100 protein-coding genes and 2 pseudogenes (1 of these 102 only partly in view) are annotated in these 114,261 nt (G+C 60.9%); 43 read left to right on the forward strand and 59 right to left on the reverse strand.

Annotated features, from left to right (window positions below; all coding sequences use genetic code 11):
* Nucleotides 1–42: 42 nt before the first annotated feature.
* Genes C4N04_RS26740 through C4N04_RS26750 form a run of 3 tightly spaced genes read right to left on the reverse strand, consistent with a single transcriptional unit; the run spans nt 43 to nt 3,157 of the window.
* Nucleotides 43–1,236 (reverse strand): thiolase family protein, encoded by a 1,194-nt coding sequence (locus tag C4N04_RS26740; RefSeq protein WP_106797464.1) that lies wholly within the window; start codon nt 1,234–1,236, stop codon nt 43–45.
* Nucleotides 1,214–2,737: an AMP-binding protein gene (locus C4N04_RS26745; RefSeq protein ID WP_106797465.1), complete on the reverse strand. Its 1,524-nt coding sequence runs from the start codon at nt 2,735–2,737 to the stop codon at nt 1,214–1,216. Before C4N04_RS26745 ends, C4N04_RS26740 begins: the two co-directional genes overlap by 23 nt.
* A gap of 3 nt (nt 2,738–2,740) precedes the next feature.
* Nucleotides 2,741–3,157, reverse strand: a complete 417-nt coding sequence (locus tag C4N04_RS26750) for a thioesterase family protein (protein WP_040111982.1) — start codon at nt 3,155–3,157, stop codon at nt 2,741–2,743.
* A 54-nt stretch (nt 3,158–3,211) separates the two neighbouring features.
* On the opposite strand from C4N04_RS26750, the gene C4N04_RS26755 reads away from it, so the two are divergent.
* Nucleotides 3,212–4,180, forward strand: a complete 969-nt coding sequence (locus tag C4N04_RS26755; RefSeq protein WP_106797499.1) for a zinc-dependent alcohol dehydrogenase family protein — start codon at nt 3,212–3,214, stop codon at nt 4,178–4,180.
* A gap of 232 nt (nt 4,181–4,412) precedes the next feature.
* Here the strand turns inward: C4N04_RS26755 and C4N04_RS26760 are convergent, their stop codons facing one another.
* Complete coding sequence (locus tag C4N04_RS26760) at nt 4,413–4,784, reverse strand: helix-turn-helix domain-containing protein (RefSeq protein WP_106797500.1); 372 nt, start codon at nt 4,782–4,784, stop codon at nt 4,413–4,415.
* Nucleotides 4,785–4,925: 141 nt separating this feature from the next.
* Here C4N04_RS26760 and C4N04_RS26765 point away from each other — a divergent pair.
* Nucleotides 4,926–5,387: pseudogene (locus C4N04_RS26765) on the forward strand (ester cyclase).
* Between the two features lie 43 nt (nt 5,388–5,430).
* Here the strand turns inward: C4N04_RS26765 and C4N04_RS26770 are convergent.
* A complete protein-coding gene (locus C4N04_RS26770) occupies nt 5,431–6,306 on the reverse strand; it encodes a LysR substrate-binding domain-containing protein (protein WP_106797466.1) in 876 nt (291 codons plus the stop codon).
* Between the two features lie 106 nt (nt 6,307–6,412).
* Here C4N04_RS26770 and C4N04_RS26775 point away from each other — a divergent pair, with 106 nt between their 5' ends.
* On the forward strand, nt 6,413–7,117 hold the full coding sequence (locus tag C4N04_RS26775; protein ID WP_096762440.1) for an SDR family oxidoreductase: 705 nt from the start codon (nt 6,413–6,415) through the stop codon (nt 7,115–7,117).
* 13 nt (nt 7,118–7,130) lie between these two features.
* A complete protein-coding gene (locus C4N04_RS26780; protein WP_096762439.1) occupies nt 7,131–7,703 on the forward strand; it encodes a pyridoxamine 5'-phosphate oxidase family protein in 573 nt (190 codons plus the stop codon).
* 29 nt (nt 7,704–7,732) lie between these two features.
* On the opposite strand, the gene C4N04_RS26785 is transcribed toward C4N04_RS26780, so the two are convergent.
* From C4N04_RS26785 to C4N04_RS26800, 4 genes are all read right to left on the reverse strand, one after another.
* Nucleotides 7,733–8,200, reverse strand: coding sequence for a response regulator (locus tag C4N04_RS26785; RefSeq protein ID WP_096762438.1), 468 nt, complete (start codon nt 8,198–8,200; stop codon nt 7,733–7,735).
* Between the two features lie 141 nt (nt 8,201–8,341).
* Nucleotides 8,342–10,258, reverse strand: a complete 1,917-nt coding sequence (locus C4N04_RS26790; RefSeq protein WP_077988930.1) for an ATP-binding protein — start codon at nt 10,256–10,258, stop codon at nt 8,342–8,344.
* Complete coding sequence (locus C4N04_RS26795; RefSeq protein WP_040141498.1) at nt 10,255–10,914, reverse strand: response regulator transcription factor; 660 nt, start codon at nt 10,912–10,914, stop codon at nt 10,255–10,257. The genes C4N04_RS26790 and C4N04_RS26795 overlap by 4 nt, the downstream gene beginning before the upstream one ends.
* Nucleotides 10,911–11,990, reverse strand: a complete 1,080-nt coding sequence (locus C4N04_RS26800) for a sensor histidine kinase (RefSeq protein ID WP_077988929.1) — start codon at nt 11,988–11,990, stop codon at nt 10,911–10,913. The genes C4N04_RS26795 and C4N04_RS26800 overlap by 4 nt, the downstream gene beginning before the upstream one ends.
* Before the next feature lie 238 nt (nt 11,991–12,228).
* On the opposite strand from C4N04_RS26800, the gene C4N04_RS26805 reads away from it, so the two are divergent.
* From C4N04_RS26805 to C4N04_RS26820, 4 genes are all read left to right on the forward strand, one after another.
* Nucleotides 12,229–12,684 carry an SgcJ/EcaC family oxidoreductase gene (locus tag C4N04_RS26805; protein WP_077988928.1) on the forward strand — a complete coding sequence of 152 codons (456 nt, stop codon included), beginning with the start codon at nt 12,229–12,231 and terminating at the stop codon, nt 12,682–12,684.
* Between the two features lie 443 nt (nt 12,685–13,127).
* Nucleotides 13,128–13,679: a DUF3299 domain-containing protein gene (locus tag C4N04_RS26810; protein WP_009989453.1), complete on the forward strand. Its 552-nt coding sequence runs from the start codon at nt 13,128–13,130 to the stop codon at nt 13,677–13,679.
* 81 nt (nt 13,680–13,760) lie between these two features.
* Entirely contained in the window at nt 13,761–14,021 is a 261-nt protein-coding gene (vapB, locus tag C4N04_RS26815; RefSeq protein ID WP_077988927.1) for a type II toxin-antitoxin system VapB family antitoxin, read from the forward strand.
* Nucleotides 14,018–14,422: a type II toxin-antitoxin system VapC family toxin gene (locus C4N04_RS26820; protein ID WP_077988926.1), complete on the forward strand. Its 405-nt coding sequence runs from the start codon at nt 14,018–14,020 to the stop codon at nt 14,420–14,422. Before vapB ends, C4N04_RS26820 begins: the two co-directional genes overlap by 4 nt.
* 81 nt (nt 14,423–14,503) lie before the next feature.
* On the opposite strand, the gene C4N04_RS26825 is transcribed toward C4N04_RS26820, so the two are convergent.
* Together C4N04_RS26825 and katG are read right to left on the reverse strand one after the other, a co-directional pair.
* Complete coding sequence (locus tag C4N04_RS26825) at nt 14,504–15,229, reverse strand: SDR family oxidoreductase (protein WP_077988925.1); 726 nt, start codon at nt 15,227–15,229, stop codon at nt 14,504–14,506.
* A gap of 451 nt (nt 15,230–15,680) precedes the next feature.
* Nucleotides 15,681–17,867 carry a catalase/peroxidase HPI gene (katG, locus tag C4N04_RS26830; RefSeq protein WP_106797501.1) on the reverse strand — a complete coding sequence of 729 codons (2,187 nt, stop codon included), beginning with the start codon at nt 17,865–17,867 and terminating at the stop codon, nt 15,681–15,683.
* Between the two features lie 144 nt (nt 17,868–18,011).
* On the opposite strand from katG, the gene C4N04_RS26835 reads away from it, so the two are divergent.
* Complete coding sequence (locus C4N04_RS26835; RefSeq protein WP_096762435.1) at nt 18,012–18,926, forward strand: hydrogen peroxide-inducible genes activator; 915 nt, start codon at nt 18,012–18,014, stop codon at nt 18,924–18,926.
* 185 nt (nt 18,927–19,111) lie between these two features.
* Here C4N04_RS26835 and C4N04_RS26840 read toward each other — a convergent pair whose 3' ends face one another.
* From C4N04_RS26840 to panC, 3 genes are all read right to left on the reverse strand, one after another.
* Entirely contained in the window at nt 19,112–20,512 is a 1,401-nt protein-coding gene (locus tag C4N04_RS26840) for a VWA domain-containing protein (protein WP_245425666.1), read from the reverse strand.
* A 176-nt stretch (nt 20,513–20,688) separates the two neighbouring features.
* Nucleotides 20,689–21,510 carry a 3-methyl-2-oxobutanoate hydroxymethyltransferase gene (gene panB / locus C4N04_RS26845; protein ID WP_096762433.1) on the reverse strand — a complete coding sequence of 274 codons (822 nt, stop codon included), beginning with the start codon at nt 21,508–21,510 and terminating at the stop codon, nt 20,689–20,691.
* Entirely contained in the window at nt 21,507–22,424 is a 918-nt protein-coding gene (gene panC / locus C4N04_RS26850; protein ID WP_096762432.1) for a pantoate--beta-alanine ligase, read from the reverse strand. Before panC ends, panB begins: the two co-directional genes overlap by 4 nt.
* A 234-nt stretch (nt 22,425–22,658) precedes the next feature.
* Between panC and C4N04_RS26855 the strand changes: the two genes are divergently transcribed.
* Nucleotides 22,659–23,129 (forward strand): ProQ/FINO family protein, encoded by a 471-nt coding sequence (locus tag C4N04_RS26855; RefSeq protein ID WP_040112504.1) that lies wholly within the window; start codon nt 22,659–22,661, stop codon nt 23,127–23,129.
* Here C4N04_RS26855 and repC read toward each other — a convergent pair.
* From repC to C4N04_RS26900, 9 genes are all read right to left on the reverse strand, one after another.
* Complete coding sequence (repC, locus tag C4N04_RS26860; RefSeq protein ID WP_106797468.1) at nt 23,122–24,405, reverse strand: plasmid replication protein RepC; 1,284 nt, start codon at nt 24,403–24,405, stop codon at nt 23,122–23,124. The two genes, C4N04_RS26855 and repC, sit on opposite strands and share 8 nt — an antisense overlap.
* Nucleotides 24,406–24,618: 213 nt before the next feature.
* Nucleotides 24,619–25,590 (reverse strand): plasmid partitioning protein RepB, encoded by a 972-nt coding sequence (repB, locus tag C4N04_RS26865; protein ID WP_106797469.1) that lies wholly within the window; start codon nt 25,588–25,590, stop codon nt 24,619–24,621.
* Between the two features lie 69 nt (nt 25,591–25,659).
* The gene (repA, locus tag C4N04_RS26870) at nt 25,660–26,868 is read right to left on the reverse strand and encodes a plasmid partitioning protein RepA (RefSeq protein WP_096762429.1); all 1,209 of its coding nucleotides are present in this window, start codon (nt 26,866–26,868) and stop codon (nt 25,660–25,662) included.
* A 237-nt stretch (nt 26,869–27,105) separates the two neighbouring features.
* The gene (ugpC, locus tag C4N04_RS26875) at nt 27,106–28,167 is read right to left on the reverse strand and encodes a sn-glycerol-3-phosphate ABC transporter ATP-binding protein UgpC (RefSeq protein WP_096762428.1); all 1,062 of its coding nucleotides are present in this window, start codon (nt 28,165–28,167) and stop codon (nt 27,106–27,108) included.
* 22 nt (nt 28,168–28,189) lie between these two features.
* Nucleotides 28,190–29,044: a sugar phosphate isomerase/epimerase gene (locus C4N04_RS26880; protein WP_106797470.1), complete on the reverse strand. Its 855-nt coding sequence runs from the start codon at nt 29,042–29,044 to the stop codon at nt 28,190–28,192.
* Between the two features lie 28 nt (nt 29,045–29,072).
* A complete protein-coding gene (locus tag C4N04_RS26885) occupies nt 29,073–30,311 on the reverse strand; it encodes an ROK family transcriptional regulator (protein ID WP_106797471.1) in 1,239 nt (412 codons plus the stop codon).
* 43 nt (nt 30,312–30,354) lie between these two features.
* Nucleotides 30,355–31,197 (reverse strand): carbohydrate ABC transporter permease, encoded by an 843-nt coding sequence (locus C4N04_RS26890; RefSeq protein ID WP_040112498.1) that lies wholly within the window; start codon nt 31,195–31,197, stop codon nt 30,355–30,357.
* On the reverse strand, nt 31,194–32,123 hold the full coding sequence (locus tag C4N04_RS26895) for a sugar ABC transporter permease (protein WP_096771196.1): 930 nt from the start codon (nt 32,121–32,123) through the stop codon (nt 31,194–31,196). Before C4N04_RS26895 ends, C4N04_RS26890 begins: the two co-directional genes overlap by 4 nt.
* 237 nt (nt 32,124–32,360) lie before the next feature.
* On the reverse strand, nt 32,361–33,659 hold the full coding sequence (locus C4N04_RS26900; protein WP_106797472.1) for an extracellular solute-binding protein: 1,299 nt from the start codon (nt 33,657–33,659) through the stop codon (nt 32,361–32,363).
* 353 nt (nt 33,660–34,012) lie between these two features.
* On the opposite strand from C4N04_RS26900, the gene C4N04_RS26905 reads away from it, so the two are divergent.
* Nucleotides 34,013–35,059 carry a Gfo/Idh/MocA family oxidoreductase gene (locus tag C4N04_RS26905; protein ID WP_106797473.1) on the forward strand — a complete coding sequence of 349 codons (1,047 nt, stop codon included), beginning with the start codon at nt 34,013–34,015 and terminating at the stop codon, nt 35,057–35,059.
* Here the strand turns inward: C4N04_RS26905 and C4N04_RS26910 are convergent.
* Nucleotides 35,056–36,195: an ROK family transcriptional regulator gene (locus tag C4N04_RS26910; RefSeq protein ID WP_106797474.1), complete on the reverse strand. Its 1,140-nt coding sequence runs from the start codon at nt 36,193–36,195 to the stop codon at nt 35,056–35,058. The two genes, C4N04_RS26905 and C4N04_RS26910, sit on opposite strands and share 4 nt — an antisense overlap.
* Nucleotides 36,196–36,345: 150 nt before the next feature.
* Here C4N04_RS26910 and C4N04_RS26915 point away from each other — a divergent pair, with 150 nt between their 5' ends.
* Nucleotides 36,346–36,888, forward strand: coding sequence for a hypothetical protein (locus C4N04_RS26915; protein WP_106797475.1), 543 nt, complete (start codon nt 36,346–36,348; stop codon nt 36,886–36,888).
* A 60-nt stretch (nt 36,889–36,948) separates the two neighbouring features.
* Here C4N04_RS26915 and C4N04_RS26920 read toward each other — a convergent pair whose 3' ends face one another.
* Nucleotides 36,949–37,137 (reverse strand): hypothetical protein, encoded by a 189-nt coding sequence (locus tag C4N04_RS26920; RefSeq protein ID WP_010056880.1) that lies wholly within the window; start codon nt 37,135–37,137, stop codon nt 36,949–36,951.
* A 316-nt stretch (nt 37,138–37,453) separates the two neighbouring features.
* Here C4N04_RS26920 and C4N04_RS26925 point away from each other — a divergent pair, with 316 nt between their 5' ends.
* Nucleotides 37,454–38,203 (forward strand): sulfite exporter TauE/SafE family protein, encoded by a 750-nt coding sequence (locus tag C4N04_RS26925; RefSeq protein WP_096762419.1) that lies wholly within the window; start codon nt 37,454–37,456, stop codon nt 38,201–38,203.
* 193 nt (nt 38,204–38,396) lie between these two features.
* Here C4N04_RS26925 and C4N04_RS26930 read toward each other — a convergent pair whose 3' ends face one another.
* From C4N04_RS26930 to dinB, 4 genes are all read right to left on the reverse strand, one after another.
* Nucleotides 38,397–39,404, reverse strand: coding sequence for a DUF3618 domain-containing protein (locus C4N04_RS26930; RefSeq protein WP_106797476.1), 1,008 nt, complete (start codon nt 39,402–39,404; stop codon nt 38,397–38,399).
* Nucleotides 39,404–39,820 (reverse strand): phage holin family protein, encoded by a 417-nt coding sequence (locus C4N04_RS26935; RefSeq protein WP_096762417.1) that lies wholly within the window; start codon nt 39,818–39,820, stop codon nt 39,404–39,406. Before C4N04_RS26935 ends, C4N04_RS26930 begins: the two co-directional genes overlap by 1 nt.
* Complete coding sequence (locus C4N04_RS26940; RefSeq protein WP_096762416.1) at nt 39,813–40,349, reverse strand: nutrient deprivation-induced protein; 537 nt, start codon at nt 40,347–40,349, stop codon at nt 39,813–39,815. The genes C4N04_RS26935 and C4N04_RS26940 overlap by 8 nt, the downstream gene beginning before the upstream one ends.
* A gap of 160 nt (nt 40,350–40,509) precedes the next feature.
* Entirely contained in the window at nt 40,510–41,598 is a 1,089-nt protein-coding gene (gene dinB / locus C4N04_RS26945; RefSeq protein ID WP_096762415.1) for a DNA polymerase IV, read from the reverse strand.
* 179 nt (nt 41,599–41,777) lie between these two features.
* Here dinB and C4N04_RS26950 point away from each other — a divergent pair, with 179 nt between their 5' ends.
* The 4 genes from C4N04_RS26950 (at nt 41,778) to C4N04_RS26965 (ending at nt 46,785) form a co-directional block, all read left to right on the forward strand.
* Nucleotides 41,778–42,086, forward strand: coding sequence for a hypothetical protein (locus C4N04_RS26950; RefSeq protein WP_040142320.1), 309 nt, complete (start codon nt 41,778–41,780; stop codon nt 42,084–42,086).
* Nucleotides 42,087–42,136: 50 nt separating this feature from the next.
* Nucleotides 42,137–44,776, forward strand: coding sequence for a DNA ligase D (ligD, locus tag C4N04_RS26955; RefSeq protein WP_106797477.1), 2,640 nt, complete (start codon nt 42,137–42,139; stop codon nt 44,774–44,776).
* A gap of 176 nt (nt 44,777–44,952) precedes the next feature.
* On the forward strand, nt 44,953–45,783 hold the full coding sequence (locus C4N04_RS26960) for an SIR2 family protein (protein ID WP_106797478.1): 831 nt from the start codon (nt 44,953–44,955) through the stop codon (nt 45,781–45,783).
* Nucleotides 45,784–45,864: 81 nt separating this feature from the next.
* Nucleotides 45,865–46,785 (forward strand): NAD(P)/FAD-dependent oxidoreductase, encoded by a 921-nt coding sequence (locus C4N04_RS26965; protein WP_096762411.1) that lies wholly within the window; start codon nt 45,865–45,867, stop codon nt 46,783–46,785.
* Nucleotides 46,786–46,985: 200 nt separating this feature from the next.
* Here C4N04_RS26965 and C4N04_RS32305 read toward each other — a convergent pair whose 3' ends face one another.
* Complete coding sequence (locus C4N04_RS32305; protein WP_245425667.1) at nt 46,986–47,297, reverse strand: hypothetical protein; 312 nt, start codon at nt 47,295–47,297, stop codon at nt 46,986–46,988.
* A gap of 152 nt (nt 47,298–47,449) precedes the next feature.
* Between C4N04_RS32305 and C4N04_RS26975 the strand changes: the two genes are divergently transcribed.
* The 6 genes from C4N04_RS26975 (at nt 47,450) to C4N04_RS27000 (ending at nt 54,711) form a co-directional block, all read left to right on the forward strand.
* Complete coding sequence (locus tag C4N04_RS26975; protein WP_106797480.1) at nt 47,450–48,991, forward strand: UbiA family prenyltransferase; 1,542 nt, start codon at nt 47,450–47,452, stop codon at nt 48,989–48,991.
* 7 nt (nt 48,992–48,998) lie between these two features.
* Nucleotides 48,999–49,433, forward strand: coding sequence for a GtrA family protein (locus C4N04_RS26980; RefSeq protein ID WP_077988899.1), 435 nt, complete (start codon nt 48,999–49,001; stop codon nt 49,431–49,433).
* 6 nt (nt 49,434–49,439) lie between these two features.
* Nucleotides 49,440–50,762, forward strand: coding sequence for an FAD-binding oxidoreductase (locus tag C4N04_RS26985; RefSeq protein ID WP_096762408.1), 1,323 nt, complete (start codon nt 49,440–49,442; stop codon nt 50,760–50,762).
* The gene (locus C4N04_RS26990) at nt 50,759–51,508 is read left to right on the forward strand and encodes an SDR family oxidoreductase (protein ID WP_096762407.1); all 750 of its coding nucleotides are present in this window, start codon (nt 50,759–50,761) and stop codon (nt 51,506–51,508) included. Before C4N04_RS26985 ends, C4N04_RS26990 begins: the two co-directional genes overlap by 4 nt.
* The gene (locus C4N04_RS26995; protein ID WP_096762406.1) at nt 51,505–53,124 is read left to right on the forward strand and encodes a hypothetical protein; all 1,620 of its coding nucleotides are present in this window, start codon (nt 51,505–51,507) and stop codon (nt 53,122–53,124) included. The genes C4N04_RS26990 and C4N04_RS26995 overlap by 4 nt, the downstream gene beginning before the upstream one ends.
* A gap of 207 nt (nt 53,125–53,331) precedes the next feature.
* Nucleotides 53,332–54,711, forward strand: a complete 1,380-nt coding sequence (locus C4N04_RS27000; RefSeq protein WP_245425668.1) for a hypothetical protein — start codon at nt 53,332–53,334, stop codon at nt 54,709–54,711.
* Here the strand turns inward: C4N04_RS27000 and C4N04_RS27005 are convergent.
* Both C4N04_RS27005 and C4N04_RS31655 read right to left on the reverse strand, forming a co-directional pair.
* Nucleotides 54,690–55,859, reverse strand: a complete 1,170-nt coding sequence (locus tag C4N04_RS27005) for a glycosyltransferase family 87 protein (RefSeq protein WP_077988894.1) — start codon at nt 55,857–55,859, stop codon at nt 54,690–54,692. The two genes, C4N04_RS27000 and C4N04_RS27005, sit on opposite strands and share 22 nt — an antisense overlap.
* Nucleotides 55,860–56,249: 390 nt before the next feature.
* Nucleotides 56,250–56,426, reverse strand: coding sequence for a hypothetical protein (locus C4N04_RS31655; RefSeq protein WP_158775605.1), 177 nt, complete (start codon nt 56,424–56,426; stop codon nt 56,250–56,252).
* A 169-nt stretch (nt 56,427–56,595) separates the two neighbouring features.
* On the opposite strand from C4N04_RS31655, the gene C4N04_RS27010 reads away from it, so the two are divergent.
* The 7 genes from C4N04_RS27010 to C4N04_RS27040 all read left to right on the forward strand — a co-directional run bounded on the left by C4N04_RS27010 (nt 56,596) and on the right by C4N04_RS27040 (nt 66,206).
* The gene (locus C4N04_RS27010; RefSeq protein ID WP_106797482.1) at nt 56,596–58,737 is read left to right on the forward strand and encodes a caspase family protein; all 2,142 of its coding nucleotides are present in this window, start codon (nt 56,596–56,598) and stop codon (nt 58,735–58,737) included.
* 95 nt (nt 58,738–58,832) lie between these two features.
* Nucleotides 58,833–60,092: a phosphoribosyltransferase family protein gene (locus tag C4N04_RS27015; RefSeq protein WP_225882581.1), complete on the forward strand. Its 1,260-nt coding sequence runs from the start codon at nt 58,833–58,835 to the stop codon at nt 60,090–60,092.
* A 171-nt stretch (nt 60,093–60,263) separates the two neighbouring features.
* Nucleotides 60,264–60,584: a hypothetical protein gene (locus C4N04_RS27020; RefSeq protein WP_009990188.1), complete on the forward strand. Its 321-nt coding sequence runs from the start codon at nt 60,264–60,266 to the stop codon at nt 60,582–60,584.
* A 64-nt stretch (nt 60,585–60,648) separates the two neighbouring features.
* Nucleotides 60,649–62,925 carry a glycosyltransferase gene (locus C4N04_RS27025; RefSeq protein ID WP_077988891.1) on the forward strand — a complete coding sequence of 759 codons (2,277 nt, stop codon included), beginning with the start codon at nt 60,649–60,651 and terminating at the stop codon, nt 62,923–62,925.
* 187 nt (nt 62,926–63,112) lie between these two features.
* Nucleotides 63,113–65,419 (forward strand): type VI secretion system tip protein VgrG, encoded by a 2,307-nt coding sequence (tssI, locus tag C4N04_RS27030; protein ID WP_106797483.1) that lies wholly within the window; start codon nt 63,113–63,115, stop codon nt 65,417–65,419.
* 11 nt (nt 65,420–65,430) lie between these two features.
* Nucleotides 65,431–65,856: a DUF6484 domain-containing protein gene (locus C4N04_RS27035; RefSeq protein WP_009983572.1), complete on the forward strand. Its 426-nt coding sequence runs from the start codon at nt 65,431–65,433 to the stop codon at nt 65,854–65,856.
* Entirely contained in the window at nt 65,856–66,206 is a 351-nt protein-coding gene (locus C4N04_RS27040; protein ID WP_077988889.1) for a hypothetical protein, read from the forward strand. The genes C4N04_RS27035 and C4N04_RS27040 overlap by 1 nt, the downstream gene beginning before the upstream one ends.
* On the opposite strand, the gene C4N04_RS27045 is transcribed toward C4N04_RS27040, so the two are convergent.
* The 18 genes from C4N04_RS27045 to C4N04_RS27130 all read right to left on the reverse strand — a co-directional run bounded on the left by C4N04_RS27045 (nt 66,197) and on the right by C4N04_RS27130 (nt 88,250).
* On the reverse strand, nt 66,197–67,126 hold the full coding sequence (locus C4N04_RS27045; protein ID WP_077988888.1) for a hypothetical protein: 930 nt from the start codon (nt 67,124–67,126) through the stop codon (nt 66,197–66,199). The two genes, C4N04_RS27040 and C4N04_RS27045, sit on opposite strands and share 10 nt — an antisense overlap.
* Nucleotides 67,123–68,109, reverse strand: coding sequence for a DUF4150 domain-containing protein (locus tag C4N04_RS27050; RefSeq protein WP_064684120.1), 987 nt, complete (start codon nt 68,107–68,109; stop codon nt 67,123–67,125). Before C4N04_RS27050 ends, C4N04_RS27045 begins: the two co-directional genes overlap by 4 nt.
* Nucleotides 68,109–69,152, reverse strand: a complete 1,044-nt coding sequence (locus tag C4N04_RS27055) for a beta-ketoacyl synthase N-terminal-like domain-containing protein (protein ID WP_096771170.1) — start codon at nt 69,150–69,152, stop codon at nt 68,109–68,111. The genes C4N04_RS27050 and C4N04_RS27055 overlap by 1 nt, the downstream gene beginning before the upstream one ends.
* Nucleotides 69,149–70,261, reverse strand: coding sequence for a DUF2169 domain-containing protein (locus C4N04_RS27060; RefSeq protein ID WP_077988886.1), 1,113 nt, complete (start codon nt 70,259–70,261; stop codon nt 69,149–69,151). Before C4N04_RS27060 ends, C4N04_RS27055 begins: the two co-directional genes overlap by 4 nt.
* A complete protein-coding gene (gene tagF / locus C4N04_RS27065) occupies nt 70,258–70,806 on the reverse strand; it encodes a type VI secretion system-associated protein TagF (protein WP_106797484.1) in 549 nt (182 codons plus the stop codon). Before tagF ends, C4N04_RS27060 begins: the two co-directional genes overlap by 4 nt.
* A complete protein-coding gene (gene tssM / locus C4N04_RS27070) occupies nt 70,788–74,315 on the reverse strand; it encodes a type VI secretion system membrane subunit TssM (protein WP_106797485.1) in 3,528 nt (1,175 codons plus the stop codon). Before tssM ends, tagF begins: the two co-directional genes overlap by 19 nt.
* A 1-nt stretch (nt 74,316) precedes the next feature.
* A complete protein-coding gene (icmH, locus tag C4N04_RS27075) occupies nt 74,317–75,642 on the reverse strand; it encodes a type IVB secretion system protein IcmH/DotU (RefSeq protein ID WP_077988883.1) in 1,326 nt (441 codons plus the stop codon).
* A 4-nt stretch (nt 75,643–75,646) separates the two neighbouring features.
* Nucleotides 75,647–76,981 carry a type VI secretion system baseplate subunit TssK gene (gene tssK, locus C4N04_RS27080; protein WP_106797486.1) on the reverse strand — a complete coding sequence of 445 codons (1,335 nt, stop codon included), beginning with the start codon at nt 76,979–76,981 and terminating at the stop codon, nt 75,647–75,649.
* Between the two features lie 17 nt (nt 76,982–76,998).
* Nucleotides 76,999–77,460, reverse strand: coding sequence for a type VI secretion system lipoprotein TssJ (gene tssJ / locus C4N04_RS27085; protein WP_096771212.1), 462 nt, complete (start codon nt 77,458–77,460; stop codon nt 76,999–77,001).
* A complete protein-coding gene (gene tagH, locus C4N04_RS27090; protein WP_106797487.1) occupies nt 77,460–78,734 on the reverse strand; it encodes a type VI secretion system-associated FHA domain protein TagH in 1,275 nt (424 codons plus the stop codon). The genes tssJ and tagH overlap by 1 nt, the downstream gene beginning before the upstream one ends.
* On the reverse strand, nt 78,725–79,795 hold the full coding sequence (gene tssG, locus C4N04_RS27095; RefSeq protein WP_106797488.1) for a type VI secretion system baseplate subunit TssG: 1,071 nt from the start codon (nt 79,793–79,795) through the stop codon (nt 78,725–78,727). The genes tagH and tssG overlap by 10 nt, the downstream gene beginning before the upstream one ends.
* Complete coding sequence (gene tssF / locus C4N04_RS27100) at nt 79,759–81,633, reverse strand: type VI secretion system baseplate subunit TssF (RefSeq protein WP_106797489.1); 1,875 nt, start codon at nt 81,631–81,633, stop codon at nt 79,759–79,761. The genes tssG and tssF overlap by 37 nt, the downstream gene beginning before the upstream one ends.
* Before the next feature lies 1 nt (nt 81,634).
* Nucleotides 81,635–82,396, reverse strand: coding sequence for a type VI secretion system baseplate subunit TssE (gene tssE, locus C4N04_RS27105; RefSeq protein WP_106797490.1), 762 nt, complete (start codon nt 82,394–82,396; stop codon nt 81,635–81,637).
* Nucleotides 82,383–82,832 carry a type VI secretion system tube protein TssD gene (tssD, locus tag C4N04_RS27110; protein WP_106797491.1) on the reverse strand — a complete coding sequence of 150 codons (450 nt, stop codon included), beginning with the start codon at nt 82,830–82,832 and terminating at the stop codon, nt 82,383–82,385. Before tssD ends, tssE begins: the two co-directional genes overlap by 14 nt.
* 20 nt (nt 82,833–82,852) lie before the next feature.
* Nucleotides 82,853–84,361, reverse strand: coding sequence for a type VI secretion system contractile sheath large subunit (tssC, locus tag C4N04_RS27115; RefSeq protein WP_040112462.1), 1,509 nt, complete (start codon nt 84,359–84,361; stop codon nt 82,853–82,855).
* Nucleotides 84,362–84,364: 3 nt separating this feature from the next.
* Nucleotides 84,365–84,901: a type VI secretion system contractile sheath small subunit gene (gene tssB / locus C4N04_RS27120; RefSeq protein ID WP_009990230.1), complete on the reverse strand. Its 537-nt coding sequence runs from the start codon at nt 84,899–84,901 to the stop codon at nt 84,365–84,367.
* Nucleotides 84,898–86,064 (reverse strand): type VI secretion system protein TssA, encoded by a 1,167-nt coding sequence (gene tssA / locus C4N04_RS27125; protein WP_106797492.1) that lies wholly within the window; start codon nt 86,062–86,064, stop codon nt 84,898–84,900. Before tssA ends, tssB begins: the two co-directional genes overlap by 4 nt.
* Nucleotides 86,065–86,156: 92 nt before the next feature.
* Nucleotides 86,157–88,250 carry a serine/threonine-protein kinase gene (locus C4N04_RS27130; RefSeq protein ID WP_077988878.1) on the reverse strand — a complete coding sequence of 698 codons (2,094 nt, stop codon included), beginning with the start codon at nt 88,248–88,250 and terminating at the stop codon, nt 86,157–86,159.
* A 147-nt stretch (nt 88,251–88,397) separates the two neighbouring features.
* Here C4N04_RS27130 and tssH point away from each other — a divergent pair, with 147 nt between their 5' ends.
* Nucleotides 88,398–91,130, forward strand: a complete 2,733-nt coding sequence (tssH, locus tag C4N04_RS27135; RefSeq protein ID WP_077988877.1) for a type VI secretion system ATPase TssH — start codon at nt 88,398–88,400, stop codon at nt 91,128–91,130.
* Nucleotides 91,131–91,164: 34 nt separating this feature from the next.
* Here tssH and C4N04_RS27140 read toward each other — a convergent pair whose 3' ends face one another.
* Nucleotides 91,165–91,905 carry an OmpA family protein gene (locus C4N04_RS27140; protein WP_077988876.1) on the reverse strand — a complete coding sequence of 247 codons (741 nt, stop codon included), beginning with the start codon at nt 91,903–91,905 and terminating at the stop codon, nt 91,165–91,167.
* Nucleotides 91,906–92,025: 120 nt separating this feature from the next.
* Here C4N04_RS27140 and C4N04_RS27145 point away from each other — a divergent pair, with 120 nt between their 5' ends.
* The 4 genes from C4N04_RS27145 to C4N04_RS27165 all read left to right on the forward strand — a co-directional run bounded on the left by C4N04_RS27145 (nt 92,026) and on the right by C4N04_RS27165 (nt 98,568).
* Nucleotides 92,026–92,796, forward strand: a complete 771-nt coding sequence (locus C4N04_RS27145; protein ID WP_077988875.1) for a SpoIIE family protein phosphatase — start codon at nt 92,026–92,028, stop codon at nt 92,794–92,796.
* A gap of 5 nt (nt 92,797–92,801) precedes the next feature.
* Nucleotides 92,802–93,701, forward strand: coding sequence for a M15 family metallopeptidase (locus C4N04_RS27150; RefSeq protein WP_040112456.1), 900 nt, complete (start codon nt 92,802–92,804; stop codon nt 93,699–93,701).
* Nucleotides 93,702–93,733: 32 nt separating this feature from the next.
* Nucleotides 93,734–96,169 carry an ImcF-related family protein gene (locus C4N04_RS27155; protein WP_106797493.1) on the forward strand — a complete coding sequence of 812 codons (2,436 nt, stop codon included), beginning with the start codon at nt 93,734–93,736 and terminating at the stop codon, nt 96,167–96,169.
* A 974-nt stretch (nt 96,170–97,143) separates the two neighbouring features.
* The gene (locus C4N04_RS27165) at nt 97,144–98,568 is read left to right on the forward strand and encodes an aldehyde dehydrogenase family protein (protein ID WP_077988873.1); all 1,425 of its coding nucleotides are present in this window, start codon (nt 97,144–97,146) and stop codon (nt 98,566–98,568) included.
* Here C4N04_RS27165 and C4N04_RS27170 read toward each other — a convergent pair.
* Nucleotides 98,562–99,491 carry a LysR family transcriptional regulator gene (locus C4N04_RS27170; RefSeq protein WP_077988872.1) on the reverse strand — a complete coding sequence of 310 codons (930 nt, stop codon included), beginning with the start codon at nt 99,489–99,491 and terminating at the stop codon, nt 98,562–98,564. The genes C4N04_RS27165 and C4N04_RS27170 overlap by 7 nt on opposite strands.
* Before the next feature lie 138 nt (nt 99,492–99,629).
* Between C4N04_RS27170 and C4N04_RS27175 the strand changes: the two are divergent.
* Nucleotides 99,630–99,756 (forward strand): annotated as a pseudogene (locus C4N04_RS27175) (NAD(P)-dependent oxidoreductase); the annotation flags it as partial.
* A gap of 34 nt (nt 99,757–99,790) precedes the next feature.
* On the opposite strand, the gene C4N04_RS27180 reads toward C4N04_RS27175, so the two are convergent.
* Nucleotides 99,791–100,234 carry an Lrp/AsnC family transcriptional regulator gene (locus C4N04_RS27180; protein ID WP_077988871.1) on the reverse strand — a complete coding sequence of 148 codons (444 nt, stop codon included), beginning with the start codon at nt 100,232–100,234 and terminating at the stop codon, nt 99,791–99,793.
* A gap of 677 nt (nt 100,235–100,911) precedes the next feature.
* On the opposite strand from C4N04_RS27180, the gene C4N04_RS27190 reads away from it, so the two are divergent.
* The 3 genes from C4N04_RS27190 (at nt 100,912) to C4N04_RS27200 (ending at nt 103,851) form a co-directional block, all read left to right on the forward strand.
* Nucleotides 100,912–102,420 (forward strand): NAD-dependent succinate-semialdehyde dehydrogenase, encoded by a 1,509-nt coding sequence (locus tag C4N04_RS27190; protein ID WP_077988870.1) that lies wholly within the window; start codon nt 100,912–100,914, stop codon nt 102,418–102,420.
* Nucleotides 102,421–102,502: 82 nt separating this feature from the next.
* Nucleotides 102,503–102,856: a cupin domain-containing protein gene (locus C4N04_RS27195; protein ID WP_040112450.1), complete on the forward strand. Its 354-nt coding sequence runs from the start codon at nt 102,503–102,505 to the stop codon at nt 102,854–102,856.
* Between the two features lie 146 nt (nt 102,857–103,002).
* Complete coding sequence (locus C4N04_RS27200) at nt 103,003–103,851, forward strand: GNAT family N-acetyltransferase (protein ID WP_077988869.1); 849 nt, start codon at nt 103,003–103,005, stop codon at nt 103,849–103,851.
* A gap of 40 nt (nt 103,852–103,891) precedes the next feature.
* Here the strand turns inward: C4N04_RS27200 and C4N04_RS27205 are convergent, their stop codons facing one another.
* From C4N04_RS27205 to C4N04_RS27215, 3 genes are all read right to left on the reverse strand, one after another.
* Nucleotides 103,892–104,533, reverse strand: coding sequence for a GntR family transcriptional regulator (locus C4N04_RS27205; protein ID WP_225882578.1), 642 nt, complete (start codon nt 104,531–104,533; stop codon nt 103,892–103,894).
* A 145-nt stretch (nt 104,534–104,678) separates the two neighbouring features.
* Nucleotides 104,679–106,049 (reverse strand): aspartate aminotransferase family protein, encoded by a 1,371-nt coding sequence (locus C4N04_RS27210; protein WP_106797494.1) that lies wholly within the window; start codon nt 106,047–106,049, stop codon nt 104,679–104,681.
* 8 nt (nt 106,050–106,057) lie between these two features.
* Nucleotides 106,058–107,134, reverse strand: a complete 1,077-nt coding sequence (locus tag C4N04_RS27215; RefSeq protein ID WP_077988867.1) for a phosphotransferase — start codon at nt 107,132–107,134, stop codon at nt 106,058–106,060.
* Between the two features lie 522 nt (nt 107,135–107,656).
* Here C4N04_RS27215 and C4N04_RS27220 point away from each other — a divergent pair.
* The gene (locus C4N04_RS27220; RefSeq protein ID WP_077988866.1) at nt 107,657–108,346 is read left to right on the forward strand and encodes a haloacid dehalogenase type II; all 690 of its coding nucleotides are present in this window, start codon (nt 107,657–107,659) and stop codon (nt 108,344–108,346) included.
* A gap of 470 nt (nt 108,347–108,816) precedes the next feature.
* On the opposite strand, the gene C4N04_RS27225 is transcribed toward C4N04_RS27220, so the two are convergent.
* The 3 genes from C4N04_RS27225 to C4N04_RS27235 form a co-directional block, all read right to left on the reverse strand.
* Nucleotides 108,817–109,200, reverse strand: coding sequence for an aldehyde dehydrogenase family protein (locus C4N04_RS27225; protein ID WP_348628315.1), 384 nt, complete (start codon nt 109,198–109,200; stop codon nt 108,817–108,819).
* A gap of 195 nt (nt 109,201–109,395) precedes the next feature.
* Nucleotides 109,396–110,373 (reverse strand): threonine/serine dehydratase, encoded by a 978-nt coding sequence (locus C4N04_RS27230; RefSeq protein WP_170961468.1) that lies wholly within the window; start codon nt 110,371–110,373, stop codon nt 109,396–109,398.
* On the reverse strand, nt 110,370–111,365 hold the full coding sequence (locus tag C4N04_RS27235) for an ornithine cyclodeaminase family protein (RefSeq protein WP_077988864.1): 996 nt from the start codon (nt 111,363–111,365) through the stop codon (nt 110,370–110,372). The genes C4N04_RS27230 and C4N04_RS27235 overlap by 4 nt, the downstream gene beginning before the upstream one ends.
* Nucleotides 111,366–111,771: 406 nt before the next feature.
* Between C4N04_RS27235 and C4N04_RS27240 the strand changes: the two genes are divergently transcribed.
* The 3 genes from C4N04_RS27240 to C4N04_RS27250 form a co-directional block, all read left to right on the forward strand.
* Nucleotides 111,772–112,440 (forward strand): haloacid dehalogenase type II, encoded by a 669-nt coding sequence (locus tag C4N04_RS27240; RefSeq protein WP_077988863.1) that lies wholly within the window; start codon nt 111,772–111,774, stop codon nt 112,438–112,440.
* A gap of 242 nt (nt 112,441–112,682) precedes the next feature.
* Nucleotides 112,683–113,780: a phosphotransferase gene (locus C4N04_RS27245; RefSeq protein ID WP_245345103.1), complete on the forward strand. Its 1,098-nt coding sequence runs from the start codon at nt 112,683–112,685 to the stop codon at nt 113,778–113,780.
* A gap of 100 nt (nt 113,781–113,880) precedes the next feature.
* Nucleotides 113,881–114,261, forward strand: the 5' portion of a protein-coding gene (locus C4N04_RS27250; protein WP_106797495.1) for an aspartate aminotransferase family protein. Its footprint extends 954 nt past the window's final position; the window shows 381 of its 1,335 coding nt (coding positions 1–381); its start codon is at nt 113,881–113,883; its stop codon lies beyond the right edge, outside the window.

Genomic DNA, 114,261 nt, shown 5'->3' on the forward strand with positions numbered 1-114,261 from the left:
GGGGAGAAGAGGGAATCGAGACGCTGCGGCATCCTCCCGGCCTCACGAAAGCCGGACCACCTCGAAAAGCGCCGTCAGCCCGATGCCACCGCCGATGCCGATCATCGCCAGACCGGTGGCGCCGGGAGTACCGCTGCGGACCAACTGGCTGTAGAGACGGGTCACGAGGATCGCGCCAGATGCGCCGAAGGGATGGCCGAGTGCGATGGCGCCGCCTTCCTTGTTGACCGCATCCGGAGAGATTTCGAGCTGATCGAGCGAAGCCAGCACCTGGGCGGCGAAGGCCTCGTTGAATTCGATGGCATCGATCGCGGAAAGCGAGAGGTCGGGCTGGCGCTGCAGCAGCTTTTTGGTCGAGGCGACCGGGCCGATGCCGAGCAGGTTGGGGTCGACGCCGGCCGCCGCGCTGTCGATGAAGGCGAGACCTTTTTCGATGCCGAGGTGTCTCGCCATGCCGCGGCTGATGACGAGCACCAGGCAGGCGCCGTCATTGAGGGGGCAGGCATTGCCCGCCGTCACCGAGCCGCCGGCCAGGAAGACGGGCTTGAGGTTTTCCAGCGCTTCCATCGATGTCGTCGGGCGCGGGCATTCGTCCCGTTCCACCAGCCCCTGGCGGGTGGTGATCTCGACGATTTCGGGCTGGAAGAGGCCGGCTTCGGCCGCCTTGGCGGCGAGCCGGTGGCTGCGCAGGGCGAATTGATCCTGCCGCTGCCGTGTGATGGCGAATGCGCGGGCGACGTTTTCGGCGGCGACACCCATATCGGGATCGCCGATCGCATCCGGGGAGAAGCGGGCGCGGGCATAAAAGCGCGGCAGGGCGCCATTGGTTTTCGGCCTTTCGGCTCGCCAGGGCGCGGTGCTGACGCTCTCGACGCCGCCCGCCAGGAAACAGGAGCCGGCCTTTGCCTGGATCAGCCGGGCGGCCAGGATGATCGCTTCGAGACCCGAGCCGCATTGCCGGTCGATGGCGACGCCGGGGACGGCGATCGGCAGTCCGGCGGAAAGGGCGGCGAGCCGGGCGATATTGCCGCCGCCGCCGGCGGCATTGCCGACCAGCACGTCGTCTATGGCCTCGGGCGCTATGCCTGTCTCGGCAAGGATGCGGCGGATGATCGGCGCGAGCAGGTCTTCGGAAGCGACCGTCGCAAGCGAGCCGAAGGCCCGGCCGATCGGCGTGCGGTAGGCGGCGATCACGATCGGCTGCCAATCCTCGTCAGGCTGATAGGCGTAGGACAAGGCCGTCTCCCGAAATGACCGATGCCTGCACCTGGCCGCGCGCGATCTTGCCGCTGCTCGTCATCGGCCAGGAGCCGATCTGGTAGAATTGCCTGGGGATCTTGAACCTTGCAAGCTTTCCCGCGCAATGGTTCGCCAGGATTCTCGCATCGATCGCCTTCCCGGAGACGACGGCGACGATCCTCTGGCCGTAATAGTCATCCGGCAGCCCGAAGACGACGGCTTCCTCGACGCCGGGGCAGGTTTTCAGCGCGCTCTCGACTTCGGCGGGATAGACGTTGTTGCCGCCCGATATCATCATGCCGCCGGCGCGGCCGATCACCCGCAGCATGCCGCTGGCGTCGATCTCGCCGAGATCGCCGACCGTCGCCCCAGCCGGTGTGACCCGGAACGCCTGGCCGTCGTCGCCCCAGAGATAGCCGTCGGCGATCAGGTCGCTGTTGACGAAGATGGTGCCCGGCACGTCGATGCCGACATCGTTTTCTTCAGGGTCGCGGATGGTGATCTCTACGCCGGGATAGGCTTGTCCCACCCGGTCGATCGGAAAATCGGTCTCGCCGCCAGCAAGCGTCGAGACCGTCATGAAACCGATCTCGGATGCGCCGTAATATTCCCGGATGCGCGCCTTGGGAAAGAGGCGGCGCATGGACTCGACCTCGTTGAGGTTCAGCTTGGCGCCGGCTGTCAGCACGTCGCGCAGGCAGGTGAGCGCGGGCTCGCCTGCCCATGCGCGGGCAATCCCGGCTATATGGGTCGGCACGGCGACCAGCCGTTCGATCTCTTCTGAGGCGAGGGCGCGCGCGACCGCGCCGGCATCCCACTTCCGCACCGAATGAAACGTCGCCCCAGCATCGAGCGCTTCCACCAGGGCGTAAAGCGCCAGGCCATGCGCCAGGGCGCCGGGACAGAGGGTCGAGGGCGCGTTCTGGAGTTCGAAAACCAGCCGTCCCCGGTCGAGGCTCCGGCGCCACTGCTCGCGGGAGCGGTAATAGGCTTTCGGCTCGGCCGTGGTGCCCGAGGTGAAGCCGATCAGGAAGATGCCTCCGGCATCATCCGGCAGGTCCTCTGCCGGTACGGTGAGATCGAAAGGCTCGGCTCCGGCGATGACGACCGATATGCCGAGCCGGCGGCCGATCTCCGCACTTGCGCTCGCCTCGTTGTCGACGACAAGCACGTCGGGCGCAAGGCGCTCCAGAATGCGCTCGATCCTTTCGGCCGGCATCATCGGATCGATGACGGCGCAGGCATTCGGCAAGGCGGTGGCGGCGACGAAATATTCGGCAAAGCCGAGATGATTGCCGAGGCTGAGCGCAACGAGCTTCTCGACGCCTGGCAGATCGATCGTGCGGCGGTTTGTGCCGGGAAGCCGCTGGAGAAAGCGATAGATCGCCCGCGAGCGCGCATGAAGTTCGCCGTAGCCGAGCGCGCCACCGTCGATCACCACCGCCGGCTTGCTGGGCCTTTCTGTGGCATGTCGACGAAGCTCTACATGGATCGGCATGGATCAGCCCTGCGACAAGGCGGCTCTGGTCGCCTCGGGGATCGGCGTCGGGCGGCTTTCGGAAAGGCCGACGCAGACCCAGACAAGGCCGGCCGTTGCGCAATGGGCGCCATCGCGCCGGCGAAAGAGTTCGATCGTAAAGGCGAGGCTCGTGCGCCCGATCTTCTCGACGGCGACCTTCGCCTCGACGACATCGTCGACGTCGATCGGGTTGTGAAAGGTGATCTCCGCCTTCTTGACGTGATAGGCGACACCCGAGGTGGTGTGGCGGAAATGGCCGAGGATCTCGCGGTGCCTGAGGAACTCGACGACGGCATCCTCGCAATAGTCGAGATAGACCGAATTGTGGACATGGCCATAGATGTCGATGTCTCGCATCGAGACCCGGAACGATGCTAAAGGCCTGTCGTCAACGCTCATTCGATCATCCAAAATTGGTGGGCTGTTCTAACCGCGAGCATGTGGGGGATGCAAATGCAATATCAGGCGGTCGTGCGAAAATTCGGCCCGGCCCCAGAGGTCGTCGGGATCGAGCGGGCGCCGCTGCCGGCGCTGCGGCGCGACCACGTCCGCGTGCGGCTGCTGGCGCGCTCGATCAATCCTTCCGATATCATCACCATATCAGGCGCCTATGCCGGCCGCACGACCCTGCCCTTCATTCCGGGCTTCGAAGCCTTCGGCGTGGTCGAAGCCTGCGGCGAAGCGGTCTATGGACTGCCGCTGGGAACGCGCGTGTTGCCGGTGCGCAGCGCCGGCGGGTGGCAGGAATTCAAGGACACCGACCCCAGCTGGTGCCTGCGCGTGCCGGACGCGCTCTCCGATTTCGAGGCGGCGACGAGCTACGTCAACCCGATGACGGCGTGGCTGATGCTGCACAACAAGATCGGGCTGAGACCGGGCATGCGCATCGCCGTCAACGCCGCTGCCTCCTCGATCGGATCGGTCCTGATCGGCCTCGCGAATGCCGTTGGCGTCGAGCCGGTGGCGATCGTTCGCAGCGAGGAATCCCGCCAGCGCTTGCGTGGACGGCACGAGACCGTTGTCATCGACAGGGAGGATAGCGACCTGGCAGCCGGCCTCGCCGGCCGGCATGGGCTCGATGCGGTGCTCGACTGCGTCGGCGGGCCGCGCGCCTCGGTGCTTGCCGATGCGCTCAAGCCCGGCGGACATTTCGTGCATTATGGCCTGCTCTCGGGCCAAAGCATCCCGAATACCTTCTGGGCCTCCCATCCCGATATCAGGTTTTCCTTTTTCCATCTCCGGGAATGGGTTCATTCCGAAACCATGGATAATGTCCAGCGCGCCTATTCCGAGGTGACCGCACAGATCGCCCCAAAGGTGATCGCCACCGAGGTGCGGGAGGTGTTTCCTCTGGAAAGGATCGGCGAGGCGCTGCAAGCTGCCCTTCCCTTCCGGACTGGCGGCAAGGTGCTGCTGGCTTGAGGGGGCCACGCTCCGACCTTGCTTCTTGCGCCTAGCCCCTGGTGGCCGACCTCGTCCTTCGAGGCCCCTGCGGGGCACCTCAGGATGAGGTCGGAGAGAGATCGCGGCATCCTCCAACGCCCGTTGTTGCCGGCGGGGCACCCGCCAACCTTCCTCATCCTGAGGCGCGCAGGCCAAAGGCCGGAGCCTCGAAGGACGCGCTTCGACCTTGCTTCTTGCCTCTATTCAAATCCTACTCAGTTTCATGCCGTAGCCGCGATCGAATGATCTCGGGATGGTTCTGCTCGGCCCATCCGATCAGGGCCTTCATCGGGATGAGGAAGGATCGGCCGAGTTCCGTCAGCTCATATTCCACGCGCGGCGGCACCTCGGGATAGACGGTGCGCCTGATATAGCCGTCCTGCTCCAGATGCCGCAGCGTCTTGGAGAGCATTTGTTTGGAGATATCGCCGATCTCGCGCAGCAGCTCGTTGAAGCGCTTCCTTTCGGTTTCCAGCGCCTCGAGCGTCAGCAGGCTCCACTGATCGCCGATGCGGTCGAGCACGCCCCTGATCGGGCATCCTGCCCCGGGCCGCTCTCCCGCCGGATCGGTTTTCCCGGGCATCGCTTCCTCCTTCCCGGTCATCGCGCGCTGACTTCGGCACTGAAAACTGCCTTCTTGCCGGGCATTTCGCGCTGTCCTAGACCAAGCCTCATAGTCTGTTTCTTAGACTAGATCGCGGATTCGTACCAAGGAGTTTGATGCATGACATTCGGGAAATCGCTTTGCGCACTCGCCATTCTGGCGGGCATCGCCATGCCTTCCGGCGCCTTTGCCGCCTCTCGGGATTTGAAGGTCGAGGAAGCCAACCGGAAGCTGGTGGTGGAGTTCTACGACCGCTTCTTCAACAGCCATGATATCGAGGCCGCATCGGTCGTGGTGGACGAGTACCGGTAGCACAATCCCGAGGTTCCGGATGGCAAGAAGCCTCTCGTTTCCTTCTTCACCGGCTTCTTCAAGGACAATCCTCAATCGAAGGCGAAGATCGTCCGCAGCTCGGCCGACGGCGATCTCGTCTGGCTGCATGTACATGCGACGAACGGCACTGACGACCGCGGCCAGGCGATCGTCGATATTTTCCGCGTCAAGGACGGCAAGATCGTCGAGCACTGGGACGTGATCCAGGCGGTTCCGAAAGAGGCCGCCAACAAGAACACCATGTTCTGAAAATGATGGGGCCGGCTGACGGCCGGCCTCGATCATTCCGCGATCAGGCGAGCGACAGACGCGCCGCGCACCAGTCCCACACCGCGTCGACGGCCTTTCGCGGCGATGATGAGCGTTTGCGGACGAGAAAGTAATCGGCGCCGATGGTCGCCGTTTCCTCCGTCACCTGCACCAGCCGCCCGGCCTCGAGATCGGCCGCCACGAAAGCCCGGCAGGCGAGCACCACGCCCTGGCCGGCGAGTGCGGCATCCAGCGCCAGTGTCGTGTGGTTGAAGGCCGCGCCCGGCAGCTTCTCGCGGATTGCGAGGAACATGCCCCAGCGATCGTGCGAGTCATGCAGAAGCGGCAGCTTGCAAAGCTCCTCGCGGCTCAAGGGAAGGGTGAGGCCCTTGACCAGATGCGGGCTCGCGACCGCCACCAATTCCTGGCGGAACAGCAGCCTTGCCTCCAGCGCCGCCGGGAAAGCCTGGCTGGTCAGGCGCACGGCGATATCCACCTGGTCGCGGTCGAAATCCGACAGCGCCTCGGTGGCGACCGTCCTCAGATCCACGTCGGGAAGGGCGCTGTAGAGCTCCGCGAGGCGCGGGATCAAAAGCTTGGCGGCGACGGTCGGGGTGACGCTGATCGTCACGGTTTCCGGCCGCGCCAGAAGCCGTCCGGTCGCTTCGCCGAGCATATCGAAGGCGCGGGTGACGTCGGAGAGGTAGGCCGCACCCTGCGCCGTCAGCGCAAGGCCGCGGGGCAGGCGCTGGAACAGCATGAGGCCGAGCTGATCTTCCAGCGCGCGGACCTGCTGGGCGATCGCACCCTGCGTGACGCCGAGCTCTTCGGCGGCAGCGCGGAAATTCAGCCGCCGGCCCGAAGCCTCGAAGGCGCGCAGGGCATTCAACGGCGGCAGCGCTCGGCGGGATCGGATCATTGGCTTATCCAGTAGATTTTATACAGTCTCGCATGTTTCTTTCTCGCGCGAAAGCAGAGAGCATATCTGGCATAATGCTTCGCAAAATCAGCAGTCGGAGGTTTCAATGTCTGAAGAAAAAGTCGCTCTCATCACCGCCGGCGGATCCGGCATGGGCGCCGCAGCAGCGCGGAAACTCGCTGCGGACGGCTACCGCGTTGCAATTCTCTCCTCCTCCGGCAAAGGCGAGGCGCTGGCAAGGGAACTCGGCGGCGTCGGCGTCACCGGCTCCAACCAGTCCAACGACGATGTGAAGCGGCTCGTCGATCTCTCGATGGGGCGATGGGGGCGCATCGACGCGCTGGTCAATTCCGCCGGCCACGGCCCGCGCGCGCCGATCCTCGACATCTCGGACGAGGATTGGCACCGGGGCATGGAAGTCTATTTCCTGAGCGCGGTGCGACCGATCCGGCTGGTCGCGCCGATCATGGAAAGCCAGGGCGGCGGCGCCATCGTCAATATCTCGACGGCATGGGCTTTCGAACCCTCGCCGATGTTCCCGACCTCGGCCGTCTTCCGGGCAGGGCTGGCAAGCTTCACCAAGATCTTCGCGGATAGCTACGCGGCCAAGAACATCCGCTTGAACAATGTCCTGCCCGGCTGGATCGACAGCCTGCCCGCCACCGAGGAACGGCGCGACAGCGTTCCGATGGGCCGCTACGGCACCAGCGAGGAAATCGCGGCCACCATCGCCTTCCTCCTGTCGGAGGGGGCCGGTTACATCACCGGCCAGAACATCCGCGTCGACGGCGGCATCGCCCGTTCGGTCTGAGCGGAGCCTGCCGGTGGATCTCACTGACATCGACGCCGCGGCATGGGCGGAACTCGAAACGGCTGCGGCGAACCCGCAGTCGGGTTTCCGTTATCTCAACCTCTGCTCCGTCGATATCGAGACGAGGCCGCAGGCACGCATGGTCGTGCTGCGTGCCGCCGACAGGTCGGCGCGGCGTCTCGAATTTCATACGGATACGCGCAGCTCCAAATGGCTGGAACTTTCAGCCAATCCCCGCGTCACGGTCCTCGGCTTCAGCGCCGACAGCCGGCTGCAGCTTCGGCTTCAAGGGGAGGTCGAGCTTCATGGGCCGGGAAGCGGAGGGGCTGACGCCGCATGGGACAGGCTGCCCGCGCGGACGCGGATGACCTATGCGGGCGGCCCGCCCGGGGACGAGCGCGCCTTCGAGACGACCGATATGCCAGAGCCTGCGGATGAGGCCGAGGGAAAGACGCGCTTTGGCGTCGTGAGCTTCCGGGCCTGGACGCTGGATTGGTTCCAGCTGCGGCAACAGGACAATCGCAGAGCATTATTCGGCTATGACGAAGCCGGCGCCCTCTCCTCTTGCCGCTGGGTCAATCCCTGACCTGAAATCGCCCCGCGAGCGGAGGGCGATCAATCGATCCTGGGGCGTTCCGATTTCGGCGTCGCCAGCCCGTGCCTGGCGAGTTCCAGCGTCAGGATACGGGTTTCGAGCAGGTTGAAGATGCGAAGGACCGCCTCGATCGCATCGAAGGGCTTGGTCAGGAAATCCTTCGCGCCGAGGGAAAGCGCGCGCCGGCGCGTCGGCAGGGTCGCATCGGCGGTCAGCACCAGGATCGGCAGATATCTGTCGTCGGGGATGAGCCTTGCGAAGGTCTCGAGTAGCGCGAAACCGTCGAGATCGGGCATCATCAGGTCGAGCAGGACGAGATCGACGGGATGCTCGCGAAAGAGCCGCAGGGCCTCGCGCGGCTCGGTGGTGCTGATCAGCGCCGTAAAGCCCTCGCGCTTGAGGATACGCTCCAGCAGCGAAACATTGGCGGGCTCATCATCGACGATCAGGATCGTCGAAGCGCGCAGGATATCGGTGGTATCTGTCATGGACGCAAACCCGCGACGTCATCCTCGGCCTTGTGCCGAGGATCTACGCCGGCCCAATTAAGTTTCTGGAAATAAATGTTTTCCTGCCAATCAAATACCGTGGTCAGATGCTCGGCACAAGGCCGAGCATGACGGAGGAACTTACGGCACCGCGACGTCTTGCGCCTCGGCCTCCCGCATCGCCGCAGGCGCGCGCGGCAGGTCGACGTGGAACGTCGCGCCGCCCGCCCGGTTGCTGAAGCCGAGCGTGCCGCCCATGGCGTCGATCAGATGTCTGGAGAGCGCCAGCCCGAGGCCGGTTCCATCCTGGCTGATGCGCTCGGCGCCCAGCCGGTCGAAGGGGGTGAACAGGCGCGCGACGCGCTCGGCCGGAATGCCGGGGCCGGTGTCGCTGACCTCGATGCGGATGCGGTCGTCGAGCACCCGGTGGCTGACGGTGACGCTGCCCTGCGGGCGATTGTATTTCACCGCATTGGAAAGCAGGTTGAGGAACACCTGGAGGAGACGCCGGCGGTCGGCGAGCACCGTCAGATCCGGCTCGGCCTCGATGACCTCGATGCGGATCTGCTGCTTGCCGCAGAGCGGCCTTGCGAGCGCCACGGCTTCCTCGATCACCTCGGCAACGGGCTGCGGCTCGACAGTGAGATCCATGCGCCCGGCCTCGATCCGTGCCATGTCGAGCACCTCGTCGATCAGGCTCAGTAGGTGCCTGCCGGCCCGCAATATCTGCGCGACGCTTTCCCTGGATTCGGCGTCGTCGACATCCATTTCCAGAAGCTGCGCGAAACCGAGAACGGAATTCAGCGGCGTGCGCAGCTCGTGGCTCATGCGCGACAGGAATTCGCTCTTGGCGTTGCTGGCGCGCACCGCATCTTCGCGGGCGGCAAGCAGCGCCTCCTCGAACTGCTTGCGCTCGGTAATGTCGCGGGTGATCTTGGAAAAGCCGCGCAGCCGCCCCGTCTCGTCATGGAGGGCGGTGACGACGACATGCGACCAGAAGCGCGATCCGTCCTTGCGCAGGCGCCAGCCTTCCGCCTCGGTGCGCCCGTGCAGGGCCGCCTTCGAAAGCTCTTCTCCCGGAAACGTCTCCCTGGTTTCAGCGGGATAGAAGCGGGAGAAATGCTGGCCGACAATCTCCTCGGCCTGATAGCCGGTGATCCGCTCGGCGCCGGCATTCCAGCTCACCACCCCTCCATCCGGATCGAGCCCGAATATGCCGTAATCGCTGACGCCCTCGACCAGCTGGCGGAAGCGCTCCTCGCTCTCGGTCAGATCGGCCTCGCGCTTTTTCAGAAGCACGCTCGCATCCGCGAGCGCCTGTCCGAGATTGCCGAGCTCATCGTGGAAGGGATCGGCCGATGTCACGACTTCCCCTCGCGAGAGGCGGTGCGCCTCGGCCTTCAGCGCGTGCACGCGGCGCACGATGCTTGCCGAAAACAGGAAAACGGCGACGAGCGCGCCGGCAAGGCCGAGAAAACCGGCTGATATCATCAGGCTGCGCGACAGGGTACGGACCCGGTCGGCCGCCTGCGTTCTGGCGTTGAGGAGATCGGCCTCGCGCCGGTTCATCGCGTCGATCTCCTGCCTCAGCACGTCGAGCACCTGCTTGCCCTCGATGAGCTTGGTGGCCAGATCCTCGCGGCCACCGGCGCGCAGGATATCGGCCTGTTTCAGGAGCTGCAGACGGTCGAACTTGGCGTCGACCAGGGCTCGGATGCGCTCGAGGCGGGCCTTCTGCTCTTCGTCGCGCAAGCGCCGGCCGACCTCGTCGAGCACGACGGGCAGCCTGTCCTCTGCCCGGTTGAATGGATCGAGAAAATCGCTCCTGCCGGTCAGGAGATAACCGCGCATGGCGGTCGCCGCTTCAGCGATCAGGGCATGCAGCTCCTGAATGCCGGACTGGATCTCCAGCGTCACACGCACCTGATCCTCGGCAATGCGGCTCTGCCGGTCGGCGATGAAGACCGAGGCGAGCGCGGCCAAGAGCAGCGCCAGCGGCACCATGATGATGACGATGCCCTTTGCCCTGAGCGGCAGGTCGGCAAAGCGAGGCATCATGGCTCATCCTTCGCCGTCTGCACCAGCCCGCCGCGCACCGCCATGACGGCGGCCTGCGTGCGGTCGCCGGCGCCGAGCTTGGCGATGATGCGCTCGACATGGATCTTCACGGTGCCGGGAGAGATCTTCAGCGCCCGGCCGATCTCCTTGTTGGTCAGGCCCTCGGCCACCTTGCTCAGCACCTCGCGCTCGCGCACCGTCAGCGTTTCCAATGCGCTGGCATTAGTCTGCGGCTTGGTGGCGGCGCGCTTCAACAGCCTTGCGACCAGCGGGCCGTCGAAGAAGGCGTCGCCCGAAAGCACGCGGCGGATCGTGCGCAGAATGTCGTCGCGGCTCGCATCCTTCAGCAGATAGCCGGTGGCGCCGGCCTCGATCGCCGCTTCGAGATAATCGAGGCTGTCATGCATAGTGATGATCATGACGCGGGTGCCCGGCGAGACGCGCCGGATCTCCCGCGTCGCGGCAAGCCCGTCCATGCGGGGCATGCGGATATCGAGCAGCGCCAGATCCGGCTTGTGCAGGGCTGCCGCTTCCACCGCGTCCGCGCCGTCGCGCACGTCGAGGGCGACATGGAAATCGTCCTGGCCGCCTATCATGGCGATCAGGCCGGCGCGGGCGATGTCGTGATCGTCGGCAACGAGAATGGATGCGGTCATCCCGCCCTCTCCTGCTTGAGCGGCGCTGCGGCGCGGACATGCGTGCCGCCGGAAGCGCCGGCGAAGATCTCGAAACGGCCGCCGAGCAGCGCCAGCCTTTCGCGCATGCCGGCAATGCCGAGCCGGGCTCCCCTGCCCTGAACCTCAGGATGCTGCGCCTCGCTGATACCCTTGCCGTCGTCGATCACTTCGAGATGGGCCTGCCCCGCGCCGTCTTCGAAAAGGCGCACGATGAGGCGGCGCGCCTCGGCGTGCTTGACAGCATTGGTGATCGCCTCTTGGGCGACGCGGTAGAAGATGATCCCGGTCGAGGCCGGCCAGCGGTCGGCGCCGGCATCGAGATCGGCGATCACCTCCATGCCGTCGATCGCGTCGAGACGGGTGCGCAGTGCTGCGGCGACGCCGAGATCGTCGAGCTCGGGCGGGCGGAGATCGGCGATGGCGGCGCGAAGATCGGCGACGGAGTGGCGCGCAAGTGCGGCGAGCTGATCGATCTCCGGTTTCAGCGCATGCACCTCGCCGATGCGGGCCGCCAGATCTTGCAGGCGGTAACTAAGGCCGGCGGCAAGCTGTGCTGCGCCGTCGTGCAGATCGAGCGCCACCCGCTGCCGCTCCTGCTCTTGCGCCTGGATCAGCTGCGCGACGAGGGCCGCGAGTTCGCTGCGCTGCAGTTCGAGATCGCCGAGCAGCGCCTGCTTTTCCGCCGCCTGCCGTTCGAGATTGCAGGCGTCGGCGAGCTGCCCGGCCACCACCTCCAGCGTCTGCCGGTCGTCGGCATCGATGGCGCGCGCCCTCGCTGGGCCGATCAGCGTCAGGGAAAGAGCGGCGCCGTCCTCGGACGCAAAGAGGATCGCGTCATTGCCTGTCGGCCGGCCGATCGTCAGCTGCGCGGGCGTCTTTCCCTGTGGTGCGGCAAAGGTCAGCGTCGCAAGCGTTGCGCCAGCGAAATCGGCAAGCCGCGACAGTATCTGGGGCGCGGCCGTTTCGAAGGCCTGCGCATCGAGCAGGGTGCGCGTCTCGATGATGAAGCGCAGCCGCGCCGCCCGCGCTTCCGCCGCCCGGTAAAGCGCCCTCATCTCCGCCACATCGGGCGCGTGCGTCGTCTCTATGGTTTGCTCCGTGCTCAGCGGGGGCTGCTCCAGAAATCAATGACGGGGGCACGATAGTCATTCCGGCGGGAATGTCATCTATGCCGTTCGGCAGATCGGATCGAAGCCACCCGGCAGATGGGGCCGTGGTGCTCCGGCGCTTAACTATCGGTCATGCGGTTGACCGACGCGATGTCGCCCGGAACCGCCACAAAGGAAGTCAAACATGCGTACGATCATTGCTGCCGCCCTTATCATCGGTTTCGTCCAGGTCCAATCCGCCAACGCGGCCGAAACGGCGACCTGCGCTTCGGTGAGCGAAGAACAGGTCGCCAAGCTCTTCGACCACTGGAACGCCTCGCTGGCGACGCTCAATCCCGAGGAAGTCGCCAAGAACTACAGCGAGGATTCCGTGCTGCTGGCGACGCTGGCAAACAAGCCGCGCCTTACCCAGGAAGAGCGGATCGACTATTTCAAGCACTTCCTGGAAAAGGGCCCCAAGGGCCACATCGACAGCCGCACCATCAAGACCGGCTGCAACTGGGCCGTCGACGCCGGCACCTACACCTTCACCATGAAGGACGGCTCCAAGGTGCCCGCCCGCTACACTTACACCTATGAGTTCAAGGGCGGGAACTGGCTGATCACCTCCCACCACTCCTCGATGATGCCGGAGAAGTAAAGGTCTGACCGATCCGGCAGGGAGATCCCGTGTCCACCCCATACGGGATCTCTTGATTGCTGACGATGCCTGTCGGCGTCCCTCTCGTTATGCGTGGGCTTGGAGGGTTCAATACCTGCGCGACATCCCGGTCTAGGAGATCGATGAGCCCCTCATCCGGCTGCCGCCACCTTGTCCCCGTAAACGGGGCGAAGGGGATATGCCGCAACGCCGCCGTCCCTCGCTGGTCCATAGCAGGGCACGTCCCCTCGCCCCGTCAAAACGGGGAGAGGGTTAGGTTGAGGGGCAATTATCAGTATAAGCCGATAGTCGTGGCTCTGTGACGTCGAGTAAATCAGATCGCAGTGCCAGAAGAAATGCCCGAGCGCTTTGACGGCCGGGCAGGATCGGCTAGCATCCTCGGGCAGCGGCGAGCCGGCAAAGCGGCCGCCCGGGAGATGCGGATGATGAAGCACAGATACCTGATGTTTGCGGTGCTCACACTCGGCGCGGCATGGCCGGCGTCCGGCGTCCTCGCTGCGGCGCAGCCGATTTTCTGGAGCGCCTTGCGGCCGGCCGATCAGGCCAGGGCGACAGTTCCGCTGTCGCCGAAAGCGGTCAGCGGCCCTCAGGGCGAATCCCTGGTCTGGCGTGAGGAGGGCCAGCCGGTCGAATTGACGGGCTTCGTCCTGCCGATCGATCAGGACGGCGATCTCGTCTATGAATTCCTGCTGGTGCCCTGGGCCGGGGCCTGCAGCCACATGCCCACGCCGCCGCCCAACCAGCTGGTCCGAGTCGTTCCACAGGAGCCTCTGCACCTTGAAAAAATCTACGAGACCGTCACCGTGACGGGGACGCTCCGGCCCGGCCTGGATCAGGCGCAGTTCTTCATGATCGACGGCGTCCGCGTCCTGTCCTACGGCTACAGCATGGCCCATGCCGAGGTGGCGAAGGCGGCAGCGACGAAAGACCCCGATCTGCTGTCGCTTTCGCCTTTCGGTGTCGTGCCGCGCTAGCGGAAACTGCAGAGATTTCTTGCGCGAATGCGGCCGATGACGTATATACTGGGCGGTATATACAAAATCGCGGAGGCACCAATGCCGCAATATGCACGCGTCTTTCAATCCGGCAATTCGCAGGCCGTCCGGCTGCCGAAGGAATTCCGCTTCGACGTCGACCAGGTGGAGGTGACGCGTGAAGGCGATGCGGTCATTTTGCGGCCGCGCGCCGATCCCGGCATGCGCTGGGCGTCGCTGAAGAGCGCTCTCGAACGCGGTCTGAGCGACGATTTTCTAGCGCAAGGACGGGAGCAGCCGGAGGATGAGGAGAGGCCGGATCTTCAGGATCTGTTCAAGTGATCACGCATCTTATCGACACCAATGCGGTGATCGCGCTGATCAGCAGGAAATTCGACGCGCTGCTGAAGCGCGTGGTCGACAGCGACGAAGGATCGATCGGGCTTTCCACCATCGTGATGCATGAGCTCTATTACGGCGCCTATAAGAGCGCGAAAATCTCCTACAACCTCGAGACCCTGCGCCTGTTCATGGCGGATTTCCCCGCCGTCGGTTTCGAGCGCGAGGATGCGCTGGAATCGGGAGAGATCCGCGCGGCATTGGCAGCAAAGGGAACGCCGATCGGTCCCTATGATGTGCTGATCGCCGCCCAGGCGAAGACCCGTGACCTCGTTCTCATCACGAACAATGTCGGGGAGTTCCGGCGCGTGGATGGCCTTGATGTCGAGGATTGGACGATCTGACAATTGCGCCGGGAGGACGCTTCCCACGCAGACAACCTGTCCGGAGAGGAGTGCGCCCCTCTCCGGACATACGGTCTCGTGTCAGATGTCGAAGGAGCTCGGCAGGATTACCACGTCGCGTATGGTCACGTTGCGTGGCCGGGTCAGCATGAAGAGCACGGCTTCCGCGACGTCGCGAGGTTCGATCAGCGCACCCGCCTCCTTTGCCTTGCGCAGGTTCTCCTCCGGCCAATCTTTCAGCAGAGCGCTGCTGACAGGGCCCGGCGAGACGGATCCGACGCGGATTCCGTTCTTGAGGAGCTGCCGCCGCATGGTCTGGACGAAGCAGTGCATCGCCCACTTCGAAGGCGAATAGACCGGCTCCCATGGAACCGCTGCTTGGCCCGCGACCGAACTGGTGACGATGATGTCTCCCGTCCCTCTCTCGATCATGTGTGGCATGACCGTCCTGACGTTCTTGATGACCACATTGACGTTCAGATTGAGCATGCGGTCGATCGCATCGAGGTTCGCTTCCACCAGATCTCCGCCGATATAGGTGCCGGCATTGGCATGGAAGATGTCGAGCTGACCGACCTTTGCGAGAATGCAGTCAAGCAGACCGGCGCAATCGTCGGGTTTGAGAAGGTCGAGCGGCAGCGCGATCGCCTTCTCTCCCAGCCTGCGGCAGGCAGCACTCAGCGCCGCCTCGTCCCGGTCGATCATCACGACGGTGCCGCCCGCCGCGATGATCGCTTCTGCCGACGCCAATCCAATGCCCGAAGCAGCTCCGGTGATGGCTGCGACTTTATCTTGCAAACTGTTCATATCAACTCCTCCAGCTGCGTCGATTATCTATCGCATGTGGGGTCGGTCGTGGCTAGAAGTTCGCGTCGTGGCGGCAAGCTTCGGTGCGGGAGAGAATGGCGGGTGGCCAACCCAAAACTCCTCACCAGTCACTCGTAAACTGGATATTGAAGTCGGATGCACCACCTCTCCTCCGTCATTCCTGTGCCTGTCACAGGAATCCAGCCACCGCGCGTCGGCGCGGTGAATGATTCAATAAGTAGTTGATAGAGAGTCTCCCGCGCCCAAGGACTTGGGCGCGCTGGATCCCTGTGACGAGCACAGGGATGACGGAGGAGAGGTGGTGCCCGCATCGTACCACCATCAGGTACTGCGAGGATCGGAAGCTTGGACGGTCGGAGCCCCGAGGAATTCGCATAAAAAAGCCCGGGCGCGGCCGAAACCGCGCCCGGGCAAAAACTTGCTGAACCGATCAGACGAGGTCGAAGCGGTCGGCGTTCATGACCTTGTTCCAGGCGGCGACGAAGTCCTTGACGAATTTCTCCTTGGCGTCGGCCTGGCCGTAGACTTCGGCGAAGGCGCGAAGCTGCGAGTGCGAGCCGAAGATCAGGTCGACGCGGGTGCCAGTCCACTTGGCAGCACCCGTCTTGCGGTCGCGGCCTTCATAGACGCCGTCCTTGCCGGCGGCGGGGACCCACTGCGTGGCCATGTCGAGCAGGTTGACGAAGAAGTCGTTCGTCAGCGTCTCGGGACGCGAGGTGAAGACGCCGTGTTCCGGCTGGCCGGCCTTGAGGACACGCAGGCCGCCGACGAGGACGGTCATTTCGGGTCCGGTCAGCGTCAGCAGCTGGGCGCGGTCGACGAGCGCTTCTTCCGGCTTCATGAACTGCAGGCGCTTGTTGTTCACGTAGTTGCGGAAGCCGTCGATGCGCGGCTCGAGCGCTGCGAAGGAATGCGCATCCGTCTGAGCTTCGGAGGCATCCATGCGGCCCGGCGTGAAGGGCACGCTGACGGTGGTGCCGCCCGCTGCCGCCGCCTTCTCGACGCCGGCCGCACCGGCGAGAACGATCAGGTCGGCGAGCGAGATCTTCTTACCGCCGGTCTGGGCGGCGTTGAAGTCCTTCTGAATGCCTTCGAGGACGCTGAGCACCTTGGCGAGCTGGGCCGGCTGGTTGGCTTCCCAGTCCTTCTGCGGCGCAAGGCGGATGCGTGCGCCATTGGCGCCGCCGCGCTTGTCGGAGCCGCGGAAGGTCGAGGCCGACGCCCAGGCAGTCGAAACCAGTTCCTGGACGCTGAGGCCGGTGGCGAGAACCCTGGCCTTCAGCTCGGCAATGTCCTTGTCGTCGACCAGGGGATGGTCGACGGCCGGGATCACGTCCTGCCAGATCAGGTCTTCGGCCGGAACTTCCGGTCCGAGATAGCGGACCTTCGGACCCATGTCGCGGTGGGTCAGCTTGAACCAGGCGCGGGCAAAGGCGTCGGCGAACTGGTCCGGATTCTCCAGGAAGCGGCGCGAGATCTTCTCGTAGATCGGGTCGAAACGCAGCGCCAGGTCGCTCGTCAGCATGGTCGGCAGATGCTTCTTGCCGGTGTCGTAAGCATCCGGAATGGAGGCTTCGGCGTTCTTGGCCTGCCACTGATGCGCGCCGGCCGGGCTCTTCGTCAGCTCCCATTCAAAGGCGAACAGGTTTTCGAAGAAGTAGTTGCTCCACTTGGTCGGCGTCTGTGACCAGGTGACTTCGAGACCGGCGGTGATGGCGTCCTTGCCGACGCCGGTGCCGAACGAGCTCTTCCAGCCGAGGCCCTGATCCTCGATCGCGCCGCCTTCCGGCTCGGCGCCGATGAAGGACGGGTCGCCGGCGCCATGAGTCTTGCCGAAGGTGTGGCCGCCGGCGATCAGCGCTACGGTTTCCTCGTCGTTCATCGCCATGCGGGCGAAGGTTTCGCGGATGTCGCGCGCCGAAGCGAGCGGATCGGGATTGCCGCCCGGTCCTTCCGGGTTGACGTAGATGAGGCCCATCTGCACGGCGCCGAGCGGCTCGGCGAGCTGGCGTTCGCCGCTGTAGCGCTCGTCGCCGAGCCAGGTGCCTTCAGGACCCCAGTAGAGTTCTTCCGGCTCCCAGACGTCGGCGCGGCCGCCGGCGAAACCGAAGGTCTTGAAGCCCATGGATTCGAGCGCGACGTTGCCGGTGAGGATCAGAAGGTCGGCCCAGGAGATGCGGTTGCCGTATTTCTGCTTGATCGGCCAGAGCAGGCGGCGGGCCTTGTCGAGGTTGGCATTGTCAGGCCAGCTATTCAGCGGCGCGAAACGCTGCTGGCCCTGGCCGGCGCCGCCGCGCCCGTCGGTGATGCGGTAGGTGCCGGCGCTGTGCCAGGCCATGCGGATGAAGAGGCCGCCGTAATGGCCGAAGTCGGCCGGCCACCAATCCTGCGAATCGGTCATCAGCGCTGTAAGATCCTTTTTCAGCGCGTCGAGATCGAGCTTCTTGAACTCCTCGGCATAGTCGAAATCCTTGCCCATCGGATCGGCGCGGCCGGAATTGTGATGAAGAATCTGCACGTTCAGCTGGTTCGGCCACCAGTCGCGGTTGGAAGGGCCGCGCGGCTTGTTGCCATGGGCTACAGGACATTTGCCTGCGGTGTCAGTGGGGTTGTCCATGATCGTCTCCTTCATTGCTTGATCTGTCTGCGGTTCAAAAAGATGAGCCGAGCCGGCGCCCCACTCTCTCCCTTGCAGTCTTCATATCTGAAGCGTTCAATAATTTTAAGTTGGATTTACTGATTGCTGCGATAAGCTGGGCTTATGAAAAACCTTACCCTGAAACAGCTGCGTTATTTCGAAGCTTTGGCAAGGGACGGCCGATTTCGCCGTGCCGCCGATGCCTGCGCCATCTCCCAGCCGGCGCTCTCCATGCAGATCAAAGAACTTGAGCAGGAGTTGGGCAGCGAGCTCTTCGAGCGCAGCGCCCGCGAGGTGAAGCTCACCCCCTTCGGCCAGACCTTTGCGCTGCGCGTTCGCGATATCCTGCGCGCCGTGGACGAACTCGGCGAGTTTGCCCGCGCCTCGCGCGACAGCTTTCTGACACGCCTGCGCATCGGCATCATCCCGACGATCGCGCCCTATCTGCTGCCGGCGATTATAAACGATCTCAACAAAAGCTTCGCGGGGATTCAGATCGAGGTGCGCGAGACGCAGACCGGCAAGCTGGTTCAGGAACTTGCGCAGGGCCAGCTCGACATGGCGATCGTCGCGCTGCCGGTATCGGAGCCCTCGCTGACCGAACTCGAGCTGTTCAAGGAGGAATTCGTGCTGGTCCGGCAGCACGAGGACGGCGACAAGCCGGTGCCCGAACGCGAGGCGCTGCGCGAAATGCGGCTGCTGCTGCTCGAAGAGGGCCACTGCTTCCGCGACCAGGCCCTGTCTTTCTGCAAGGTCGGGCCGGCTCGCCCGCGGGAAATCATGGAAGGCAGCTCGCTCTCCACCCTCGTCCAGATGGTCGGCGCCGGCATCGGCGTCACCCTGATCCCGGAGATGGCCGTTCCGGTCGAAACGCGCTCGGCCCATGTGTCGATCTCCCGCTTCCCGTCACCGCAGCCGTCGCGAACGATCGGCATGGTCTGGCGCAATTCGACCCCCATGGCTAAACAGCTGCAGGAGGTCGCCGAGGCGGTGCGCCGGTCGGCGGAGACGATGCGAGGGCAGTATGCGGGTGGGTGATTGATAGGCTGGCCTAGTGGTGACTAAGACTCCGCCCCAAACCCCTCCCCACAAGGGGAAGGGGCTTAACCTTCGGCCCCCGCTGCATTCAGTCTTGAACGCAGAGCATGCGGCTGGCTCTAGCCCCTCCCCCTTGTGGGGAGGGGTTGGGGAGGGGCTTTGGGTCGCAAGGAGCAGTGTCGCGTTTACTGCGTGAGCCGCAAAGTATCGCCGCGAATGGCAGCGGCGATCGTCTCATAGACGGTCTTGATGGTGGCCGGTGATGCGGTGAAGAAATGGGCGGTATTGGTGGCGCAGTTGCGGATATTCACCACGTCGGCATCGGTGCTGTAGGAAAGCGTATAGATTTCGATGCCGCTCTTCTTCATCGCCGTGCATGCGGTCTGCATCGCGGCGGTGGCGAATGCGTTGCATGCCGACGATTGAGTTTGCGAGCAGATCCAGTCGAACTTGTCGTTGGGCTCGTATTTGGTGTTCATTTCGCCATCGGTCATGAACACCATGACCTTGTGCACGGAATCGGAGATCGGTGCGGGTGAGGATTGGTCTCCCCATACACCCTGCCATTTCGGCGACAGCGTATACCATCCGGCGACCACACCCGCATCCAGCCGGGTGGAGCCTTCGGAGGTCAGGCTGGCAACGGCCTTTTTCAGATAGGCGAAGTCGCCGGTCAGCGGCGTGACGGGGGGCGGGCAGAAGCTCGTTCCCGATTTCGGATTGGCGTCCATGGCGACGAAGGCGGAGGTACCAGGCGGCGCGTCGCCCATGCCGTCACCGATCGCCCCATTATCCCTCACCTCGACATCCGCGCGCGGCTCGACGCAGCCCATCCAGTAATAATTCTTCGAGGTGGACATGACAGGGGTGACGCCGTCGATCCAGTAAGAGAGCCTGTAGCTGGAGGAGGTGTAGACGGATTTGGGGTCGGTCCAGCGTTTGGGAACCGCAGCAGTTCCATTATAGGATTTGAGCCAGCCCGTGTTTGCCAGGCCGAAATTGACGCGGCTGGAAAAGGGCACGATCGAAATCTTTGTTTTGTCGACGAGCGACGCGTTGGAGGAAAAGGCCTGGAGAAAGCCGGCGACCGCGGTCTGCATCGGCGTGAAGCGGTTCTCCTCGATCATTGAGCTCGACACGTCGAGAACCAGCGCGATCTCCAACTGCTTCACTCCCGGCAATGCCGCGCAGGACCGGATGCCGATCGGGACGGACTGGATATTGGCCAGGTTCATGAAGGTGGTGGGCACGGCGTCCGTCACATCGAGGCACAGTTCCGACTCGTCGCTCGCCACCTCGGGCTTGCCGGCGACGGCGGTCTCGAACTCCCCATTTGCCGACAGGAAAGCGTCGATCGTCTTTGCTATCTTCGCCTCCGGCATGCCGGACTTGTATTTCGCAGCGGCCGCGAGCACCGCCGAGTCCGCGGCCGACTGCAGCTCCGTTCTGCTATTATAGGCCCTGATGAAGTCGATGGATGCGCCGACGGCGAGTAGCATGGGCACGGCGACCAGAATGACGATGATCGCGACGGCGCCGTCGCGATCATCGATCAGGCGGGAAAGAAGGGATAAGCGAGGGGGCATAGGCATCGGCTCGAAATTCAGATCTCTCTTTGGTTTCGAGCAGCGCTATGGCGGCAACCTTAACGACAGGGAAACGCGCTGCCGCTCGGGAGCGGCAGGGAACATTTTCCGACGCGAATCGTACAACCGGCTCTGATTATGGATATCCCGCGCGTTTGAAGGGCGGGGTCCTCGCCTTAGGAGCGGCGTTTGAACGTATGTTCGGCTGCGGGGAACTTCCGCGTGCGCACCTCGTCGGCATAGGCGGCGGCGGCATCCGCGACTCTCTTGCCGAGTTCGTCGTAACGCTTGACGAAACGCGGCGTGAAATCGTTGAAGAGCCCCAGAATGTCGTCAGAGACCAGAACCTGGCCGTCGCAGGCGGCGGAGGCGCCAATGCCGATGGTCGGTATATGCATGGCCGAGGTCACCTCGCGAGCGAGCGGTTCCACCGTGCCCTCGATGACGACGGCAAAGGCGCCCGAGCCGCCGATGGCATGCGCGTCGCGCCGGATCTTCGAAGTCTCGTGTTCGGAGTGCCCGACGGAGCGATAGCCGCCGGCGGTCTGAACCTGCTGCGGCATCAGCCCGATATGCCCCATGACCGGGATCCCGCGCTTCGTCAGGAAGGCGATGGTCTCGGCCATCTCCTCGCCGCCTTCCAGCTTGACGGCGTCGCAGCCGGTTTCCTGCAGGATGCGCACCGCGTTGCGGAACGCAACCTCTTTCGATTCTTGGTAGCTGCCGAACGGCATGTCGACGACGACGCAGGCCTTGGCGACGCCGCGCATCACCGCCTTGCCGTGGGCGATCATCATGTCGAGCGTGACGCCGATGGTGGTCTCCATGCCGTAGAGCACCATGCCGAGCGAATCCCCGACCAGCAGCAGGTCGCAATGCTCATCGAGCAGCCGCGCCATCGGCGTGGTGTAGGCGGTCAGGCAGACAATCGGTTTGCCGCCCTTCATGGTTGAGATGCGGGCTGGGGTAAAACGCTTCTGGGATCCGACCGCACTCATCTGCTCACTCCCTTTCCGGATTGCCCGCTCATACGGTTGTCCCGGACAATCTTAGTGTCCCCGGGGCCTCGGCTGCGGATCACACGATTGTCGAGAAGCCGCGTCGTTCCGATCCTAATGAAGAGCGCCACAACGACGGGTTCTTCGATGGAAGCGACCGGGGCGAGCGTCGAGGCATCCCTGACGGCGACGACCTCGGCCTTCGCCAGAGGCTCGCGGCCGATGAAGGCGGTGAGCTTTGCCTCGAGCTCCGCGGCATCCGACAGGCCTTCAGCGACCAGGCGTTCTGCCTCGTCGAGCGTCTGAGGGACGATCACGGCCGCGCGGCGTTCGTCGGGGCTGAGATAGACGTTGCGCGACGAAAAGGCGAGGTCGTCGCTGTCGCGCACCGTCGGCACGGCAATGACACGCACCGGCACGGCAAGATCGTCCACCATGCGCTTGATGATGACGACCTGCTGGTAGTCCTTCTCTCCGAAGTAAGCGGTCTGGGGCTGCACGATGTTGAAAAGCTTGCAGACGACAGTCGCGACGCCCGCGAAATGCCCGGGTCGCACTGCGCCTTCCAGCTCGCTGCCGAGATCGGGAAGATCGACGACGGTCTGCATCGGGCGGGGATACAGGTCCTCGACGCCGGGCGCAAAAAGGAAATTGACCCCGGCCTGCTTCAGCATGGCTGAATCGCGCTCCAGATCGCGCGGATATTTGCTGAGATCTTCCGTCGGGCCGAACTGCAGTGGATTGACGAAAATCGAGACGACGACGATGTCGTTCTCGGCGCGGGCACGCGCGACAAGCTGCATATGACCGGCATGGAGATACCCCATCGTCGGAACCAGGCCGACGGTCCGCCCCTGCCGCTTCAGCGCATCGAGCGTGTGGCGCAGCTCTTCAATGCTCGAGAAAACCCGCATATATCCTCCCCGCGGCCGGTCATTCTTCTTGGGCGCGGATAAGAAGTGTAATCGATGCCGGAGGTCAATGCACATTCCGCGATAAAAACGATTATATGGGATTGGCAGACCGATAAGGCCGAACCTATATCCGCCCGGAAATGGAAGCGTGCCGCGGACTAGCAATGTGCGAGCCGCGGCGTTATTGGCCCTATCCGTCAAGATACCATCATAGTCGGCCGTTATGGAGAATGCATGGACAAACCCTGGAAGATCAGCCGCGGGCCGATTGCGGCGACCGAGCTCGATGTGGAGAAGGCGAACGCGATCAACAGCATGTTGATCCGGCCGGTCGGCGTGCTTCCGGCCAAGCCCGGCGATCCCGTCCTTCCCTTCGCCGTCGGCCTGTTCAACGAGCTGCGGCCGCTCTTGAAGCCCGAGGCCGGGGTGACGACGCTCCGGCGCGCGACCGCCGCCTATGTCCATTGCCGGCGCTATTATTTCGCCAGCGCGCAGCCCGATTCCATGCGCCACAACATCGACGGCGAACCGGTCGAACCCTTGTCGGCCGAAGACCGGCTGGTCGCGCAGAAGCGCTTCCTGAGCCTCAAGCAGAGCGCCAAGGCCGAGGCGCCCGAGCCGGCGCCGGTTCCCCCTCCCGTCCTCAGCAAGAACGAACAGATCCGCGCCGCCCTTCTGCGCGGCAGAAAGAGCACCGTCAGCTAACCTCGGCGATTGGCGGATTTTTCGCCCGCAAGAGCGCCATCAGCATCGGACCGAGCGCGAATTCGCCGCGTCCGGCGCGGCGCGTGAGATCCCTGAGATAGCCGCCGGCGGAGGTGATGCACCCTCCCCGTTGCAGGATGCAGGCCATGACGGTCGCGGCATTTTCCGGCCCCATCACCGAACAGGCTTCCTCATAGGCCGGCGGGCTGACGCGCAGCATCGTGCGCACGGTGACCGCCGCCGTCATGAGATCCCGCCAGCTGCCGATCGCCCCGCCTGGGCCGTAATCGGCAATATCGGGGCAGGCCTGCAGCACCGTGCCGAGCGGGAAGGATTTCAATCTGCCGGCATCCGGCCGGGACACAGCCCGAATCCCCTGCCCGCCGTCCCCTCGCCTGCCCTGGTCATGGTTTTCCCGTCCAGTCTTCGGCTGGTCGTCCCGCCTCGCCTCCTGCTGCGTTCCCAAACCCGGTTCAGATTCAGATAGGGATTCGGGATTCGAATTCTGTATGTGGCGCTCACTCTGGGATTCATTGGTGCTCGCAATTTGCATTTTCTCGTGCAATTCCAACGAGTTGATCATGCTAAGTCGGATCGTCTCCAGCTCTTCGAGCAGCGGCGGCAGATTTTCGAGCGTTGCCGTCTTCGGGATGCGCTGCAGCAGTGCATGAAACAGCGAAGACATCCGCTCCCAGTCGCCGAGAACGGCCTCCTCGACGGCTGCGGCGAGGAGCTTGACGATGTCGCGCCGGCAAATCGTCAGCCGCTCCTTCATCGTCCGCAGCATCTGCCGGTCGGCGGCGAGGCCGGCGGCCATCGCTTCGATCTCGCTCGCGCGGGCAAGAAGCGGCGCCAGGCTGAAGCCATAGGCCTCGTCGATGCCGCCTGCCCTGCCTCGGCGGACATAACGCTTGCCGTTCGGGCTGTCCTTGCGGGAAATCAGGCCGGCCTCGACGAGCACGGCGAGATGCCGGCGCAGCGTTGCGGCGGCCATGCCGCGTGCCCGCAGCGAAAGCTGCGTATTCGAGGGAAAGACCACCAGTCCTTTTTCGTTGGAGAGCTCGTCCTCGGGATAAAAGCTCAGCAGCGCATCCAGCACGGTGAGCGCCCGGTCGGTCACGCCGAGCCCTGCCCGCGCCTCGCAGACCGATCGGAACAGCTTCCATTTGTTGCGCGTCGTTCCGGCCGCGATCGCTTCGCCGCGCCGGTGTTTCAGCAGCAGGGCAAGCGACATCGGCCGCCGCCCGAAGGGCGTCGTCACAGATTCACTCTCCATTTCCTTCACCTCTATTCAGGCAAAAGAAATCCGCTCACCGAAACGATGCGAGGGTTGAGGGCACTGCAGCGTCATTGCGCATCTGAAAAGACGCGGGCGAGCGCTTCAGGACTCTTGACGGGGATTCGTGAAAATGCGATTCTCTTTCTTGCTTAAGGATGTGAGAAGGGCTTCCACGACTCGTTCGTTAGGGGGCCTTTTTCTTTTGCGGTTTCAGTCTCCTTGTTTGCCCTCCTCGGCGAGGAATTGCTCATAGAGCGCATCCAGCCTAGTGGAGAGAAATTCCCCGAAGCGGCCGGCATTCCTCGCCTTCATCGAGAGCGAGAACGCCTTGCCGTCATTCTTCATTTCCGCCTGCACCGCCTTATCAAGCGGCTGCCATGTCATCTTCCTGGCGGCGGTGGTCTTCTTCACCGGCCGCGCGCTCTTGTTCATCGCCGCATAGAGCGCTTCGAAACGTTTGTCGGAAGGTAACTGATGAAAGTTGTCGCCTTCGAGGACCTTGGCGACATCCGCCGCGTTGGCCGATCTGCCGGCGAGCAGCGACAGTTCGACCCAGCGCTCGCGGCCGACGCCCGGGGCCGGGCCGATCGCCTGGACGACTTCCTGCGGCAGCCGCTCCATGACCGACATCATCTTCGAAACCGAAGCCGCATTGGCGGCGAGCGCCGTCGAAATTACCTCCCTGTCATAGCCGAGCTCCTCCAGCCGGTTGGCGAAGAGCGCCCGCTCGATGAAGGTGAGGTCGGCGCGAGCCGAATTTTCCTGGCCCTGGGCGATGACATGGGTGCGGTCGTCGATCGCCTTGACGACGGCGCGGACATTGCGGCCGAGTTCGCGGGCGGCGCGCAGGCGCCGGTGGCCGAAGACCACCTGATAATGGCCGTCAATCTTGCTATGGGGGCGCACCAGGATGGGTGTGTCCTGCCCGCGCGCGCGGATCGCCTCGACCAGCGCGCGGAACGCCTCGTCATCCTCCGACAGCCGGTCCTTGACGAAGGAGGCCTCGACGAGCTCGGGGTTGAGATCGACCACCGCCTCGCCCTCGAGGAATTTCTCCGCCTGCTTGGCCAGCTCGTCCAGCGAGCGGACGAGCGAGCGGCCTGCCCCGCGCATCGGATAGTTCGGCGCGCCCGCGCTCTCGGGCATCTCGGTGAGCCCCTCAAGCAGATTTTTCCGTGCCATGTCTTCCTCCGATTGCGGTCAAACAACTGATTCGGTTGAAGGAAACCGTGAATTTGTCAGCCGACAAATTCACCGCCCCCATGCCTGATGAATGAGGCCGGCGATCTCGGCATTGACGGCGTCCATCGCCTCGATCGCCCGATCATAGGTTCCCCGGTTCATCGAGGAACGCTCGACCTCGTAAAGCGTCTGCTTGGTAATGCCGGCATCCGAGATCGCTGTCGATTTGACCATCTGATGCTTCAGCATGAATTCGTTGAACATGGTCGACATGAAGCCCACCATCTGCGCCTGCGGCACGTCGGTCGGTTCGTAACGGGTGATGAGGTAGCGGTACCAGGAGAGATTCACTTCGGCGCCGGCGGCGCGGATCGGTTTCAGGATGCCGCCGAGCATGAGCAGGAACTGGCCCATCGACATGACGTCGAGCATCTGCGGATGGATGGTGATCAAGACGCTGGTCGCAGCCGTCAGCGCCGTCAGCGTGAGATAGCCGAGCTGCGGCGGACAATCGATGACGACGACGTCGTAGCGGTCGTCGACCTCGGCAAGCGCCCGCGAGATGCGGGTGAAGAAGGTCTTGCCGTCATTGCTCGATTTGTCTGCCATGGCGAGCGGCGTGTCGTACTCGTATTCCTGCAGATCGAGATTGGCTGGCACGATATCGAGGCCGGGAAAATTGGTCTGGTGGATGATTTCCGAAAGCTTCTTCTTCTCGCCGTCATAGCGGATCGCCTCGTAGAGGGAGGAGGCCTGGTCGAATTCCGGCTGGAAGCCGTGCAGGGAAGAGAGCGAAGCCTGCGGATCGAGATCGACGGCAAGCACCCGGTGGCCGGTCAGCGCCAGATGTTGGGCGAGATGGGCTGATGTCGTCGTCTTGCCCGAGCCGCCCTTGAAGTTGACGACGGCGATGACCTGCAGCTTCTCATTTCCGCGGCGATGGGGCACATACATGCGGCTCTCGGAGCGGCCATGCGCATCAAGGTAGCGCCTGAGCTCCAACATTTGCTCGGCGTTGTAGGAACGCCGTCCGGAAGGCGAGGTCTGCGGGCAGGGGCCTTTGCCTTCGAGATGCAGTTTCTTCAGCGTGCTCTGCGACGCCCCGACATAATTGGCGACCTCCGCCAGCGAGAAGCTGCGCAGCGTCTTCTTCGCATTGGGCGGAAAACGCTGCACGCTGAGCAGATGCAGCTTCTTCGAAATAACGTCGCCATGTTCGAGAATCTGATCCTCGAAGTAGAGCGGCACGGCCTTTAAGGCGTTCAAATTAGCGTTCATCGGCGGCAATCTCTCGGATAACGATTTTCGGGATCAAAAGCCCCTCTAACCGTTATTATCCGCGATTCTCCGGTGCCGACCAAGAAATTTAAGGTTAACGCATATTAACCTTTTCCTCGCTCATTCAAGCACTTGGACCTGCTGCACAGCATCTGGAATGACCGGGGTTCTGGGCCGGGGGCGCTGATAACGCGCCCCCGGCTACGCCCGGCCGAAGGGGAGGGGCATTCGGCGGGCTTAGCTCAATGGCGCTTCGCCTGTGGTGATCCGCTGCTCGTCGGCAGCGAAGAGGTGCACGGCATCGTGGATCGGCGCGATCTTCAATATGTCACCGGGAGCGGCCCTGATCCGCTCGCGGAAGACGCAGGTCAGCGTCTGCCCTCCCAGCCGGACGAGGACCAGCGTCTCCGAGCCCGTCGGCTCGACGACGATCGTCGTTACTTCAATGCCATCAGGGTCGAGCCTGATATGTTCGGGGCGAATGCCGTAGATGACCGCGTCGAGCGGACGGCGCTCGCTCGGCAGCAGCAGCCCATCCACCGTCTTGAAGCCGTCTTCTCCCATGCTGCCCTCGATGAAATTCATCGCGGGCGAGCCGATGAAGCCGGCGACGAAGAGATTGCTCGGCCGGTCGTAGAGTTCGAGCGGCGAGCCGGACTGCTCGATCAGCCCGTCCTTCATGACGACGATCTTGTCGGCCATGGTCATGGCCTCGATCTGATCGTGGGTGACGTAGATCGTCGTCGTCTGCAGCCGCTGATGCAGTTCCTTGATCTCCGAGCGCATCTGCACGCGCAGCTTGGCGTCGAGGTTCGACAAGGGCTCGTCGAAGAGGAAGACGGCCGGATCGCGCACGATCGCCCGGCCCATCGCCACGCGCTGGCGTTGGCCGCCCGAAAGCTGCTTCGGATAGCGCTCAAGCAGATTTTCGAGGCCGAGGATCTTGGCGGCATTGCCGACCCGGTGGTCGATCTCCGACTTCGGCATGCGCTTCAGCCGCAGCGAGAAGCCCATGTTCTTGGCGACCGTCATATGCGGATAGAGCGCGTAGTTCTGGAAGACCATGGCGATGTCGCGGTCCTTGGGCGCAAGCTCGTTGACGATATGCTTGCCGATCTGGATCTGGCCTGAGGTGATGCCTTCGAGGCCCGCGATCATCCTGAGCAGCGTCGATTTCCCGCAGCCGGAGGGGCCGACCAGCACGACGAACTCGCCGTCGCCGATATCGACCGACACGCCTTTGATGGCTTTGAACGCGCCGTAATCCTTGCGCGCATTGCTGACCGATACATGGGCCATGAAACTCCTCCAGAATTCGCCGTCAAAGTCCGTTCAAGACGCTTTTGAGATAATCGAGGCCGAGGCGCTCGCCCTGCTTGCGCGCATGGAGGTCCTTGCCCGGCCAGCCATAGGCGGCATCCTCATGCTCGATCGACAGCGTGCCATCGAAGCCATGGCCGCGTGCCTGGCTGAGGAAACGCGGCCAGTCGAGAAGGCCGAGCCCCGGCAGCTTGTATTGCCACCAGCCCCTGCCGTGATAGCCGATCGCCTGCAGAGCCTCCTTGTCGATTGCCGTATCCTTGGCATGCAGGATGGCGATGCGATCCTTCACTGCCTCCATCGCCCGATAGGGATCGACGCCGATGCGGATGAGGTGCGAGGGATCGAATTCCAGCCCGAAGCGGCGATCCGGGATTCTCGCGAAAAGCTCCTGCCAACCCTTTGGCGTCGTGCCGATGAAATTGTCTTTCGGTCCCGGCCAATTCTCGATCGCGAAGGTGAGGCCGGAGGATCGCGTCTCCTCGATCAGTCCGTTCGCAAAGTCGGCGAAATCGTCATAATTGGCCTCGTCGCTTGCGCTGTCGTCCCGGCCCGGGAAGATCACGAAGATCGGCACACCGGCCTCGCCGATCGCCCGGGCGAATTCCACCGTCCTACCCCTGAGCTCCCGGCGCTTGTCGCGGTCGGCATCGAGCTGGTTGCCGAAATAGGTGATCGAGGAGACGAAGAGGTTGCGGTGCCTCGCAAGCGCGACGGCGTCCGCCACCCGGTCCGGCGTCTTGATATGGCCGCCGACATCGATCTCGATGGCGTCGAAACCGGCCGAGGCGGCGAAATCCACCACTTCCTCCAGCGGGCGGTCATTGAATGTCGAGGTATAGAAGCCGATCTTCATCAATTCCTCCCGGGGTCCAGCGGCCGTTTCAACTGTTCAGCCGATCCATGTTTTTCAGCGGCGAGCGCGTGCGTTGCGCCACATCCGCCGATGCAAGCATCAGGGCGGCGGCCATCGGCATCGCGGCCGCGCCCATGGCCGAGGCGTCCTCGCCGATCGAGGCGCGATGCAGCGAGGGCAGGTTGGTGTCCTCGGAGTCGAGATGTTCGTGCACATAACGCAGCAATTCATCGACGATGCGGATCGGCAGCCTGCCGCCGACGAGCACGGCATCGGGATCGACGATCATGGCGATATGTTTGACGGCGACCGCCAGATGGGCGCTCATCTCCTTCAGCCACTGCGAAACGAGCCGCCTTCCATGCGCGTCGAGTGTCAGCAGATCCTGGGGAACGCTCACTTCGATGCCGTGTTTGGCGAGGAAATCATAGAGGAAGAACAGCGAGAAGATCTCGCCGAGAAGCTGGACCTTCTGGCTTTTGCCGTCGCGGCCGTCGGCGATCGGCAGCCAGCCGATCTCGCCGCTGAGGCCCGTGGCGCCGCGATGGCCGTTGCCGTCGAGCACCAGGCCGCCGCCCGGGCAGGCATTGACGGCGATATAGAAGAAGCTGCTGCTTTCGGCGCCGAGGCCGTAATCGAGCTCGGCAAGGGCTGCCGCATTGGCCTCGTTTTCGATGAAGACGGGGTGCTGTGTCAGGTTCTCGAGTGCGGTGCGCACATCGAATTCCGTCCATTCCTGATAGGCATCCGGCTTGCCGAGCAACGAGATTTCGCCGAGCCAATCGGGCACCGCCAGCCCGATACCGCAAAGGCGCGCATCGTCGATCAGCCGGCTGCGCTGGAAATGCGAGATCGCATCCGCCGTCAGCTGCATGAATTCGCCAGGCAGGATGAAGCGCTTTTCGTGATGCACCCGGGCGCGGGCATTGCCGACGGCATCGACGGCGAGGATCGTCAGATGATCGCGATCGATATTGATGCCGATGGCGTAAGAGGCATCCGGATTGATCTCCAGCTCAATCGCCGGCTGGCCGCGCAGCCCGTGGCGTCGGCGGGCTTCCATGATCAGGCCCTCGTCGAGCAGGCGGTCGACGATGCGGGCGATCGCCGGTTTGGTAAAACCGGTCCGCCTGGCGATTTCGGCACGTGAGATCGGCGCCTGACGGTGTATGCAGCGCAGGACGACGGCTCGGTTGTGCTCGCCGGCATCTTCGACATTGGCTCCCGTCAGATCCGGGGAGAGCCTGGCGCCGAGCGTCTGGTTCATGCGTTCAATCCTTCCTCACGCGTCAAGAATGGAGCAGTCCGTCTCATCCCTTCACCGCGCCGCTGGTCATCGCGCCGAGGATCAGCCTCTGCAGCGACAGGAATGCCACGATCGCCGGAACGACCGAGATCAGGCAGGCGGCGGCAAGCAGCTGGATGGACGAGTCGGTCTGCATGCCGCGGAAGTTAAAGATTCCCACACCGATCGGCATCAGGTCATTTTTGGTGAGCAGCAGGAAAGGCACCAGGAATTGCGACCAGCCGGCAATGACCGTGATGATGAAGACCGAGGCGATGCCCGGCGCCGACAGCGGCAGAATGATCCGCCAGAAGACCGAGAACCGGTTGCAGCCGTCGATCATCGCCGCCTCGTCGAGGCTGCGCGGAATGCCGTCAACCGTGCTCTTCAACAGCCATGTCGCAAGGGGAACGCCGAGCGCGATATAGACCATGACGACGGCAAAATGCGTATCCAGCATTCCAAGCCGGTTCATGTAGCGGTAGAGCGGCACCATGATGACGAGCGGCGAGATCATCTGGAAAAGCAGCAGGCCCATCATCGACAGGCCCTTGCCGCGGAAATTGAAGCGGGAAAAGGCGTAGGCCGCGGGCAGCGCCACGATCAGCACGCCGAAGCCGCTCAAGGCGGCGAGCTTGAGGCCGTTCCAGAGATAGATCGGGAAATAGCTGTTGTTGAGAACGGTGATGAAATTGTCGATGGTCGGATTGTTGGGAATATAACGCGCCGCGCCGCGATAGATCTCGCGCTTGTCGCGCATCGCCATCGACAGGAGATAGGTGAGGGGGCCGGCGAAGAAGATGAACATCGCCAGCATGAAGAGATAACTCATGGCATCGCCGAGCCGGGTTCCAGTGCGCTGGCTCATTGCTCTTCCTCCTTCGGCAGGAACGAGGCATAGACGAAGGCGAGCCCGAGGCTGATGATCAGCATCAGCACGGAGAGCACGCTGCCGCCGGAGAGATCGTAGTTCCGGAAGACGATGTTGAAGACGTAGAGCGAGATGACCTCGGTCGCCCGCCCGGGACCGCCGCCCGTCAGCGTGATGATTGCATCGAAGGTGTTCACCGTCTGGATGGTGATGAGGATCATGTTGACGAGGATGGCCGCGCGCAGTTGCGGCAGCGTGACGAAGAAGAACTGCTGCGACGCAGTGGCGCCGTCGACCTCGGCGGCTTCATAAAGCGAGGGATCGATCGCCTTCAGCGCCGCATACATGACGACCATGGAAAAGGCCGTGCCGCGCCAGATGTTGGAGATCAGCGTCGACCATGGCGCGATTGCGGGATCCGAAAGCCAGGCAACGGTCGGCATGTGCATCAGCCTCAGAATGCTGTTCAGCGCGCCGTAGGGCGCTTCGGAAAACAGCATCTGCCAGATGATGCCGCCGGCAATGCCGGGCACGACCCAGGCGACGAGCGCCGTCGTTCTCAGGATCGTCGTGCCGAACAGGCCGCGCTTTTCGCCGCGGATGACCGTGACGGCGACGGCAAGGCCGAGGATCTGCTGGCCGATGACGCTGCCGCCGACGAAGATCAGCGTCGCCCATAAGATGTCGGGCAGCTGCGGCGAGCTCAGCGCATTGGTGATCGAGCCCAGCGTATAGTCCTGATTGTCGCCGATCAGCGTCGCGTTTGTGAAGGAAAGCCGGAAAACATCGATCACGGGGTAGAGATAGAATATGCCGATGACGATGATCACGGGCATGATCCAGGGCAGGGGCGCACCGGCGAACCGGCGCATGAACGTTCTGCTTTGAGGCTGGCTGTCGGCCTCGATGGCAATGGGGCTCATTGGCTTCTCTGTCCGGGTTTGGCATTTTCGACGGCGCCTCTAGGCCAGGCGCCGCCGCTGTCTGAAGCGTTGGAGTAGCTGCCCCTCACCCTAACCCTCTCCCCGCTCGCGGGGAGAGGGGACGTGCCCTGCGAGAGGTAGATGGAAACGGGGAGCTTGCGGCGTGTTCCCTTCTCCCCGCAGGCGGGGAGAAGGTGGGGGCAGCCGGATGAGGGGCTGGCTAGCGACGCCGCAACATCACAGCCGCTTGTAAGCCTCCATCGCCGCGCTGAAGGCGGCGTCCAGGGCTTCTTCCGGTTTCTTCGTGCCCGAGAGCACGTCGCCCATCATGATCTGGATCTGGTTGGATATCTCAGGATAGATCGGCACGCCGGGGCGGGCCTGGCCGTTGACCAGCGCCTGGGCGAAGGTCTTGTTGGCTTCGGTGGAGAAAACCTCGTACTTGTCGAACAGCGATTTGCGCGTCGGCAGCTGCTGCTGCAGCGCATTGGCCGGGCCCATATAGACCTCGCGGGCGAGGTTGGCGCACATCTCGACCTTGTCTTTGTCCTTGCTGAAGGAGGCGATCGTCCAGCCGCCGGTACCCGTTGAGCGCTGATCGGCCGTCGGGCCGGGGATCGGCGAGAAGGTCCAGTTGGCGAACTCGTCTTCCTCCAGCGTCGTCTTCAGCTGCGCATATTGCCAGTTGCCGCCGATGAAGAGGGCGGTCGTGCCGGCTGCCGCCGCCGCGTTCATGTCGTCGTAATTGGCGATGGTGCTGACGCGCTTGGGGGCCGCGCCGGAATCGACGAGATCCTTGAAATAATTCAGCGCCTTCAGGAATTTCTCCTTGTTCTCGCCTTCGCCGAACACCGGCTTGCCGCTGTCGTCGACGAGCTTGCCGCCGAGCGCCCAGTAATTGGCGAGCCAGTCGAAGGTCGTGCCTTCCCAGCGTCCGCCATTGAAGAGCACGCCTTCCATGCCTTCCTTGGTGGAGGCAAGGGCGGCCTTCTTCAGGTCGTCCCAGGTCTCAGGCGCGTCTGCTACGATCGACTTGTTGCGGTAGAGCACGCGAAGGTCCGTATCCCACCACCAGGCGCGCACCGTTTGGTCCTTGTCGGTGATGCCGGCGCGGATGAAGGGGAAGAGATCGTCCACTTCTTCCTTGGAGAAGTAGGGCGTGAAATCGGCGAGCACCTTGTTGACCATGAACTGCGACAGCACGAAGGAGTCGACCGCGGCGCAATCCGGCGCATTGCCGGCCTTGGCCTGCTCCAGCATCTTCGCCTGTTCGGTGCCGATGTCGGAGGACATGAACTGCATCTGCAGTTTCCACTCGGGATGCTTCTTGATGAATTCGACGAAGAGTTTCTGATAGCCCTCCGCAAGGGCGGGGTCGGAATTGTTGGGGCTGTCGTTGGTCAGGCGGACGACGAGAGTTTTGGCCGCATCGGCGAGGCCGATCCGGTCCTTGGTGGCAAGTTCCTGGGCAAAAATGGCGGATGCTGAAAATAGGATAGTGCTCAGCGCCAATGCGCTGATGGTCGCGCTCTTCATGATGGGTCTCCTCCCCATTTTGAACGAATACAGCCTGGCGGTCAGTTGACCTCTCCTCGTTTCCGTGCTGCATTAATTAGATTAAGTTACTTTGATTTGATGTCAAGCCAGAGCTTTCGGGAGGATCGAGATGCTGGCGACCTTCAACAGCAGCTAGCGCGCTGCCGGCGAAAATCGAGTCGACTTCGCGAGGTCATGCGCCGGATCGAAGGTGGTGGAGCGTCCACCGGACGCGCGGCGCATCCACCCCGCAATTTTCCCGAGGAAGAGCCCGAGCGATCGCGGACGACCGTGACCGCAAGCGGCGGTTTTTGCCGGCGGCAGCCGGAAACCTAAACTCTGTGGAGGAGAAGATGCGTTTACTCATTCTCGGCACCGGCGGCATGGCCAACCAGCACGCAGCACGTTTCAAGGCGATCGAAGGCGTCAGCGTCGTCGGCGGGGTCGATGTTATTCCGGAAAGGCTCGCGGCCTTCTGCACCGAACACGGCATCGCCACTCATTTCCTCTCGCTCGAGGATGCGCTTGCCTGGGGCGAGTTCGATGCGGTTGCCAATGTCACGCCCGACAGCATCCACCACCCGACGACGCTCCAGGTAATTGCCGCCGGCAAGCATGTCTTCTGCGAAAAGCCGCTCGCCACCGATGCGGTCAAGGCCATGGAGATGACCGAGGCGATCGAGCGGGCGGGCAAGGTCGGCATGGTCAACCTCACCTATCGTAATTCGCCGGCGCTGCAGAAGGGACGGCAGATGGTGCTGGCCGGCGAGATCGGCGCTGTGCGCCATGTCGAGGCGTCGCATCTGCAAAGCTGGCTGGTCGGCCGCCACTGGGGCGACTGGAAGAGCGAAAGCAAATGGCTCTGGCGGCTGAGCCGGAAGCACGGCTCGAACGGCGCGCTCGGCGATATCGGCATCCACATCGTCGATTTCGCCTCCTACGGCTCCGGCCTCGACGTCGCCCATGTCTTCGCCCGGCTGAAGACCTTCGACAAGGCGCCCGGCCACAAGATCGGCGAGTACGATCTCGACGCCAATGACAGTTTCACCATGAATGTCGATTTCACCAATGGCGCGATCGGCACGATCCAGGCGACGCGCACCGCCGCCGGCCAGATGGATCAGCTGCGCCTCAGGGTTTACGGCGAAACCGGCTCGGTCGAGATGATCTACGATACCGGCAAATCGACGCTGCGCGCCTGCATCGGCGAGGACGTGCACACCGCCACCTGGCGCGACGTGCCCTTCGATCCCGTCGAGACCAATTATCAGCGTTTCGTTCAGGCTGTCAGGGCGGGCAAGACACAGGAGCCGTCCTTCCGTCGTGCGGCGAATATCCAGAAGGTCCTCGACAAGGCGCTGGCCTCAGACCTCAGCCACAAGGACGAGGCGCTCACTTAGGCCGAGGCCGGCGGCAGCAGCAGCGTGTTGAGGAAGGGCAGGAGGGCGGCACCAAGCGCGACGCCGCCGCCGCTGAAGCTTGCCGGCCGCATCGGTGAAATCCACGGCGTGATGATCGGGCGCGTCGACGTATCGCGCCGCTCGATCGAAAGCTGGTGGATCAGCGCCTGGATCACGCCCTGCGGCAGATCTCCGCCGATCATGACGGTGCTCGGGGCGAGGAAACCGGCCATGGCGATGATCGGATCGAGCAGATGGCCCGCGGCCTCGCGGATCCATTGCGACAGCAAGGGACAGGAGAATTCCTCGCCCTTCAGCAGCCGGGCGAAATCCTCCTCGCCGATACGCGCGCGCAGGGAGCCGAAGCCGACGACGGTATTGAGCTGGACATTGTCCGGCCCGGTCAGCATTTCGCCGATGCTGCCCGCCCGCCCGTGCACGCCGGAATAGGGAACGCCGCGGATGAGGAAGCCCGCCTGCACGTCGTCGTCGATGATGATCATCGCGAGCCCGCCCTCCGGCAGCGCGCTGCCGATCGTGCGCTCGGCAAGAAGGCCGGCTGTGCATTCGTTCTCGACATAGGGCCGCGCAATCGTCGACATCGTGGCGATCACGTCACTCTCATCCTCCGTCCACTCGTTGGCGGCGATGCCGAGCCCGATGACCGGCAGACCGGCATGCCGATCGACCATATCGCGGACGGCCGCATGCACCAGCCTGACCTTGTCCGCCGGGTCCACATCAAAATAAGCCCGCTCATGCACCTGGCCGCTCAGATCGACGAGCACGATCTCGCCGCGCCGCTTGCGAAGCTTGAGCCCGACAGAAAAGGCGCCTTCCGGCCGCAGAGCAAATTCCGTCGCCGTCGCGCCGCCGCCAAGCCCGATGCGGCGGTTCGAGGTGACGAGCTTCTCCTCCGCCAGCCGCCGCAGAATATTGGTGATGCCCGGCCCAGTCAGCCCGCTATGCCGCCCCAGCTCGGTGCGCGTCAGCGGCCCATGCCGGCGGATCGCTTCCAGGATGACGCGAATATTCCGGTCGGCAATCTCGCCCGACCTCAGACCCACCGTTTTGGCGCGCGGACCGCCCAGCTCCTGGGTGTGAAGCCGACGCGGCCCTGACCGAAGATGCCGCATGACCGTCTTTCCTAGAGCACTATCTCGATTGTGTATCACGCTTGTAGGTGTTCGTAACGATTTTCCGGTAGATGCTTGTAGCGAAGGAGCCGCGCTCTACACAGTTAAAGTGCGCGCGGAATTACTTGCGTGGAGAGTTGAATTCAACAGATGACCGATGAACATTCTCCCGCCAGCGACCGCGACCCAAACGCCACCCATCAAATTCTCGTTTTGCGAGGGAGCGTTGGATACCTCTTCATGTTCCTTGGCGTCATGGCACTCCTTTTCGTCTGCCTCTCACTTGTCGCCCTTGGGCAGATCGAAATGAGCAGACCCACGAGCGGTGTCGGAGAGGGCCTGTTCGCGATCGTGTTCCTCGGCGTCATCGTTTATGTTGCGGTAAAGGCCCGGCAGGTGGACTTCACGAAGCCTTTGATCGTAATCGGCTCCCACGGCATCACTGGTCAAAAGCTGCCGAAGCTCATCCCTTGGTCAATGAGCGAACGTGTTGATATTCCCCAGGCCTGGTGGGCGGGGCTGATCTATCTGACTGTGCGCGAGGATGCTGATCCGGAGATACTTGAACAACTGCGCAAGCGGCAGCCTCTTGAACGAACCGTCGCGATACCGCACAGATGGGTTCCGGGGTTCAGTTCAAGCCAAGTCAAGGACATCGTGAGTCGCTACTTTGAACGCTCGCAGCAAAGCTGAAGCCGAATAAAATTCCTGCCTCCGACGGCATAGCCCAGGGTCGCCCGACCGGTTATACATTCAGTAGCTGCAGGGACGATCGTTGCCAAAGCCGTCGCGGCAGGCAGGTCTAAGGCCATAGTCGACGCTGCTATATCCGACCGAGCCGGTTTGCACCGAGTCGGTTGAGCTGGTCGTGCAGGAAGGCAACGAGACGGCAACCGCGATGACGGCTGCGACGGCTGCCAATGATTTGCGAATCTGCAACATCTCCACCCTCCCATCGCCAGCCGAGAGCCGGCGTCTTCAGTGTGATGACCGCGCAAATAGGCCGATGCGGCGATCGGTAAACTGTTGCGCCCGATCAAGATTCCGTTATTCGTTGAAAGGCGTTGGCTTTCTGCCTTCCCCATCCGAGCAATGATACTGATGGTCGCGTTGCATGACCTCAACAATGCTCCCAACCCGCCGAGGACTCGGATCCTTTCAAGCCGCCTGCTTTTCCACAGGACTTACACCGGCGCGATTGTCTTGGGCCCCGATTATAGACAAGTGTCTCGGCCTTCGGTGCTAAGGCGACCTGAACATGTACGATATGATTCTTCTTTTCCTGGCCGGCTTGCTGGCAGGCAGCATGAATGCGTTGGCGGGCGGCGGGTCGTTCGTATCCCTGCCTGCGCTGATATCGGTCGGCGTGCCGTCGGTTGCCGCAAACGCGACAAGCACTTTAGCCTTGTTTCCCGGCGGGATGGCGAGCTCGTGGGTCTACCGTGATGGGGTTAAGAGTGTGTGCGGTATCAATGTCATGGCCATCGCTATCGTGACGGTGTTGGGTGGTGTGGCCGGAAGTGTTTTATTACTTCTAACCCCATCCAGGATCTTCGATGGAATGCTGCCATGGCTTTTGCTGGTGGCGACATTGATGCTGGCTGCAGGGCCAAGGCTCAGCGCCAAGCTGCAGACGCAGGCACATCCGAGTGTTCTGGCCTTCGCGACGGTTCAGTTCTTTCTCGGTCTTTATGGCGGCTATTTCGGCGGCGCGGTGGGCCTTATGATGCTCGCGGCATGGAGCGTGCTCGGGGGCGGGGAGATCAAGAGCCTGAATCCGACAAGGATGGTAATGGTAACTGCTGCAAACGCGGTCGCCGTCGTCGTCTTCGTACTGGCCGGGGCAATCGTATGGCAACAGTGCATTTCCATGACGTTCGGAGCCGTCATCGGCGGGTGGATCGGAGCGCATGTCGGACGCAGGCTGCCGTCATCGATCGTCCGGATGCTAACCCTCGCGGTCGCCCTTTTGACGACCGCGGTATTCTTTTCGCGAGCTTATCTTTGAGCGGAGGTCCGGGACCCTCGACCATCTGAGGAACTTAAATCTAGCAGACTGAAGACGCGTTCCGATTGGAAGCGCCCCTCAGCGCGGCATCATGTTCGTCCATGCCGGCTTCGCCATCGTCGTTGGCGGACAGCTCGATCAAGCCGAACTGTCAACACGACCGGTTGAACTTCAGTCAGGCTGCGGCTCGCGGTCAGCCCGGTATCGTCGGTTCCCGGGCTCCTGGCTTGCGGAGGGATTCGACTTCTTCAGCAAGGCGATCCTTGATGTCGTCGTGGGCGTCTGATGCAACCGCGACCGCGTGTTGATAGGCGTTTGAAGCCATGGCGGTGCCCTGATCGACAAGTTCAGAGGTCTGTTCGCTTATCGCTTCCTTGGTGGCATCCGATGCTTCGCCAGCGAGTTCATCTTCAATTTCGGTGCTCGGAAGTGCTGCGCCGATCGCGGCTCCGACTGCAAAAGCCAATGCGCCGCCGACCAGCGGTTGATCGCGGAACTGGTGGAGGATCATTGCATTGAGCTTGTTTGTCTGTTCGTGCAGGTTCGTTACGGCAGAAGAGGCCTGGTCGGCGAGCGCACTCGCCGTTCCCGTCGCGCGGTCGGAAACGCCTTGCACGGCAGTCTTGGCTTGCTCCCACTTTTCGGCGGCCCAACCGGATGCAGCGTCCAGGATAGCCCCGGTCTCATCGACAATCTGGTCGACCCGCTTGCCGCTGGCATCGACGAAACCGCGATAGGTCTTGCCCGTTTCATCAACAAAATGACCCGCGCGGCGTCCCGTTTCATCGGTGAGAGCCTTCAGCGTCTTGCCGGTGCTGTCGGAGAAATGGCTGTATCGAACGCCCCCGACGGAGGTCGGCGGCCCAAGGCGGCGCACGGGCCCCTGAACGGGATAGAGGTCGTATTCCGGCTCGGTTGAGGTCGTTGAACCGGTCGCCGATGAAGGCGTGCCTTTGGCCATAAGCCAGGCGAGACTGACGCCCATGAGCGCCACCGGAAGCGGATTTTCCTTAAGCGCTCGGCCGAGATTTCCGACGAACTCGCTGCCGCCGCTGTTCTTGGCGTAGGCGATAACCTCGTCGACCAGTTGGCCGGGTGACATGCGCTCCTGGATCGCGTTGATACGTTCCCCAAGTCGCTGGCGATCTTGGTCGATTTCGCGCTGAAGCTGCAGCGACGACTTGTCTGAAGACGTTTCCATCAGAGTTTATCCTTCACGGTTTGCACGTCTCGACGAAGCGAAGTCGTGGTGCGTTCAAGGGCCAGATTGCTGCGACGGAAGGCGGCAAGGCCCCGCCGGATCATGATCCAGGCAATAAGGCCGATGACGATGCTGACGATGATCGCAGCGAGCGCACTGGCCGTAGGCTCGCTGAACCCTTGCGCCACGAACAGCGCCGCGACACCGCTGACGACAGCGCTCAACAGCACGCCGACGGCACCGATTGCCAGGATCGTTCCTATCAGCAGGATTTCGACGCCGCTTACGGCGGCAGAGAGCTTCTCCGATGCTTCCGCTTTGGCGAGGTCGATCTCCTTGCGCAGCAGACCAGTAAGGTCACTCAAAAGCCCGCCGATCAGCTCGGCCAATGGTGTGTTTTCAGCTGGCTTAACCATTTTGGTTGTCCTTGCTTCCCGAAACGAATGCCGGTGCAGACGGAGCAGTTGTCCGAGCCTTGTCATTCTGTGCTTTGTCGGACCGTTTGGCGGAGGCGGTCAGAAACCGGCTTGCAGTCAGCCCGGCGAGGGCGGCAATTCCCAGAAATGCGATCGGCTGCCTGCGACCGAAATCCTCAGCCAGGATAGCCATCTCCCCGAGGTCCTTGTCCTCCACCCGTCTTGCCGCGCTGGCAACGTTGCGACCGAGTTCCCGAGCGTAGCGGCCGAGGTGCCGCTGATCGGAGCTTTCGAGCTCCGCCCCTACCTTCTCCAACGCGGTTGCAATTCCGCTCAGCTGGTGAGCGGCAAAGTGCACCTGCTCGGAAACCACCTCCTTTGCCTTATCCAGGCCGGCGTCGGATGCCTCCTTCACCATCTCCTTGGTCGCGCTGATATCGTCGCTGATCTTGTCTTTCAGCTCAGTGGTCGGAGAGGCGTCCGCAGGCCGACTGCGTTCTCCTTCCGGCGCGGAAAATACGTCAGTCATTTGAGGCCTCCATGGCTTGTAATGTGTGCCAGCGCCGAACCTCAATCTTCCCGCTTTGTTCCAGCAGGGTAAGAAGTTCCTCGTCTCCTTCTTCGATGAGGGCGATTTTGACGCGAGAGGATGTTAGTCCGAAGCTTCTCCATCAGCCGATGGTGGTGATCTAAAACGCCAGTCGCAGCTGCGGTTCTGTTCCAGGGGTCCGCCGTTCCAGCGACGACAGAGTAATGCCGAGCAGCCGGATGCCCTTTGGCGGCGGAAAGATGGGCGCCAGCAGCAGGCTGATTATTTCTTCGAGGTCCGAGATCGCCGGCAAGAGGCCCGGAACTGTCTTGCTGCGGGTGATCTGATTGAAGTCGGCGTATTTGATCTTCAGCGTCACCGTCTTGGCGCCGATCCCATTGGCCTCGCAATGGCCCCACACCTTTTCGATCAGCGGCTGAAGACCTTCGCGGGCCGGCTCGTAGGCATGGAGGTCTTGTGAGAAGGTATCCTCGGCGCCGACGGATTTGCGCACCCGGTCCGGCTTGACCTGGCGCTCGTCGATGCCGCGGGCGATACCATAGAAATAGGGTCCTGACTTCCCGAAATGCTCCACTAGGAATTCCAGCGTCTTTCCCTTGAGGTCGGCGCCGGTATCGATCCCGAGCCGGTGCATCTTTTCGGCCGTTGCCGGGCCGACGCCATGAAATTTTTTGACGGGCAGGGCCTCGACGAAGGCCGGACCCTTCTTCGGGGTGATGACGGCCTGGCCGTTCGGCTTGTTAAGGTCGCTCGCCATCTTGGCGAGAAACTTGTTGTAGGAAATCCCGGCGGATGCGTTGAGGCCGGTGACTTGCTTGATCTTGGCGCGGATCTCCGCCGCAATTTCGGTGGCGATTTCCATGCCCTTGAGGTTGGCTGTGACATCGAGATAGGCTTCGTCGAGTGAAAGCGGCTCGATCAACGGCGTGTATTCGGCAAAGATCTCGCGGATTTGCTGCGACACGGCTTTGTAGACGTCGAAGCGTGGCGGCACGAAAATCAGGTCCGGACATTTCCGCTTAGCGGTGACTGACGGCATGGCCGAGTGAACACCGTAGACCCGTGCCTCGTAGCTTGCTGCCGCCACCACGCCGCGAGCGGCCGATCCGCCAACGGCAATCGGTTTGCCCCGCAAGTCTCCATTGTCGCGCTGCTCGACCGACGCATAAAACGCATCCATGTCGATGTGGACGATCTTTCGGATTGGCGTTGCACTCATCTCGTTCATGGCCGCTTCAGCGATCGCAATGGCATCGGCACCTGGAGATTTACGCCGAAACAAAAAGAGAACATAGCAGGCTTCAACGCGAGATCAACCATTTCGACAGGCGCCTAGATCCTTCCGTCGAAACCACCAGCCTCCGCAGGCGTTCTCACCCTGTGGAAATCGATCTCAGGAGACGCCCGATGGCGGACGACAGCACGATGACGATCAGAGCGATCTTTGAAACGCGAGAGGCAGCCGATCTCGCCGTCGAACATCTGGTTCAGCAGCACGGTATCGCGAGGCCCGACATTTTCATCCAGTCGGCGACCGATCGCAACACCGCCGGCTCGGCGCCATCGGGTGGCGACGTTTCGCATAACGATGGCGTCCGTCGCGACGCTCCGCTCGAAGGCGAGATCGAGGTTTCGGCCGATATCGCATCCAGCCAGCTCGCCGCCGTCCAGCGCAGTCTTGGAGATGCCGGCGCACTGCGGGTTTCCCAGCGCTGAGCGGATGAAGGAAGCTGGCGCTGGTCTACGTTGATAGGAGTCACAGGTTCATGGCCGACAACCTCTCGAAATACAGGGCCAAGCGCGATTTCAAGAAGACCCGCGAACCGAGCGGGGAAGCGGGCGTCAAACCGTCGAACCGCCGGCGGTTCGTGATCCAGAAGCACGATGCGACACGGCTTCACTATGACCTCAGGCTCGAGCTCGATGGCGTGTTCAAGTCCTGGGCGGTGACCAAGGGACCTTCGCTCGATCCGCATGACAAACGGCTCGCTGTCGAGGTTGAGGATCACCCGCTCGACTACGGCGACTTCGAAGGTACGATCCCGAAGGGCCAATATGGCGGTGGCACGGTGATGTTGTGGGACCGCGGTTACTGGGAGCCGGAAGGCCGCAAGTCTCCGGAAGAGGCTTTGAGGAAAGGCGACTTCAAGTTCACGCTTGAAGGCAAGCGACTGCACGGCAGCTTCGTCCTGGTTCGGATGCGTAATGACCGCGATGGCGGCAAGCGCACGAATTGGCTGCTGATCAAACATCACGACGAACATTCGGTCGAGGAAAACGGTGCGGCGATCCTGGAGGAGAATGCGACCTCCGTCGCCTCCGGCCGCAGCATGGATGAGATCGCCGAAGGCAAGGGGCGCAAGCCGCGACCGTTCATGATGGCGAAGGCGGATGTCGAGGCGGACGCCGTGTGGGACAGCAAGCATGGTCTTGCCGCCGATGAGCGCAAGAAGAAGTCTCCTAAGGATGTCGCAACCTCCACCGCGGCGGCTGACCTGCCAGATTTCATCGAGCCGCAGCTTTGCGACAGACTCGATCGGCCACCCGCCGGCGATGATTGGCTGCACGAAATCAAGTTCGACGGCTATCGGATCCAGATGAGGGTCGCCGATGGAGAGGTGACGCTGAAGACGCGCAAAGGCCTCGATTGGACGTCCAAATATTCTGGGATTGCGGAAGCCGCGTCCGGACTGCCCGACTGCATCATCGATGGCGAGATCTGCGCGCTCGATGAGAATGGCGCGCCGAATTTCGCCGCACTTCAGGCGGCTCTGTCGGAAGGCAAGACCGGTAACCTCGTCTATTTCGCCTTCGACCTGCTCTTCGATGGCGGAGAGGACTTGCGGTCGATGCGCCTGTTCGAGCGCAAGGAGCGGCTGCAAAACCTTCTCACAGCTGCCGGCGACGATCCTCGCATCCGCTACGTCGAACATTTCCAATCCGGTGGCGACGCGGTGCTGCGCTCCGCCTGCAAGCTGCACCTCGAAGGAGTCATCTCCAAGCAGATGGACGCACCCTATCAGTCCGGCCGCACCGACACCTGGGCAAAGTCGAAATGTCGCGCCGGACACGAGGTGGTGATCGGCGGTTATGCCAAGACCAACGGCAGGTTCAGATCTCTCCTGGTCGGCGTTAACCGCGGCGATCACTTTGTCTATGTCGGCCGTGTCGGAACCGGCTACGGCGCGAAGAAAGTCGAAATGCTGCTGCCGAAACTGAAGGCGCTCGAGACGACGAAATCGCCTTTCGGCGGTATCGGTGCTCCGAAGAAGCAGGCCGAAGTGGTCTGGTTGAAGCCGGAGCTTGTCGCCGAAATCGAATTTGAAGGGTGGACCACGGACGGCCTCGTCCGCCAGGCTGCCTTCAAAGGCCTGCGCGAGGACAAGCCGGCGAAAGAGGTCGAGGCCGAAAAGCCGGCGCCGCCTGCCCAGACTGAAACCGCGGGACCGGCCGCGGCTGCCAAACATAAGTCTGCCCGCCGCAAAGGCGCGAAGGCCGAGGTCATGGGTGTTCTCATTTCGAATCCCGACAAGCCGCTGTGGCCGGACGCCGGTGATGGTGAGCCCGTCACAAAGGAGGACCTTGCGCGCTATCATGAGACCGTCGGTGCTTGGCTTATCGAGCATATCAAGGGCCGACCATGCTCGATCATTCGAGCACCCGACGGCATTGGCGGCGAGCAGTTCTTTCAGCGTCACGCGATGCCCGGCACTTCGAACCTGCTCGAATTGGTGAAGGTTTTCGGGGACAAGAAGCCTTACCTGCAGATCGATCGGATCGAGGGGCTGGCGGCGATCGCGCAGATCGGCGGCGTTGAACTGCACCCGTGGAACTGCCAACCCGGCAAGCCGGAAGTGCCCGGCCGTCTGGTGTTCGACCTCGACCCTGGTCCTGACGTGCCGTTTGCGACGGTGGTCGCAGCCGCCCGCCAGATGCGCGACCGTCTCGATGAACTAGGCCTCGTCAGCTTCTGCAAGACCACCGGTGGCAAGGGCTTGCATGTCGTGACCCCGCTGACCGCCAACAAGCGCAAAGCCTTGTCATGGGCCGAAGCCAAGGGCTTTGCCCATGACGTTTGCCAGCAGATGGCGCGCGACAATCCCGACCTCTACCTGATCAAGATGACCAAGAGTCTCCGTGGCGGCAGGATTTTCCTCGATTATCTCCGCAACGATCGCATGGCGACGGCCGTTGCGCCGCTCTCCCCGCGCGCCCGCGCCGGCGCCACCGTGTCCATGCCGCTTACCTGGGCGCAGGTGAAGTCCGATCTCGACCCGAAGCGTTTTACGCTTCGCACGGTGCCGGCGCTTCTGACCAAAAGCTCCGCCTGGCAAGACTATTGCGACAGCGAGCGGCCGCTGGAACAGGCGATCAAGCGTCTCGGAAAATCCCGACACGCAGCGTGAGCGCGACAAGCGCCGCGCCAGACGAAGAAAACCAGAGACGTCTTCCTCGGCCGCCGCTGTGGGCGTGCGCGAGGCGCACACAGGCGGCGGATCCTTACGGAACTTCCGGCCGGAGGTGCGCTAGCGGACAGAAACCAATTTCCTCCAGGCGGATTTCATTCTGGACTGGAGGACAGGTGGCACACGACGAACACATATCTGCGATCGCAACTGCGCTTCAACGGCGGCAGGCAATTCTTTTCGTAGGCGCGGGGATATCGATGAATGTCGGGCTGCCTTCATGGACCTGCCTTATCGAACATATGATGGCGGATCTCGATCTTGCACAGTCGTCGATGGGCCGCGACGCAACGTACCAGGAAATTGCTGAGTACTATCGTTTGAAGCACGGCTCCTTGTCGCGGCTGGTCGACTGGATGAAGCGTGAATGGCAGATCTCTCCGGAGCAACTGAAGAATTCGGAGTTGCATCGGCTTATCGTCGCGCTGGATTTTCCTCTGATTTATACAACCAACTACGATGCCAATCTCGAGCTCTCTTACCAGGCGTTCGGACGACCCTACGCTCGCATTACAAGTGCGAAGGACATCGCAACCGCCACTGTGGGCTTCACGCATATTGTTAAATACCATGGGGATTTCTCCGACCCCGATACACTCGTCCTGACAGAGTCGGATTATTTCGATCGCCTCTCCTTCGACGCTCCCCTCGACATAAAGTTCAGGAGCGACGCCTTCGCCTCGACCATGCTCTTCGTCGGCTACAGCATGTCCGATCTGAATATCCGCTTCCTGCTTCATCGCCTTTGGTCGATCTGGCAGCAGACCGGGCTGGACCGTCACCGGCCGCCGCTATTTCTATTCATGCACGAGCCGAGTGAAGTTCAGACGCATGTCCTGAAGAGATGGGGTGTAACCGTCATCTCTGGCGATGGCGAAAGCTCCGGCGACTCCCTTTCTCGTTTCCTCAAGCGTCTGGTCGAACAACGCTCGGAACCGGATCAGTGACACTTCGATTGTCCGCTGCGACGTCCGCAGCCATGGAAGCTGGTGAAGGTCGGGAGCACTGATTGCAATGGAGCTGCAGTGATGACGACGACGCCGGCAAGACTGGATGCTTTAGTGATAGGGGCAGGCCCGGGAGGCATGACAGCCGCTCTTTACCTGGCGCGGCTAAACCGGCGCGTGGTCGCCGTCGATTCAGGCCACAGCCGTGCGCTGCTTATCCCGCTCTCGCGCAATCATCCGGCCTTTCCGGAAGGCATCGAAGGTGGTGAGCTTTCAAGACGCATGAGGACGCAACTGCAGAACTTAGGTATCGAGGTCGTGGCAGCGGCGGTATCGCGGGTGGAGCGGGGGGCTGAAGGCGGCTTCATCGCTGAACTCGCCGGCCGGCCGATGCACGCAGAAAACATCATCCTTGCGACCGGCGTCGAAGACAAGCTCCCGCCCATCGGTAAGGCTAGCGACCTCATACGGTCAGGATATCTTCGCCTCTGCCCGATCTGCGACGGCTACGAAATTGCCGGAAGATCGGCGGTGGTGATCGGCGCGACAGAGCGGGCCGCTTCCGAAGCCCTGTTCCTGACATCGTTCACGAGAAGGATCACAATCGCAACGCTCGGCGAAAGACTGGATGTGAAGGACGCTATGATGGCCCGGCTGATCGAGCATGGCGTTTCAATCCGCTTCGACCCGTTGGTACGCTGCTCGCGTTCAGCGGACGGAACCGTCGATCTTATCATGAAGGACGCGGCCACGTTGGAAGGGGTGATCCTATATTCGGCGTTGGGGATTCATCCATGCTCGCAGCTCGCAGAACAGCTGGGGGCGGAGTTGGAACAGGACCGGCGCATAAAGGTTGATGCACACCAGGCGACCCGGATCCCAGGCCTATATGCGGTTGGCGACGTCGTGACCGGCCTCAATCAACTCGGCGTGTCCATGGCACAAGGCGAAATAGCGGCGGTCGCGGTGCATAACCGCCTGTGGCGAGTGCGAGAACAATAACCTTTCGGCTAGCATGAGCTGCTGCCCGCAAACGTCGAACGGATAGGCTTTGGCCGCATCGCACCGGGATCTGTCCCGCCACCTCAATCCAACGTCTGAAAGCCTCGGGGTCGTCATTGCGGTTCATAACCCGGGAAACATCTGAGCACCTGCGAGTGAATCTCGTCGCCCATGCGCAAGAGCACCGTTTGCACGTCAGGTCATGCCGCCAGGACAACGCCTGCCATCGCAATCGCGCATGCGACCCTGAGGAGGTTGAGACCCAGCGAAATGAATTCCGCCATCTCGTGCCGGTGATGACGAGAATGCTCGGCAGTGCCCAGCACCGCGACAGCTCCTCCCACCATCCAGCACATCAGCGTCATTGCGCCTAGAAGCAAGGCTAAATTCATCACATCTCTCGTTCTGTTGCCAAACCTTTCGATCATCGAACCGGCGCATGCCAGCTTTGTTCCATTCTTCGACACTTCGTCGATGAGACACATCGCGGATGAACGGAGGTCTTGAGTCAATCATCCTCCCTCGCAGGCCACGAGTTTTCCGGGAAATGTTTTAGAACGGACTGGAGAAGCGCAACCAGAAGGAGCATTTCTGTAACAATGGAACTAACCGCCTCGGCCGGCGTTCGACGAACTCCTGAGGTTTGAAGCGGAGGGGAATTCCTTTGAGCGAGCTGCAACGTGAGTTCCTCCTGCAAAGAGAGTTTCTGCCGGGACTCCAGGAGGATGAGCGCCTCGAGCCAACGCATGCGCCGCCGTCGGCGGTCTGTCCCGGAAACCTCGAATCGTTGCTGCAGCCTTGTCCATTGGTGGTCGATCTGGACGGCACCCTCGTACGATCAGATCTGCTGATCGAAACCGCTTTCGCCGAACTGGCTCGTCGCCCTCACTCGGCGGTGGATCTCGTCAAGGCCCTGTGCGGCGGGAAAGCCTGTCTGAAGCACCGTCTTTCGCAACCATCGGATTTCGACCCGGCTCTCCTCCCTTATGACGAGGAGGTCTTGACGGTGATCCGGGCCGCAAGGGAGGAGAGACGACCCGTCTATCTCGCGTCAGCGAGCCATGAGCGTCTGGTTTCCGCAGTCGCCGAACATCTCGGCCTTTTCGACGGTTGGTTTGCAACCAACGAAGCAACCAACTGCGCTGCCGATGTCAAAGCGGAACAACTCGTCGCCGCTTTCGGAAAAGGCGGGTTTGACTATATCGGCAACGACGTGGCCGATCTTCCTGTTTGGCGCCATGCCGCCAAATCCTATGCCATACGGACATCGCCCGCGGTCGCGCAAAAACTCAGCCGGCAGTGCGGCAACGTCCAACATCTTCCGTGTGAAAGAGCGACCTGGCGCACCTGGGCGCGGCTGTTGCGTGTGCATCAGTACGTCAAAAATGGCCTGGTCTTTGTCCCGCTTCTGATAAATCAGCTCTTCGATATCAACAGCATGGTCAGCGCCGGTCTGGCTTTCCTCGCATTCTCACTCTGCGCTTCCGGCGTCTATATCCTCAATGATCTGGTGGATCTCCAAGACGACCGCGGCCACCGCACGAAATGCCGCAGGCCTCTTGCTTGCGGTGACATCGCGCTTTCGGATGCCATTGCCGTCATCCCAATCCTGCTTCTCCTATCGCTCATGGTAGCCGTCATGGTGACGCCAGGGTTCGTTCTTGTGTTGGCGGGATATTTTGCATTGACCACCGCCTATTCGTTTTTCTTCAAGCGAAAGATGATCCTCGATGTCGTGGCCCTCGCATCTCTCTATACCACGCGGGTGATCGGAGGGGCCGCAGCCCTCTCTGTGTGGCCATCGCCTTGGCTGCTGGCCTTCATGATGAGCTGGTTCCTCTCGCTCGCTTTGGTCAAACGGTACACCGAGTTGATTGGACGTCGCGCCGCGCGCCTGCCGGACTCCAAGGGCCGGGACTACAGGAAGGCCGACATCGGCATGGTAGGTGCCCTGGCAGCGGGGGCGGGGATGAATGCGCTGACGCTGTTTGCCCTGTACGCCGCGAGCGACAACGCACGAGACGTCTATGAGCGGCCGGGGATGCTATGGTTCGCCGGACCGGTCCTTGCCTGCTGGATCGCGCGCATCCTCATGCTCGCCCATCGGGGGCAGATGCATGATGATCCGGTGGTCTTCGCTATCAGGGACAAGGTCAGTCTTGCCACGCTAGGGGCTGCCAGCTTGGTCGTCTTTGCCGCGATGTGAGGTGGTCATGACGGGCTCGCAGTTCCAGCAGCGAAGCACTCCCACCGGCGTCGCGGTGCGCTATGTCTGCTTCGCGGTGCTCTCCACCGCCGCCAATTTCCTGGTCCAGGCGATGGTTCTCCAAACAGCGCCGTGGTCGGGCCTGATGCCATCGATCCTCGCTGGCACCGCCGCCGGCTTCGCCCTGAAATATGTTCTCGACAAAAATTGGATCTTCTTTGACCGTTACTCCTCTCATAGCGACGAGATGTCGAAGGTCGCGCTGTACGGCTTGTTCAGCGTGCTGACGACGCTCATATTCTGGGGGTTCGAAATTGCCTTCTGGACAATCTGGAAGACGGAACTTGCCAAATACACCGGCGGAGCGATCGGCCTGGCGATCGGCTATATCTTGAAATATGCTCTCGACCGAAAGTTCGTCTTCAAGCCAAGGGAGGCGTGACGGACGATGGAGGGCTGGGGACGCTATCCGCGTCATGAGAGCGAGGTGTTGAACTGCCGGTTTCCGGAGGCCCTGGGCGGGATTGCAGCATCGCACTCAGGTTTGATCGCTCGCGGCAATGGCCGCTCCTACGGTGACGCTGCGATCGGCGAGAATTCCACCTTGATGTGTGGTGGATTGAACCGGATGAAAAGGTTCGATGCTACCGATCGCGTCCTCACCGTAGAGGGCGGCGTCATGCTTTCCGACGTCCTGCGTTCGCTGGTGCCCCGCGGCTATTTTCCGCCGGTGGTTCCGGGCACGAAGTTCGTCACCATCGGCGGGATGGTCGCATCGGACGTCCACGGCAAGAACCATCATTGCCACGGTGGATTCGGCGATCACGTCGACGAATTGAAGTTGGTGACCGCCAGCGGCGAGATCCTCACCTGTAGCCGCTCGCAGAACACGGAGCTTTTTTCGGCAACCGTCGGCGGGATGGGCCTGACCGGCATCATTGCCGAGGCAAGCTTTCGCCTGAGGTCGATCGAGACTGGCTGGATCACCCAGAAGACGACCGTAGCCGAGAATCTCGACGAAGCATTGCGGGCGCTGAGGCAATCGGAGGACGCGACCTATTCGGTGGCTTGGATCGATTGCCTGTCGAAAGGCGCTTCTCTCGGACGTTCGCTGATTTTTGCGGGTGAGCACGCAACACAGGATCAGGTTGGTGAGACGCCGAAGGCCGATCGCTTTCCTTCGCCGACCAGCGCGGCCCTTTCCCTGCCGCTCGATATGCCGGGTTGGCTCCTGAACAAGGCGAGCGTTTCCGCCTTCAATGAGCTCTACTTCCGGTCCGGTATTCGAAAGTCAGCCAAGCCCTTGCTGGTCCATTGGGATAATTACTTCTTCCCTCTCGACCGCATCCTTCGATGGAACAGATTGTACGGCAAACGAGGCTTTATCCAGCATCAATGCGTGGTCCCGGATGCTGACTCGCTCCAGGTTCTCACGAGCATCCTCGACCGGTTTGCGCACTCGGGCAAAGGTTCATTTCTTGCCGTTCTCAAAAGGCTGCGAGGCAGTGCAGGTCTGCTCTCCTTTGCTGCGCCGGGCTATACGCTCGCGCTCGACCTGCCGGCCACCCAGGACGTGTTGCGGCTGCTGGACGAAATCGACAAGCTGGTTGTCAAGGCAGGGGGGCGTCTCTATCTGGCCAAGGATGCGCGCCAGTCCCGCCTGACATTTGAATCCGGCTACCCCCGACTGGACGCGTTCAAAGAGCTGCGAAGAGCAACCGGAGCCGATCGTCGCTTCAACTCCCGCTTGGCAAAAAGGCTCGGCATATGACGGGGACCGGCAAGGCACTGCTCATGATCGGCGCGACCTCGGATATTGGCCGGGCGACGGCAATTGTCTATGCCGAGGCAGGCTGGGCCATTCATCTGGCGGGACGGGCGCGCGCGGCCGTTCAACGTGAAGCCGACGACATCGCCGCGCGGACGGGAGCAGTTGTCACCGTTCATGAGCTCGATATCCTGGAGACTGCTCGCTTCGAGGCCTTCCTCGGCGCCGTGTCACCCTTGCCGGACACGGTGGTCTGCGTCGTCGGCGAACTCGGTGAGCAGTCCCGGGCTGAACAGGAGCTCGAATATGCCGCCATGGTCATGCGGACGAACTTCGAGGGGCCGGCTTTGCTTCTTGGTCTTCTGGCCGAGCGTTTCGCAGCGCGCGGATCGGGTACGATCGTCGGCACGAGCTCTGTCGCCGGCGAGCGCGGACGAGCGTCGAACTATGTCTATGGCGCCGCCAAAGCCGGCCTGACGGCCTTCTTGTCCGGCCTGAGGAACAGGCTGTCCCGGTCCGGCGTGCGCGTGCTGACCGTGAAGCCCGGATTTGTTCGCACGCGGATGACCGATGGGATGAAACTTCCGCCGCTTCTGACGGCCGAACCGCAAGAGGTGGCGCAAAAGATTTTCGCAGCCGCCGAGGGCGGGAGCCGCAGTGACGTCGTCTACGTCAGAGGGGTCTGGCGACCGCTCATGACGATAATCCGGTCAATCCCAGAGTCCATCTTCAAGAGGTTGCGGCTGTGACGGAACCCATAAATCAGGCAGCCTACATCGGAGCGGGAACTCGTGCCCACAGGCGACCTGCAGCCTGGATACGGCGACTGCTGTCGGCAGAAGGCGCGATCATCGTCGTCGCCTTGGCCTCTGCCGCCATGCTCGCGCTGCCGGGCAGGACCATCAATGCCGCCTTCATCAATGACGTGCTGATCTTCATCGACGGTGCGCATCGCATCGCCTTCGGCCAGGTGCCGAACCGCGATTTCCACACCGCGCTCGGGCCTCTCGTCTTTTACATTCCGGCTGCGGGATATCTTCTGTCAGGTAATTTCGGGGCTGCCATACCTCTGGGCATGGCGACCGTCCTCGTCTCTTTCATCCCCGCCATGATCCGCATCCTTGGGTCGCGCCTCGCACCTTCATTGGCTGCCGGGCTCGGTATATTCCTTCTTCTCATTCTCGCGGCTCCGATCAATCTCGGCAGTTCCATCTGGTATCCTTCCTTCGCGATGTTCTATAACCGCATCGGTTGGGTCGCTCTCGGCCTGCTGCTGGTTATGTATCTGGCACCGCATTCGCCAGCCAGGCGCAATGATATTGCCGATGCTCTCGCAGCCCTCTTCCTGTTGCTTGTCTCGTTCTATACCAAGGTGACCTACGGGCTCGCCGGGATCGGCCTTATCGCAATCATTCTCTCCGATCGGCACCAGCGCCGCTGGGGCGTGACAGCCCTGCTGCTCACGGCACTGGCAATGGTCGCCATCGAGTTCTTCTGGCGCGGAACGGCGCAGCACATTGAGGATCTGCGGGCGGCGGCGCGCGTCAGCGGCGGTCATGATGTCGGCAGCATTCTGAAGAATATTCGGGAAAACTTCTCCGATCTCACAGTGTTCGCGGCCGTCGCTTCGCTCGCCCTCTGGCAAAGCCGCAGCCTTCGAGATCTTGTCCTCTGTGGCTTTTGCATCGGCGCCGGCGTGGCGCTCATCAATCAGAATGCCCACAGCTGGGGGATCATCACGCTCTATTGCGGGGCAATCGTGCTGTCGCAGAAGACGGCCTGGGTTGAACCGGGCAATGAAAGCCGCGCAGCAGGACGCTTGGCTCGTGCTGCCGGCGCCCTGCCGCTGATCGGCATCTTGTTCCTGTTGCCCCCGATCGTGCACCACAGCGCGGCCGTCGCCCTGCATACGGCGCTCGCGACTGAGAAAGCCGGGCAGTCTCTGGGGCTGCCGGAATTTGACGATGTCCGGGAAGTCGATCCGCCGGGCGGCGAGCCCGATTTCATAAGACGCTACCTCGATAACATCGTCACCGGTGGCGCGCTTCTCCAATCTCTGCCGGTTCCAGCCGAACGGGTTTTCGTCCTCGATTTCGCAAACCCATTCTCGGCCGGACTCGGCATTCGCCCGCCCGCCGGCGACACCGCTTGGCTTCACTGGAATCGCAACATCAATGAAAGGTCCTATATCCCGCCGGACGTGCTCTTTGCCGACGTCAAGATCGTCATGGTGCCCAAAACCGGCATCAACAGCCTGCCGCTGCAGGAGCTGTATGGCCCATTCCTTGCTGCGAATTTCGATGTGGTGCGGAAGACATCCGAATGGACGATTTATCAGTGGCGCCCAGGCAAAGGCGCAAAGTGAGGCACGGTGACGCAAGCATCGACGTCGATACCGGAGAAGGATACATCGCGGCCGGCCGTTCAGTTGAACTGGTGGCGTGCCATTGTCCCCGGCATTGGATTGCTTCTTGCGGGACTCCTCGCCCTGCCAGGCGCAACGGTCACAACCAAATACGTCAATGATCTATTCGTTTTTCTTGATGGCGCACATCGGATCGCGGCCGGACAGGTGCCGAACGTTGATTTCCACACACCTCTCGGGCCGCTGACATTCTATATCCCGGCTGTCGGCTACGCTCTGTCCGGCAGCATGGGCGCGGCAATGCCAGTGGGACTGTCCCTGCTGATCCTGTTATTCTCGCTGGTCGCCGCCGAAATCGTCGGCAGCCGAATGCATTGGGCGCTCGGGCTGCCGCTGGCAAGCTATCTGCTTCTGGTGCTCGCGGTTCCTGCAAACCCCGGCGAACGGATCGGGGAACTCAGCTTCGCCATGTTCTACAACCGGATCGGCTGGGCGTCATTCGGCTTGCTGCTGGTCATGTACCTGTGCCGCTTGCCCGGCGCCAGCAGCGGCAAAGGCGCGGACGCAGCATGCGCCAGCTTCCTCGTGCTGCTGATGCTTTACACCAAGATCACCTATGGTGTCGTGGGCCTTGCTTTTCTGATGTTCATGCTTTTTGACCGTCGCCAGACCGGCTGGGTGGCGCTCACATTTGGGATCGTCGCCGCCAGCATCCTGGCGATTGAGATGGTCTGGGGCGGAGGGGTCAACTACCTCCTCGACATCAGTCTTGCCGGGAAGAACAGCGGCGGTTTCCCGACGATGACGGCTATCGGTCACGTGGTACGGCATAATTTCGCCGACCTTCTCGCTTATCTCGCTGTCGCCGTCATCCTTCTCAGTCTGACGCCAAGCTGCCGGCATCTGCTCTTTGTCGGCTTCTGCATGACATCAGGAATCCTCCTGATCGAGCAGAACTTCCAATTCTTTGGGATTCTGACGCTTGGCGCGAGCGCTGCCGTGCTGTCGGAAAGTCTCTTTCGTGCCGAGCTTCGCTCTGGGAATGCAAGAGCGCGGATCGCCCCGCCGCTGCTCGCAGCATTTCTGCTCATGCCGGCTGCGGTCGGCAATGCTGCGTCGCTTGCCATTCATGCCTATTATTCGGCTGGCGGACGAGGCGAAGCTATTCCGCTGCCTGCCCTTTCCGGGGTTCGGCTGGTGGAGATGTGGAGTGCCGGCCAATTCGAATATTTCCAAGGTTACAACCGCACGCTTGCCGACGCCTCCGCCGCCCTTTCGCAACTGGATGCTGGGTCTGAGCGTGTTGCCGTTCTGGATTTCGTCAATCCGTTTACCGCCGGTCTCCGCCTCACGCCGCCCGCCGGAGATAGCGTCTGGTATCATTGGGGACGCACTCTCGGGCCTGAGTATCGTCCAGCCGCGGAAGAGATGTTCGCCGACGTGGACCTGATCCTCGACCCGAAGTGGCCCATCGAAATCTGGACAGGGAACGGCATGCGGGACATCTATGCGCATTATATAGCCCGCCACTATGACCTCGTGCGGGAGACCGCCGATTGGCGCATCTACCGCAGAAACCCTTCCTGAGCTGGAGCAGATTGTCTTCCGCGTTCTGAAATGACCAGACCGGCGAGCACCAGCACGAGCGCCCACGCGTACACAGATCCTGCCGTCAGTTGGATCAGGCGGGGAGCGCCGAAGTAGCCGAGTATGATCGGGACCGGTATTATCAGCGCGGTACCTGCCAACCATGCCCATGGTCTCTGCCAATGGTGCAGCAGGACGGGCAGCAGGAAGAGCGTGTAGTGGATCCATCCTAGCGGGGAGGCCAGAAGAGACGCAATCAGCGCCAGCCCGCTGACGGAGATTACCGGCGGACGGCGGCGGAATGCCCAGGCGGCGAGGGCAAGCAGCAATAAAACGGCTAGAACCGTGCCCACCGACGGGAAGCCGGCACGCGCGGCCAGACCTGCAAAGGAAGCATTCGTGAGAAAGACCGCACGTTCGCCGTCCGTCGCAACGAGGCGCAGCCAGTCGAGATAGATTCCAGGACCGAAAATGGCGAGTGGCATGGCGGCAATGACGGCCGCGGTGGCAAACGATATCAAGCTCGGTCGCCGATGGCCGGCAAGAAAGAGCAGCACCGGCCAGACTGCGAAATTCGGTTTCATCGAAATGAGCAGGCCGATCATGATGCCGGCGAATACGTCATCGCCTCTTTCCAGGCGGAGCCAGGCGATGACGGCGATCAAGACCAGAGGCATGTAGATCTGACCTAGGTAGAGCGTGTCCCAAAAACCGGCCAATGCGAAAGCCCAGATGGCGATCAATCCGTGGTGCAGGCCGTAGCTGTAGCGTCGCAGCAGCAAGGCGACCGCAGCGACGTAGCTGGCAATCGAAATCACCCACCAGATACGCAGCGACCACCCGGGCTCCACGATATCGAAGGCTTGGAACAGAAGTGCCGAGATCGGAGGATTGAGGTTGGGGTTCCAAGCCTCAAATCCCGGAAAGATGACGTGCGGGGTGAGAGGTGGGTATATGCCGTAAGGGTCCAAGCCAGCAGCTGCCGCGCGCCCAGACGCGAGGAATGCGCCGAAGTCCCAGAGGCCGTGATCTGAAACGACACGCGGAAATTCGGTGCGGATCACCCACAAGCAGATGCCGGCAAGCGCGATTGTCGCGAGCAATTGAAGCGGCCTATCACGGGGTTCAGTAGAAGCAGAGCCTTCCATCGAGAGACCTCCATCAATGCGCCGAGCACCAGGTGGTTGAAGCGAAAGACTGCTCTCAAGCAACCTACCATTTTAATGCTTCATTGCGATGCTCCCCAAGTCCCGATCGGCGCGCGGAACGCCGTGTCATCGCTAAACACTCGCTAACCTTTTGCCGAGGAGGATGTTCCGTGCGGGCGGCACTGAAAGAGCGTGGCTACGTTTTCCTGGCTTGTTAGCCGGTCTGCTTCTCGTTCACGTCGCAGACCCGGGCATTGTCCGGGACATCCCTCAGGCCTCACCGAAGTGATAGAGATGAAGTTTCTCGAACGCCCTGACGTTGTCGACACCCAGCTAGTTCCACTTTTTCAAAATAAGTCATCGAAATCGCTAAGGCGGGAATCGAAAATTTCACACGACGCGGATGAACGCGCGGTTTTCATAGACCACGCCTTCGATGCCGGCTTCCGAGATGTCGTATTCCGCGACCCCGATCTTGTTGCGGTTGCATCGACGTCCTCCAGCTTTGTCCTCACCACCACCGCTACTGCGTTTCCGCCCGTCGAGGTTCGTTCGATGCGTCTGCAATTTGTATTGCAGAACGGCTACCGCTTGGTGTGTAAATTGGTAGACTGGCTGAGATTATCCGGGGCTAATATACTTCGAATTCTCGATCGCGGGAGTGGCAGGCAGACAAGCAACGTTCAGGCTTTGCGTCGATGGTTTCGGGCATGGTCTTCTCATTGGAGCGACAGTGATGGTTTCCATATCTGCGCAGGGGCGAGGCCCACGTTTTTTTATCTGCCTGTTTCTGCTGATCGCGTGTCAAGTTTTCGCGGGATCTGCTCACGCAGAAAAGCGCGCGGCGATCGTCATCGGCAATAGTGACTATCCTTTTGCGCCGTTGAGCAATCCCCAAAATGACGCCAAGCTGATCGCCAATACCCTGACCGAATTGAATTTCGACGTGCTTTTGTTTTACGACCTGAAGAAAGAGGCGGTCAGAGACCTGAAAGAGACCGTTCGGACGCATCTGGTCGGTGCCGATATTGCCGTCTTCTACTATGCCGGCCACGCCTTGCAGGCCGCTGGGCGCAATCTCCTGTTGCCCGTGGACGTCGATACCAGCTCTGCGCAGCGGGTGGTCGCCGATGCACTCGTTCTCAATGACCTCATCGATATCGTCAAGAACGATCCTGTCGGGCTGAAGCTCTTCATTCTTGATGCATGCCGAAACAATCCGGCTGCAAATTTCCAGGGTCTTCGTCAGGGGCTGGCGGACACTGAGGCGGGAAGCGGGCAGGTCTTGGTGGCCTATGCAACGAGCGCCGGTGAAGTCGCCTATGATGGCACCGGGCTGAACAGCCCCTATTCGTCGGCGCTCGCCAATGCCCTGCAGCGACCGAACCTGGATGTTTATGACACGTTTCGCACGGTTCGCGGCGATGTCAGGCAAGCGACCGGCAATGCCCAAATACCTTGGATCACCGGCTCGATCGAAACACGGTTCGTGTTCCGACCACAGGCGGCAATCTTGACCGCGGAAGCCGTTGTTCCGCCCACCGAGACCTCGAGCCCGGTTGCTATTGACGAGGTGCTGTGGACCTTCATCAAGGATAGCCCAGATCCTGCTGATTTCGAGCGCTTTGCCAAGATCTTTCCCCAAAGCGCGCACGCGGCCGAGGCGGAGGAAAAGAGCCGTGTCCAGGTTGCCGCCCTTTCGAAACGCGGGCTCTATGTACGTGAAAGCCTTGTCGCCTCATCCATTGCCAGCCAGGTGCCGAGTACGGACGACGCCGAGGCTAAGGAGTTCGTCTTCCAGCAATCGGGCGAGCGTGCGGTGAGCGAAACGTTCAGGATGTGGCCGAGTGCACTGCCCGAGACGGCGAGCGGCATGCGCAGTCTTGTGACCGAATGCGATCTTTACGGTGCTGACCCGAACGATCCGCAGCGACAGGTCCCCGGCGTCAGCAATGGTCTCGTCAATGTGCGCGACGCGCTGCGGGCCTGCGCCTTTGCGCTTGCAGCAGATCAGAACAATCCCCGGCTGCAGTATCAGCTTGGTCGTGTTCTCGAGATCGCCGGCCGATACAACTGGGCGGAATATTTCTATAAACTCGCCGGCGGCCAGCAGTATAGCGCCGCTCTCGTCAATCTTGGCTATATGGCTCGCATGGGGATCGGCCGGAAGGTCGACTACGACCAGGCTCTCTCCTACTACATGGCGGCCGCAAAAATGGGCAACCTGCGCGCACGCACGAACGTCGGCACGGCCTATATTCTTGGCCAGGGTGTCTCGAAGGACCCAGAAGAAGGTATTCTCTGGTATCGTCTTGCCGCCTCCAGCGGATGGGCCAACGCCATCACCGCGCTGGGTGACTGCTACAGGCTGGGCACCGGTGTAAAGCAGGATGCCTCGCAGGCGGTCGCACTTTACATGGCGGCGGCCGATACGGGCCAGATCGACGCCATGGCAAATCTGGGGCAGGCCTATATCAGTGGAGAGGGCACCAAGAAGGATCTTAGACGTGGCTTGGAGACCCTGCTCAAGGCAACGGACATGGGCAACAAATACGCGCCCTATTACGCCGCGAGGCTGTACCTGAAAGGCGCCGATAAACTCCCTGCTGATCGAAACCGCGCGCTTTCCCTCTTCAAGTTATCTGCCAATCGTGGACTTGAGTTGGCCAATCTCGATCTTGCCTTCGGTTACGACAAAGGCAGCTTCACGGGAAAGGCGGATGTGCCGCTTGCCTATTATTATGGGGTGCTGGCCGAAAAGCTGGGCGTTAACCGGGCCGATGAAGCGCGCGCCGCGATCGGCAAGAAACTCGACACGGCAACACGGCAAAGGATGGAAGCCCAGGTCGATCTCTTTCTGGAACAGAACGGCAAATGACGGTTCGGAGCTGACCTGAACGGGGGAGCATCGGCATGGGGATGCAGTATCGCTCGATATCGGATCTTCACAAAGCCATCGTCAACGGGTTGCACATGCTGCCTCGCGAGATCGATCTGGTCGTCGGTATTCCACGCAGCGGCCTGCTGGCCGCCAACATGCTCGGCTTGGTCGCCAACCTACCGATGACCGATCTGGACAGCTTCATCGAAGGCCGCGTTTACTCCTTCGGTGCGACAAAGAATACGGCTTCGTTCAGGAGCGCATCCGACGTTCGAAGGGTTCTTGTCCTCGACGACAGCATCAATACCGGTGGCGCCATGCGCGAAGCCAAAGCCAAGTTGATGGCATGCGAAAGTCGCGCTGAGTTTGTCTTCGCCGCGGTCTATGGTCTGCGCGACAGCGTCGAGGGTGTCGACTTCATATTCGAGGTCGTCGAACAGCCAAGGCTGTTCCAGTGGAATTTCATGCATCACGGCCTGTTATCGAAGGCGTGCATCGACATTGACGGGGTGCTCTGCCTCGACCCGACCGATACGGAAAATGACGATGGTCCGGCCTATGAAGCCTTCTTGAGAAATGCACGGGCGCTTCACAAACCGACGCGCTTCATCGCCTATCTCGTGACCAGCCGGCTCGAAAAGTACCGATCCTTGACCGAAACCTGGCTTCGTACAAATTCGATCGACTACGGCAAGCTCATAATGCTCGATCTGCCGAGCGCGGCGGAGCGTCGGCGGCGGGGCACCCATGCAAGGTTCAAGGCCGCCTTCTATCGGCAGTGTAATGCCGAGATCTTTGTCGAGAGTAATCTTAGGCAGGCGAACGAGATTGCCAGGATATCGAACAAGCCGGTTCTTTGCACGGAGACCCATCAGATGGTTTTGCCGAACACCCCTTTGCGCAGCTTGTTCAATATGAGAATGCCTTTCGACGCTTTCGCGTTTTTCAGGCGAGAGCAAACTATGCCCGAGGAGCTCCGATACACGATTGCCGACGCGCACAACTGCGCAAAATCTCGAACTCTTGTCAGCTGGCTCGGGTCAAGACCAGACGGCTTTCTCGAAGCCATTGAGTCCATCCGCAAGATTTGCACGGCCAAGAACGAATATCCGATCATCGTTCTTTCCGATTTTCATCAAGAACTCATGTCCCGGGCAGAGACGCCGGCCGAATTCATTCCGCAAGTGCACCACCTTCCATCGCTTTCGTCCGGCCAATATCAGGACTATGTGCGCAGGCGTTACGACCTGATGTTGCGAAAATGGGCGATTTCGCGTGAGGTGACATTGGGCTTGAGCTTCGAGGAATTCCTCGCCGAACAGTTGTCATTGCGAAGAGGCGGGTCGACTTAGACACGCCGCCGAGTTCTTCCAGTTGAAACTTGCATCTATTCGTTGCCTGAAAGGCCGGAGAAGTCCTTCAAGGCTGCATCGGACAATCGAAAATAATGAGTTTCACCTTGCGGGCATTGACTTTCGTAGTTTGTGAATGCTTACTAAAATAAGCTGCGGGGAGGGCAATATATGCTTCGCAAAATCTCTATCCTCGGAACGCTGATACTTGCCTCATGCACCTCTCAAGGCTCGAATATGACGCTGGCGTCAATCATCAGCGGTTACCGAAATGCGCCGACCGCCGCAGAAGAAGTGGCTTGGCGCAACGCACGGCGAAGCAACACTGATCGAGCCTATCGCAATTTTATCAGCAGCTATCCGAACAGTTCCTATGTCCCGGTCGCGGCATCAAGGATCACCCGGTCGGTCAAGCCAAAGCCCGTTGCTGTGAGGAATTTGAACCGTCCCGAACGGAACCCGTCTTTCGGCCGCAGCGGCAGCGCTTATTGAAGCAACGGACCAGACAACTGAGAATTGACCCTAGTAGCATTGATAGACCCAATCTGGCTTTCGAATGCATTTTGATATTGTCCATGCAGCCGATCCTCGATTTTATGGTGGCTCCTCATCGGCCGTGCGGATCGAGATCCAGTCCGCTCGGCAATTTGGCCTCTCGACGGCTCTGCTTCCATTTCTCGGCGTTTCCGATATCCGTTCCAGACGGTTCGAGGAACGTCTTCTCGACGTTCTTGAGCGTCAGGAGGTGCCGTGGCTGACGGGCGAGGAGGCAGTCGAGTGCGACATTCTTTTCGCTCATAATCCCTTGGCGTTCGCGCACATGCCGACACGGCCGCTGCGCCTCAGATCGAAGGTCGTCCTCCTTTCGGTCCAGCATCCGCCCTTCGACGGAGCCGGCAATGCGCAATATAATATCGACGTGGTGAAACGAAATCTGGAGAGAATGTTCGGGGCGCCCGTCATCTTCGCACCGGTGGGCCCCAGGGTGCGCAATCAGTTCGAAGACATCATCGCCGGCAGGCCCGAGCTCTTGCGTCATGATCTGTTCAATCTGATCGACCTTGACGAGTGGCCGATCAGGACCGCGCTGCCGCCGCGCGAAAGGGCGGTTATCGGCAGACATTCACGTCGCGATCTCCTGAAATGGCCGGATACCGAGGCTGAATTGCGCGCGGCCTATCCCGATCTTGGTAATGTCCAGATCAAGGTCATGGGCGGTGTGCCGGACCAAGTCGTGCCTTTGATTGGATCCAACTGGAACATCTCGCCTTACTCGAACAGCGGTGTGCCTCAGTTTCTGAACAAGCTTGATTTCTATGTGTTCTTTCACAGCCGGCGATGGGTTGAGGCGTTTGGCATTGGCATTGCCGAAGCGATGGCGAGCGGGCTTGTGACCATCCTCGACCCATCGTTTCGTGACCTGTTCGAAGACGGTGCGGTCTATTGCCGGCCCGACGAAACAACCAACGTTCTGGAGAGATTTCTCGCGTCTCCCGAGGCCTTCAGCGCCCAGTCGGCAGCCGCGCGCACATTGGTCGAGAAGAAGTTTTCGAAAAGCCGATACCCGGAAAGAATGCGTGCCATCTATGACGAACTCGGACTTTGCTCGCCTGCCGCGCTTGCCACGGTCGGCAAGGCGGTTGGCGCTGACGCGTTCTCCGGGTCGAGCGGACACGCAACGGTCCGTTCCGGGCCGCGAAGATCGCAACGGTCGCTGATGGGACGGCGCCGCGTCCTGTTTGTCGCGACAAACGGCATAGGCCTTGGCCATATCACGCGATTAATGGCAATCGCCGAGCGCATGTCGCCTGACATGGAGCCCGTTTTCCTGACAATGTCGGCCGGATCTTCGATTATCGAAGCACGTGGGCACCCGGTAGACTACATACCGTCCGCCTCGAAGATCGGTGTGACGGACGACAGCTGGAACGAGGTCTTCGCACAGGAATTGCTGACCGCCGTGGAGGCGTTTGCCATCAACAGCGTCGTCTTCGACAGCAACCATCCCTATCCTGGCTTACTGAAGGTGCTGACCGCCCGTCCCGATCTGAACTGGGTCTGGATCCGCCGCGGGATGTGGGCATCCTGTCATAGCCTCGATCCGTCGATGCAGCATCGGTTCGACATGGTGATCGAGCCGGGCGAGTTCGCCGCGGACGAAGACCACGGCATCACCGCGCAATTGCGCGCTGGCGTGATCGGCGTTTCTCCGATCCTCCTTGTTGACAATGACGACAGGCTCTCGCGGGCAGAAGCTGCATCGGCTCTCGGTGTCGATCCTGCCGGTCTTGTCGCCGTCGTGCAGCTCGGTTCGGAACGAAATTTAGACGTCAGCCGGCTGCGGCCGGCGATCATCAACGGACTGCTCAAGCATGGAGTCCAGGTCGTCGACGCGGTCAATCCCCTCGCCCCGAAGCGCGAGGATCATATCGGGGGCACCGTGCAAAAGGCGATCTATCCGATCGCCAGATATTTCAACGCCGTTGACCTGATGATTACGAATGCCGGCTACAACAGCTACCACGAATGTATTTATGGCGGCATCCCGGCAATCTTCGTTCCGAATGAAGCGCCCGAGATGGACGAGCAGGCCGTAAGAGCGGCCTATGCGCAAAGCTCCGGATTGGGGCTATGTTTGAGATCGGTGGATGCCGAACGAGCGCATGAGGCGATCGAACTCGCTCTGTCGGAGGATTTTCTTGCCCAGCATCGCACACGAGCAAGCCGCATCGTTTTTGCCAATGGAGCGCGTGAAGCGGCGCTGGCAATCGAAGAGCTCGCATTCTCTGTCAGGACGGATCGAGCGCTCGGGGGATCAATCGCCCGCGTATGACATTTTCGCACCGCCCCGGTTGCGCAGGTCAGACCGGGGCTCCTTTCGGGCGTATTGCGGTCGACCGGAAGGCCAGGCGACTGGCATCGGATTGTTGCACCATCGATGTCACTTCCGAGGCGAGGGGCCTTTGTGCTAGGCTTCTCCATCAGGATCGCCGGCGTCACGAGACAGGGGCATTCTCCGCATGGCTGATGATCGCAAGACAACCGTCCAGACGCCGCTCGGATCCGAAGCGCTGACTTTCACGCATCTCATCGGCGGCGATGCGGTCAGCCGGTGTTTTGCCTTCACTGTCGGCTTCATCAGTTCCGACGAGAATGTCGACGCACTGAAGCTGCTCGGAAAATCCTTGTCAGTAGAAGGCGAAGGCGGAGACAAGAAGCGCTGGTTCAGCGGGCTGGTCACCGATTTTCGCCTGACGCGCATCGAGGAAAGGTTTGCCTACTACGAGGCGGAGGTGCGGCCCTGGCTTTGGCTGCTCGGCAACAGCACCGATTGCCGCATTTTCCAAAATATGAGCGTCGTCGAAATCGTCGAGAAGATATTCTCGAAATACAAGGCGGCAAAATTCGAGAAGCGGTTGCAGGGTTCCTACGAGGCTCGGGAATACTGCGTGCAATATGACGAAACCGACCTCGACTTCGTGCAGCGGCTGCTCGAGCACGAAGGCATCATGTATTTCTTCGAATATGATGAGGGCGAACACACTCTGGTTCTTGCCGATGCCATGAACAAGCTGAAGCCAGCGCCAGGCTATGGCAGCGTCAAGTTCCGGGCCGAGGGCGACCCCGTGCGCCGGGATGAGGAATATATGACGGACTGGGTTTCGACCAGTTCCGTCCTGCCCGGCACCTTCGCCCACACGGACTATGACTTCACCAAACCGGGCGCCGACCTCATGGCGCAATCGGCGCAACCTTTCTCACACGCGGAAGCACAGGGTGAACATTATCGCCATCCCGGCGCGCATCTGACGGTCGGCCGCGGCGACGCGGTTGCCGTCGTGCGGCGGGAGGAAATTCAGGCGGCACATCAACGGATCGCCGCTGGCGGCACGGTGCGGGGTCTGGCTTCCGGATGCACTTTCAAGCTCGAGAATTTCCCGCGCAAGGACCAGAACGCGGAATACGTCGTGCTGCGCGCCGACTATCGTCTCTTCGATCCGGGTTACCGGCCCGCAGCCTATGCGGAGGAGGAAACCTTTCGGGCGACATTCCAGGTGGCTCCGACCTCCATCAGTTATCGGCCGCCTCGCAACACGATCCGGCCGATCATGCGCGGGCCGCAGACTGCGACCGTGGTTGGCCCTGCCGGCGAGGAGATCTTCACCGACAAATACGCACGCGTGAAAGTGCAGTTCCACTGGGACCGGCTCGGCAAGAAGGACCAGAACAGCTCCTGTTTCGTGCGCGTCTCGCAAACCTGGAGCGGTGCGGGCTGGGGGTTTATCCAAATCCCCCGTATCGGTCAGGAAGTGATCGTCGACTTTCTCGAAGGGGATCCTGACCGGCCGATCATCACCGGCAGGGTGTATAACGGCAAGGAAATGCCGCCCTACGAACTGCCCGGACATGCCACCCAATCCGGGTTGAAGACGAATTCGTCTCCTGGCGGGGGCGGGTGGAACGAACTGCGTTTCGAAGACAAAGCCGGATCGGAGGAGGTTTATTTCCAGGCGCAGAAAGACCACAACCTCCTGATCAAGCACGATCGCAGCAAACTCGTCCAACACGATCAGTCGGATCGCATCGACAACAACGCCAAGCACTCCGTCGGCGTGAACCTCGACGAGGATGTCGGCAACAACAAGACGACCAAGGTTGGTGTCGACCGCACCGTCAATATCGGATCGAATGATACCGAGACGGTGGGGGTCAATCGATCTCTGACTGTGGGCGCCAATGAGACGATCAGTATCGGCTCAAATTCCACAGAGACGATCGGCGCCAATCACACCCAGACCGTTGCCATCGTCCAGACGGTGACCGTTGGCGCCGCACGCGTCGATAGCGTCGGCGCGACAGAGACCAGATCGGTCGGCGCGACCCAATCGAATACGATCGGCGCGTCCCGTTCCGTCAGCGTCGGTGCCGGCCAGAGCCACGACATCGGCGCCTCCGACAGCTGGAAAATCGGCTCAGACCAGAGCGTGTCGATCGGCGGCGGGCAGACAAGCAGCATCGGCAAGGCGCGTAGCGCCAAGATCAGCGATGACGATTCCACGGAGATCGGCGGAAGTAGGGCGGTGAAAGTCGCCAAGGGCAGTCTTGTCGAGGTGGGTGAAGACGGAGCGATCAAGATCGGTCAGGACCTGCTGATCGAAGCGGGGGACTCGGTCGTCATCAAGTGCGGCTCAGCAAGCATCGCGATGAAGAAGGACGGCACGATCTCGATCGAAGGCAAGGACATTTCGATCAACGCCTCGGGCAAATTCAATGGCAAGGCCTCGGGAGAGGTCACATGGAAGGGCAGCAAGATCAATCATAATTGAGGACGGGTCATATGTCCGACATTCTGGAGCGGATTGAGGGAGTGGTCATCGGGCTGTTGCTGGGTTTCGATGCAGGCGTGCCACTGGTCGTGTTTCCCGGCAATCCCGTGGAGACAGCGCTCCGTGCGAAAAGCTTGACAGAGCTCACTTCTGCCATGGTCGGGGCTGAGGTAGCGTTACTCTTCGAGGGTGGGGACCCGTCTCGGCCGCTGATCCTAGGGCGCATCGTCGATCCGGCGCGCGGGGCGCCGACGCCGAATGTCGTTCGTGACGGCGAGCGTGTTCAGATCACAGCCGGAGAGCGGATCGAGCTTCGTTGCGGCAAAGCGACGATCATCATGGAAAAGGATGGGCACATCACCATCCGCGGCACTTATGTGACGAGCCACGCTAGCGCAGCCAATCGCGTCCGTGGTGGATCGGTGAACCTCAACTAATGCCCGCCGCTCCCGTCCTTCGCGAGATCGTCCGCCAACACGCCGAAATGGCGGCGTTCTTATGGACCGTCTATGACTATCATTTGCTTCACCCGGACGAAAATCCTGACATGGATGAGGAGCGGCTTGCTCGGCTGGTCGAGCGGCTTGAGGCCCATTTAGACGGCTTAAGAGTGGCGGGGCAGGCAGGGCAGGATATCGCCAAGGAGCGATATGCGGAATTTCCCGAGGCGGGCGAGCTATTTGTGGTGCGGATGCTGAGCGCCAGACGATTGATCGCTGTGAAGGAACTGGACCTGGACAAGGTCCGCGAATATCTGACCGTCAACGGCGCAAGCGCTCAGAGATAACGCCTGCTCATGTCGATGACCTGAATATACAGCTGTCCGTCGTAGCCAAATTCGAACCCCGACCAGGAATTTCCGTCAAACACGAAGATCTCTTTCCACCCGGTGACGACGAGCAAATCGGGCGACGGCTGCATCGCATAGGCAAAGCCCAAGGCCCGGAACTCTTTCAGGACGTGATTGTCTTGGACGAAAACCCCGAAGTCATTATCGCCCCAAAACCGCGCCCCCTTGAAGTCACATATCGACATGAAATCACTGTCGGGCGCCTTGATCTCTTTCAACAGATTGTCTCGGTACTCTAAGCAGATGCCGTCTTCGCAGCCGATGCTGACCGTCCCGTTGGGCGAGACATGGATCGCTTCGATTGAGCGGTTGAAATCGAGCGGGACCTGCCGCCAACGGTCCCCTTGTAGATGGAGGAGAGTACCATTGTTGCCCGCCACATGAAGGAGCTCGGCCGACGGCCCATGCATGGCCCTCAGGAATGACGATACCAGCGGTTGGATCGGCTGCCACGAAATGCCGTCAAAACGACACACGCAGCCGTCCTCGCCGTAGGTGAAGAGAGTTCCATCGGGCAGGCGGAACAGCTTGTGAAAGAAGGGCTCTGGCGCCCGTGCGATGGTGTGCGAACTGCCGCGCAGGAAATGGGTGAGGCCGCCGACCTCCAGCAACACGTGATCATCTTGCGAACCGCTGATGTGCGACAACATCTGGTTTTCCAGCTGCAAGAGAACATGAAACCGGGCGCTCCGCCCAGTGAAATCCACTAACAGCAGATAGGAACGGCCGCACTCCCTATATTCATCGCTGAGTTCAATCGACACGCCAAAAAGCGTGCCGCCAAGGTGATAGCCGCGCATTGCCTCCAGGTAGACTTCCTGTGAAGGCACATCGTCTATTGTCTTGCGCCCGGTCATGCCACTGTCCTGTGACGCATCGTCCGCATCTCATTAAGTTCCTCCATTGATTTCTTGGGAGGAGGGGGACCGACGACGCTCTGGATATAGGCCATAAATATCATGGTTAGACATTTCGCGACCTTCTCTTGCGTGGCAGGGCTCGAATTCTTGCACTCCTTGTGTTGTTCGGAGATCGACTTCGTTCCCTTGGCGACAGCCCCCCGTAACTTAGGGGACCTGCCTGTCTGAGCTTCCAGTTTTGCGTTGTAGTCGTTGACCGCCTTCGTCTTCGTGTCGTGGGGAGTGTCCTTGCGGCTTCCTTTGCCGGTTTCCTGGAACCCGCCGCCCTTCTTGTGCTTCATCGACCGGATGCAGACACATGGTGCCGTGCGCACGCTGTAATCCTTCCACTGATCGTAGGAGGTATTATGAGCACGATCGGGCTGGAAGTATTCGTTTCCGACATAGTGTTCCGACTGATATCCCTGCGGACAATTTTTCTTGTTGTGCGGATGCAGACGTAGGTTCATCTTCTGCAGCAGCGTGCCGCACGTGATTCCTCCGACATTTGCCGAGAGCACATGAAGCCAAGGCGGCGTACCGGCCTGTGGCGATGCGTGGTCATTGGTCGCCATATCGCTGAATCGAATGACCGGCTCGCCATCGAATTTCACGTCATTCGACCAGGAGTGGAAATACTCCTTGCCTGTATTCCTTGAGGTGATGAGGTTTTTCTTGGGGGCGCAACCGGCTTCTGTGCCAGTTGTCTTCGACAGATAGGATTTGTTCTTGATGTTGACCGTCTGGCCGCCGATTTTGACCGTGCTCGTGCCCTTGTCGGTATCGCTCGAGGTGCCGAAGCTCGGATAGGGAACGGGCACGCCCGGTGGCGTAGCGGGCGTCTGGGGCGGAGTGAAGCAGGTGTCGGGAAATGCGGCAATGGTCTTTCCATCGGTGTCCTTGCCCGAAATCTCCAATCCGTTCGCAAAGACATTTCCCATCACTGCACCCTGAATGAGAAGATGGCAGCACCGCAGGCACCGCTGTCGTTGGATGCCTCGATGAGGACGGGGCTGCCGCCCGAATAGCCTTTGGCGGCTGCGGTCATCGCCATTCCGACCATGATCGGCACGACGGCGGCTCCCACATTGCCGAGCGATTCGGCGGGAGACCGGATATCCTGGAAGTCGTGGGCCCCGCGAACCAGCCGGATCGACGCAAGGGCCGATTGTCTGAACCAATATTGCTCACCGATGAGATCTGCGATCCTATAGCCAAGCCCCGCCATTTCGATCCCGCATTCCGCCAGGGCCTCCCTATAGGCTGCCGTCATGCCATCGCCACGCAATGGTAGATGCATCCCGTCCGCATCGAGCCCGTTGTAGATGAAAGCCTGTTCTCGACTGAGACCTAGCCCGGCGAGTCGGAAATTGCCTTGTCCCGCCCGGCCGCAGAGGATCGCGCCGGCTGCTTCGCCCGGAATGAAACCATTGGCGTTGTCTGGCGTCAGCAATCGGTTCTCGGCCAGATAGTGCGTGACCGTTCCAGCCGTGAGATAACTATCCACACCGGCGATGACGACGTGGTCTGTATCCGAATCGGCCAACAATCGCGCTGCCGTTCGCAAAGCGGCATGTCCTGCCGGCCTTCCTTCGCTGATCACGCGCGTGGGCCCGGTGGCAGAATTCCCAAGGAGATCGCCAATTCGGCGGACGAGCCGCACGCTATCTTCGATCGGTGAACCGGAACGGCCTTCCTCTGGAAGGCAAAGTACCAGCTGGGCGGCCATTGCACGCGGGGTGGACAAGGAATCCAGACTTTCTCGGATCGCGGCAGCAACCATGTAGGCCATACGCTGCTCGCCCACAACTTCGGGGATCAAAGGGATCGGAGCGCCGATGATCGGCTCATCCGGGCCGGACTGAAATCGGGTTTCCTGAAATCCATCAATGCGCGAACGTATGGCAGCACAGGCCGAAGGCGCATCGAGACCAACGGCGGTCACCATCCCGCAGGCAAGGACGTCCAGCGCACGGGCCGTCATGCGCCCACCTCATCATCAGCGACCAGTTCCTTCTGCGTTGCCACATCCCGGATATATTGCTTGCCTTGTTCCCGAGCTCTTCTCATCGTCGCTGTCGGACGACCGACCCAGGCCTCCTCGAACTCGGTAATGACTTTCCGTATCCGCACCTCCGTTCGCCAGACCATTGATAGGCGCCTGCTCTCGATGTCGAATAGCAGCGTGTCGGGTCGGATGACCTTGTCGAGCACTACCTCGTTATCGCGAAAGATCGTCATTGGCAGTGCCGTATCGGGCAGCAAAAACCATGTCTTCCCCTCGGGAGTGAGGTTGATGAGTATCACCTGCTCACCACCCTCGGGGTGAGATATCTGTTGATCGGCTGGCGCCATCTGAAAATAACGCTCATCGAAATCGGGAGGCAGGAACGGGAAGATGTTGTCGATCCAGTTCTGGTCATAGGTCCCCGCGAACTCGATCCTGCCCGGGCAACCCCGACCATATGGGCCGAAACTCATCGGCCGATAGTCTCCGAACGGCGAGCGGATTTCTTCGTCTACCGCTTGCGTGTTCGGCAGCGGCAGCCCGGGAACAAGGCGCTGATTGCTCGTGCGCGCCCAACCGGTACCGAAGGGGTTTTGCTTGTAACTTGCGGGCATCTCTTCGTCGGGATCGAGCCGGTCGATGCCACCCCAGGCCGTATCATACGAGAAGGGCTGACGCAGGAAGGGTTGCGGGGCGGGAGCAATGAAGGCCGGCCCCAGCGCCCGCCACTCGCGATGTCCGAGGACCTCGAAAACCTTTGACCAGTTGCCAACCTTGATTCCTACCGTGACGCGGTCGGCTGGACGGCCTTGTGGAGCGTAGGCGCATCCATTGGCGATAACGTCGCAGAACGTTTTGCGGAACGCGAAGTCGGATTCCCAAAGAGTTGCAGAAAAACCCGGTTCGCCGGTATAGGTGTCGGCCATGACCAGCGGGACTTGCTCAAGGGATTTCTGCGCGACTCCGCCCGCGACATCGGGGAAGTCGAAGGTTCCCTTGACGACGACAAGGATGTATTCCCGGCCCTCTTTATCCATGCCCATCGTGAATTCGGTGGGGTAACCCGTTTGGTTCCAGATCCTCATCGGACATGGCTCTCGTCTTCGGGGAAAAACTGCCCAAGCGCGGCATCGGGCATGGCAGCGTCGATCGCCGTGATCTTACGCTCCGATGTCCAGAAAACCATGTCTCCGAGCGGCCGGTCGCACGCTTTGGCCGCCGGAAATGGCAGTGCCGCAAGGGCGTTGGCCAACGCGTCGCCGTCCCTCCTATCGTCTCTTGCTGACGTTCCTGTCGCTTCCAAACGATCGAACCAGTCTGAGGCAACGCTTGCAATCTCGATGGCGGCAAGTGGGGGCGCCGCGGCGATGGTCAGCGGAAACCGCCGGCCGGCACGATCAGCGCTGGCCAGGATCACGCCGGTCATCGGGCCGAATGTCTCCCCGCCGAGCAGAAAGCGCAGGACCGGAGCGTTCTCCATCGGCCCTTGCGAAAATCGGTGAACCAGATGCCGGCTGATCCAGCGGTCCCACCGCCCGACGAAGGAGGCCGGCAGGCGGCGTGTGACGAAATCGCCCACAGCCGGCAGCTTTCCAAAGAATCCGGGCAGGATCAAAGCTGCGTCGGGCACGAGAACCTCGCAAACATCTTCAAATCAAAGGGGTTGGCGACACTTGCCGCGCGAAGCTCGAAATCGGCGTAGTAGCCCTGGGCAGCAAGGCGCAGCTTGAAGAGCTCGGCAAGATTGGTCCCGCTCAGCCGACCGGCGCGCAGCATCCGCAGAAACGCCCAGCTTCCAGTCTCGCTGACCATCACTTCCGGCGAACCGTCGAGGGGCTGGAAGGCGAGGGTGATCACGCCGGTTCCATCCTTGCCGGGCCAGGTCATCGGCTGCGGGCGCGTCGGGTTGTTGAAGTAAGAGAGACTCTGACCGTCGACATTCAAGGTCACGCGGCTGACTGTCGGCGAAAGATCTTTCGGCTCGAGCGTGAAGGTCAGGATCGGCCCCGCGCCTCCCGGAAAGAGACTGTCGCGGATCAGCCGCGCCTGCTCCAGCGCCGCCAGAGGCCTGGGATCGAGCTTGATGTCGGAGCGCCATTTCCAAGGGTGGCTGGTCGTGTCGATGTAGTTGACCAGATTATTATTGATAAAGCTGTCGATCAGCCCGCCGGGACCGAAGACGCGCTGGAAGTCAACGACATTCACATCGATTGCGCTGTCGGGGACGAACGGATAGCGATTGGTTAGCGCCGCCTGGCAGAAGGGAAGCACGTCGGCACGCCAGATGGCGTTGAGCTCAGAAGTGACTGCCCCTGTTGCCAGCGCGCTGGTATTGCCGGCCAGTCCGGCCAGCCAGTCGTCCAGCGGATCGGGAAGGGTCACGGCTTGTTTCGCCACTGCACCGGTCAGCTCCGCCAGGCCGCCCTGTCTTTTCATTGCATCCTGCGCATCCGGGCTTGCCGAAACGGTCTGAAGCATGTTCGACAGCGCGGTCAAGGCTGCGACTGCATCATTGAGTGCGGGAGGCTGGCCATCGACCTCGACAATGGCCGCCTTGATAGGTTTGAAATGCTCGGCGACCAGCGCCCCCGAAAGATCTACATCCGATGTGGAGCCGGCTTTGGGCATTATCTTCACGCCCTTGGCGGCAAGCTTGCCGATCTTGCCAAGCTTGGACAAAAGCTTGGATACTCCTGGCGGAGGAGCCCGGCCCCCGCCGTCATCGGCACGGGTCAGTTCCGTCTCGCGCACGATCGCGGTCAGCAGACGCTTCATTGAGGAATCGGCGCTGGAGAGATCCTTGAGGTTTTCGCTGGCCGTCTGCAGGTCGGCCAGTGGTGCAAGCCTGACGTCCCGCATGAAGCTGTCCCACTTGGCGATATAGTCGTCATAGTAGAGCTTGAGGATATCCTGCGAGAGTGTGGCAACCGACGGGCTGGCGCTCTCGGAGCATCCGCCGGCAAAAACCGAGCGGTCCAGCGCGGCCTGCGTTGCGACGTCTTCAAGCCGGGTCAGGATCACGTTGTGGAATCCGTCATAGGTGAAGGCGCCGCTGATGCCGACCCTCAGCGTCTTGTCGGAGCGCCGCGCGAGAACCTTCAGGCCGTTCGGGCCGACATGATCTGCCGGGATCCATTCCTTCAGCGCCGTGACCTCCGGATCGGAGAGCAGCGCGCTATAGGCGCGAACCGGCAACGGGATCGAGCAGATCGTACGGAGCGCTTCGCCTACCAGCGCTTCGTCAGGTGCGACGAAGGCCTGTTCCGTTGCCATATTGTCGATCGCAGCAAGCTGATGATCTGCGGCCACCTCGGTCTTGAAAGGTGGCACGGGCGCCGATTCAGGCAATTTCTCCGTCCACCATTGCTTGGCGAAGTCCGTGTCCATCGGCGACAGGCCGGTCATCATGCGATAGGTTTTCAGCGCCCCCAACTGGAACTCGGGATCGCGGATCTGCCGCCACATCGTCGCCTCGAGCAGCGCGACCATGCGTGGTTCCAATATATTGCGCAGGGTGCGGTGGTAGGCGTCCGATTGCGCCTGGAGAATTTCGGTTTCAGCGGAAGGACCTATCAAGGAGGCTATTCCGCCTGGCTGGTCTGTCCGTGCATTCGCCACTTCCGTGGCGGCTTCGAGCGCCAAATCAATGTCGAGGGGATCCACCGGCGCTTGGCGTGCCGCAACCGGCGTCAGGGGAAGCTGCAGGGCCTCGAGCTGTTCGGCCTGCGCCGCCAGGGCGGCGTCGTTCTTCCGATAGGATATCGTGAATAACAGGCCGGCGATGACCACGAATCCTGTTGCTGCCACGGCGGCACCGCGCCAGATCCAGATACGCCGATCCTCTGCCGCCGGATCGAAAGTGCCGAGGCCAGCCTCCCTGAAAATGACCTTCGTCAGCAGGTCTTTGAGGAAGAAGCTGCGCTTTTCGGCCCTAAACATCGGTGCAGCGGGTTGGGCAGGCAGGCCGAAGGATGATGCCAATGCTGCCGTCAGCCGGTCTATTGCCGTCCCTTCCTGAGTGGCGGAGGTCAGATAGATCCCCCGCAACCAGGCGCTTTCCGCATATTTGCTTTCGCCGAAGACGGTCTCGATCAGCACACGAACTGGTTCTGAAAGGCTTTCTACCTGGGCTGGGAACCGAAATATTTCCGCCCGGGTGGTCAGATTCTCTTCGCCTTCGAGGCGGGGAATGAGACGTCGTTCGAGCACGCCCGCCAAGGCCGAGATTTCCGCTGTGACTTCGGTACCCTCGATGCGGGCGCCTGGCGGGAAGGTCACTCCCCACACCTGTTCACGATCGGCCGTCGAGAGCGCCCCGAAAAAGCTCTCGAAGCCCTTTATCAGGTCCGCTTTCGTCAGCATGAGATAGACGGGCAAGCGGATGCCGATGCGTTCCTGAAGCTCGGCCAGGCGTTTGCGGATCTGCCTGCCATGCATCCGGATCGCTGCATCGTCTTCCGACAGCGTGTCGATGCCGAGCGCCACGATCACCCCATTCAACGCACGACGGCCCCTGTGCTTTTTTAAGAGATCGAGGAAGCCCAGCCATTCCGCTGCATCGACCTCCGGCTGGCTCTCCTGCTGAACGTAGCGACCGGCCGTATCGATCAGCACCGCCTCCTCGGTAAAGAACCAATCGCAATTGCGCGTGCCGCCAACGCCGTGAAGATCGTCGGTCAGATCGATCGGGAAGCTCAATCCGGATTGCCGGAGGGCTGTTGTCTTGCCGGTCGCAGGGGGGCCGATGATGACATACCATGGCATCTCGCGGAGAAACTTTCGGCCGCCGACCTTCTGGCGTTTGAGACCAGCCATGACCTCCCTGAATTTCGCCCCGACGGCGGCAACGCCCTCTTCAGCCGGGCTTGGCGGAGCCTCAGGTTGAGGGGCAATCTCGGAAACGAAGAGGCGGTTGGCGCGCACCGCGCGCCGCCGCGCTGCAACCCACCAGATGATGAACACGAGGAACAAAAGGCCGATGATGACCAGTCGCACGATCTCGGAAGCAAACGGCGCACTGTCTCCGACGCTTACGATAGGGCCGAAGATCCAGACGATGAGAGACAGCAAAATGAGGCCGATGAAGGTCCAGAGCCAGCGAGAGGTGAGAACAGCCCAGAGGAACCGGAAGATCGCCATCTCAGAGCCTCTTTTGAATAAGGATTTCGATGCGGCGGTTGGCGGCCCGACCCTCGCGGCTGTCATTTCCGGCAAGCGGCTGTGTCGCCGCGCGTCCTTGCGATTTCAGCTGTCCGGTCGGCACGCCGGAGGCGGCCAACAATGAGGCAATCGTTGCAGCGCGGGCCTCGGAGAGGCGTTGGTTATTGGACAGTGGATTGCTCGCTTGCAACGGGACATTGTCAGTATGCCCGGTGATGGTAATGCCGCCGATCAGCTCCGCATTTTGCTTGAGAACCGCTGCGATGGAAGCAACAAGCGGTTCAAAGCTCTTCGTCAATTCGGGTCTAGCGGACTGGAAGAGCTCCGGTGTGCTTGACTGCAAAAGAAGCGTGACCGACGAGGCGTTTTCATTTCCTTTCAGTGCCGGCAGCAGGGAGGCGGGCGCTGCGGCGCGAAATTCCGGCAGCAATTGGAAAATAACGGGCTCCACGGGTGATGCGTTCGGCGGTGGTGTCCGCTTCTCGGGGCGGTATATTTCCGCCCGCTCAGGTGGCGGCAGTGCCCGAACCAGCGTTGCGAGTTCCTCCGCCTTGGTATCGAGCCGCATCGACAGCAACATGTAAATTGCCGTCGACAGCGCTGCAGCAACGACGGCAAGGACCCAGATCGGCACGGCAAAACGGGATGGCTCGTCAGCCGCCGCAACTCCCTCCCATCTGGGCGAGAGCGGTGCAGCTTCAGCATCGGCGTCACGCAGAAACCGAGCCGCGGCGGCGCGAACGGCGCTGATCGAGCGGTCGCCGGCACGGCCAGGCACACGGTACTTGCCGCGAAAACCAAGCGCCAGGCAGAAATAATAAAGCTCGAGCAATTCCTGATCACGACCGGGATGGCGTTCCAATTCTTCCAACCGGGCAAAAAATTGCGCTCCGGCATCGACATCGCCGCGGAGCATGACGACCAGCGGCTGGCGCGGCCATGCGCTTGCTCCACCCCAGGGCGTGTTCAGCGCCAGATCGTCGAGCAGCGAGGCGACAGCCCAGGCAGCGGAGTCCGCCCGCGCAAGCGCCGAACCGGAGGCTACCGCAGCGTCGCGGGCCGCAACAAGCTCTTCCATCAGTCTCGTTCGCAGCACTTCTGGATCGCTCGGTGGCAACGCGCTTTCGAGTTCCGGTGCAAATTCCAGCAATTTGGCAAAAGCACTGATCAGTCTGTTTGGATGAGAGCGCGCCCTTCTTGCCAGGGTTCCGGCAGCAGGGACCTGTCTTGCGCTCGCCGAGGGCGCCGGGCGGATGCGTGTACGACCCTTATCGCCCGAAAGACCGAATGGATCCTCACTTGCCATGGCGCTACCTGTTAACCGAATAGCAATCGACCTGCGGTTCGCTGGGCAAAACGCCCGACACGCCGATCACGAAGCCGGGCGAACGCAGAAGAGATTCCCAATGCTCGCTGCGCTGATCGAGTTCCAGGCATAGACGGTCACCGTCATAGGGGATCTCTCGGGGCTGCGAATGAAGCGGCTTCAGGCGGATCCCCGGCAGTCGTGACTTCCACAGCGCCTCGAATTCGTCGGCAGCACCTACCGTCACCTGATCGACGAAGATTTTGCGCAGCGCGTCCTCGGACATGTCACATCCGACCCGCACGACAATGCGGCTGGCGGTCAGCAATTCGGGATTGTCGACCCGAACCTTCCAGACGTTGGTCGCGTGTTTGAGCACCGGCAATGCCCGCGACTTGGGCTCGACATAACGCAGGCTGAGGAGCAGCGAACGCAATGTGTCTGCGAGCGCCGCAAAGGCAGGTCCCGGCGCCATGTGATCATAGGTCGGAAGCTCGGTCAGCCGCCGGGAGCCGGACCCGTAGGTCGCCATTCGCCCCGCAAGCCCGCTCAATTCCAGAAAGAGTTCCGCTGGGTGAAAAACCTCTTGGGGAAGCATGTGGGCCAGCCGCGGACGTGCCGTGTTGGCAAGATCGAGTACCAGCAGATTTTCCACGCTGCGCCCAGCGCCACCGAGAACCATTTTGCCATGTGCATCGGCGATACGGTCGAGTCCGGTTATCACCTCCTGCATCAACTGGCCGTAAAAGGCCACGGCGCCGGTCGTCAGGGCTGGCGGCAGAAAGTTTTCCCCCATCGCGACGCTGCCGTCGGCCAGCAGCCCGTTGACCTTCGCAACCGGCATCGAGGTATAGCCGCCGGTCATCTGCACCGGCGACAGGAGCAGGGCTTGGGGGCGGGCGATCTCGATCTCTTCCGGGTCGGCGCCCCCATGCACGGCGTCACGCACGCGTTCGATCTGCCCCTTATAACGCGCTCCGGTCGGCTCGCTATGAGCGGCATCGAAGCTCGCTCCGCCCGGCGGTTCCAGCGGCAGGGCAAGCTGCACCGCCCCCGCACCCATGTCGCGGGTGATGGTCAATGGAACCGGCGCATCCATCGTCTCGGGAATGGAAAAGGGCGTACCGTCCGGAAAAATGCCGCGCGCCGACAAGACGGCAACGCGGCCTGCTTCAAGCTGTGCGGTGTTCAGCGTAAGGGATCGAAAGCCGAAGGTCTGCAACCTCCCCGCCTGCAGCGCGCCGCGTATCAGGGCCTCGGTATACCGGTCTTGCTGCTGAAAATGCTGCGTCCGAAGGAAGAGCCCCTCGGACCAGAGCACCTTATTCGTGTCCGTCATGCTGGAACGCCCTCCCTTCAGGCGAGCGCGAGCGCCATGCCGCCGCTACTCAATGCTACATTCGCCGTCACCGTCGATTCCGGCCTGATCGGGACGGCCTGCCGCCAGACACGACCGCCGGGGGTCCTGAAAAAGGCGACCACCCCGAGGAACGTGGCTTCCGGCGGGAACGCCACCGTCTTGGTGGCCGATCCGCCGGGAGATACCGTCAACTGGTCGGAGCCGAGGAGGTCTGCCCCGAGTGCGGAGGCAGGGTCGGACTGGAGGGCGAAAATATCGGCAGAATTGAACTTTCCGACGTCCTTGAGCCTGAGAACGAGCACGCTCACCGGGCGATCCCCGCCATCAGCGGCAAGATTCATCCCCGCCTGTCCCGTCGCCTTTACGGTCACGGTCGAGGATTTCGGCGGACCGCTCACGCAGCCGGAAATCAAGCCTGTCGCGCCGAGCATCATCAAGAAACCACGTCGGTGAAGCATTATTCTTTCTCCCTCTCTTCATAGCCGTCCCGGAAATCGCTGCCGATTTCGCCGAGGAAGCGCGTTGATGCGCTCCTGGCTATTTCGCGATAGCGTTTCTCGTAAAGTTCCCAGAGCTTTGCCCGTCGCCCGCCCGCAAGCAGTGCGTCCCAGGCCGATTGAGACTTCAATTCGCTTTCCAGCGCCGCCGGATCGAAGCGCTCCACCATCCTTGCCAGGGCAGCTTGGACGCCGCGCCACGTGCGCACATGATGGTGGGCGAGATCGCGGATGGAGCCGTTGATCGCCGCTTCGGGCGGCAGGAAGCCGGCATTGCGTTGCGTGAGGAACGTCGCGATCACATCGTCGACCGTTGGCATGAATTTGAGAGGGTTGACCTCGGAGGCCCCGACAACAGTCTGTGCGATCCGGGCCTCGCCCTTTTCTTCGGCGCGCTTGCGCAGAAGATGGATTAACCCTTCCAGCATCGTCCGGTATTCCCGACCGAAATTCTCCATTTGGACGACGGGATCGGCAGACGGAAATTCTTCGCCACTGAAGCCCAATCCGCGCAGAAAGGCGTCGCGAAGGTCGGTCTCGCTAGGCACTGACTTCTGTTGCCTCGGCTCCGCCTGTGGTTCCGGATTGGGTTGCGGCCTGATTGGTGGGGTGGCGAGCTCCGGAGCCGGCTGCTCTGCAGCCGTGCCCGGCAGAAAAAGATCCCAGGCACGGTTGTCCTGCCGCTGGGCCGGCAGCGGATCGAGGCTGAACGGATCGTCGAACAGGGGCGCGCTTTTTTGCGATTCCTGCCTGTCGGGATCGGCAAACGGCGCCGCAGCGGGGTGTTCGAACGGGTCAGGCAATCCGGTGGGCCGCCGGGGGGATTCAACCCGCTCGCTGCGTTCGGAGAAGAACGAATCCCGTTCGAAACTGATCGGCGGTGGCGATGTCGGTTGGTCATGCGGGCGCTCTGCCTGCAAGCTTTGCAGCTCGACGCGGACGACATAATTGCCGAGTTGCAGTCGGGCGCCGTCATACAACGGAGCAGAATTTCCCGCTCCAAGTGGTGCGCGCGACCCGTCTATAAAGAGACCGCCGCTTGACGTATCCGTCACCTGGTATCGACCGTGAACGCAAGCAATGGTGCAATGGGCACGGGAAACATACATGTCCGGATCGTCGAGCCGCCAGTCGGCGTCTGCGCTGCGGCCGATGACGAGTTCGCCCTCGACGAGACGCATCTGGCGCACGGCCTGGGGCCTGGGGGACTGTTCGAGGGTAAGGATCAAGGCCATGCTGCGGCCTCCGCAATCTCAGGACGAAAACCAACGAGGGTGCGCATGCACAAATCGGCTGCGTCGCCTCGATCCGGTTTCGGAGCAAGCCAGGCGATATGCCCGAGCCGCGCTTTTCCCAGCTGCGCTGCAGGAACCTCGTCTCGTCTGAGCACGAGCCTGACATCCACATCGAGCCCGTTTCCCACCAGATCGCGGAGTGCCGTTTGCAAAGTTGTACGCCGTTCGCTGCCGGGCAGAAAGGCTGCGTAGTCACCAAGCGTCAATGGTCCGACGGAGAGTTCGATCCTCTGCTGTCGCTGGAATGTTCTCGGCCCGATCGTGGCGCTTCTGCAGAGCTGTGCGTAGCCGCCGGCAAGGCGGGACTGGATCCTTTGCGGTATGTCCATCCAGACACCGACAAATTCCCGAAGCCTGAAGGGAACCTTGAAATGATCGCCAAGAAACTGCGTGAGCCTTTCAGGCCCATCGACCTGATGAGCAAGGGCTGCGGCGTGAGCAAGCTTCGTCATGTCGATCGCGGTCGGCTGACGATCTGTCCTGCCTCGCAGGCCGATCCCCGCCATGGCCGAGGCCATGGCCCGAATGCGACCGCCCTCGGCGCGCTCGATCTGAACGGCCGGGTGCGCATCCGCCCACGCCCGATAGAAAAGCGCGATCATGCGATGTTGAAGCACATTGACGAAGTCGACGAACGTGGTGTCGCTGACCTCGCGCATGTCGGCACCGGCAAACCAGCGCTGCGACAGGCGATCCAGCACCCAGCGCGTCAGATAAAGCGGCATCGGACCTTCTGGGCCGAGCAAACCGATCGTGGCCACCGTTACCCGGGCGGGCGCTGTTTCGGTGGAAGGCTCGAGCTTTGCGATGTCCTGCACGGCAAAACCCAGCCGTATGTGCTGCCCGAGCCTGGCTGGTTCCCGATGCGGCGGGCCTGCCTGCCCGAAGATACTGTCTGCATTTTCGAGCCGCCGCAGGAGCTCAAAAAAGTCGAACTGCTCGGCGGATCGGACGGCGTCATTCTTCAGATCAGGAAGCGGTTGCCCGGCGTTATCGGCCATAGCACATCCTCCTGTTTCTGCAGGATCCGCGCTCTTGTCCGCACGAATCCGTTAATCGCCGCGTAGCGGGCAAAAAGCCTCGAGAGCAGCGCCGTAAGTAACAAACTGCTATGCCCGGCAAGCACCGACTGGTCGACATGGAGCGTGATGTCGCTGCCGCGGGCAAAGCACATCGGCCCAGCGATCGGCAGGCGCTCGATGAGAGGTCGGGCCTCGACTCGCGCAATGGCGCGTACATGTCGCGAGACGCTTGGATCCCCCCGCTGCGCATAAAGATCGAGCAGGGCGTGAAGAGGGTCGACCCCGCGGCCGTCCTCCGCCAGGCTGAGAAAGTTCAGCGATAACTGAGCGATAAAGCGCCATGCGAGTTCATCGGCTCTTGAGGCTTCGACGGCGCCGGCCGGAAGCGTTGCCGGAATGGCAGGCCAGGGCTGGCGCAGCGCGCCAAGCAATTGCACAGTCTCGACAGGATCGCCGCTTTCGAGCGTAAGGGAGGGCGTGTCGTCCAGTATCGGCAGGTCCCTGTTGGTGCACAGGGCCGTCACTTCAACCCGCTTGAGCACTCGCCCCGCTTTCGACTGCGCCGGGCGTGAGAGCGTGATGAAAATATCGTCTCCGACATAGGATGTGCGGGTTTGTCCCTGACGAAGCTCGTCCTCGCTCGGACGCCGTGGGCGGCGTTCTGTAAAATAGACCCAACCGTTGGTGCGGTTCTGTCCGAGACTGAAAAGTGCTGGTATCTCGGCATCAGAACCTTCGGCATCGGCGTCTTCCACACGCACAGCGCGATAGATTTCGAAATCGCGCGGCCGAGTCCGATCCGCGTGGAGGACCTGCCGGGTCCGCCGCGCATCGAGCTCAATGACGCTGCAAGAGCGCTCGAACAGATTGATGATCGGCGTTGCGAAAAGCTCCAGATCCTTCGCGGTGAGGCCGGCAAGCTCCGGAACTGGCCGGCGAAGCAGGAAGACCAATTCCAGCCTCTCGCCGCAACGGCGAACGACCGGCCGCATCCCCGTCACACGCGCATAGTGAAAGCGCTCCGGGGCGATAAAATATTCGCGCAGGAGCCGGTAGCCCTCAAAAGTTTGGCGGGTGCGAGGCATGAGCGCCTCGTCGTCCGATATGCCGACCATCTCGGGCGCGGGCAGCGGGTTCAAGGGATTGTCGCGCCCTTCCGGGCGCGCGCCCACGCCACCGCAGGCGCCAAATAGCGTATCGAAGAGCAACGGCGCCTTGCTCTTTTCACTGAAATAAAAGTCCAGACGATCGAGCGACAAGTCTGCCAGCTTGCCCTTGCCGGTTCGATTGATGGTGATGCTCAATCCGGAGGCGCCGGCAACCCCGTCAATGGCGCCGATCCCCGCCGCCGCGAGTGCGCTTCGGTCCTGTATGTAGGTCACGGAGCTGATCGCAAGCGGCCAGAGCGTCACGTCCTGGACTGTGGTGAAGATGGACCTTGTCGAAATTCCAGGTCTAACGCTCGAAACGAGCCGTGTTCCCCGCTTCAAAAGGTGACCGGCAAGCATGGTTTGAACTTGCTGGCCGGGCTTCAGCACGACCATGGCCGTCGCCGGCGTCGGCGAGACGAGGTCGGGATAGAAGTTTTCAAGCACGCTGCGGACATAGCGCGTGCTTTCGGCATCCACCTTCTGGCGGGTGCGGGCGGCCAGAAATGCGACGCCGTCAAGAAGCCGTTCGACAAAGGGGTCGGGACACGGGATGCTGTCCAGAGAAAGGTTGCGCGCGATCGCGGGGTGCATATGGGCAAACTCGGCGGCAAGCGCGCGAATATGGGTGAGTTCCTCCTCATAATATTCAAGGAAGACCCGATCCATTTCAGGTGTCCTTCAACTCGGTTCTCGCCGAGCCGTTGTCGAGATCGAGAATGGTGCGGATACGCAGCCGTTCTGGCGCCGGCGTCGTCAGGAGCAGCGCGTCGATATCGATCCTGAGGCCGATCGACTTGTCGCCAAGGCTGACGGTTACCTTGGTTGCGCCTTCCTTCAGCCGGGGCTCGAAGGCCGCAAGCACTTGTGCGATCTCCTTGGCGAGTTCCTCACGGTCGAAGTCACGCGATGAGCGGCCCGAAAATGGCGGCACCCCGTAGTTTACCACACTGCGGCGCACCAGCGGAAAATCCTCGAGCGAGGGAGGGTTGTCGCCAGCCAGTTCTGCCTCGGCATCGGTCAAAAGGGGCGAGGATTCGAAACGTTGCACATTGAAAAGTGCCTCGATGTCGCGCCGCACCGCCTCACGAAGCACATCGCTGGAAACGACCACGCCGCGACTTTCCAATTCCATGCGACGACGTTCCAGGGAAAGCAGACGATGGATGTTCTTTTTCTGCTCGATACTGAGATCCGGTGCAGCCTCTATTTGCCCGACGCCGCCGGCCGCCATCGCGTCCAGCCGCTCTGCGTCTATCTCGCTTTGCAACATCTGCCGGAGATCTTTGATCTCGGAGCCGAGCCCCGGCAGGTCATTGACCAGGCGATCCCACAAGGATGGCTGGATCGTTTCGCGGGTTGCGCGCTGGTGCCCGCCAAGCGGTCTCGACTCCCTTCCAACTTCTCTTCGCCAGCCGTCACTTGCCGACATAGACATCCATTTCGACCTCGTCCTTGTCGTCGTAGTTGAAGGTGATGTTCTTGTAGGCGAAGCCGACGCGCTCCTCGATGAGATCGGGTTCCTCCTCACTTGGCTTCATATTGTACTGGGTGACCGAAGCGTCCTTAAGCGTAACGACCAGATAATCGCTCGTCTCGCCTTCGATCGTTCTGCGCGCGGAGAACTTGACCTCGCCGAGAAGCGTGTTGTCGAACAGCGCCTTCTTCAGATAGGGCGAGGATTTGTCATAGTGCTTGATGAAAGTGATCATGCCCAGACTGACGCGGCCCCGTCGCGAGAGCGAATTGGGATCGTAGGGGGCGACCATCTCAAACTCCACGCCGTGGATTTCGATCTCGTCTTCGTGGCCATCGCGAACGCTCGGTCCCGTGATATCCGGCACCTTGAGAAAACCGTCAATTTTCATGAATAACCTCCCTTGTGAATTCAGGTCTTCGTCGACGGCAGCTCCGATACGAGACGCAGTGACGCATTGATGCCTTCCAACTGATAATGGGGGCGCAGATAAAACCGGGCATTATACCATCCCGGGCGGCCTTCGACGCTGTCGACCTGAACCTCGGCCGCAGCCAGCGGCCGTTTGGCGCGGGCCTTGTCGTCGGCAAAGGCAGGGTTGGCAAGAACGTAGCGATTGATCCATTCCGTCAGCCAGATCTGCATGTCGGACCGCTCCTTGAACGAACCGATCTTGTCGCGGGCGATTGCCTTCAGGTAATGGGCGAAACGCGAAACCGGGAAAAGATACGGCAGATTTGCGCTCAGGCGCTCATTGGCCTGTGCATCCGGATCGACCAGGCGCCCGGCGCGCGTCTCGTCATCCTGTAGCGAGTGCGCACCGATGAAGGCTGCGATATCTGTGTTCTTGCGATGCAAGATCGGCATGAGCCCAAGCTTGGCAAGCTCTGCCTCGCGGCGATCGTCGATGGCGACCTCCGTCGGGCATTTCATCGCGACGGTACCATCGTCGGTCGGGAAATTGTGGACTGGAAGATTAATGACCGCTCCGCCGTTCTCGACGCCGCGAATTTGCGTGCCCCAGCCAAACAGCTTGTGGCTTCGATTGATATTGACCCCCATCGGGAAGGCGGCATTCATCCACACGTAGCGATGATGATCGCCCTGGACCTCCTCCTCGAAGGCGAAGCCCTTTACCGGAATGGTTTCCGCGCCGTAGGGCAGGCGCGCAAGGACCCGGGGCATCGTCAGACCGATGTAGCGCGCATCCTCGCTCTCTCGCAGCGACTGCCAGGACGCGTAGGCGGGCGACGAGACAATCTGTTGCAGGTCCTGGGGGTTTGGCAGTTCCTGCCAGCTTTCCATGCGGAAGAGTCGCGGGGCGGCGGCTGCAATGAAGGGCGTGTGCGCCGACGCGCAGATGCCGGACATGTTGCGAAGAAGAGCGACGTCCTTCGGGTGGTTGGAGAACTCGTAGGCACCGATCAGGCAGCCGTACGGGCTGCCGCCAAGCATCGAATATTCGTCCGTATAGACTTTCTTGAATATGGGACTTTGGTCCCACATCTGGCCCTCGTAGTCTTCGAGCGTGTCGGCCAGGGCTTCCTTTGAGATATTCATGACGCGGATCTTCAGCTTCTGATCCGTCTCGGTATTGTTGACGAGATACCACAAACCGCGCCATGTCCCCTCGAGCTGCAGCACTTCGGGCGCATGGAGAACCTCGTTGACCTGCTCGGTCAGAAGCTTGTCGATGCCGGAGATCAGGGATTTGATCGACTTGATCGCATTCGAGGAAATTGTCGTCGACTGCGAGCGGGCGCGCGCTGCAAGCGCGAGATTCTGCACCAGGGTTTGCAGCTTGTCGCTGTCATCCTTCTTGACCTTGAAGTCCTTTTCAAGAAGGTCGCTGAATTCCTGAAGATCGACGCCTTCGGCTTCCTTGACGTCGACAGCGGCGGTTCTTTCCTGTTCGGCCATGGTTTAGCCCTCCGACTTGCTGCCATCATCAATCGCCTGGTCGGCGATTTTTGCTAAAAGCGGCTCGTTGTTCAAAAGCTGGGCGATACGCTTTTCGGCGTCGACGCGGCCATCCATGAAGCCCAGCAATTCCTCAAGCTGGCGGCGCATCTTCAACAGTTCGGCGAGCTGCGGAACCTGTTCGGCAATCCGGTCCGGAGCGAAGTCGCCCATGCTGGTAAAGGTCAGGTCGACGGCAAGTTCCTCGTCCCGCTCTTCGCCTGGCGGTTGGGGAAGCGTGTTCTTGACCCGTGCCTTGACCCGCGGGCTCAGCGCCTCCATGAAGCGACCGAACCGGTTAGCGTCGGTTTCGACAAAGGTCCGGTCCCGCACGGATTTGAGAGCCTCAGGCGTTTCGGACGCGCCGGCAAGATCTGCCATCACCCCCATCACGAACGGCAATTCGATCGTGGTCGGGCTGCCATATGTTTCCACTTCATAGGCGATCTGGACGCGAGGCGCCCTGTTGCGTTCAATTACCTTCGCCTTAGTTTCGCTCATTGCTGGTCACCTTTTGTCCCAGGGGCAGGTTTCTTGCTTTCCGAAACGCCGGCCAGAAGCCGGAATTCTTTCAGCCCGGAAGGCGCAAGGTCCTCCATGAGCTCGAGAAAATCCATCGGCACCATGCGCTTGATCCTGCGGGCCAGATGGGGAATGGGGCTTGATGGCTCCGTACGGTCGTAAAAGGCGATGATGAGGTCGATGCAGCGCGTGACTTCGTCTCTCGAGCTCAGACGCGAGGGGAAGACCGTCGCCGGCCCGCTCGGGGCCCGGTCTGGCGCAGCGCTGGTGGCAGCAGCTGGCGCAGGTTCGCCGCCGGCCGTGTCCTCCTTCGGGCTCTCCTGTTGCGCGTGACGATTGGCACGCTCCAGGGTCGCCGCCACGCGTTGCAGAAACCGGCTCAGATCTGGCAGGGTAACGCGCAAATCGCCGCCGATCTGCAGGTTGAGCGACTGTTCGGCCGCCTCCAGAGCTGCAGCGGCAGCCCGTGCATCGGCGGCCAGCGCCGCTGCTTCATCAGGGGCCTGTTCGGCAAATGCCGCGCAACCGAACCGCACGCGATTGACCAATTGATCATGTTCGCTGACCAGCGAAGCCTTCTCGGCCGCACTCAGACCAGGCGCCGCTTCGTTAAGAACGGTGCGGCTGTCGACCGACCCCCGCTCCAGATCGCGTCCCGTCACCGGACCAGCGCCACGAGGCGTAAAGAACGTCATTTTGCGCAGATCGCCGAGCAGACCATCCTTGTCATTTTGAAGCTGGATGAGTGCGTTGATGCGGCGAATAGCGGCCTCGCGGGGAGGCAGGCCGTCGCGAAGCTCCGGATGCATCGTCTGCCAATGCATGTCGAAGGTTTGGCCGATCAGGTTCAATCCCTCGGCGAGGCCTGCCAGTCCTCGCTCATTTGCAAGGGCACGCGTTACGATCACAAGCAGCCTGAGGTCGCGCCCGTGCGCCCGCAGCTCCTCAGATTTGCGTAGCACGATCGACCAGTCGACCGGCACTTCCGTTCGTGCGACGGGGTTGTTGCGCTCGTCTCGGCTGATTTCGATCTGGGGCTGCACGAGACGTTCGAGCTCGTGGAATCGTCCGTCGTTCCGTAGGCTTTCGCCGGACGGGTTGTCACCGTTTATCGGATTCAACCAGAGCGCAGAGTCGAACAACAGATCCCCCGCTTTACCGAATATTCTTCTCCAGATCCTGTTTTAGCATATATTTTTGCTCTGTACTAATGCCACTTATCGACGAGTGGGAACTAATTCCGAGTGTCGATCAATCGGGTCGTAGTCGACAGGACCGAAACCTTCCCGCTGGCAATAACTGCATGTAAATCCTCGGCAAAGGACTTGGTGGATTCAGTTGTCGGGCGAAGTTGCGCAAACAGAGGACGGTCGGTCTGCATCGCGATTATCAGACTTCTGCCGAACGTGTTGTCGACCGCGAAGGAAAGCTTTGCGGGATCGGTCGCTCCATCTGCGGTGGAGTAGGCGACACGGATGGTACGCATGCCATCGGACACCGTCCCGAGACCGGCAAGAGCGTTGTCAGGGCGCTTGATATTGGGAAGGACGTTGAACAGATTGCCGGTGACGTCGGCGATCGCCACCCAGAGGTAGCCGTCCTTGATCGTTGCTGGAGCCAGCACATCGATGACCGGATTGTCGCCGACCGAGTAGACGCCAGACATGTTCGGTTCGGATTTGTCCCCATAACCGAGCACGATCGCCATGGGCCCTTGCGGCACGTCGGGCAACAATGACTGGACGACGCACAACTGATTATTGAGCACTGTCGTATCAAATCGCAGATCGCGATCACCCAGACGCGGTGCGAGCGCTTGCCGGAGCGCTTCGATATCGCCGCTCGCGGCGACGTTTCCCCGAATGGCGACCGTCGACCCAAGAGGGAAGTTCGCCCCCTCCGGCGCCTGGACGACAAGCGGGCCACAAGTCTCCAATGGTGCGATGGCCGATTTCAACTGGTCAGGCGTCAGGCTTCTCGGTCCTGCGGCGATCCGCACGACAGGCTGGTAGCCGGCGGCCCTGCTCGCCTCGTTGAACCGGCTGACGACAGTATCACGCGCTGACGTGTCGGGAGCAAGGCCGGTGAGGCGAACGGTGCGGTCCGTGACATCAAGCCTCCACTCGTCCAGCCCGTCGGCGGCGGCAAAAAAGCTGTCGATGTCCTGTGCCCAGCGCTCGGAAGGTTCCCCCTTCGCAAGTGCAAGCGCATCCTTGGGTGCCGGCAGCCCGGCTGCGCGCGTAAAAGCCGCCAATATCGCCTGTTGCTGGTCGGCATCGGGAGCAAATCCGGACAAGGTCGCCTGATGCTGTCCGTCGAGCCCGGCGCTGAGTTTATACGGCGCCTCGACCGGCAGGGTTTTCACAAACAGGCTGTCACCAAAGCCGGCAAACCAAAGCCCCGCGATTGCCGCTACCGCAGCAACGACGACGATCGCCGGCCAGGACCGCCAGCCGAACCTGTCGCCACGCCCGCCTTCTTGCCGGCCGCCGCGATCGGTCCGCAACAGCTCCGCCACCTGCTTGACGACGGCGGCAGCCGTCGGCGGGCGTCGCGAAGGATCAGGTTGGGTGAGATCGTCGATCAAGGCCTTGAGCGGCTCCGGAACGCCCGCTGTGTCCAGCCGGCGTTCCTTGTAGCGGATAACCTCACCGGGACTTGTTCCCACATCGGGAACTTTTCCCCGAAAAGTAGCGAGCAAGGATGCGCCCAGGGCATAAAGGTCGGATCGAGGCTCGGCCTGCCCGTGCAATTGTTCGGGCGCTGCATATTCGTACTTGCCGGCAAACTCTTTGCCGACGATTGTGCGTGCGCCCGTCTTGCTGTCCTTGGCAATGCCGAAGTCGATGATGACGGCCTCCTCCGGCCGGCCGCTGCGCAAGATGATGTTGTCGGGCGACAGATCGCGATGGACGATTTTGCGTTCGTGCGTCGCTACCAATCCCTCGGCCACTCTTTGGGCCACGACCAGCAGGTCTCTTGAAGAAATCCCGCCCCGCTCGAGATAATCGTTGAGTGGCGTACCTGCGACGTAATCCATGACCAGATAGACGTAACCCTCGGCTGTCTGGCTGCAGTCGGTATAACGCACGACCGCGTCATGCGAGATGCCGCGCATCTCCTCTTCCCGCTTCATCAATTCCAGATAGCCGGCATCGGCGGACAGCTCCCGCTTGAGTGCCTTAAGCGCCACGACCCGGCCGGTGATCTTGTTGCTGGCGCGGTAGACTTCGCCCGTTCCGCCGCGGCCAAGCACACCCTCGATCTCGTAGGTATTGTTGAGTACCTGGTTCTTGCGGAAGATGTCACCGGGCAATGGGTCGATCATCTGGTAACTCCAAACCACGCCGTCACTATTCATCAAAGACATGCGGTTCGAATATTTGTCAAGAACACTATAATGTGGCAGTTTGCCATTGAGATTTGAAGACTAGGCTCGTTCATTCGAGAGCACGTGGGCAGGAGCCCGACCGGCATGCAACAGAACATGTCTTCTCACAGCTTCAAACGTAAAGAACTGATCGGCAAGCTCGACCCTATATGCCTGCGTGCATTCAAGGCGGCAGCCGACGCCGCCAAGCTTCGGGGCAATCCCTATGTCGAACTCGTCCATTGGATCGAGCAACTGGCGCTCGTCGACCGCGCGGATTTCCAGCTGATCCTCGCCGATGCTGGCGTGGACCTCGGCCGCCTCGCGGCCGACATGGCACGGTCGATCGACAAACTGCCCTATGGCGCGACGTCCATAGAAGAGTTTTCAGATCACATATTTCACGCTGTCCAGGAAGCCTGGAGTCTCGCAAGCCTTCAATTCGGCTCGGAAGAGGTGCGCGGCGCTTACGTCCTTCTCGCCTGTAGAAAGGTGCCGGTGCTTGATGGCTTGCTGTTGAAGATCAGCGGTGAGTTCGACCGGATCGAAGCTGATTCCGTCCTTGCTCGCCTGGACGACGTACTCTCTCAATCGCTTGAAAATCGCGGCGGACGCGACGCTGGGCAACCGGTGCGCAAGGAACGACCGGCTGCCGGCGATTCCGCGTTGGCGAAATATGCGACTGATCTGACCAGGCGTGCTCGAGAAGGGAAGATCGATCCGGTTGTGGGTCGCGACCCGGAAATTCGCCAGATCGTCGATATTCTCATGCGCCGACGGCAGAACAACCCGATCCTGACGGGCGAGGCCGGGGTCGGCAAGACGGCAGTCGTTGAAGGCTTCGCGCTTCGCCTCGCGGTAGAAGACGTGCCGCCGCCACTCAAAGGGGTCGCGCTCCACATGCTGGATGTTGGCTTGATGCAGGCCGGAGCGAGCGTCAAAGGTGAGTTTGAAAAACGCCTCAAGACGGTCATCGACGAGGTTCAGGCATCGGAAACGCCGATCATCCTCTTCATCGACGAAGCACATACACTGATCGGAGCGGGCGGGGCTGCGGGAACGGGGGACGCCGCAAATCTTTTGAAGCCAGCATTGGCGCGCGGCGAGCTACGCACGATCGCGGCAACGACATGGGCGGAGTACAAACAGCATATCGAGAAAGACCCGGCGCTGACCCGGCGCTTCCAGGTCGTCAAGATTGAGGAACCCAGCGAAGAAGACGCCATTCTGATGCTTCGCGGCGTGGCGGGAATCCTCGAGAAACACCATCAGGTGCAGATCCTCGACGAGGCGATCGAAACGGCGGTCGGCCTTTCACATCGTTACATTCCCGCCCGCCAGTTGCCCGACAAGGCAGTCAGCTTGCTCGATACAGCTTGCGCCCGCGTGGCGGTATCACAGCACGCAACGCCGGCCGAGGTTGAAGATCTACTGCGGCGCAAACAGTCTCTCGAGATCGAGCAGGGGATCATCGGCCGCGAAAAGTCCATCGGCATTGAGGTTGCAGACCGTCAAGCTAAGGTCGACAACGCCCTTGGCGCGGCGGAGAAGGCCCTTGCCGGGGCGCGAGCTCGCTGGGAAGAGGAACGGTCGATGGTGTCTGACATTCTCGACCTGCGGGCCAGGCTGCGCAGCGAGGGAGTTGGCCTGGATGCGGCGTTGTCGCAACAGGGCGATACCGCGACCGTTGCCACGGCCCCCGACCGAAATCTCTCAGCGCCCAGCGAAGACGAAGAAGAAGCTCCCGACGGAAATGCTGATCTTTCGCGCCTAAGGGCACTTACCTACGAACTTGCCGAGATGCAGGGCGAAACGCCATTGATGTTGCTGTCGGTAGACCGCAACGCGGTCGCCTCGGTGGTCCAGGACTGGACAGGTATTCCCGTCGGGCGAATGCTCGCCGGTCAGACTGAAAGGGCGCTCAAGCTCGCCGGAATTCTGGGCGAACGCGTTGTCGGTCAGGACCTTGCCATGGAAGCGATCGCACGTCGGGTACGGACCAGCCGCGCAGGACTTGGGTCGCCCGAAAAGCCGGTCGGCGTCTTCCTGCTCTGTGGACCGTCCGGTGTCGGTAAGACGGAAACGGCGCTCGCCCTTGCCGAGGCATTGTACGGCGGCGAACAGAACCTGATCTCCATCAACATGTCGGAATTTCAGGAGGCCCATACGGTTTCTACGCTGAAGGGAGCACCCCCCGGCTATGTCGGCTACGGCAAGGGAGGTATTCTGACCGAGGCCGTTCGACGCAGGCCCTATTCCGTTATTTTGCTCGACGAGGTCGAAAAAGCGCATCCCGATGTCCATGAGATTTTCTTTCAGGTCTTCGACAAAGGGATGATGGACGACAGCGAGGGTCGACGGATTGATTTTAGAAATACACTCATATTGCTGACCTCCAACGTCGGTTCGGATGTCATCATGAGGCTGACCGGCAACGGGCTCTCCCGCACGCCGCCCGAAGAACTCGAAGCCGCGTTGCGGACACCGTTGCTGCAGGTGTTCCCGGCCGCCTTCCTCGGGCGCGTCATCGTCGTGCCCTATTATCCCCTCTCGGATTCGATGATCGAAGCAATCGCGCAGGCAAATTTTGCGAAGATCGCCGAGCGACTGCGTACGAGCCATAACGCCGAACTGGTCATAGGTGAGGGCGTTATCGACTTGATCAAGGCGCGCTGCACCGAAGTGGAGTCGGGCGGTCGCATGATCGATGCGATCTTGACCAACACGCTTCTGCCGGCCCTCAGCACCGGCATATTGAACTGGGCGCTGGACGGCAAACGCTTGACGAAGGCGACGGTCGGAGCGTCTGCGGACGGCTTCACCTACGCCTTCGAATAGCGATTAGATCGCATTTTGCAGCTGTTATACGCGTTTAGCTGACTGCCTGGAATTCGACGCGTCGGTTCTCGTCAGCTCTCGGTTTTTGTGGATCGAGCAGAAACTGCTCGCCAACGCCAACAGCCTCGAGCCGTTCACGAGGAATTTGGCAATCCTCTGTGAAGAAGCGGGCCACCTCCCTTGCACGCAGCGTCGAGAGATTTTGGTTGTACCTCGCTCCGCCGGAGGCATCGGTATGACCGACAATGCGAATGAGCTTGATATCCATTTCTTTCACCACACTGCAGAGCTTCTGCAGCATCGGCTTCTCCTTGGGTGCGATGGCAGAGGAATCGAAGGCAAACTGCACGCGGTAGTTAACCTGATCATCGTCAGGCAGCTTCCAGTATGTCTGCGGTGTTGTTATCGTCGCTGCTGCAGTTGTTGGTGAAGTCTCCACCGGCCCCTGTCCGGGAGTCGGGCCGGCCTCGACTGTTGCCTGCTTAGCCACATTTGCCGAAGCGCCCGGGTTGCTACTCGCTTGAGTAGAGCCGATCTTGGCCGGCGGGGTCTCGGGCGTAGCGATCGGCACTGGCGTTGCCTCGGGCGCAGGCCCGGAATTGGTCAGCACGAGGCCGCGGGACGGCCCGAGCTTGGCCGCCTTGAACAATTCCATTTGCCTCTGGAAACGTTCCTTGAGCGCCGTCTCGTTTAGTTCCTGTGCACGCAATTCACTTTGTAACGTGAAGAATAAAGCGAGAGACACCAGCAGCTTCAAAGTCAGCAGGCGCTTCATTTTAGGTTCCTCTCGGCAAAAATGTTTCGCCTGGCCAAAAAATTACTATAGGATGACCGTGGGTGCAACCGCTTCCGTGGCGGCCCTCAGGGCGGAGCGAATGATGAGGTTCTTCCGGTCATGACCCCGGAGTATCCCGATAGTCCCTCGACGCGGGTCCCGAGCTGGCCGCGCAGGCCGAATGGGGCCGGGCTCAGCCACACCGGTCATGTTCGCAACCGCAACGAGGACGCAATACTCATAGATCCCACAGGCGCGCTTTGGGCGGTTGCCGACGGAATGGGCGGTTATGGCCACGGCGACGTCGCGGCAGGCCTGGTGATCGAGCATCTAGCCCTGCTTCCCCATGATCCAATTTCGAGCGCCGATCTGGTGGGCGCGCTCGAAGCAGCCAATTCCGCCATTCGGCGATGGGCAACCTCGGCCGACGTGGCGCAGATGGGTGCAACCGTGGTGGCTGCGCTTCTGCACGGAGGCACTATTTCGCTTGCATGGGCTGGCGATAGCCGGGCCTACCGCTGGCGCGATCGTGAATTACAGCAGCTGACGCGCGACCATTCGGTCGTGCAGGAGCTTCTCGACGATGGGCGCCTTTCTCCCGCGGCGGCCTGGCAGCACCCGCAAGCGCATGTTGTAACACGCGCGATTGGAGCGTCCGATCATCTTGTCGTCGAAACCACGGAAGTGTCGTTTTGCCCGGGTGATGTCTTCATTCTTTGCTCTGACGGGCTAACCGACTGTGTGGCGGACGCCGAGATCGCTGCCCTTATGGATGCCGTTTCCACGCCGGCAGTCGCCTGTCAGCGATTGATCGGCGCTGCTCTCGATAACGGTGCCCCCGACAACGTCTCAGTGATTGTCGTCCAGATTGATGGAGCTGCGGTATCTTGAGGCAAATGAGTGCCATCGCGGCCATCGTCATCGGTATGAGCATCATTCTCGCAGCCGTCATCTTTGCGTTTGTCGGAAACCTCTTGCAAGATACGGAGCATGATCCGAATGCGGGCAAAATAGATCGGCTCACACAGCAACTTGCCGAGCAGGACAGCCAAATTCGGGGGCTGCGCTCTGAGTTGAACACCCTCAAAGGACAGATGTCGGACGTCGGCGGCAGGGTGATGGAGTTGGAAAAAGCTCCACCTCCCAGCCCTGCTCAGACAGCCCCCGTCATTAATCCGCAAGCCGTCCAAGAGACTGCACCTTCACCCCTCTTCACGGACCAGTTCGGCGGTATGGCACCGCGTGAAGAGGAAGGAAATCTGACTGAACCGATGCAACTGGCAAAGAAGCGTTTCAACGAGAATGTCATACGCCCGACCCCGGCCGTGTTGCGACAGATATTGGGCGAGCCGAGAAGCACCTATTCAACCACCTGTGCACCGGTCACCAATCCGAAATTGCTGCATGTACTAGAAACCCGCGACATCGGCGGTATTCGTCTGACCATGATCAGACCGGCGCTCGATTCGCTTCAGCAGATCATGGCGCGCCTAAAAAAAGAAGAGCCAGACATCTATTCCGCCATCGGAACCGCGGGCGCGCTCTGTGCAAGGTATGTACGGGGGTCTTCGAAGTCGGTGTCCTCACATGCGTGGGGGGCGGCCGTCGACCTGACGCTCAAGAAAAACCTCGACAACATGGGCGATAACAGCACGCAATTCGGGCTCGTGGTGCTCGCGGAGTTCTTCAATGAGGCTGGCTGGTATTGGGGTGCGGGCTATAGCCGCGAAGATTCCATGCATTTCGAGGTCGGCGAGGCGCTGCTGCGAAAATGGGCGGCTGAGGGCAAGCTGTGAAGGGGGATCTCGAACCGCCGGGTCCAGCCCCTATGCAGGCAGATGTGCTTGCCGCACTGGCACAGCCGCTGCTGGATCTTGCAAGACGTGCCGAGAGCGAAAAGAAGCCAGAGCCGCGCGAGCTTGCGGCAATGGCACGGACCCTCGTCGCCGCTTTCGAGACGGAAGCACGACGCAGGAAGGTCCCGCAGGACTGGCTCCTGGATGCTCGCGATGCCCTTGTTGCTTTGGTTGATGCGCGAGCGCGTAACAATCCCGCATTGTCAATCCGAAAATGGGAGCGCGCGCTTGCCGCTGCTCTTCCAATTGGGGGCGTTATGACGGCCAGCAGGCTGGCCGAACGGGCGAGGGCGGCAGCGAAGGCAGGGCCCGCGAGCCGGGATCTCGCCCGCTTCCTCGGTCACTGTAACGACGCTGTCCAGGCGGCCCTTCTATCGGGCACACAGCATAAAACGCTCGCGGATCGCGGTCTTGCTGCCCTTGTGATCGGACTTTTCCTGGCAATTCTGCTGGTTTGGGCGGCATGGGCCGAATGGCGGTTTCGTGAGCGGCTTTTGTCGCAACTGCCCGATGTCGCACGTGTCGTAGAAGCCGGACGCGTGGCAACACCGGCAGCGCGCGCAGCCCAACTCGATGCATTCCTTGCGGGAGTTCGACTTGTCGAGCAGGATGCGCAGCGTTCACCCCTTGGTCTCATTCATCATTTAGGTATGTTCGATCCGGCAGAGGCCGCGCGTCGGCGCTATGGCCAAGCCGTCGACGCCCTGGCCAGCGGTCCGCTTGCTGCAGCCCTTGGTGTTGCTCTCGCCACGGAAGGAGAGGCGACCGCACTTTACGATTCCCTGCGCGCCTGGTCTATCTTGAAGGGCACCTCGGACTGGCAACCACGGTTCCTGGCCGGCTGGGTGGACGATCGAGCCCAGACATTTCCCGAACTTGCCGGCATGGCAGTGCATGTCGCCGCCATGTCCGGACCTCCAGCAGATCTTGAACAGCCGGATCCCGAAGCAATTGCTCAAGCAACACAGTTTGCTTCAGAGGGCTCTGCAAACGAGCGAGCCATGCTCGAACTCGCCCGTGCCGAGAAAACTGCGGGCCTTCCAGCCTGGTCTCTCGGGCAGGCAGCACCTGGTCTCGACAGGATATTGATCCGCAGGTCCGGACTGCCCATCGAGCAGGCCGTGCCCGGTCTCTACACTGAGGCAGGATGGGCTTATGCACGCTCTGGTGCTGCAGAAGAGGCGATCGGCAAGGCGAAAACCGAAGCTACCAACCTCCTGCAAGCCGCCGACATGGCGAGTGCTGATGCAGTTATGGACCTTCTTCAGAAGCGAACGCTGGAGACGTGGTCTCACTACCTCGGCGATCTTCGTGTCCGGCCGTTCACCGACCAACCGAGCGCGGTTATTGTCAGCGGTGTGCTAAGCGCCACCAACTCGCCGCTCTCGGCCCTGATCCGTGAGGTATGGCGCCAGGCGGGTGGCACCGACCGCAGCCGCAGCCATGCGAACCAGCTTCGCATCGCCGCCACAATCGGGCCTGCCATCCAATTCGTGGAGCAGGGTCGCATGTCGGAAATATCGCGGCTTTTTGTGTCGCTGAATGTCGCGCTTGCACTTCTCGACGTAAATTCAGAAATCGGCAAAAGGTCGCTGATGGATGCACAGGAACGCGCCAACTCCATCGTCGCCCTGCAGCAGGCCCCGCTGCTCGTCGTACAAATGGTCGAAGACGTGATCTCCCAAACGGCCTCTCCAAAGGCGATAGAAAAGGCCGAGGATCTGGTCCCGACAGGAAGGCCGCCGGGGGCTTGGGGCGAGATTGCCATGGCCTGCCAGGCCGCTGTGGCAGGCCGCTATCCGTTCTTTGACGGGTCGGACGCGGATATGGCCGAAGTCGCGCGCATTTTCGCGCCGAATGGTCTGGTGGCGACCTATTTCCGGACGCAACTGGCGCCTTCAATGGACACATCAACGACCCCGTGGCGCTGGAAACCGGAGGCACGGCTTTCCGGCTACGCGCCCGAAAGCGCAACGTTCTTTCAGAAAGCTTCCGCGATCGGTGACGCGCTCTTTCGTCAGGGGACCGCGCCGCGCCTCCCTGTATCGCTGGAGGCACTTGCGCAGCGCGGTGCGGCTACCATCTCGATCGGCGGCGCTCACGCTCCGGTTACCACGTCAGGCGGGGCGGTGACCTTCAACTGGCCGGGGGACTTGCCATCACGCGGCCTCGAAATCTCCTTCGATAGCGTCAGAACTGTCGAGAAAAAGAGCGCGCCCGGGCCGTGGGGCCTGTTGCGCTTTCTGGACGGATCACGCTTGCGGCCACGCGACGGCGGCCGGCGTTTTCTCATAGACGTGCGGGCAACCGGCGCGCGCGCCTACCTGCAGATGTCGTTCGCCGAGCCTGCCAACCCTGTGTCCGTGCGCCTTCTGATGCGGGAACTGACATGTCCATCGAGTCTCTGACGTCACCACGGATGCAAAGGCGGACGCACGCGTCTCATAAAGTCACGTATGCCTGTCCGGCAGGCACTCAAGGTACCAGCAAGTGCAACCATGGGCGCTGCGGAACGCTGCGGGTCACGGCAAGGATGTCGGGAGCACCCTGATCAGCCAAGGTCTTGCCCTGCCTCTCAATTAGCCAGGATGACGGATTTCCGCAGCCTCGATCATCGCTCTTCGCTGGCGAGTTGCCGCTCCTCAATCACGCGGCTGCGGGACTCTGAGCCCAGGGCAGAAGCGCTCAATGATCTTCTGTGTCTCCTGCGTGCAGAAAAAACTGCTGCCGACGGACCTGTTCAACGGCAGCCAATATACCCTGGGAGGGGAAAGGCACGTGAACGGCGCTTTGCACTTGGCTTCAGGTCTCCGTCCCACACTTGTTACTTTAAGCACCCCAGGGAGTGGTGGGCTGCTGAAGTTGCCGATCAATAAGCAATATTATTTTGTTCGGTGATCGTATTAAAGCGAAATCGCCGAGGCCCACGTGCATACTGGCGTATGCGCCCTGGCACACAGCAAGAACACAGCCGCCTCTTGTACTGGGCGGTAGGGGCCTCGGCATCGATGCCCTCATTCTGCTCGTTGCCTTTATGGTACTGGAAGCGGCGGTGCGGCCTATCTGACTGAGCTAGCGCTCCGCGACACGGAATTGATGCAGCCTGTCTTGCTCTTCAGCATGTGACTGAGGGAAAGAAACAGCATTGCTAGCTGTGTCCGCCAAACCCATTGTGCAGGGGTGGATTGAGTGAAAGTTCGCTGTCCAGCCATTGTGGTTTCGAAGTAGAAATATGCGAGATGTAGCCGGTGCAACATGCGAAATTGTTAACACCTGTCTTAAGCGGCCCTTTAGGCAACATGAATTGTCATCTTAGTGGTTTCAGGCATTTTTCTCGCAGAGTTCGAACGGCCGCTTTTTTGTGACACGAGGTGAACCTACGGTGACCAGTGAGAAAAACCAGTTTTATATTGGAGGGGAATGGCAGGAATTCGCCTATTTAGCTCGTTTACCGGTCGTGGATCCCGCCTCGGAACAAGTCGTCGGGCAGATTGCCGCGGGCGATGCTCATCATGTCGATTTAGCGGTTGCCGCGGCGCGCAGGGCCTTCCCCGCCTTTTCTCAATCATCTGTGCCGGAAAGGCTCGCCCTGCTTGGCAGGATGCATTCGCTCCTCATGGAAAGAGCGAAGACGTTCGCAGAAGCGCTCGTCATGGAAATGGGAGCAGCGATCAGCTTCGCGCAAGCGTCCCAAGTGCCATTTGCTGCCGAGCACATCCGTGTCCAGATGGAGATACTCGATAAGTATCGGTTCGTGACCGTTGACGGGCGCACCGCGACCGCCAAGGAAGCGATCGGGGTGTGCGCGCTGATCACACCCTGGAACTGGCCGCTTTACCAGATCACCGCCAAAGTCGCTCCGGCGATCGCGGCAGGCTGCACCGTCGTGCTCAAGCCTAGTGAACTGTCACCTTTTAGCGCTCTGCTCTTCGCCCAGTTGATGCACGATGCCGGCGTTCCGCCAGGCGTGTTCAATCTTGTCAACGGCACTGGCGAGAGCGTCGGAGCAGCACTCGCCAGCCATCCTGACGTTGACATGATCTCGATCACCGGTTCCACCCGCGCAGGAGTACTCGTCGCCCAGGCGGCCGCACCGACCGTGAAGCGCGTGGTTCAGGAACTTGGCGGGAAGTCGCCGAACATTTTGCTCGACGATGCCGACTTCAGCGAGGCGGTTGCGAAGGGCGTGCTTGCCGGTATGCGCAATGTGGGCCAGTCGTGCAGTGCTCCGACGCGCATGCTCGTCCCCGCACATCGGCTCGAGGAGGTGGAGGAATTGGCAAGCGCCACTGCGAGGGCCATCCGAGTCGGCGCCCCGCTTGATCCGGCGACCGACATGGGCCCGATTGCCAATCGGGCTCAGTTTGACCGCGTGCAGGTCATGATTCAGGCGGGAATCGATGATGGCGCCAAACTGCTGTGCGGTGGTCTGGGGCGGCCGGCGGGCCTCGACAGCGGCTTTTTCACGAAGCCGACGATTTTTTCGGAGGTGAAACCCGACATGCGCATCGCTCGTGAGGAGATATTCGGTCCTGTACTTTCGATTATGCCCTACAAGGACGAGGAAGAGGCAATCAGCATTGCCAACGACACCGTCTATGGTTTGGGCGCCCATGTCCAGTCTCCAGATCCGGAGCGGGCGCGGCGGGTGGCGCTGCGCATTCGTGCCGGCCAGGTTCATATCAACTATCCCGCATGGGACGGAGCGGCCGCGTTCGGTGGCTACAAGCGATCCGGTAATGGCCGCGAGTATGGTGTATACGGGCTCGAAGAGTATCTCGAGACGAAGTCCATCCTCGGTTATTGACTGGGCGGCTCGGCGGGGTCGGCTCGCCAGGGCAGTGGTTTCAGCGACTGACGAAGCATCGTCAGGAAAGCGGCCGTCCGCGCACTTCGGCCGTGCCGCGATCCGAGGATGGCGACGATATCGGCTGACGGAAGCTTCCAGTTGGGAAGCACCTGTCTCAGCCGTCCCTTGGCGAGGTCTTCTGCAACGGCCCATTCGGAGCGCATCAAGATGCCCTGACCAGCCAGCGCCCAATCCCGAATGACGGCACCATCGTTGCTCGACATGACAGGATTAACGCGCACTGTCGCACTTTCCTGCCGCGATCCCTTGAACCGCCAGAGCGTTACATCCTCCTCGTTCTCGCGAACGACGAGACAGCGATGTCGCGCCAGATCGGCGGGCGTAGAAATGGGCGCAGCCGAAGCGAGGTATTCTGGACTTGCGCAAAGAATTCGATGGTTCGGCGCCAGTGTCGTCACCACCTGGTCCAGATGCGCGGATGCCCCGATGTGAACAACCACCTCATAACTGTCGACGATCAGCGCTGTGGGATGGTCGGACAATTGCAGGGTAGCGGAGGCACTGCGATGCTCTCGAGCAAACGCTTCCACGACCGGGGCCACGTAGATCCTTCCAAACCCGTGAGGCGCGGCGACCCTTAGGTGCCCGCGAACTGCACCCTTCCGATCAGCCAAGGCTTCAGCAAGGGAATCTATGGCATCGCTGACAATGACGCTGTGAGAAGCGACCAGTGAGCCCTCTTCGGTCAGACGAAGATGGCGTCCGGACCGGTCGATCAGCCTTACCCCGACTTTCTCTTCAAGCGCGCGCAGGCGCTGGGTCACCGCCGGAGGTGTCACGCCCAGCTTTCGTGCGCTTTCCGCGAGAGATTTCGAGCCCGTGAGAACCGAAAAGAAAGCTAGATCGTCGGACGTGAGCATTAATCTGTACCTGAAGCGCTAATTCACTGAGTGTTAATTGCCATCTTTAGGGTTTGGCGACAAGATGAGCCTCGGGTTGGAAATCGGATTAATGGATTCTAGCCCCAGACGGAGCCCACCATGTGGTATCTTCTGCCGCTGCCGCTGACGCAAGAGACGGAAGGGTTGCTCGACGCCGGGCGCTTCGAGACGGCTGCCAGCCAGCGCGGCGCTCGTCCACGTGTGGCGCGGCCCGCAACTCGATCACGACGCGCTCATTGCGGCTCGATTGGGCTTGAACGCCGAACCGATACACTGGACTATTTTCGGATTACAGAGGAGAGAGCGAACGCAGTCAGCGTATCGCGCACGCCGGGCATCTCGGCAATCAACTGCCAAATCTGCCGGATGCGGTCAGCCTCGTGGGACTCGACCCGAACGAGCAAGTCGAAATCACCCGTCATCACGTCGCAAGCCACAACTTCCGGAATCTTCCGTAACGCCTGAATGACGTCGCCGCCCCTCATGCGATCGTGACGATAGACGAAAATCAATGCGGTCGTGACGTGTTGGCTTTTGCCTCCATCGCCGGTAACGATCGTATATCCCTTGATGAAGCCTTCTCGCTCCAACCGTTCGATCCGCACCCGCACGGCATTGCGGGAAAGGTTCACCTTCGCCGACAACTCCGCATGCGAGATTCGGGCATTAGCCTTCAACTCGACAAGTATCTGTTCGTCAGTTCGATCGAGAAGATATTTCATGGAACTTGAACGGTCGCTAACCTTAGGATGTCCGGCGTTACCGGCCGATAAGCTAACACGGAGATCTCCGGCAGTAAGGCTCTTTCTTTCCGGCTCGAATATCGCCTCGAAATCGAAGCCATTGTGAAACCTGGCAGCGCCTCCCTTTCCGCATCGCATCCGTCACGCATCGCGCTCCCTGATAACCTGCAGCAGCGCTCGCGGCCTCTCTTTGCTCAGGTTCCCGGTGGCTTCGCCCGCCCAACCGACAAGCACGTCAGCAAGCTCCGACGCGGGCGCATCCTCATGCTGTAGCCTGAAGTTGATGACCCCGCTGACTTCATCGCCGAGAAAAAAGACGTTCCCCTGGACTAATGTGCCATTAACTGCCCCGGTCGGAAGATCAGTTGATGTGCGCTTTGCCCGTCGTTCCAAGACAGTGTGGATCGAGCCATCACACGACCCGGGCTTAGGCATTTGGCCGGGCCTGCAAACCTAAGTGAGGCGCCTGGTACGAAGCTGACGACGGCAGCCAATCGATCGGCAGCCACAGAGTGGCGCGGCCGTTTGTTGTGCGCAGCGGTTTGGGGCAAGGGACCCCATGTCACAAATAATCGACGAGACCAATTTGATCTATGTTGACACCAATCACGAAACCAATTCTATATTGATCGCACAACAATCCTGATTGGTAGCTAATGGTGCTGAACGTGAAAACAACTCCGACACTAGAAAAAGGCCGTGCTGCCCCTTCGCAGGCAGCTGCTGTAGCAAGCAATGCGCCCAGCCAACTGTTCATCGGCGGCGAATGGGTCTCGGCGAAAGCTGGCAGGACTTTCAATGTGATCGATCCCTCGAGTGCCGATGCGATCGCTACGGTTTGTGATGGTGATATCCAGGATGCAATAGCGGCCGTCGACGCGGCGGAAAAGGCGGCCGGGGCTTGGAAGCTAACCTCGCCACGCCGGCGCGCGGATATTCTGATGAAGTGTTTTCACCTTCTTGTCGAACAAGCAGAGTGGCTGGCGCAGCTGATTACCGTGGAGAATGGCAAGGCGCTTCCGGATGCGAGATCGGAAGTCGCCTACGCGGCGGAGTTTTTCCGCTGGTATGCCGAGGAAGCGGTAAGGGCCCCGGGTGAATTTGGACTATCACCTTCGGGCGCAAACCAGATCATCGTGAGTCATGAGCCGATTGGTATCGCGGTATTGGTAACGCCATGGAACTTCCCGGCAGCAATGGCGACCCGAAAAATTGCTCCAGCTTTGGCTGCAGGCTGCACCTGCATCCTCAAGCCCGCAGCCGAGACGCCTCTTACGGCGCTCGCGATCGGAGAACTCATGCGGCAGGCAGGCGTTCCCGCAGGAGTGGTCAATATCGTTCCCACGAAAAAGGCAGGCCCAGTGGTCAGCGCAATGCTGCATGACAAGCGGGTCCGGAAACTGTCGTTCACCGGGTCGACAGGCGTTGGCAGGATACTGCTGCGCGAGGCCGCGGACCAGGTTGTCAGTTGCTCAATGGAGCTGGGCGGCAACGCGCCTTTCATTGTATTCGATGACGCCGACCTGGAGACGGCTGTCGCCGGGGCAATGGTCGCCAAGATGCGCAACGGCGGGGAGGCCTGTACGGCTGCAAACCGGTTCTACGTTCAAAAGGGAATTGCGGCTGATTTCACACGGCGCTTCGCGGAAGAGATGGCAGCGCTCAATGTCGGACCAGGGCTGCTGGCGGATACGCAGCTTGGTCCGCTGATAACGGATGCCGCAGTGGCCAAGGTGGAGCGCCTAGTCGACGACGCTATCGCCAAGGGTGCCCGCCTGGTGACCGGCGGGAGCAGAGTAAACGGCGAAGGTTTCTACTATCTGCCAACCGTTCTGGCCGACGTCTCTGCGGACGCGGAGATCCTTCGCGAAGAAATCTTCGGTCCGGTTGCGCCGGTGATTGTATTTGATGCCGAGGATGAGGCCGTCGAGTTGGCCAATGATACCGAATACGGGCTGGTATCCTATGTCTTTAGCCAGGACCTCAAGCGGGCGCTCGCTGTCGCGGGCAGGCTGGAAAGCGGGATGGTCGGAATCAACCGCGGGGTTGTCTCCGACGCTGCCGCGCCGTTCGGCGGCATGAAACAGAGCGGCCTCGGACGCGAAGGCAGCCACCACGGAATGCTCGAATATCTCGAAACGAAATATATCGCCGCCACCTGGTAGGTGCGCCGCGATCAACTCAGATCAGATCGGCTTGGAACTATCCGGACAAAGCGGGTGGCTCCAGCCAGAATAGGAGAGATCAATGTCCCTGCTGAAAACCATTGACCCGAATCCGTCATTCGAGCCGAAGCAGCGAATTGCCGAGCCGGATCGCCTCATAGCTGGTAGCCCGGCTTTCAAGACCTGGCTGCAGGACACCGCAAAAGACGGCACAGTGAATACGGGGGTTTTCGAGGCGACGCCCGGTGAAACGCACTCCATCAAGGGCGAGACGTTTGAATTCTGTCATCTCGTCCATGGCGTGATCGAATTGACCGAGAAGGGGAAAGAGCCGGTCATTTACCGCGCCGGCGATAGCTTCGTGATGAAGCCGGGTTACATCGGCGTTTGGAAGACGATCGAAACGGTGCGGAAGATCTTCGTCACCGTCACCTGATCATTCGAGGTCGTGCGCCTCGAATTGCCTCTCAATTTCGCGGGGGCAAACGGCGCGATCCGGCCGGCACGCCCTTAATGGTTCAACAGACACCAGTGTAATCGCGGTTACCGCAATCTTCGCCTCGATTTAAGAAAGACCACGAAATGGATGAATTCTTGCAAAGGGAATCGATCGTTCTTGCGCCTTTCGAGGCTCATCATCTTGATGGTGCCGTGGCGCTGTCGCGTGCGGCTGGCTGGGCGCACAGGAGAGAAGACTGGGAAATGATATGGTCCCTGAGTGAGGGACGCGTTGCCCTTGCAGGTGATCGGGTCGTGGGTACCGCCTTTATGACTCCCTTCGGCGATACCTGTGCAGCCATCAACATGATCATTGTCGACGAAAGCCAGCGAGGCCAGGGATTGGGAAGAAAATTGACCACTGCCGTGTTGGAACTCGCCGGTGATAGAGAATGCCGTTTGAGGGCCACCAGCGACGGCTTGCCGCTTTATGAAAAGCTGGGTTTCGTCACGACGCACAAAATCACCCGCCACCAGGGCGTCACCGGTCGCGTCGATGCTCCTGCAAATGTTGAATGGATCGGGTCTGCCGCCCTGCCTGCGATCAAGGCGCTCGATAGTGCGGCATTCGGCGCCGATCGGGACGCGCTGCATGATGTTCTGGCGAACGAGGGGACATTCGCCGCCATTCGGGACGGTGACGGTATTGTCGCCTTCGCGGCGACGCGGCTGTTCGGCAAGGGCGAAGTCGTGGGGCCGGTCGTTGCGGCAAACGCTGGACAGGCGAGGGATTTGCTGGCCTTCATCCTCTCCGGCAAGGAAGGTCGTGTCGTGCGAGTTGACATCCCCGAAGACAGCGGCCTTTCATCCCTCCTCGAAGAATGGGGGCTGCGTAACGAGGGTGGTGTCGTTGCGATGGTCCGGCGTGCTGGAGGCCGACCTCAAACACCGGCCGTTCAAACCTTCTGCCTGGCGAGCCAAGCTGTTGGCTGACCTGAAGGTCTGAAGTGACGACGCATTCACGGCGGATTGGTCAGCGTTGATCTAGCAATTTGATCTGGAGATCTTCCCAGTGCTCCTGGAACGCATCCCGCGCCGTATCATAGTGGCGACTTCTCAAGCTGTTGATGAGCCGCTCATGTTCTTCCGCCATTTCTTCGGCGGTGGCGTAGAAATCCTGCCGCTGTGCGAGAAGGAGTTCGATCTCGCCCTCGAGGTCTGAATAGGTCCGCTTCAGGCGAGCGCTACCGCTAGCGGCGATGATCGCGCGGTGGAAGTCCCGGTCCGCAGCAACCAACAGGGATCTGTCGGCCGATAGAGTCGACCTGTGCATAATGTCGACCGCCTCCAGCGCTTGGGACGGGATGACGCCGGTCAGTACGATCAGTCGAATGGCCTCGCCCTCAATGGCGCCGCGCACGCGTGTGATATCGACAATATCGTCCGGCCCGAATTCGGGCACTACAAAGCCTCGGTTCGGTATTTGACGCAGCAGGCCCTGGGTGACGAGCACCTGGGCTGCTGTACGGAATGTGTGCCGCGAGGTCGAATGCTCTTCGCACATCTTCACGTCGCGGAGGAACTCGCCCGGTCGGAAATCCCCCGACAAGATGCGCCGTCGCAACGCGTGGGTCAGGATGTCAACCGCGCTGGCCGGCAAGGGCTCGACGTTCATCTCTGGATCTTCGGCTCTATTCTTGGCGGGCAGCGGCGGCATGGCTTTTGGCTCTGCTCGTTGATCAGTTCGCATGCCTACGCCACATGCGGCGACGCGGGCAAGGGAAATGATATTGTGCCTACTGGCTGCATGGTGGCGGGTTCTATGTCTGCACGGACCGAAGCGCCTCGTTGACGCCCTCGAGCAGACGCGCCGCGTTGGCCGATGTGAAGATGAGCGGGGGCCTGATCTTCAGGATATGCGCGTCCGCTCCCGTCGCGGAAATGAGAATGCGCCGATCGCGCAAGGCATTGACGGCTGCAAGCGCACGGTCCATGTCCGGCGTTTTCCGGTCTCTATCCTTGACGAGTTCGACCGCGAAATAGAGGCCGGTCCCACGAACATCGCCGACGAATTCATATTTTTTCTGCAGGTCCCTGAGGCCATCGAGGATTTCTGCGCCGATCTTGACGGCGTTGTCTAACAGTCCCTCTTCGAGGATCGTGTCGAGTACGGCCCTTGCAGCGGCGATAGCGACGGAGTTGCCGCCAAACGTGTTGAAGTAGCGCATGCTGGATCCGAAGTCGGCGACGAGTTCGGGCCGCAGGACTACGCCGGCGACGGGATAGCCGTTGCCCATGGGCTTGCCCATAGTAACGATGTCCGGATCGACCCTGTGACGCCGGTGACCCCAAAATTGGGTGCCGGTCCGCCCGAATCCGGATTGCACTTCGTCGGCAATGAACAGGCCGCCCGCCTTGCGCACCACTTCCGCCACCGGCGCCAATACGTCCGTGGTTTCGACGTAGAGACCATCGGAGGAGAAGACGGAGTCGGCGATGAAGGCCGCTAGGCCGCCGCCATGCCGCTCCATGTCGGCGATCTGCCGCGCGACATCCTCCGCCATCCGCCGGCCGATTTCCTCGACAGGCAGGCGATAGGAATCTGGCGCGGCGACCGTCCGGAGATAGGGATCCAAAGCCGACTTCCTGCCGAGCGACGGCGAGATTGCCGCTACCGCGCCGCTGTTGCCGTGATAGGCTTCCGCCGTGACGATGACACCGGTCTTGCGTGTGTGGTAACGCGCGATTCGCAGGGCGAGATCGTTCGCTTCCGAGCCCGTGCATGTGAACATTGCACATCCGGTGCGGCCGAGTTCGCCACCGAACGTAGCGATCAGTGCTTCGGCATAGTCCAGCAGGGGCTCCTGCATGTAACGCGTGTGGGTACAGAGCACCTCGAGCTGCTTCTGGATCGCCTCGACGACACGCGGATGAGAGTGACCCAGCGATACCACGTTGTTGTAGGCATCGAGATATTCGTTGCCGTGCTTGTCATAGAGGAAAACGCCCTTGGCACGTGAGATCTCAACCGGCGACTTGTAGAAGAGCCGATAAGCCGGCCCGAGCAGCCGTTGCCGCCTGGCGACATGCGCCAGATCTTCACTTGTGAGATGAGACGTGTCCTGAGGGTTGAAGCCATTTGGCATGTCGCCACGGAAGCCCTTAGGCAGAGTAGTCGCTTGCTTGGACATTGTGGTTCCTATCGTGTCAGAAGATCGGAAATCTGGGCGGCGGAAATCGAGTGGAACCACTCGAGGTGGGCCCAGCCGGCTTCGGTATTGCGCAGGATGTAGCGGCTATTCTCTGGGAATATCTCGGCGCGCCAGCACGTCAGCAGCGCACGAACCGCAAGACGGCCCATTGCTAGGAACGGGATGAGTCGAAGCTCCTCGTCTGTCAGGTCGGCATGACGGAGATAGCCGCGCAAAACGTCGCGCGGTGCGTCGAACAGGTCACACCGGTTCCCATGGTCGGATGTTTTTGGCATTTGATTCATTAACGCCGTGGAGACGTCGACGGCGATGGCGGTGCGGACCGCATCGCCGAAGTCGATGACGCCGGTCAGGAATCGCGGGCTGGCATGATCGACGACCAGGTTCGACGTATTGAAATCATTGTGGAGCACTTGCCGCCGGCACAGGTCGAGTTCAGGCTTGATTTCGGCAAACCGCTCGAGCGCGCTGACTGTCCATGCCCGCTTGCTGCCTTTAGGGATGAAGCTCAATAGATCTCTGAGGTCGAGCAGATGGCTGACGTCCCATGCCACCGCCCGACCGTCAGCGGGATGCGAGAAATCGGCCATGGAATGACGCAGCTTTGCCAGAATTTCCCCGATCCGTTCGCGCTGTGGGGCTGTGCAGAATGTTCGGTCGAGCGGGGTGCCGGCCATGAAGCTAATGAGCCGCACCACTCGCCGCTCGCCGGCACTCGTGGTGACGATCGGCAAATCCACCCCGTCGACGTCGCGAAGTGTGCGGGGGATGGGTAGATCGGGGGCTCGCTGCTCGAGATGACGCATCAGCGCGACCTGGAAATCGAGCTCCTCTATGCGTTCAGAAGGATGAGCGATCTTGAGCACAAACTTCCCCTGGGCCGCGCAGTCCAGGAGGAACGTGTCGTCCTTCTCGGTTTCAAAGCGGGTTGCGGAGCCGCGTGTACCATAGAGCCGTTCGGCGATTGCTTCAGCTTCCGTAGCGCCAACGGGATGGCACGCCTCGGACAGCTCAGCGGCGCGTGCTGGCCCGCGCTGATGCTTATGACCCATCTTCAAACTCATTCAGATCCTGCCTCGAGAGTGGGGCTCGATGGAATATTTCACATCCGCAATTTTTGTACAACAATTTTTTCTGCGATGGAGAGATCGGGTCGATTCGCTGGCGACGAAAGAGCGGGGTCTATTGGATATTCTGCTCGAAAATCGACTAGATATTTCAGCGTTAAAACAATGAAAATGGCCACTCGGTTGTAAGTTGAGGAGCGACGACACACAAGTCGTCGGAAAGCGACCCAAGAGAAAATACTAAGGATTGTTGGACAATCTCTTGCCATAGCGACAAAGTTATGTCAGTGTGCACCCACTGGTCGGAATGCAGCAAACTAGTTGGAGTCTTCCGGTTGGCTGGATTAGCCGGGATCAACAAAGGCAGCGGAAGTGACCAGTTACGGATTCGCAGAGTTTCCTGCGCCGCTGCTGCATCGCGGTCTATCGGAACGGCGACCTCATTAGACAGGCGGCAGGCCCGCTACGATGACCTTGGATCGGCACACCGTGCCATGAAAATTGGAGGGAATACACACAATGACCCAATTTCGACCGAAGTACGTAACCTTCGACTGCTACGGCACGCTCACCAATTTCGATATGGCCGGCGCTGCTCGGCGCGTCTACGGCGAGCGCCTCTCCTCTCAAGCGATGGCCGCTTTTGTCGAGGCTTTCAGGGGCTATCGCCTTGACGAGGTGCTAGGGCCATGGAAACCGTTTGTCGAAGTAGTGCACAATTCAATCGAACGCAGCTGCAAGCGCATCGGTATCCCATTCAAACCCGAAGACGCGCAACGCATCTATGACGAGGTGCCAACCTGGGGTCCGCATCCTGACGTCCCGGCTGGTCTGTCCAGGGTGGCCGAGGAAATCCCGCTGGTCATCCTGTCCAATTCCATGAACAGCCTGATCATGTCGAATGTTGAAAAGCTGGGCGCGCCCATCCATATGGTAATCACGGCAGAAGAAGTCGGGGCATACAAACCTCTGATGAAGGGCTTCGAATACATGCTCGACAAGCTCGGCTGCGGACCGGAAGACATTACCCATGTCTCCTCATCCTTCCGCTACGACCTGATGACCGCTTATGACCTGGGCATCAAGAGCAAGGTCTGGGTCAACCGCGGCCATGAGCCGGCCAATCCCTATTACGAATACACTGAGATCAAGGATATCGGCGGGTTGGCTGCCGCCGTTGGCCTGGAGCCAGCTCTCAAGCGTGCCTGAAAATCAGGGCTCAGGCCATTTTGCTAATGAGACCGGGGCGGTCCTTCGCCCCTTCTCTTTATCGTTCGGAGGGCAAGCATGGCCTCCCTTGCGTACGCGTGACTTGCCGGCGTTCGGCTATGGTGCGATCCGAACGTCGGGATCGGGGCGCGTTTGGTGCGCTGCCGCTATCCATGTCCGCTTTCGAATAACCGAGGCTGTTCCTCAACCATTGATTGGGGCCCACAGCGCTCGTCCGCAAGCGTGGGAGATGGCTGGGCCAAGTCGATCTTCGGTTGGATCCTGCAGAAAGGGCGCTTCAATTAGAAGCCGCAGCCACAAGCTCCGTTTCAACTCGCTCTGGAATGGTTAAGGTGTGGTCGACTTCGATCCCGAAGTATTGCGCCGGTGCTCTCCAGCCTCTGGTGGCCGAGCAACAGCGGCGGCCATGTTCCCGTCTTATTGTCGATGTGAGGCGACCTTTATCCGCTTCAGCCAGTGTCGGGAAAAGCCCGATGTTCGGTAACCACTTTCGACAACCCTGCTATGGGTAGTCGAAGGCAAAGCTTCTCGATGGCCTTGATCGCCTGCTCGAAATGACAGCGCTCATGCCCGCCTGCTCGGCCCGGGCGATGGAGGGCGGCGCGCCCATTTCCCGTGAGCTGATTTCGCCTAGCTCGTCGTTGCGGCGCTTCTGGATCACCAACAATGCGCTTCAGTGGTTCGATGCGCTCTTCATTGGTCGTCTGCGAGAAGGAGGCAAAGGCCCGCCGCGCGGCCGCGACCGTCTTTTCCGCATCGGCGGCACTGCCGAGTGCGATCGTACCGATCGATTGCTCCGTACAGGGATCGATGACCTCACATGTTTTCGACACAACGAAGCGACCCCCCCTTCAATATAAAACCTGTGGGCGTGTTTCATTGGTCGCTCTCATACTCGGTCTGTCGTCCCTGCCGAATGAAAGCCGCGGTTCGCCCGCGGCAGACCATTTGTATTTGCACAGAGGATATGGCGGATCGCACATGTTCAACGGCGATCGGGTTGGTGTGCTGACCGATGGTGAAACGGATCACGGCGCCACATTGTAAATCTCGGCAAGGTCGGATAGATCCCAATTTCCGCCAGACAAAACCGCACATACTTTCTCATCAGGCTTTACGTCTAAGCTGCCCGCTAACAGTGCTCCTATTCCTATGGAGGCGGCGGGTTCAGCGATCAATTTCGCATCCTTGGCAAGAGCACGCATTCCGGCAATGATGTGCTCGTCTTCAACAAGAACAATCTCGTCGACATACTTTTCGATAATCGGGTAAGGATTTTGACCCGGAACACTCAACCTCAAACCATCCGCGATCGTGTTCTTTAACGGAAGCGATGTGCGCTCCTTGTTTATCCGGCTGTGAAAATACTTCGGTGTCAAGGCAGGCTCTGCCCCGATAACGCGCACCGATGGCTTGGTTTCTTTTATCGCAGTGGCGATCCCCGAGATCAGCCCTCCACCGCCCACGGGTACGATAACCGTGTCCACATCTTCCAAGTCTTCGAGGATCTCACACCCGATCGTTCCCTGACCAGCCATTACGACGGGGTCCTCGAAGCCGTGAATGACCGCATAATTGTTTCCTTCGGCGATCTCGTAGACTCTTCTCCATCTAGCGGCATTATCACCATCAAAAAGAATGACTTCGGCGCCAAGGGCTTCCGTATTGGCGATCTTGATTTTGGGTGTGGTGACCGGCAGCACCAAAATCACTTTTACGCCGAGCATCTTGGCTGCGTAAGCAAGCGCCTGGGCGTGGTTGCCCGACGAGGTCGCAATGATGCCGTTTGCGATCTCCTCTCGGGGGAGCGAGAGAGCCTTGTTCAGGGCGCCGCGGATCTTGAATGCGCCCGTGATCTGCAGGGTTTCCGGCTTGAGGTAGAGCTGACAACCAGCCGCTTTCTCGATTTTGTCGGCACGCAACAGCGGCGTGTGCCTGACATGCGGCTTTAGTCGTTGCTGAGCTTCGCGGATGTCCTGAATGGTTGGATAGTTGCGCATGGTCATTCCTCAAAAAACTGGAAGAAAGTGCCGACGTTATTGGCTATGGCGTTCTGATAGATTTTGCTGGCGGTCGTATTGTCTTGTATGGCCATCCCTGTGGAATCGAAGATGGTGATTTCATCGTCACTTTCTCGTCCCGGCTTACTTCCCAGCAATACCTCGCCGATTTCGCCATGGATGTCGTCTTTTGCGATGATGTTTTTGTTCAGAGGGTGCCAAGTCTCGCCCTTCTCCGTACATTGTGAGAAGGAATCGACGATAATTTTCGCGTTCCTGAAAAGCTCCGGATCCAGCTCCTGTTTGCCGCGTTGATCTGTGCCGATTGCGACAATGTGTGTGCCGGGCTTCACCCAATCCGCTTCCACCAGTGACCCCGTCCCACGTGTCGTCGTAACCAGGATGTCGGCCTGCTCGACCGCCTCCTTCTTAGAGCTCGCGACGATGACGGGAATACCCAGTTCACGCTCGATGTCAGCCTTGTACTTGCAACCCGTTTCCGGGGTGCTGTCCCAGGCGTGGATCTTTTCGATCTTCATGATCTCGTTGATCGCCCGGATTTGCATCCTTGCCTGATTGCCGGTGCCGATCGATGCGATTGTCTTGGCGTTCTTTCTCGCCAATGCTTTGACGGAGACGGCCCCCGCAGCCCCCGTTCTGATGCCAGTGATCAAGCTTCCATCCATGATGCAAATCAATGCGCAGCTCCTGGCATCAAACAGGAGAATCGTGCCCATGCTGTTGGGCACGCCATGTTCTGCGGGGTTGTTCTTGAACCCTCCGGAGTGCGCTTTCATGGAGATAATTTCGTTGACGCTATAGTAGCCAAGCTTGAAGTCGATTTCCCCACGGCGAGAGGGGAGATGTATTCCGAGATAAGGAGGTTGCTCCACCTGCCCACTGCTGTATGCCTTGTAAGCCTCTTCGACCGCGCCGATGACGTCCGTCTTGCTGACGAGCCTTCTGACTTCGTCCTTCTTGAGCAGCAGCGTTCTCATGCGTGATCCCTCCATTTCAATTCATCGGGTGCATCGGTGCAGCAGGAGCTGAACTCCAATCACTATAATAGGTGAGCGGTGGGTCTATTGGCCGCAATCCAGGGGGCTTTGAGCAGATTGTTTTGTTTTCGCGGGAGGGTTTGGCAGAGAGTTTCGACGCCCACCGTTCCGGAAATTTTGCCGAGCAAGTCCCCGGTTGTTTCCACAGAGACCGGTTGGCTAATTGGTGTCAGTCGATGCCTGAAGCGATCGCGGATCACTCTCGACCCGCAATCACAAGGGCAAATGACGTCGCCCTCCAGCATTTTCTGCTGATGATCCGACATGTCCGGGTAATTCAAAAGCGCCCGCCGGGCTATGATTGATCATGACTTGAACAACTCCCCGCAAAGCAAGGACGAAGCACATGACTCCTTTCCGCCCGAAATACATCACCTTCGACTGCCATGGTACGCTTATCAACTTTCAGATGGCGGAGGCGGCACGCGATCTCTATTCCGAGCGCATGAGCGAGCAGAAAATGCTGCAGTTCATCGCCGACTTCTCTGCATACCGGCTTGATGAAGTCATGGCCGACTGGAAACCCTATGCGGAGGTCGTCCATAACGCATTGGCAAGGACCTGCAAACGCAACGCCATCGAGTTCAAGGATGAAGACGCGCTGATGGTTTACGAACGGGTCCCCACCTGGGGGCCGCATCCCGACGTTCCGGCGGGTCTTGCCAAGGTCGCCAAGGAAATTCCCCTGGTCATTCTGTCAAATGCGATGAACTCGCAGATCATGTCCAACGTCGAGAAGCTCGGCGCGCCGTTCCACGCCGTTTACACGGCCGAAGACGCCGGCGCCTATAAGCCACACTTCCGCGCCTTCGAATATATGCTCGATATGCTAGGTTGCGGTCCGGAGGAGATACTGCATTGCTCTTCCTCGTTCCGTTACGATCTGATGTCCGCACATGACCTCGGGATCAAGAACAAGGTTTGGGTCAATCGCGGTCACGAGCCGGCCAATCCCTATTACGGCTATACAGAAATCTCCGGGATCTCGGATTTGCCGGGCGTTGTCGGGCTCTGAGGAACCCTGAGTACGTCTGAATATTTCTCAGTGTCCGGCGGCGCAATCATGGATGGCGACGCCGGCGAGGAGACTTTAAGAGCCCGGGCCCGAGCGACAGTCCGAAGGCGGGAAACCGGGTATTGCCCTCAGTCATAAACGCCCGACGCTTTTCAGGGTCGGGCGCGGCGGCCGCGATGCCATTCCGACGGTCGCTTGCCGATGCGCATGCCGTCGACTCCAACAGTGCGAGGATCTCAGTCGTGAATGATTGTAGCGATCCGGTTTCAGACGACAACGCCCGTCATCCCGGCGGGAAACAGTCAGTCCGCGAGCCGTTCACCAAAGCATATTTTGGGGCCGCTGCCGCTATTCTGGCGACAAAGCCGAGCCCAGCAGAAGCCCAGCTGTCGGGTGAGTTGCTACTGCGCCACTACGGCCTGAAGGGAGCGATGAGAGTTCTATCCTCTGAGGTCGAGTGTACCACGGAGGTCACCCTGCTGAACGGCGATCAGTTAATCCTCAAAACTTCGGCACGGCCCGAAGGAAGAGACAGTTTCCGCTTCCAGGTTGAAGCCCTCGCCGGGCTGGAAGGCGCTTTCGGTTTCGCAGCACCTCGGATTGTGCGCACCGGTGACGCTATGCTGATGTTCGAAGAGCATGAGATTTGTGGCTACCTTCAGACGCGACTTTCAGGGGCACCGCTGCATCAGGCGAACCCTACTCCGGAAATCCTCTACCGGGTCGGCCGGGCGCTCGGCAGGCTCAGTTTGGCTCTCGAGCCACTGAACCTCTCCGCCATGCACCGCCCGGTTCTTTGGCACGTAGGATGCTGGTCAAACCTGATGGAACTGGAGGAGCATCTGCCATCGGGACCAGTTGCGGCATCCGTGCGTCTTGCCATGAACAACTATGTCGAGTTGATCGAGCCGCAACTAAGCGATGTAGCCTGGCAGGTCACGCACAATGACCCTAGCCCCTTCAATACACTCCTGACCGATGGTGGTATCGCCTTCATTGATTTCGGCGACGGCTGCTGGGGGCCACGGATTCAGGATCTGGCGATTGCGGCAAGCCACTTCGTGACGGACCCGTCTCTGGCTCTGGGCGGCGCGGAACATCTGATCGCTGGCTATGCCTCGGTGATTCCGCTCCGCCCTCTCGAAGCAAAACTGCTCGTCGGACTGATAAGGGCGCGCCAAAGCGCCCTTATCCTAATCAACTACTGGCGAGCAAACCTCTTCCCGGCCGAAGCAGCATATATCAAGAAGAACGTGGGCCGAGCCGAACACGGGCTGTCCATCCTGTCGGCATTATGCCCCGGGGATGGCGAGAGGGCGGTGAGGCGCGCGTTGCCGTAACCCGTACCCGTATCCCTACACGCGCATTGCCCTCACATTGGTCATCGGCACGGTCCCCCGCGATCTTCTCGCGAATGGAAACTCAAGCAGGATCAAAGACATGTCAACAGATCTCATGCCCAACCGCTTTACCCCCGGGGAAGCCACAATTCCCCCCCGCGAATCTGAACTGATCGCCCGGCGCGACAGCGTATTGGGAGCTTCCTACAGGCTCCAATATCGCCGGCCGGTACATTTCGTGCGCGGCGAAGGCATGTGGCTCTACGACCCCGACGGACGTCGCTATCTGGATTTCTATAACAATGTGCCCTCTCTCGGGCATTGCAATCCAGAGATCAATGCTGCCATGGCGGAACAAGCCAGCCGGATCAGCGCAAATACCCGCTATCTTGAACCGCGGCTTGTCGACTATGCCGAACGGCTCGTGGCCACTTTCCCCGAAGAACTGAACCGCGTTGTCTTTACCTGCACAGGTAGTGAA

Source organism: Rhizobium sp. H4 (genome assembly GCF_003013335.1).
GTDB lineage: Bacteria > Pseudomonadota > Alphaproteobacteria > Rhizobiales > Rhizobiaceae > Rhizobium > Rhizobium sophoriradicis.

What these genes read in the sequence shown, in the direction of transcription:
- C4N04_RS26745 (WP_106797465.1), bottom strand. Translation starts at nt 2,737, where the DNA reads ATGCCGATCCATGTAGAGCTTCGTCGACATGCCACAGAAAGGCCCAGC.
- C4N04_RS26750 (WP_040111982.1), bottom strand. Translation starts at nt 3,157, where the DNA reads ATGAGCGTTGACGACAGGCCTTTAGCATCGTTCCGGGTCTCGATGCGA.
- C4N04_RS26755 (WP_106797499.1), top strand. Translation starts at nt 3,212, where the DNA reads ATGCAATATCAGGCGGTCGTGCGAAAATTCGGCCCGGCCCCAGAGGTC.
- C4N04_RS26760 (WP_106797500.1), bottom strand. Translation starts at nt 4,784, where the DNA reads ATGCCCGGGAAAACCGATCCGGCGGGAGAGCGGCCCGGGGCAGGATGC.
- C4N04_RS26770 (WP_106797466.1), bottom strand. Translation starts at nt 6,306, where the DNA reads ATGATCCGATCCCGCCGAGCGCTGCCGCCGTTGAATGCCCTGCGCGCC.
- C4N04_RS26775 (WP_096762440.1), top strand. Translation starts at nt 6,413, where the DNA reads ATGTCTGAAGAAAAAGTCGCTCTCATCACCGCCGGCGGATCCGGCATG.
- C4N04_RS26785 (WP_096762438.1), bottom strand. Translation starts at nt 8,200, where the DNA reads ATGACAGATACCACCGATATCCTGCGCGCTTCGACGATCCTGATCGTC.
- C4N04_RS26790 (WP_077988930.1), bottom strand. Translation starts at nt 10,258, where the DNA reads ATGATGCCTCGCTTTGCCGACCTGCCGCTCAGGGCAAAGGGCATCGTC.
- C4N04_RS26795 (WP_040141498.1), bottom strand. Translation starts at nt 10,914, where the DNA reads ATGACCGCATCCATTCTCGTTGCCGACGATCACGACATCGCCCGCGCC.
- C4N04_RS26800 (WP_077988929.1), bottom strand. Translation starts at nt 11,990, where the DNA reads ATGAGGGCGCTTTACCGGGCGGCGGAAGCGCGGGCGGCGCGGCTGCGC.
- C4N04_RS26805 (WP_077988928.1), top strand. Translation starts at nt 12,229, where the DNA reads ATGCGTACGATCATTGCTGCCGCCCTTATCATCGGTTTCGTCCAGGTC.
- C4N04_RS26810 (WP_009989453.1), top strand. Translation starts at nt 13,128, where the DNA reads ATGATGAAGCACAGATACCTGATGTTTGCGGTGCTCACACTCGGCGCG.
- vapB (WP_077988927.1), top strand. Translation starts at nt 13,761, where the DNA reads ATGCCGCAATATGCACGCGTCTTTCAATCCGGCAATTCGCAGGCCGTC.
- C4N04_RS26825 (WP_077988925.1), bottom strand. Translation starts at nt 15,229, where the DNA reads ATGAACAGTTTGCAAGATAAAGTCGCAGCCATCACCGGAGCTGCTTCG.
- katG (WP_106797501.1), bottom strand. Translation starts at nt 17,867, where the DNA reads ATGGACAACCCCACTGACACCGCAGGCAAATGTCCTGTAGCCCATGGC.
- C4N04_RS26835 (WP_096762435.1), top strand. Translation starts at nt 18,012, where the DNA reads ATGAAAAACCTTACCCTGAAACAGCTGCGTTATTTCGAAGCTTTGGCA.
- C4N04_RS26840 (WP_245425666.1), bottom strand. Translation starts at nt 20,512, where the DNA reads ATGCCCCCTCGCTTATCCCTTCTTTCCCGCCTGATCGATGATCGCGAC.
- panB (WP_096762433.1), bottom strand. Translation starts at nt 21,510, where the DNA reads ATGAGTGCGGTCGGATCCCAGAAGCGTTTTACCCCAGCCCGCATCTCA.
- panC (WP_096762432.1), bottom strand. Translation starts at nt 22,424, where the DNA reads ATGCGGGTTTTCTCGAGCATTGAAGAGCTGCGCCACACGCTCGATGCG.
- C4N04_RS26855 (WP_040112504.1), top strand. Translation starts at nt 22,659, where the DNA reads ATGGACAAACCCTGGAAGATCAGCCGCGGGCCGATTGCGGCGACCGAG.
- repC (WP_106797468.1), bottom strand. Translation starts at nt 24,405, where the DNA reads ATGGAGAGTGAATCTGTGACGACGCCCTTCGGGCGGCGGCCGATGTCG.
- repB (WP_106797469.1), bottom strand. Translation starts at nt 25,590, where the DNA reads ATGGCACGGAAAAATCTGCTTGAGGGGCTCACCGAGATGCCCGAGAGC.
- repA (WP_096762429.1), bottom strand. Translation starts at nt 26,868, where the DNA reads ATGAACGCTAATTTGAACGCCTTAAAGGCCGTGCCGCTCTACTTCGAG.
- ugpC (WP_096762428.1), bottom strand. Translation starts at nt 28,167, where the DNA reads ATGGCCCATGTATCGGTCAGCAATGCGCGCAAGGATTACGGCGCGTTC.
- C4N04_RS26880 (WP_106797470.1), bottom strand. Translation starts at nt 29,044, where the DNA reads ATGAAGATCGGCTTCTATACCTCGACATTCAATGACCGCCCGCTGGAG.
- C4N04_RS26885 (WP_106797471.1), bottom strand. Translation starts at nt 30,311, where the DNA reads ATGAACCAGACGCTCGGCGCCAGGCTCTCCCCGGATCTGACGGGAGCC.
- C4N04_RS26890 (WP_040112498.1), bottom strand. Translation starts at nt 31,197, where the DNA reads ATGAGCCAGCGCACTGGAACCCGGCTCGGCGATGCCATGAGTTATCTC.
- C4N04_RS26895 (WP_096771196.1), bottom strand. Translation starts at nt 32,123, where the DNA reads ATGAGCCCCATTGCCATCGAGGCCGACAGCCAGCCTCAAAGCAGAACG.
- C4N04_RS26900 (WP_106797472.1), bottom strand. Translation starts at nt 33,659, where the DNA reads ATGAAGAGCGCGACCATCAGCGCATTGGCGCTGAGCACTATCCTATTT.
- C4N04_RS26905 (WP_106797473.1), top strand. Translation starts at nt 34,013, where the DNA reads ATGCGTTTACTCATTCTCGGCACCGGCGGCATGGCCAACCAGCACGCA.
- C4N04_RS26910 (WP_106797474.1), bottom strand. Translation starts at nt 36,195, where the DNA reads ATGCGGCATCTTCGGTCAGGGCCGCGTCGGCTTCACACCCAGGAGCTG.
- C4N04_RS26915 (WP_106797475.1), top strand. Translation starts at nt 36,346, where the DNA reads ATGACCGATGAACATTCTCCCGCCAGCGACCGCGACCCAAACGCCACC.
- C4N04_RS26920 (WP_010056880.1), bottom strand. Translation starts at nt 37,137, where the DNA reads ATGTTGCAGATTCGCAAATCATTGGCAGCCGTCGCAGCCGTCATCGCG.
- C4N04_RS26925 (WP_096762419.1), top strand. Translation starts at nt 37,454, where the DNA reads ATGTACGATATGATTCTTCTTTTCCTGGCCGGCTTGCTGGCAGGCAGC.
- C4N04_RS26930 (WP_106797476.1), bottom strand. Translation starts at nt 39,404, where the DNA reads ATGGAAACGTCTTCAGACAAGTCGTCGCTGCAGCTTCAGCGCGAAATC.
- C4N04_RS26935 (WP_096762417.1), bottom strand. Translation starts at nt 39,820, where the DNA reads ATGGTTAAGCCAGCTGAAAACACACCATTGGCCGAGCTGATCGGCGGG.
- C4N04_RS26940 (WP_096762416.1), bottom strand. Translation starts at nt 40,349, where the DNA reads ATGACTGACGTATTTTCCGCGCCGGAAGGAGAACGCAGTCGGCCTGCG.
- dinB (WP_096762415.1), bottom strand. Translation starts at nt 41,598, where the DNA reads ATGAACGAGATGAGTGCAACGCCAATCCGAAAGATCGTCCACATCGAC.
- C4N04_RS26950 (WP_040142320.1), top strand. Translation starts at nt 41,778, where the DNA reads ATGGCGGACGACAGCACGATGACGATCAGAGCGATCTTTGAAACGCGA.
- ligD (WP_106797477.1), top strand. Translation starts at nt 42,137, where the DNA reads ATGGCCGACAACCTCTCGAAATACAGGGCCAAGCGCGATTTCAAGAAG.
- C4N04_RS26965 (WP_096762411.1), top strand. Translation starts at nt 45,865, where the DNA reads ATGACGACGACGCCGGCAAGACTGGATGCTTTAGTGATAGGGGCAGGC.
- C4N04_RS26980 (WP_077988899.1), top strand. Translation starts at nt 48,999, where the DNA reads ATGACGGGCTCGCAGTTCCAGCAGCGAAGCACTCCCACCGGCGTCGCG.
- C4N04_RS26985 (WP_096762408.1), top strand. Translation starts at nt 49,440, where the DNA reads ATGGAGGGCTGGGGACGCTATCCGCGTCATGAGAGCGAGGTGTTGAAC.
- C4N04_RS26990 (WP_096762407.1), top strand. Translation starts at nt 50,759, where the DNA reads ATGACGGGGACCGGCAAGGCACTGCTCATGATCGGCGCGACCTCGGAT.
- C4N04_RS27005 (WP_077988894.1), bottom strand. Translation starts at nt 55,859, where the DNA reads ATGGAAGGCTCTGCTTCTACTGAACCCCGTGATAGGCCGCTTCAATTG.
- C4N04_RS27010 (WP_106797482.1), top strand. Translation starts at nt 56,596, where the DNA reads ATGGTTTCCATATCTGCGCAGGGGCGAGGCCCACGTTTTTTTATCTGC.
- C4N04_RS27015 (WP_225882581.1), top strand. Translation starts at nt 58,833, where the DNA reads ATGCTGCCTCGCGAGATCGATCTGGTCGTCGGTATTCCACGCAGCGGC.
- C4N04_RS27020 (WP_009990188.1), top strand. Translation starts at nt 60,264, where the DNA reads ATGCTTCGCAAAATCTCTATCCTCGGAACGCTGATACTTGCCTCATGC.
- C4N04_RS27025 (WP_077988891.1), top strand. Translation starts at nt 60,649, where the DNA reads ATGCATTTTGATATTGTCCATGCAGCCGATCCTCGATTTTATGGTGGC.
- tssI (WP_106797483.1), top strand. Translation starts at nt 63,113, where the DNA reads ATGGCTGATGATCGCAAGACAACCGTCCAGACGCCGCTCGGATCCGAA.
- C4N04_RS27035 (WP_009983572.1), top strand. Translation starts at nt 65,431, where the DNA reads ATGTCCGACATTCTGGAGCGGATTGAGGGAGTGGTCATCGGGCTGTTG.
- C4N04_RS27040 (WP_077988889.1), top strand. Translation starts at nt 65,856, where the DNA reads ATGCCCGCCGCTCCCGTCCTTCGCGAGATCGTCCGCCAACACGCCGAA.
- C4N04_RS27045 (WP_077988888.1), bottom strand. Translation starts at nt 67,126, where the DNA reads ATGACCGGGCGCAAGACAATAGACGATGTGCCTTCACAGGAAGTCTAC.
- C4N04_RS27050 (WP_064684120.1), bottom strand. Translation starts at nt 68,109, where the DNA reads ATGGGAAATGTCTTTGCGAACGGATTGGAGATTTCGGGCAAGGACACC.
- C4N04_RS27055 (WP_096771170.1), bottom strand. Translation starts at nt 69,152, where the DNA reads ATGACGGCCCGTGCGCTGGACGTCCTTGCCTGCGGGATGGTGACCGCC.
- C4N04_RS27060 (WP_077988886.1), bottom strand. Translation starts at nt 70,261, where the DNA reads ATGAGGATCTGGAACCAAACGGGTTACCCCACCGAATTCACGATGGGC.
- tssM (WP_106797485.1), bottom strand. Translation starts at nt 74,315, where the DNA reads ATGGCGATCTTCCGGTTCCTCTGGGCTGTTCTCACCTCTCGCTGGCTC.
- icmH (WP_077988883.1), bottom strand. Translation starts at nt 75,642, where the DNA reads ATGGCAAGTGAGGATCCATTCGGTCTTTCGGGCGATAAGGGTCGTACA.
- tssK (WP_106797486.1), bottom strand. Translation starts at nt 76,981, where the DNA reads ATGACGGACACGAATAAGGTGCTCTGGTCCGAGGGGCTCTTCCTTCGG.
- tssJ (WP_096771212.1), bottom strand. Translation starts at nt 77,460, where the DNA reads ATGCTTCACCGACGTGGTTTCTTGATGATGCTCGGCGCGACAGGCTTG.
- tagH (WP_106797487.1), bottom strand. Translation starts at nt 78,734, where the DNA reads ATGGCCTTGATCCTTACCCTCGAACAGTCCCCCAGGCCCCAGGCCGTG.
- tssG (WP_106797488.1), bottom strand. Translation starts at nt 79,795, where the DNA reads ATGGCCGATAACGCCGGGCAACCGCTTCCTGATCTGAAGAATGACGCC.
- tssF (WP_106797489.1), bottom strand. Translation starts at nt 81,633, where the DNA reads ATGGATCGGGTCTTCCTTGAATATTATGAGGAGGAACTCACCCATATT.
- tssE (WP_106797490.1), bottom strand. Translation starts at nt 82,396, where the DNA reads ATGTCGGCAAGTGACGGCTGGCGAAGAGAAGTTGGAAGGGAGTCGAGA.
- tssD (WP_106797491.1), bottom strand. Translation starts at nt 82,832, where the DNA reads ATGAAAATTGACGGTTTTCTCAAGGTGCCGGATATCACGGGACCGAGC.
- tssC (WP_040112462.1), bottom strand. Translation starts at nt 84,361, where the DNA reads ATGGCCGAACAGGAAAGAACCGCCGCTGTCGACGTCAAGGAAGCCGAA.
- tssB (WP_009990230.1), bottom strand. Translation starts at nt 84,901, where the DNA reads ATGAGCGAAACTAAGGCGAAGGTAATTGAACGCAACAGGGCGCCTCGC.
- C4N04_RS27130 (WP_077988878.1), bottom strand. Translation starts at nt 88,250, where the DNA reads ATGATCGACCCATTGCCCGGTGACATCTTCCGCAAGAACCAGGTACTC.
- tssH (WP_077988877.1), top strand. Translation starts at nt 88,398, where the DNA reads ATGCAACAGAACATGTCTTCTCACAGCTTCAAACGTAAAGAACTGATC.
- C4N04_RS27140 (WP_077988876.1), bottom strand. Translation starts at nt 91,905, where the DNA reads ATGAAGCGCCTGCTGACTTTGAAGCTGCTGGTGTCTCTCGCTTTATTC.
- C4N04_RS27145 (WP_077988875.1), top strand. Translation starts at nt 92,026, where the DNA reads ATGACCCCGGAGTATCCCGATAGTCCCTCGACGCGGGTCCCGAGCTGG.
- C4N04_RS27150 (WP_040112456.1), top strand. Translation starts at nt 92,802, where the DNA reads ATGAGTGCCATCGCGGCCATCGTCATCGGTATGAGCATCATTCTCGCA.
- C4N04_RS27155 (WP_106797493.1), top strand. Translation starts at nt 93,734, where the DNA reads ATGCAGGCAGATGTGCTTGCCGCACTGGCACAGCCGCTGCTGGATCTT.
- C4N04_RS27170 (WP_077988872.1), bottom strand. Translation starts at nt 99,491, where the DNA reads ATGCTCACGTCCGACGATCTAGCTTTCTTTTCGGTTCTCACGGGCTCG.
- C4N04_RS27180 (WP_077988871.1), bottom strand. Translation starts at nt 100,234, where the DNA reads ATGAAATATCTTCTCGATCGAACTGACGAACAGATACTTGTCGAGTTG.
- C4N04_RS27190 (WP_077988870.1), top strand. Translation starts at nt 100,912, where the DNA reads ATGGTGCTGAACGTGAAAACAACTCCGACACTAGAAAAAGGCCGTGCT.
- C4N04_RS27195 (WP_040112450.1), top strand. Translation starts at nt 102,503, where the DNA reads ATGTCCCTGCTGAAAACCATTGACCCGAATCCGTCATTCGAGCCGAAG.
- C4N04_RS27200 (WP_077988869.1), top strand. Translation starts at nt 103,003, where the DNA reads ATGGATGAATTCTTGCAAAGGGAATCGATCGTTCTTGCGCCTTTCGAG.
- C4N04_RS27205 (WP_225882578.1), bottom strand. Translation starts at nt 104,533, where the DNA reads ATGAACGTCGAGCCCTTGCCGGCCAGCGCGGTTGACATCCTGACCCAC.
- C4N04_RS27210 (WP_106797494.1), bottom strand. Translation starts at nt 106,049, where the DNA reads ATGTCCAAGCAAGCGACTACTCTGCCTAAGGGCTTCCGTGGCGACATG.
- C4N04_RS27215 (WP_077988867.1), bottom strand. Translation starts at nt 107,134, where the DNA reads ATGAGTTTGAAGATGGGTCATAAGCATCAGCGCGGGCCAGCACGCGCC.
- C4N04_RS27220 (WP_077988866.1), top strand. Translation starts at nt 107,657, where the DNA reads ATGACCCAATTTCGACCGAAGTACGTAACCTTCGACTGCTACGGCACG.
- C4N04_RS27230 (WP_170961468.1), bottom strand. Translation starts at nt 110,373, where the DNA reads ATGACCATGCGCAACTATCCAACCATTCAGGACATCCGCGAAGCTCAG.
- C4N04_RS27235 (WP_077988864.1), bottom strand. Translation starts at nt 111,365, where the DNA reads ATGAGAACGCTGCTGCTCAAGAAGGACGAAGTCAGAAGGCTCGTCAGC.
- C4N04_RS27240 (WP_077988863.1), top strand. Translation starts at nt 111,772, where the DNA reads ATGACTCCTTTCCGCCCGAAATACATCACCTTCGACTGCCATGGTACG.